Source organism: Ferrimonas kyonanensis DSM 18153 (genome assembly GCF_000425405.1).
Classification (GTDB): domain Bacteria; phylum Pseudomonadota; class Gammaproteobacteria; order Enterobacterales; family Shewanellaceae; genus Ferrimonas; species Ferrimonas kyonanensis.
Map to the genome: position 1 here is coordinate 48,345 of NZ_KE384364.1, position 115,343 is coordinate 163,687.

A 115,343-nucleotide genomic window follows, 5' to 3' on the forward strand; every position below is an offset into this window, starting at 1 on the left:
ATGGCGGTGAGGGAGGGATTCGAACCCTCGATACCGATCAAGGTATACGCCCTTAGCAGGGGCGCGCCTTCAGCCACTCGGCCACCTCACCATTTCGACTTGGTTTATTCGGGGTAAGTCGCCCCTAGCCACCGTTCGCCGAGTCATCCTCAGCTGCGGTGCGGGGCGTATATTACGTTGTCGCAGAAATATGTCAAACGCTTTTTCCTGCGCCACAAGCCAATTGCAGCGTTTTTGGCCAAGCCGAGCTCATTTAAGGCGGTAACGGCCAAAAACTCAACTATTGAACGCTAAAAACAGTGACCAAGCCGGGGAATAACCCTGCGGGCATAAAAAAACCGACGCAGTTGCGTCGGTTCTTTTTAGAAGTTTCCACCCTGCGGAGTGCCGTCTTTTTCGGCTTGAATCCGCATGTAGATCTCTTCGCGATGAACGGAAACCTCTTTGGGGGCATTTACACCAATACGTACCTGGTTGCCTTTTACTCCCAAAACGGTAACGGTAACTTCGTCACCAATCATCAAGGTTTCGCCTACGCGGCGAGTCAAAATCAGCATTCTTTCGCTCCTCTCTCTTCAAGTCCACCGCTCCTAGCGACGGAATCTTGCAGCGCTATTATAAAGTTAGCCTAGATTAATTCTACCCACATCGGCAGATATTCTCAGTCTTCGCCCAATCCAAATGAACTGTGAAGGCTTCGGACCGCAAGCTCAAGATACTTCTCATCGATGGCAACGGAGATTTTTATCTCTGATGTGGCTATCAAATGAATCTTAATCCCTTCCCGCCCCAAGACCTCAAACATCTGCTTAGCAATACCGGTGTGGTACTGCATGGATGCTCCGACAACGGACACCTTGCAGATGTCTTGGGTTTCTATCAGCTGGTCAACTCCCAGCTCTGGCATCAACGGTTCGATCAGTGATTTTGCCAGAGTAAAGTCATCCCGGTGAACCGTAAAGGTTAAATCAACCGAATCATTCGCCGCTGACGACTGAACGATCATGTCGACCTCTACTTTTGCCTCCGCCAATGGTGAAAAGACGGTGGCGGCAATCCCCGGCTGGTCCTTTAACCCAGTCAGAGTAATGCTGGCTTCCTCGCGGCTAAACGCAATGCCGGTTACACAGGCATCAGATTGGCAATGGCTGTCATAGTTGATCAGAGTGCCCTCTCCTTCCTTGAAACTCGACAACACCCGTAGCGGGACCCGGTGACGGCCGGCAAACTCCACCGACCGTATCTGCAGCACCCTAGCGCCCATGCTGGACATCTCCAGCATCTCCTCAAAGGTGATGTGATCCATTTTACGAGCCTTAGGTTCTACCCTTGGATCAGTAGTATAGACCCCTTCGACGTCGGTGAATATCTGACATTCATCGGCACCAATGGCTGCCGCGAGTGCCACCGCCGTGGTGTCTGAGCCTCCCCGGCCTAATGTGGTCACTTCCCGGTGGGGACTGACCCCCTGAAAACCGGCCACAATGGCAACCTGTCCCAGGGCCAGGCATTCACTCAGCCGCTGCTTGCAGACGTGGGTGATCTCTGCCTTGCCGTGATGGCCATCGGTATCAATCCCTACCTGCGACGCCAGCAGCGATAATGCAGCGATTCCCCGCTTCTGCAACGCCATTGCCATCAAGGCGATGGAGATCTGCTCGCCAGTGCTCACCAACATATCCAACTCGCGCTCACTGGGCTTGGCGGATACTTGGGAGGCAAGCTCCAGCAGGCGGTTGGTTTCACCGGCCATCGCCGATAACACCACCACCACTTGATGCCCTTCCCTTACGGAGCGGGCGATGCCATCGGCGACCGCCTCAATGCGATCCAGGGATCCCACCGAGGTGCCGCCAAACTTCTGGACAAATAAAGCCACGACTTACAGCCGCTGAGCCAACCAGTCATTGACGGTCGCCAATGCCGATGGCACGGCGGCGACGTCGGTACCGCCGGCTTGGGCCATATCAGGACGACCGCCGCCTTTACCACCGACCTGTTGGGCCACCATGTTCACCAATTCACCGGCTTTGACTTTGCCGGTCAAATCTTTGGTCACACCGGCGATCAAGCTAACCTTGTCCGCTTTCGAGACGGCCAATACCACGATGCCTGAACCCAACTTGTTCTTCAACTGGTCCAGGGTGTCACGCAGCGACTTAGGGTCGGCCCCTTCCAGGTTCGCCACAATCACCTTAACGCCGCCAATCTCGATGGCCTGATCCGCCAGTGATGCACCGGCATGAGCTGTCAGCTTGGCGTTCAGGCGCTCTACTTCTTTCTCCAACCAGCGGCCTCGCTCAACCATGGTGCGAATGCGATCCGCCAAATTATGGGAGTCGCTTTTCACCATAGATGCCAGGTTATCGAACTGCTCGCCCAGCTGGTGCATGGCCTCGATGGCGTACTGGCCGGTAATCGCCTCGATGCGACGCACACCGGCGGCAATGCCACCTTCGGAAACAATCTTAAAGAAACCGATGTCGCCAGTGCGGTTGACGTGGGTTCCGCCACACAGTTCGGTGGAGAACTCACCCATGCCGACCACCCGCACTTCATCATCGTACTTTTCACCAAACAGCGCCATGGCACCGGCTTGCTTGGCATCGTCAATGTTCATCAGTCGGGTCGAGACATCGTGGTTGGCGCGAATCTGATCGTTCACCAATTTTTCGATGGTGCGCAATGTCTTGATGTTCAGCCCTTCGAAGTGGCTGAAATCGAAACGCAGGCTGTCGGCGGCTACCAATGAGCCTTTCTGGGTAACGTGCTCACCCAGCACCTTGCGCAACGCGGCGTGCAGCAGGTGGGTCGCCGTGTGGTTCAGCTTAATGGCCTGACGACGGTTCTCATCGATGGCGGCAGTCAACTCCTCACCAACGTGAATCTCACCACCGGAGACGTAGCCCACGTGCAGGATGGCGTTGCCAGCCTTACGGGTATCGGTAACACTGAAGGCACCGTCGGCCATCAGCAGTTCACCACGGTCGCCGCTCTGACCGCCGCTTTCGGCGTAGAATGGCGTGGTGTCCAGGATCACCTGTCCCTCTTGACCTTCCAGCAGTTGCGATACCGACTCGCCCTCTTTGTAGATGGCAATCACCTTGGCGGCCTGTTCGGTCAGCTCATAGCCACTGAACTCGGATTCGGCATCGATGCGCAAGACTTCGTTGTAATCCACACCGAACTTGCTGGCTTGCTGAGCACGCTTACGCTGCGCGGCCATGGCGTCATCAAAGCCCTGCTGGTCAATCTTGACTTCGCGTTCGCGAGCGATGTCAGCGGTCAGATCAGCCGGGAAGCCGTAAGTGTCATAGAGTTCAAATACCTTGGCACCAGGAATGGTGTCACCATCGAGATCCGTCAGTACCTCTTCCAACAGTGCCAGACCACGATCAACCGTGCGCAGGAACTGTTCCTCTTCGGTCTTCAGTACCTTGGTGATCACCGGCATCTGGGTGTTCAGCTCGTTGTAGGCCGCGCCCATCAACTCAGCCAGTTTCGGTGCCAGACGGTGGAAGAAAGGAGCCCTGGCCCCCAACTTGTGGCCATGACGGACGGCGCGGCGGATAATGCGGCGAAGTACATAACCACGACCTTCGTTGGAGGGCATAACGCCATCGGCCAGCAGGAACGCACAGGAGCGGATGTGGTCGGCGATCACCCGCAGTGAGTTGTTTTCCAGATCCGATACGTTCAGCAGTTGCGCCGATTGCTTAATCAGGCTCTGAAACAGATCGATTTCGTAGTTGGAATGCACGCCTTGCATGATGGCGGCGATGCGCTCAAGCCCCATGCCGGTATCCACCGACGGCTTGGGCAGCGGATTCATGGTTCCGTCGGCCTGACGGTTGTACTGCATGAATACGATGTTCCAGATTTCAATGAAGCGGTCGCCGTCCTCTTCTGGCGTGCCAGGACGGCCGCCCCAGATGTGGTCGCCGTGGTCGTAGAAGATCTCGGTGCAAGGACCACAAGGTCCGGTATCACCCATCTGCCAGAAGTTGTCGGAGGCGTAAGGTGCGCCTTTGTTGTCACCGATGCGGATGATGTTGTCTGCCGCAACGCCGATCTGATTCAGCCAGATGTCGTAGGCTTCATCGTCGGACTCGTAGATGGTGACGCACAGCTTCTCTTTTGGCAGCTTCAACTCTTCGGTCAAAAACTTCCAGGCAAAATGAATGGCATCCACTTTGAAATAATCGCCGAAGCTGAAGTTACCCAGCATTTCGAAGAAGGTGTGGTGACGGGCGGTGTACCCCACATTTTCCAGGTCGTTATGCTTACCACCGGCGCGCACACAGCGCTGCGAGGTTGTGGCTCGGGTGTAGTTGCGCTGCTCGGCGCCCAGGAACACATCTTTGAACTGGTTCATACCGGCATTGGTAAACAGCAATGTCGGATCGTTATGGGGAACCAGGGAGCTGGACTCCAATACTTCGTGGTTCTGGGTGCGGAAATATTCCAGGAAAGCTTCCCGAATTTCAGCAGTGGTCATACGCATGCGGTCATCCTGAAAAAACTGATTGAGTGACGTTCGACAGCCACCTACCCACTGTGGGTGAGGCCGCTGCCCATACAAACGCTCAATTATATCCGCAAGGATGGTCTGCAAACCAGTAAAGAAGGGGAAATTACGAAAAATTAGCCGTGCTGGCGCAATTCATCAAAGGCAAACTGAATCTGCTCCGATTCAAAACCTCGCCCCATCAAAAAACGATAGGCTTTCTGGCGGCTAGCGTACTGCTCGATGTCGTTGCGTTGATAACGACGCTCAGCCACAGAGAGGCAGGCTGCCCACCAGTCCAACTCCTGTTGCTGCAGGGCGCTTTCAATCAGGGAAGAGGACACGCCTTTGGTTCTCAACTCCTGGCGCAGGCGGTTGGGGCCGACACCACGGTGAAAGCGACTGCGCACATAGCCCATGGCAAAACGGGTATCATCCAGGTAGCCCCAATCCTGAAGCTGCTCCATCAATGGTGCGTCTTCTGAAACAGAAAAGCCGCGTTGACGCAGCTTCTGCACCAACTCGGCTTTTGAGTGATCGCGGCGGCTGAGCAACCCCAGCGCCGCGTGTTTGGTCTCTTTGTCGCTCAGAGCTTACTCTCCTGCCGGAGCCTCGGCTTCGGCGCCTTCAAACTCATCTTTAGCAGGTTCGGCTTTGACCAGCAGCATGGCACGCAACTGAGTCTCGATCTCTTCGGCAATGGCCACGTTTTCCTTGAGGAAACGGATGCTGTTGGCCTTACCCTGACCGATTTTCTCGCCTTTATAGCTGTACCAGGCGCCGGACTTTTCGACCAATTTGTGCTTCACGCCCAGATCGATCAGCTCGCCCTCTTTGGAAGTGCCTTCACCGTACAGGATCTGGAACTCCGCCTGTTTAAACGGTGGAGCCACCTTGTTCTTCACGACCTTAACCCGGGTTTCGTTACCCACCACTTCGTCACCATCTTTAATGGCACCAGTGCGGCGAATATCCAGACGGACGGAAGAGTAGAATTTCAGGGCGTTACCACCGGTCGTGGTCTCGGGGCTGCCGAACATCACACCGATCTTCATCCGAATCTGGTTAATGAAGATGCACAGGGTGTTGGAGCGCTTAATGTTGGCCGTCAGCTTTCGCAGGGCCTGAGACATCAAACGGGCCTGAAGGCCGACGTGGGAGTCACCCATCTCGCCTTCGATCTCCGCCTTTGGTGTCAGGGCGGCAACGGAGTCGACAATCACAACATCGACGGCACCGGAGCGCACCAGCATGTCACAGATCTCCAGCGCCTGCTCGCCGGTGTCCGGCTGAGACACCAACAACTCTTTGACGTTAACACCCAGCTTCTCCGCATAGATAGGATCCAGCGCGTGCTCGGCGTCCACAAAGGCACAGGTCTTGCCCATTTTCTGCGCTTCGGCGACAACTTGCAGGGTCATGGTGGTTTTACCAGAAGACTCAGGACCGTAGATTTCTACAACCCGGCCGGCCGGCAAACCGCCGATGCCAAGCGCCACATCCAGACCCAGTGAACCGGTGGAGATGGACTCGATATCCAGGGTGGTGGCGTCACCGAGACGCATGATTGAGCCTTTGCCAAACTGCTTTTCAATCTGGCCCAGGGCGGCCGACAGGGCGCGCTGTTTGTTGTTGTCCATTGCAAGCTCCACTCTAAAATTCAATGGGTCGTTCTGTCATTTGTTGGGGTCAGTATACTGTATAGTCATACAGTATCAAGAGTTGTTTGCCATCTAGAGGCGAAATTCAATAACGGGTATCATAGCCGCTTCACTGAATTTGACTAGCAGGAACCTTGTGAGCACCCAGTCCGCGGCCCTTCAGCACCACACGCCCATGATGCAACAATACCTGACCCTCAAAGCTGAGCATCAGGACGTTATTCTGTTCTATCGTATGGGCGACTTTTATGAGCTCTTTTACGACGACGCCAAACGGACCGCGCAGCTGCTGGACATCACCCTGACTGCCCGAGGCAAAAGCGGCGGTGATCCTATCCCCATGGCGGGGGTTCCCTACCACGCGGTAGAGGGCTACCTGGCCAGGCTGGTGCAGATGGGCGAATCGGTTGCCATCTGTGAACAGGTGGGCGACCCCGCCACCAGTAAGGGGCCGGTAGAACGCAAGGTGGTGAGGATTGTCACCCCGGGCACCGTGACCGACGAAGCGCTGCTGACTGAACGACGCGATAACCTGGTGGCCGCGGTCTATGAACACCAGGGCCAGTATGGTTTTGCCACTCTTGACATGACCTCGGGCCGCTTCTTCCTCAATGAACTGGCGGACGACGATGCCCTACTGGCCGAACTGCAGCGAGTCAGCCCGGCAGAGCTGCTGTATTCCGAATCGTTTCCCGGCAAGGCGCTGCTGGAGTCCTGCCAGGGATTGCGGCGACGACCCGAGTGGGAGTTTGACCTGGCCACGGCCCGCAAGCAGCTCACCAGCCAGTTTGGCACCCGCGACCTGGCAGGCTTTGGCGTCGACAACGCCGCCAAAGGGTTGTGTGCGGCGGGTTGCCTGCTGCAGTACGTCAAGGACACTCAACGCACCGCCCTGCCTCATATCCGCAGCATCAGCCGTCAGCAAAACGGTGACTGCATCATTCTTGATGCCGCCACCCGCAAAAATCTGGAGCTGACTCACAACCTCAGCGGTGGCCACGACAACACCCTGGCGTCGGTACTGGATCGCACCGCCACCGCCATGGGCTCGCGACAGTTGCAACGCTGGGTGCATCAGCCACTGACGCAACGCAAGCAACTGAACCTGAGGCTGGATGCGGTGGAGGAGCTGCTGGACAGCGGCCTGTTTGTGGAGCTGTCTGAACTGTTGAAAGCCATCGGTGACATCGAACGGGTACTGGCCCGACTGGCGCTTCGCAGCGCCCGGCCACGGGATTTTGCCCGGCTTCGCAACGCCCTGACTCACTTGCCAGAACTCAAAGCAACCCTGGCGGACAGCCACAGCCCTCGCCTGGGACAGTTGATCACCCAGTTGGGGGAGTTTCCCGACGAACTGGCTCTGCTGGAGCGAGCCATCATCGACAACCCGCCGGTCCTGATTCGGGACGGCGGCGTTATCGCCCCTGGCTACGATGCCGATCTGGATTACTGGCGGGATCTGTCACAGGGTGCCACCGACTACCTGGCCGAGCTGGAACAGCGGGAACGAGACAACACCGGTATCGCCACCCTGAAGGTGGGGTACAACAAGGTGCACGGCTACTACATTGAGGTCAGCCGGGCCCAGTCGGCGCTGGTCCCCGCCAGCTATGTGCGTCGGCAAACCCTGAAAAACACCGAACGCTTTATCGTACCGGAGCTCAAGGAGCACGAGGACAAGGTGTTGACCAGTCAGGGCAAGGCGCTGGCTCTGGAGAAGCAACTGTATGAGCAGTTGTTCGACCTGCTGCTGCCGAAACTGGCCGATCTGCAGGAGTTTGGCTTTGCCTGCGCCGAGCTGGATGTGCTGCAGAACTTCGCCGAACGCGCCCAGAGCCTGAACTACTGCCGCCCGCAGCTGACCGATGACGCCGGAATCCACATCGAAGGGGGGCGTCACCCGGTGGTGGAGCAGGTGATGAAGGATCCCTTTATCGCCAACCCGGTCGCGCTGGCTCCCAGCCGCCGCATGCTGATCCTGACAGGGCCCAACATGGGCGGTAAGTCCACCTACATGCGCCAGACCGCCCTGATCACCCTGATGGCCCACATTGGCAGCTTTGTGCCCGCCGATGGCGCCCGAATCGGCCCGGTGGATCGGATCTTTACCCGCATCGGCGCATCGGACGATTTGGCCTCCGGCCGCTCGACCTTCATGGTGGAGATGACCGAAACCGCCAACATTCTTAACAATGCCGGGCCCAACAGCCTGGTACTGATGGATGAGATTGGCCGCGGCACCTCCACCTACGATGGCCTGTCCCTGGCCTGGGCGGCGGCCGAGTACCTGACCAGCAAAAGCCAGTCGATGACGCTGTTTGCCACTCATTACTTCGAACTTACCCAACTGCCGGACGTGCAGCCCGGTGCCGTCAACGTACACCTGGACGCGGTGGAACACGGTGACACCATCGCCTTTATGCACGCAGTTCAGGATGGCCCAGCCAGTCGCAGCTATGGCCTGCAAGTGGCTGCCCTGGCGGGCGTGCCCAAAGGGGTGATTCGACAGGCCAAGCAGAAACTGGCCCAGCTTGAGCAACTGGAACATCAGGGCGGACACACCCCACAGATGGCGCTGCCGATCCCAAGTGGTGAGCCCGAACGCCATCCGGTGGTAGAGATGCTGGAACAGGTTGATCCTGACAGCCTCAGCCCCCGACAGGCTCAGGATCTGCTGTACCGGCTCAAGCAGGAGCTGAACTGAGACAAAAAAACGCGGTCATCTGACCGCGTTTTTTCAATGCACCTAAGGGCAATGCCAGTCACTGTCGAAACAGTGCCTCGCTTGAGAGACCCTGAGCTCCCAGCAGATCTTTGAGCCGGCGCAACGCTTCCACCTGAATCTGACGAACCCGTTCCCGGGTCAGGCCAATTTCACGGCCGACGTCTTCCAGGGTGGAAGGCTCGTAGCCCAGCAGCCCGAACCGACGTGCCAAGACCTCACGCTGCTTGGAATTCAGCTCATCCAGCCAGCGCACCACCGAGTCCTGAATGTCATCTTCCTGAACCCTGACCTCCGGGCTGGCCCCATCGTCGTCGGCGATGATGTCCAGCAGCGCCTTATCGGAGTCGCCACCGATGGGCGTATCCACCGAGCTGATCTTCTCATTCAGCTTAAGCATCTTACTGACGTCTTCCACCGGTCGATCGAGCTTGGCCGCAATCTCATCGGCGGTCGGCTCATGATCCAGGCTGTGGGCCAGTTCACGGGCAGTACGCAGATAGACGTTGAGCTCTTTCACCACATGGATAGGCAGGCGAATGGTCCTGGTCTGATTCATGATGGCCCGCTCAATGGTCTGGCGGATCCACCAGGTGGCGTAGGTTGAAAAACGGAACCCGCGTTCGGGATCAAATTTTTCAACGGCACGAATCAAGCCCAGATTGCCTTCTTCGATAAGATCGAGAAGTGCGAGCCCACGGTTGTTGTAGCGACGGGCAATTTTCACCACCAAACGAAGATTACTTTCAATCATTCGATTGCGGGATTTAGCACAATCACGCTGCGCACGGCGAGCGTAATAGACCTCCTCCTCTGCAGTTAGCAGGGGTGAAAACCCGATCTCGCTCAGGTACAACTGAGTTGCATCGAGGTTCTTTTGCAGATCATCCTGAACCAGTTGATCTACTGCGGATTCATTTGCCTTGCGGGTCTTATTCGATCCTTTCTGAGCCGATTCAGTCCCCAAAACCGCATCGTCTCGATCGATTGCCACCGCAGCGGCACTGCTGTATTGCTTGTTATTCCGACTCATTGGCCAGTCTCCCAATTTGTCCCAAACCACATTGATTAATTCACGGTAAAGCCTCCATATACCTTGACGTCCCTTCAAAAATTACCGCTTAGGGAGATACCGTTCCGGATCCACGGGCTTACCTTTGTAGCGAATCTCAAAGTGCAATTTCACTCTGTCGCTGTCGGTTTGTCCCATCTCTGCGATCCGTTGACCGGCTTTCACTCCCTGTTGTTCGCGTACTAAGATTTTCTTATTGTGGGCATACGCACTTAGATAATCATCACTGTGTTTAATAATTATTAACTTGCCATACCCTCGCAACGCACTTCCGGCATACACCACCTTGCCTTGTGCCGAAGCCACAACAGGCGTTCCTTCCTTAGAAACAATGTCTAACCCTTTTAGCCCTTGCCCCGAATCGGAGTAACGCGCAACCACCTTTCCGGAGGTTGGCCATCTCCACCCGGCCACTTTTTTGGGCAGTTGAGAGTTTAACGACCTGTTAATAAATTGTGAGCTTCTTGTTGAAGCATACTCTTGAGAATTTTTGGGATCAACCGATTTAGTGTTTTCTTTTTGTTTTTTCGAATTGGTAGTACCAGATGTGGATTGACGAGCATTCACAGTGGTTTTCACTGTTTTTGGTGGTTTGGAGGTGGGTCTTGCTGCTTTTTTGACCGGCTCTAAATCAAGCCACTGCCCAACGTGTATGGTGTAGGGCGATCCCAGTGAATTGTTCTTTGCCAATTGGCGGAAATCGGTTCCCGACGCCCAGGCGATGGAATAGAGGGTATCCCCGGGCTGCACCTTGTAGCGTTTTTGATTGACGCTGCCTTTGACGGTGTCCCGAAACGTCTTGCCTGTGTATAAAGTTTCCACAGGCGCCGGGTTGGACGCCTGAAAACTGCAGCCGGCAGAGATCATCACCAACACAACCAGACAAAGACGAGTTAAAACAGGGCAATTATCGCACACAAAAACAATCCCAAAATGATCCAGCCTATCCAGGCATAATGAGCAGGCAGACGCCCGGTTTGCCGAGCAACCCAGGCCACCAGGTAATAGCGGCTGGCCCGACTGATCAAGGCAGCTACTGTAAACGATAGCAGCGAAATCCCACTGGCCCCGGCCGCCAATGTCGCCAGTTTATAGGGGATGGGCGTCAGCCCGGTTACCGCCAGTACCCAGGGGCCCCATTGCTGAAACAGCCCCAGGGTCTGCCGCAACTCCTCCTGGTAGCCCCAACGCTCCACCAGTGGCATCACCCAAACCTGCATGCCCCAGCGAGCCGCCAGGTAAGCCACCAGGCCACCGACCACAGCCGCCAGAGTGGTTACCGTCGCATAGTACCAGCAACGGCGAGGTCGGGCCCGACATAAGGGCGCCAGCAACAGCTCCACCGGTACCGGCAAGATAAGGCCTTCCAGAAACGCAAACGCCGCCAGTGAGCGGCGGCGTAACGATGAAGCACCCTTATTCCGTTGCACCGGCAACCAGAGGCACAAAGCGCACCCCTTCCAGCACTTCGCTGACAAAGCGATCCCCCTGACGGGTGATCAGGTGCAACACCTGTTCATTCTCTCCCAGAGGGATGACCATGCGGCCACCGTCGGCCAGTTGCTGCAGCAACGCTTGCGGCAATTCCCGTGCTGCGGCCGTCACAATGATGCCGGAAAACGGCGCCCTCGCCTGCCAGCCCTGCCAGCCATCGCCGTATTTGAAGGCGATGTTGTGCAGATCCATCTTCTTCAACCGTTGTCGGGCGGTGATCTGCAGGCTTTTGATGCGCTCAACGGTGCACAGCTGCGGCACCAACTGCGCCAGAATGGCCGACTGGTAGCCAGAACCGGTGCCAATCTCCAGCACCGGACCCGGTTGCAGTCCGGCCAGCAGCGCCTGTGTCATGCGGGCAACAATGTAGGGCTGAGAGATGGTCTGCCCCTGACCGATAGGCAGAGCGGTGTTTTCCCAGGCCCGCTGGGTCAGCGCCCCCTCGACAAAGCCCTGACGGGGCGTAGTAGCGATGGCATTCAGCACCCGGGCATCGGCAATGCCCGCTTGCTGAAGTTGTTGAGCCAACCTCTGACCGTAAGCCTGCGCATTGCCGATCATTGCCAGTCACCCATCCAGTTCTGTAACCCCGCCAACTGCTCGTGTGCCGTCAGGTCAACAGTCAGCGGAGTGATGGAGATGTAACCGTTGGCCACCGCATCAAAATCGGTGCCGTCACCGGCATCCTGCTGACGACCGGGAGGGCCGAGCCAAAAGATATCGCGGCCGGCCGGATCCTGAGTCCGAATCATGCCTTCGGCTTTGTGGCGAGCCCCCAACCGAGTGACTTTCACCCCCTGAATCTGTTCCGAAGGCAGATCCGGCACATTGATATTGAGGATCTGATCCGATGGCAACGGGTGTTGCTGCAGGTGCTGCACCAGCTTGACGGTAAACTCAGCGGCGGTCTCGTAATGGCGCATGTCCCGGCCTACCAAGGATACGGCAATGGTCGGCAGCCCCAGGTGACGCCCCTCCATGGCCGCCGCTACGGTACCGGAGTAGAGGGTATCGTCGCCAAGGTTGGCACCGGCGTTGATGCCGGAAACCACCAAGTCCGGCTCACCGTCCATCAGTTCCCGAATCGCCAGATGAACGCAATCGGTCGGCGTACCATTGACGGCGATGTAGCCATTTTCAATGGTCTGAATTCGCAATGGATTGGTCAGCGTCAGCGAGTTACTGGCACCACTGCAGTTGCGATCCGGGGCCACGGTGGTGACCTCGGCGATCTGCGCCAATGCTTCAGACAAGGCCCGGATACCCGGGGCATGAACGCCGTCGTCGTTGCTTACAAGAATTCTCATAGTGAGCTATTTTTATCCATTAACCGATTGATTTTCAATACTCTGTACATCTTGATAGCGGAGTATTTCCCGCAATACCGAGGTGGCATAGGCCCCCGCTGGCAGCACGAACTTCAACGTCAGGGTCTCGGCATCCTGCTGCCAGTTCATCCCTTGAGGCTGTAACAACAGCGGCCGCCGCTCCTGCTTCATTCGCGCGGCTTCCAATCCGGCCACCAGTTCAGGCCAGCGCTGCAGCTGTGACTGCTCAAACTGATCGGCCTCGTCATCGCCGTAGCGAGCGCTGCCGGCCATGGGGGCAGACAGCCTCAGTTCGCCACGAGCGAGACGATCACCGAGATCGGCATCACCGACCTCGGACTTAAAGAAACTGCCGCCGGCAGGCATCATCAGGGTGTCGCCGGGCAGCAGCGCCAAACCGTGACGCTGCAGGCGCTCCGACACCAAGTGATTGAACAGGAAACTGCGGGCCGCCGACAGATACAGGCTGCGCTTATTGCGGTCCTTGACCCGGCGTCCGGAAAACATCTCGGCAGCCCGGGACACGTTGCGGCCACCATGGCCAAACCGCTGTTCACCGAAGTAGTTGGGCACACCGGTTTCCCGAACCTGCTGCAACCTGGCTTCAAGGCCATCATCGGCCTTCAGCTGCCTGAGAGTCAGGGTAAAGGCATTGCCCAGCAGCGCCCCCACCCGCAGCTTTTTGCTATGCCGCAGGGCCTGCAGTACCTGGATGCTGTCGTCATTGAGGCTGTACCAGTCCGGTGTGTCCTTGCCAGGAATTCGCACCGACAGCCATTGAGTGGTGACACCGAATTTGTCTTTGAGGCCAGCCCAGGACACGTCCATGGCCTTAACGCCGGCGAACTCCGCCAGCTTTCTGGCCAACTGATGCGTGGTCATCTCCCGTTTGCGAATCTGCAACAGATGGTGTTCGCCCTGACCATCGGCGCTGAAGGGTAACAACTCGTCGACCTGGAAATCTTCCGGCTGACTGCGCAGCAAGCCGCTGGCGGTCGGCTGACCATGAAGAAAGTGCCACTGCGGCAGCGAATAGTCAGACACGATTCAGCACCACCACAGCTTCAACGGCAATTCCTTCGGCCCGCCCGGTAAACCCCAGTTTTTCGGTGGTGGTGGCTTTCACATTCACCTGAGACAACTGAGCCTCCAAATCGGCACTGATGTTACTGCGCATAGCGTCAATATGAGGCGCCATCTTCGGCGCCTGGGCAATCACCGTGACGTCGAGGTTGCCCAAGCGGTAACCCTGCTCCTTGATTAAAGCATAGCAATGACGCAGCAGTTCCCGGCTGTCGGCGCCCTTGAAGCGGGGATCGGTGTCGGGAAAATGATGACCGATGTCACCCAGCGCCATGGCCCCCAACAGGGCGTCGCTAACGGCATGCAGAATCACATCACCGTCGGAGTGGGCCAGCAGCCCCTGATGATAGGCGACCGGTACACCCGCCAGGATAACGGGGCCTTCTCCACCAAATTTGTGTACATCAAAACCGTGACCGATGCGGATCATTACAGCTCCTTTATCAATAATTCAGCCATCCTGAGATCGTCAGGGTGGGTAACTTTCATGTTGCTGATGCACCCTTCCACCAGGGTCGGCTGCCAGCCAACACGCTCCATGGCTGAGGCTTCATCGGTGATGGCAGCCCCCTGTGCCAGCGCCTGAGTCAGCGCCTCGCGCAGGGCCACCAGGGGGAACAGCTGAGGGGTCAGTGCGTGCCATAATCCCTGGCGCTCGACGGTATGATCGATGTCGCCGGCGTTGTTGGCGCGTTTCATGGTATCGCGAACCGGCGCCGCCAAAATGCCCCCTTGGGCACCGGACTGCTGCAGCAGGCGAGTGATGTCCAACTGACGCAGGCAGGGACGGGCGGCATCGTGCACCATGACCCAGGCATCGTCATCGTCGATGGCGTTGAGTGCCGCCAATACCGAGTCGGCCCGCTCGCCGCCTCCATCGACCCGGCGTATCCTTGGATCGCCGGACTCCGCCAGTTGCTCAAACAGGGTATCGCTTGGGCTCAGTGCCACCACCACCTGACTGACGTCCGAATGGGCCAGCAGACGAGACAGGGTATGAGACAGGATCGGGCGACCGTCGAGGTTGAGGTATTGTTTGGGCAGATCAGCACCCATGCGTTTGCCGATGCCGGCGGCAGGCACGACGGCATACACTTTATGTTGTTGTTGTCGCATTTAAGCTCCGAAATGACCGGGAGGCAGGCGTTATTGACCGACGTCGGATGAGGGGCGCTTGATGACTCGGAAGAACTGTTCGTCACTGCCGACCATACCCAGCTCGTTGCGAGCCCGCTCCTCCACCGATTCCAGACCGTTACGCAGATCGGCGATCTCCTCACGCAACATCTGGTTGCGCTGCTCGAGATCGAGATTGTTGTCACTCTGTTCGGCGATCTGCACTTCCAGCCGCCGCACTTCGGCGTAGCCGTTCTCACCGCTCCAGAGGCGGTATTGCAGTCCCACCAGGGCCAGCGTCATGATTATCAGCAGTACTCGCATCTCATCCACCCGTACGTTGATGTCAGAGATCTTGACCTAAGGTGAGGGAAAAGAAAAGAAAAAAGCCAACAAAAAAGCCGCCCGCAGGCGACTTTTTGCATTTTCAATCACGACGCAGGAATTAGCCCTGACCGTTGATCTCTTTCAGACCGTTGTAGGCCACTTTGCCTGCCAGCTGCTCTTCGATGCGCAGCAACTGGTTGTACTTGGCAACCCGGTCAGAACGGCACAGAGAGCCGGTCTTGATCTGGCCCGCGGCAGTACCAACCGCCAGGTCGGCGATGGTGGCGTCTTCGGTTTCACCGGAACGGTGAGAGATAACCGCAGTGAAACCGGCATCTTTGGCCATCTTGATGGCATCCAGAGTTTCGGACAGAGAGCCGATCTGGTTGAACTTGATCAGGATGGAGTTACCGATGCTGTTGTCGATACCACGCTTGAGGATCTTGGTGTTGGTTACGAACAGGTCGTCACCCACCAGCTGAATCTTGTCGCCCAGGATCTGGGTCTGGTAAGCCCAGCCATCCCAGTCAGACTCGTCCAGACCATCTTCGATAGACACGATGGGGTACTGTTCAGTCAGGTTGGCCAGGTAGTCAGAGAAACCGTTAGAATCAAAGCTCTTACCTTCGCCGCTCAGAACGTACTGACCGTCTTTGTAAAACTCAGAAGCGGCACAATCCAGTGCCAGAGTCACGTCTTTACCCAGGGTGTAACCCGCGGCTTCAACGGCTTCTTTGATGATCGCCAGAGCATCGGCGTTGGACGCCAGGTTTGGTGCGAAACCACCTTCGTCACCCACGGCAGTGTTCAGGCCTTTGGCGCTCAGCACTTTCTTCAGGTTGTGGAAGATCTCGGCACCCATGCGCAGCGCTTCACGGAAGTTCTCGGCGCCAACAGGCTGAACCATGAATTCCTGAATGTCGACGTTGTTGTCGGCATGCTCACCACCGTTGAGGATGTTCATCATCGGAACTGGCATGGAGTACACGCCTGGAGTGCCGTTGAGTTCGGCGATGTGAGCGTACAGAGGCAGGCCTTTGGCAGACGCGGCCGCTTTGGCTGCTGCCAGGGATACCGCCAGAATCGCGTTGGCACCCAGGTTGTCTTTGTTCTCGGTACCGTCCAGATCCAGCATCGCCTGATCCAGGCCACGCTGATCCAGGGCATCGAAGCCCAACAGTGCAGGAGCGATCTTGTCGTTCACGTTGGCAACGGCCTTGAGTACGCCTTTGCCCAGGTAGCGAGACTTGTCACCGTCACGCAGTTCCAGGGCTTCACGGGTACCGGTAGAGGCACCAGATGGAGCGCAGGCCATGCCAAAGAACCCACCTTCCAGATGCACTTCGGCTTCTACGGTTGGGTTACCACGAGAGTCCATGACTTCGCGGCCGACAATCTTAACGATCTTTGCCATTACATTATTTCCTATACAGAGTTTAAAAATTAAGTCCGGCCACCGCTCCCGGCAGCCGGACAGGAATCTCGCTCTCTAGTTTAGTTCGCCTTTCTGGAACTCACCCGCCGCCTTTACAAAGCCGGCAAACAGAGGGTGGCCATCACGCGGCGTGGAGGTAAACTCCGGGTGGAATTGTCCGGCCACAAACCATGGGTGCGCCGGAATCTCGATGATCTCCACCAGTTTCTTATCGGTCGACAGTCCGGCAAAGGACAGCCCCGCTTCCTCCAGTTGCTTACGATATTTGTTATTCACCTCGTAGCGATGACGGTGACGCTCGACACAGGTATCACTGCCGTACAGTTCGGCAACCTTGGAGCCTTTTTTCAGGTGACACAGCTGGGCACCGAGACGCATTGTACCGCCCAGATCGGCGTTTTCAGTGCGCTCCTCTACATTACCCTCTTCGTCGACCCATTCTGTGATCAAACCCACAACCGGATGGGTTGAATCCGGACGGAATTCAGAGGAGTGGGCGTCTTCCATGCCGGCAACGTTGCGGGCAAACTCGATCAGCGCCACCTGCATACCCAGGCAGATCCCCAGGTAAGGTACCTTGTTTTCGCGGGCGTAACGGGCAGCCATGATCTTGCCTTCCACACCGCGCTCGCCAAAGCCGCCGGGCACCAGAATGCCATCCAGGCCTTCCAGAATGCTGGTGCCTTTGGCTTCCACATCCTGAGAGTCTACGTACTTAATGGTGACGGAAAGGCGGTTTTTCAAGCCACCGTGTTTCAGGGCTTCGTTGACCGACTTGTAAGCATCCGGCAACTCGACGTATTTGCCGACCATGCCGATGGTCACTTCTGCGGTTGGGTTGGCTTCTTCGTAGATCACCCGCTCCCACTCGGCCAGGTCCGCTTCCGGACAGGTCAGGCCAAAGCGCTTGGTCAGCAACTCGTCCAGACCCTGAGATTTCAGCAGCGCAGGAATCTTATAGATACTGTCGACGTCTTTGAGGCTGATTACCGCCTTCTCTTCGACGTTACAGAACAGCGCAATCTTGCGGCGCTCGTTGGCCGGAACCACCCGGTCACTGCGACAGATCAGCACGTCTGGTTGAATGCCGATGGACAGCAGCTCTTTCACCGAGTGCTGAGTCGGTTTGGTTTTCACTTCACCGGCGGCAGACAGGTACGGCACCAGAGTCAGGTGCATGAACATGGCCCGATCACGGCCCAGTTCTACCGCCAGCTGACGCAGGGCTTCCAGGAACGGCAGCGACTCGATGTCGCCGACGGTGCCGCCCACTTCAACGATGGCCACGTCGTGGCCTTCGGCACCGGAGATCACCCGCTCTTTAATGGCGTTGGTGATGTGGGGAATGACCTGAATGGTGGCACCCAGGTAGTCGCCACGACGCTCTTTACGCAGAACGTCGGCGTAGATACGACCGGAGGTGAAGTTGTTGCGCTTGCTCATCTTGGTACGGATGAAGCGCTCATAGTGACCCAGGTCCAGATCAGTCTCGGCACCGTCTTCGGTTACGAACACTTCACCGTGCTGGATGGGGCTCATGGTGCCTGGATCGACGTTGATGTACGGATCCAGCTTCATCATGGTCACGTTCAGACCACGCGCTTCCATAATGGCGGCAAGAGACGCTGCTGCAATGCCTTTACCCAACGAGGAAACCACCCCGCCCGTCACGAAGATATAATTTGTAGTCATGCTGAACCTGAGAATTGAAGAAACTAACTAGTGGGAGTTCACTATTCGGACGGGATGACAGTATAACAGAGGCCAACTAACAGAACAATTGAGAACTCACGGTTCTCGACGTTTTAGTTGCTGCCAATACTGCTCCAACTCCTCCAAGCTGTGTTGCAGCAGGGCACGGCCTGAATCGGAGGCCAAGGCTTCGACGCCACGGAAGCGCCGCTCGAACTTACCGTTGGCGCGGCGCAGGGCCTGCTCGGGGTTCACCTTCAGGTGGCGGGCCAGGTTGGTAACCGCAAACAGCAGATCGCCAATTTCATCTTCGACCCGATCCGAATCCACCGCTGGCTGATTGACCTCAGCCAGGACCTCGTCCACCTCTTCATGAATCTTGGCCACCACCGGCGCTAGCGCATCCCAGTCAAAGCCTACCGCGGCCACCCGCTTCTGGATTTTCAGAGCCCGATTCAGCGCCGGCATCGCCTGAGGAATGTCGTCCAGCACCGAATGCTCGCCCTTGTCCGCCCGTTCGGCGGACTTACTGGCTTCCCAGTTGGCTTTCAGTTCGGACTCGGGAATGGCTGCCTCGGCAAACACGTGAGGATGACGCCGCTCCAGCTTATCGCAGATGCGACGGGCGACCTCTTCGAAATCGAACCACTGACGCTCCTTGCCCAATTGGGCGTAGAACACTACCTGAAACAGCAGGTCGCCCAGCTCTCCAGGTAACTCATCCCAACTCTGACGCTCAATGGTGTCGGCCACCTCGTAGGCCTCTTCCAGGGTGTGCGGCACGATGGTGGCAAAGTCCTGCTTGAGGTCCCAGGGACAGCCACCATCGGGGTCCCGCAACTTGGCCATGATGGCCAGCAATCGATCCATCTGGCTCACAGGCGCCCGACCTCCAGCACTCCGGGGATCTGGCTCAGTCTGGACACCAGTCGGGTCAACGAGTCCATGTTAAACAGCTCCAGCTTCAACTCAATGGCGGCGGTGTGCTGCTTGGCATCACTGTGACTGCGCATCTCCAGTACGTTGGATTTTTCGTTGGCCAGCAGGGTGGTCACGTCCCGCAGCAAACCACCGCGGTCATTGGCGATGACTCGAATGGAGACGGTGTAGCCGCCGGAAACGCTTTCGCCCCAGACCACCTCGACACCCCGCTCCGGGTGTTTGCCCAACAGGCTGGCCAGCTGTTCACACTCTTCCCGGTGCACCGACACACCGCGGCCCTGGGTGATGTAGCCGTAGATGGGATCACCGGGCAACGGTTGACAACACTTGGCCATGTGAGTCATCAGGTTACCAACGCCATTAACCTCAATCTGACCCGAGCTTTGGCGGGGTTTGGTGGGCGGCCGGCTGACCAGTTCCGCCAGCGCCTCTTCGTCACTGTCCTGTTCTCGCTTATGGCGGCTTTGAATGTGGTTGATCACCTGGTTGAGGCGAATGTCGCCGCCACCGATGGCCGCCAGCAGATCCTCCAGGGCGTGCATATTAAACCGCTGCACCGCACTGTGGGCGTCCTCGAGCTTAAGCCCGTGACGCTGCAGTTCGGTCTCCATCATCTCCTTGCCGGCGGCGGCATTTTTGTCTTTGTCTTCCAACTTAAAGAAGTGGGCAATCTTGGCCCGGGCGCGGCTGGTTTTGATGTAGCCGAGGCTGGGGTTAAGCCAGTCACGCTTCGGGTTCGGCTGCTTAGCGGTGATGATCTCCACCCGCTGCCCGGTCTCGACAATGGTGGTAAAGGGCACGATGCGGCCATCAATTTTGGCACCGATGCAACGGTGACCCACCACCGAATGGATGTAGTAGGCAAAATCCAGCACGGTGCTGCCGGCAGGCAGATCGACCACGTCGCCGCGAGGAGTGAACACATAGACCCGGTCTTCAAACACCTGGCTGCGCACCTCGTCCACCAGGTTGCCGCTTTCCACCACGTCTTCCTGCCACTGGAGGATTTTTCTCAGCCAGTTGATCTTCTCCTCGAAACCGGAGGATTTGCCCGACTGTGGCCCCTCTTTGTACTTCCAGTGCGCCGCCACCCCCAGTTCCGCATCCTGGTGCATCTGTTCGGTGCGGATCTGGATCTCGACACTCTTGGCCTGCGGGCCAAGCACCACGGTGTGGATGGATTGATAGCCATTGGGCTTGGGGGTGGCCACGTAATCGTCGAATTCGTTGGGCAGGTGGCGCCATTGGGTATGCACGACCCCAAGGGCGGCATAACAGTCCTGCAGGCGCTCGGCAATGATCCGCACCGCCCGCACATCGAACAGTTCGGAAAACGCCAGGTTCTTCTTCTGCATCTTCTTCCAGATGCTGTAGATGTGTTTCGGACGCCCGTACACCTCGGCGCGGATGCCATCGGCGTCCAGTTGCTTCTGCAGGCCGGAGACAAACTCTTCGATGTAGTTCTGCCGGTCGATGCGTTTCTCATCCAGCAGTTTGGCAATCTCTTTGTAGGTATCCGGGTGCAGGTAACGGAACGACAGATCTTCCAGCTCCCATTTGAGCTGGCCAATGCCGAGACGGTTGGCCAGTGGCGCGTAGATGTCCCGTACTTCTCGGGCCAGCACCACTCGGGTCTCTTCGTCGGCGTTTTTGACCTCCCGAAGCATGACCACCCCTTCGGCCAGTTTGATCACCACCGCCCGCACGTCTTCCACCATCGCCAGCAGCATGCGGCGCAGGTTATCAATCTGCCCTTCGGAGGCGCTGATGCCGGTTCCGGTCTGCAGGGTTCGAATGGCGTCCATCACCTGAACACTTTTGATCAGCGGCAACAGGCGCTCGCCAAATTCGGCCTCCACCTGCTCCAGCGTCAGTACCTGTTCATCGATGCAGGTAAACAGCAAGCTGGCTTCCAGGGTATCGATGTCCATGTTCAACGGCAGCAGAATCTCCACCATCTCCCTTGCTCGAATCAGGCAGGCGTCCACCACCTTCGTATCGACGTCAGTGAGGTTCTGGCAATAACGATAGGTGGCTTCCAGCTGTTGCTGCTGACTGTCACTGAGTGCCAATTGCTGCAGCCACTGCTGCAGATCAACCTGTTGTTCTCCAAAATGGATCTGACGAACGGAAACCATGGTGCGTGCTCATCCTCTAACTGGCCCAACGGCTTGGGCATCCTGGTGTGGCTGTCGTCATCATTGACGACCCGTGGCCCCGGGGATCGGCTCACCCCGGCAGCAATCTATCCTATTGCAATTCAAAGAGTGCCATCGACTCCAGATGCTGAGTATGCGGGAACATATCCACCAGTCCAACCCTTGTCAGACGATAATTCTGCCCGGTGAGCAATTTTGCATCACGGGCCAGGCTGGCGGGGTTGCAGGAAACGTACAGCACCCGTTTCGGCTGCCAGGTACTCAGGTGGGCCAAGGCGCCCACGGCACCGGCACGGGCCGGGTCCAGCAGCAACAGGTCCACCGGTTGCAACCAGGGAGCACTCAGCTCCTCGGCATTCAGATCGGCCTGATGAAAGCTGAGGTTCGTCAGCCCCAGTTCGGCGGCCCGGGCATTGCCGCGCACCACCATCTGCTCCACCCCTTCGACGGCAATCACCGCCTTGGCCCGTCGGGCCAGCGGCAGGCTGAAATTGCCGACACCGGCAAACAGATCCAGCACCACATCGTTGGCCTCCGGAGCCAGCCACGACAGCGCCTGGGTCACCATCTGCCGGTTAACCGCGTCGTTAACCTGAATAAAATCCCCGGGCAGGTACGCCAGCGGCAACTCAGGTTCACCGTTGCCGATGGCAAAAGGCGACAACGGCAGACCATCGAGGCGGGTGATCGCCTCGTTGCCGTCAATCAACACCGTCAACTTGTGGGTGCTGGCAAACTGCTGCAACCGCTGCCGGTCCGCCTCGGCCAGTTTCTGAGTAAAACGAAAACAGGCCAGATTGCCGTCATCGGTCTGGGTCAACTCGATGTGCCCCAGTTGGCGGCGGGCTTTCAGGCTAGACGCCAACTGTTTCAGCGGCGCGATCAGGTCGCAAAACGGCACCACCAGCACCGGACAGCGGTCGATGGCGACAATGTCGCGACTGCCTTCCTGGCGAAAGCCCAGCTGCAGGGCCCCCTGATCCATCTTTACCGCCAGTCGGGCCCGGCGGCGGTAGTGCCAGTCGGCGCCGACGACCGGCTCCGCCACCTGGTCACAGTGGGCATCCCCCAGTTTGCTCAATAACTCAAGCAGCGACTGCTGCTTATGGCTGCGCTGGTCGGCCACACTCAGGTGCTGCAACTGGCAACCGCCACAACGGCCAAAATGGGGGCAATCCGGCTCGATGCGTGCCGGCGCATCGTTGAGCCGCTTTACCACTTTGCCGACCGCGAAGCGCTTTTTCTGCTCGGTCAGTTGCACTTCAGCCTGCTCTCCCGGCAGCAAGCCGGGCAGAAACACCACCTTGCCCTGATACTCCGCAACCCCCTGACCTTTGTGATCGAGACGATCGGCACTGAGGCGGATTTTTTTAGACAACTTCTTTAATTTATTGGACTTAGGGGTAAAAAACTGTGCCATAGAAAGGTCCGTTGATTACAATAGGGGGATCGTGACACGTCTTGGCCTGTCAGGGGTTCCCCTGAAAAGCTGGAAAATCCAGCGGCATTAAGGGATAACAATAGCCAAACATACTTAGCGGAGCATTGTCCCACAGATGAATGGGGTCACCAAATACAGTCTCAGGGCCTGGGTGCTGGTGTTGGCACTGGCACCCACCATATTGATCGGCGTGCTGCTGGGCAGTTTCTTCACTCTGACCCGTTTTTCGGAGCTGGACCACTCGCTGCTGGTGCGCGGAAAGAACATCGTCAGCCCCCTGGCTATGGCGGCCAGCTATGGCCTGAGCACCAGCAACCGTGACTACAGCCAGCGGCTCATCGACATGATCCACAAGCAAAACTCGCTGTTTGTGCAGTTGATTGCGATATTCGACAATCAAAACCAGGTGTTTGCCACCAGCCAGTACCGGCAGAATTTCGACCTGATTAAGCTGCCCATCAACCGGGATCTGACCGAAGGCATCAACATCGAGCACATCGGTGACCATGTGATCATGCGAGCGCCAATCTACACCCTGCCGACCCCGGCGGTGGACACCAATTTTACTCCTCGAACCCAGCTGGGTTACATCGTACTGCAGATCAACAAACATGAAGCCCTGGTCAGCCAGTATCGGGGCGCAGGCTGGGCCTTCATCATCGTCCTCATCGGTGTGCAGCTGAACCTGCTGTTCACCTTCCGGCTGATGAAAAATGTCACCCGCCCCATCACCGACATGGTGACGGCGGTGGCCAAGATTCGCGAGGGCAAACTGGATACCCGGCTGCAGGGGGAGCTGATCGGCGAACTGGATCACCTGAAGCGAGGCATCAACGCCATGGCCTCGTCCCTGGCGGAATACCACAACGAGATGCAGCAAAACATCGATCAGGCCACCTCGGATCTGCGGGAGACCCTGGAGCAGATCGAGATTCAGAACGTGGAGCTGGACATCGCCAAGAAGCGGGCCCTGGAGGCCAGCCGGGTCAAATCAGAGTTCATGGCCAACATGAGCCATGAACTGCGTACCCCCCTCAATGGCGTCATCGGCTTCACCCGCCAGCTGCTAAAGACCCCGTTGCATGACAACCAGCGCGACTACCTCAATACCATAGAGCGCAGCGCCACCAACCTGTTGTCCATCATCAACGACATCCTCGATTTCTCGAAGCTGGAAGCGGGCAAGATGGTGCTGGAAAAGATGCCGTTTGCCCTGCGGGAAGCGGTCGATGAAACCATGCAACTGCTGTCCACCGCCGCCGCCGAAAAGGAGCTGGAACTGGTGATCGACATCGATGAGCGGGTCCCGGACAGCCTCAATGGCGACGTGATGCGACTGCAGCAGATTCTCACCAACCTGGTCAACAACGCCATTAAGTTCACCGACAAGGGCAGCGTGCGCCTGCAGTTGGATGCCGCCAAGGAGACGCCGGAACGGGTGCTGATCCGCGGCGAAGTGGCGGACACCGGCATCGGCATCAGCAAAGAGCAACAATCGATGTTGTTTCAGGCCTTTGGCCAGGCCGACAGCTCCATCAGTCGTCGCTTTGGCGGCACCGGCCTGGGGCTGGTGATCACCAAACGACTGGTCAATCACATGGATGGCCAGATTGGCTTCACCTCCAGTGAAGGCCAGGGGTCCACGTTCTGGTTTACCCTCAGCATCGAAAAGAGCCCGTTTACCATCTCCGACCCGCTGATTCTGGAACAGGTCTATGGCCAGAGCGCGCTGGTGTTTGAGCCACGGCTGCTGACCCGCAACAACCTGGTGCACCAGCTTGACAGCTGGCACATCAAGGCCACCGCCTGCGGCAGCAGTTCGCCGCTGCAGCAGCACCTCAACGGCCAACACTACAATCACGCCCTGATCGCCTGGCGCAAGCTCAAGCCCAGCGACGGCATGATGGAAACCCTGTCGGTGATCCGCAACCACTGCGACAACCTGGTGCTGCTGCTGGACAGCAACAACAGCGAGGTGGCGAACCAGATGGCCGGCCTGGGCATCGATCATTGCCTGACCCTGCCCATGAGCGAGCGACGGCTGTTCGCCAGCCTCACCAATAAAGACGCTCAGCACCTGCCGGCGCCTCAGTTGCCCATGCCCCTGGGCCGGGACAAAAAGGCGCTCAAAACCCTGGCCGTGGACGACAACCGCGCCAACCTCAAGTTGATCGATACCCTGCTCAGTGAACTGGTGGAGGAGGTCGACACCCTCTCCTCCGGCACCCAGGCGATCCAGCGGGCCCAGGAGCAGGAATACGACATCATCTTTATGGACATTCAGATGCCGGACATCGACGGCATTCAAGCCACGCAGCGAATCCGCCAGCAATCCCGCAATACCCGTACCCCGATCATCGCCGTCACCGCCCACCTGCTGGGCGCCGAGCGAGAGCAAGTACTCGCCAGCGGCATCGACGACATCCTGACCAAACCCATCGACGAAGAGGGATTGGAGCAGGTCATCGACCGCTGGACCTCCACCGCCAGCCCGGTATTGACTCAGGTGGTGGACTGGGAACTGGCACTGACGCAATCCGGCGGCAATAATGAACTGGCCAAAGAGATGCTCAAGATGCTGATGGACAGCATTCCGGAAACCCGGGAGCTGATCGACAACCACCTGCAATTGGGGGATCGCACCGCCATGCTGAAAACCGTCCATAAGCTGCACGGCGCCACCTGCTACTCCGGCGTGCCCGGGCTGCAGAAGCTGTGTGCGGATCTGGAGTCACAACTGAAGCAAGGCAACAGCACCGCCCAGCTGGAACCGGAAATTCTTGAGTTACTCGACGAATTAAACAAGGTAGAATCCGCGGCCGAAACCATACTGGCCGCCTAATTGGAATCCATACATGAGTAAAGCACCCGGCTTTTTCAGCCGCATCAAAGCCCTGTCTCCCGAGGGCAAGCGCTTGTTCGCCACCGCCCTGGCGGAGCGCATGCTGCCAAACTTCCAGCTGTTTTGCGCGGCTCTGGACAACAACGACCACGCTCAACTGCAGTCGTCCCTGGATCTGTTATGGGAAAGCTGTTTCAGCCGGCGCCTGAAACTCAGTTATGAGCTGCAGTTGGAGAAACTGGAGGCGATCACCCCAGAGCCGGACGACCACGACATGTACGGGGTCTACCCGGCCATGGACGCGGTGGTCGCCGTCAGCACCATCTTCATTGCCATGCAGCAGAAGATCGAGGACGACCTGATCAACGTGTCCAAACTCTCCAGCTCAACGGTCACCAACTACATCGAAGTGGTGGAAGAGCCGGAGCTGGAAGGCAAAGCCCTGGATGACTTCATCTTTGCCCATGAGATGATGCAGCAGGAGAAAGCGATCCAGCAGCAACTGCTGGAGTGGGTCGAATCGGAACCCAACACCGACGACATCAAAGAGATGCGCCGTGACATCCGTCAGGCGGCCACCTCCAACATCGGCATCAGCCTGGGCTGATGCTTGACGCCGGTCCCCCGGGGCCGGCGGCTACTCCTCCAGCGACGCCTCCACCCGCTCAATCAGTTCATCCACATCAAACTCGCTCAAGCTGGCATCGATGTCGGTGCAGATGTCCATCACTGGCTCCAGGCAGGCCAGCGTCATCGGCTCAGACCAACGCAGCGACGCAATACTTGGCAGCATCGCCTCAAACACCCGCTCCATCGGCATCTGCACCATCTCATCCCGAAAGCTGTAGTTATTACTGAACAGAGAAAAGCCCCGCTCCACACAGGTAACCAGATTGAGGCAGTGATGAATCTCCTCATCGGTGGCCTGCAACTCCCCGAGAGTGCGGGCCCGCTCAAGAAAGTCGCAATTAAGCTGATACCAGCCATCCAGTAATTTTCGGGTGGTGGCAATACGGTGATGGGACGCGTGCTTCCAGACACAGGGCATGGCCGCCAAAAACTGCACTCCTGCCGGGTCCATGGCCTGACGCGCACGGTGGACCCACAGCAACTGCATCGCCATAAACCGCTGCTGAAAGCTGGCAGGATAGAGGGCAATCTCCTGAGTCGCCTTGACGCCCCACTTGCCAATGATGCGGTTAAACAAGGCAACGGCGATGTCCTCACGGCTGGAAAAATAGTTATACAGGCTATTTACCGGACAATTGGACTGGCGAGCCAACTCAAGCAAACTTAAGGAGAAAAGCCCGTGTTCGACTATCGCTATTTCGGCGGTATTTAATATCGTACTTATTCTCTTTCTTTTTAATTCAGCTCGAGTCATCTCTGCACCAGATCACAAATAAGTTGGGGAAAGTATTCATAAAAGAATTACCGTTTTCTGTTAGCTAACCCACAAATAAAGCCCGATATAATCAGAACGCGAATTCGGTCACATCTCGCTTTATAAAAGTAAAATAATTCCCCGGTTTCCCGGCCGGTGTCGTCACAGTTACCCATCGCCAGTCTCCCTATTCTAGTCACCACACACGGCACTATCGCCGTCGACTCAACGGAGACCCTTATGAAGCGCATCCTCACTCTGGCCGCCGCCTCGCTGCTGGCCCTGACCGCCCAAGCCGCGGACTTCAGCGAAGGTAAGCATTACATTGACCTTAAAGATCAGGGCTTTAACGCTCCAAACCAGGTCGTTAAAGTGTATTCGACCAACTGCCCTTTCTGCTACAAGTATGAAAAAGCAGTGATGCCAAATTACATTAAAAATCTACCTGAGGGGGTGGGGTACGACGCCTATCACATCACCACTAAACCACCGTTCGGTAAAGAAAAAGCAACGGTAGTGGCGGTAGCAAAATCCCTGAGCGACAAGCAGTACAAAGCCGTAAAAATGGCATACTACAAACACATTCATGACGATAAAATAAAATTTAAGAGCCCTGAAGAAGCCATCGAGTTTGGCTTGAATGCCGGTGGCATAGATGCCTCAACCTTTGCCGCTAAAAAAGACAGTGACGCCGTCATCACTCTTCTGAAGAAATGGGATCAGGGCCTCAAAGTTGCCAAGGTTAAAGGCATTCCTGCCATTGTTGTCAATGGTCGTTACCTGATTATTACCCAATCGATCACCAGCATGGCGATGCTGGATGAACTGACCGCCGATCTGCTGGCTAAATAGGGAGCCCCACCATGAGTGTAATCAGCAAAGGCTGGCAGGATCTCAGCCGCTCTCCCCTGCCCACCCTGGCCCAGTGGCAAAACCAGCGTTGGTTGTGGCTACTGATGAGCGGCGCGGCGCTGTTCCTGATTCTGTCGGCCATGGGCTATTTCCAGTGGTTCCTGGAGATGGACCCGTGCGAGATCTGCGTCTACATCCGTTTCAGCCAGATGTGCATCCTGTTTGCCGGGCTGATCATCGCCATCCAACCAGGAAACCCTCTGCTCAAGCTGATCGGTCTGGCGCTGGCGTGGTACGCCGTAGTCCAGGGCATGATCTGGTCCATCGACCTGGCCGGCCTGCACGACTCCTCCCATGCCCTGGATGCGGTGATGGCCGAAGGCGGCGACCTGTTTGCTGCCGGTGGCGGCGGCGGTGCCTGCTCCACCGAACCGACCTTCCCACTGGGACTGCCGATGCATGAGTGGTTCCCCTACGAGTTCCAGCCTTCCGGCATCTGTGGCGAAGACGACTGGAGCCTGCTGGGGCTGAACATGGCCCAGTACTGCATCATCGCCTACGCCATCTTCATCGCCGCCCTGGCGCCGGTGACCGCCGGCTGGATTCACCAGCTTAGAAACAAATAACTCAAACAGGTGCCCCACGATGGGCACCCCACTCTCTGGAGAAACGATGATGAAAACCCTCAATGCCACGCTCGTGGCAGCGACGATGGCCTGTGCCTGTCTGCCGGCCCACGCCGGCATGCTGGCGGTAGAAGCCGGGCTGATGGACTGGGGCAGCCAGGCCGAAGACCATTTCGGCAAAGGCAAGAGCGAAAACAGCTTCATCAAAATCAAGGGCGCCACCGGCAACGCCTTTGGGGATCTGTACGCCCATGTGCAACTGGAAGACGTTGAAGACAGCGAGATGATCGGCTCGGAGATCAACATCGTCGGTCAGATCAACATCGGCCAGTCGGATTTCAACTGGTACGGGCAGGTGTTCAATAAGCAAAAGCCGGTGTGGTCGGAAACCAACACCCTGCTGGGACTCAGTTGGGATAAAACCTATGACAACGGCCTCTATGCCCAGCTGGCCGTCGCCGGCCACATCGTGACCGCCGACTACAAGCATTTCGATGGCGATTTTGAGGGCGGCTTCAACGGTGGCTATGTCATCTACACCCTGAGCAAGGGGTTCAGCCTCGGCGAACAAGCGTTCAGCATGGTGTGGTGGCAAGAACACTACTTTGGTCGCGACGATCTGTACCTGAGCCTGTCTGGTGACGGTGAAGACTTTGGCCTCAATGGCTCGGCCATCCTTCGCTGGCACGCCACCGATTCTCTGTCGGCCTCTCTGACTTACAAATACGCCAACAACAACCTGGGCAAGGAGGGCTTCCATGACGGCCTCTTCTACGGCCTGCAATACACCTTTTAAGCCTCGACGAATTACTGGAGAAACACCATGAAAAAAACACTGATTGCCACCTCCCTTGCCATGGGCCTGCTGGGCCTGAGCCACGCCGCCATCGCCGGAGGCGACTGGGCCGATAAATACCTGACCACCGTCGCCACTCAGGGGGAGATCGGCATCGTGAAGGTTAACCCCTACGATTTTGCCCCGTTAACCGCCGTCATCGACCTCAATGGCTTCAGCATCTCCGACGTCCAGGTCCGCATCGAGCCCAAGAAAGGCGGCGCGGTGATCCAGTACCCGGTGTCCGACAGTGCCATCACCACCCACAACGGCATTCCGGTGTTTGGCCTGTACGCCGATTACAACAACACCGTGTCGGTGGAATACAACAAAGACGGCAAGCGCATCAAGGAGCAGTACAAGATCAAGACCGCACCGGTCAAGCAACTGCTGTTTGATGGTCAGACCCGCTCCTTCCCGGAAGTGGACGTGGTCAAGGTGGATAAGCAGTTCAAAGACCGCCTCTACCTGGTGAACCACCTGGGTGCCGACGACCAGACCCAGGGCTGGGACAACTACCCCATCGTGTTTGTCACCGACACCGCCGGTGAAGTGCGCTGGTTCATGGATTGGGACAAGGTCTACGATCAGGACACCACCAAGGGGATCGCCATGGGCTTCCACCTGGCGGACAACGGTGAGTTGTACTGGGGGCAGGATCATTACTACGCCCGCTACGACATGCTGGGGCGCAAGGTGTTTAAACGCGATATGCCTCGGGGCTTTACCGGCTTCTCTCACGCCATGCTGGAGATGCCCAACGGCCACTACCTGCTGCGAGTCGCCAAGAAAAAATACCTGCGCGAAGACGGTAAGCGCATCGACACCGTTCGCGACCACGTAATCGAAGTGGACCAGACCGGCAATGTGGTTCAGGTATGGGACTTCAACAAGATCTTCGACAACATGCGCGATGATCTTTTGAAAGGACTGGATTCCGGTGCCGTGTGTCTGAACGTGGATGAAAGCCACGCCGGTGAAACCATGGACATCGAGCCGGACGCCCCGTTTGGCGACCTGCCCGGCGTCGCAGCCGGTCGCAACTGGGCTCACATCAACTCCATCGATTATGACCCGAAAGACGACTCCATCATCGTCTCCATGCGTCACCAGGGCACCGCCAAGGTCAGTCGCGATGGCGAAGTGAAGTGGATTCTGGCCGCCAACAAGGGCTGGGGCAAACTTTCCAACAAGGTGCTGACCCCGGTGGATGCCAACGGCAAACCGCTGGATTGCAACATGAACACCGGCACCTGTGACAACACCGACTTCGACTGGCCCTGGACTCAGCACACCTCCTGGCTCACCAGTCGCGGTACTCTGGTTTCCTTCGACAATGGCGACGGCCGTCACTTCGAGCAACCGGCCATGCCGACCATGAAGTACAGTCGCGGCGTCGAATACAAGATCGATGAAGACAAGATGACGGTGCAGCAGACCTTCGAGTACGGCAAGGAGCGAGGCTACGAGTGGTACTCGCCGATCACCTCCAACATCGAGTGGCGCGACGACAAGAACAGCTTCTTCATGTATTCCGCCTCTGCGGGCCTGTTTACCGGCAAGCCTGGCAAACACTTCATCAACGAAGTGACCGAAAACGGCAAGGTCAAAGTGGAACTGACCGTTAACTCCATGGCCAAAACCGAGCCCAGCTACCGGGCGCTGATCGTCGATCCTAAGCAGCTGTTCTAAGCCGCCAAGGGCCGACTATCAGCAATAAAAAAAGCCAGTCGCAATCGCCGACTGGCTTTTTTATTGAGCAAGGGAGTTGGGCGGTATCTACAACCCGGGAAAGACGCGAGCCAGGGCCTGCAGCCACACCAGGGCAAAGATACCGGCAATGATGTCATCCACCATGATGCCCAGCCCACCATCCACCTGCTTATCGAAGAAGCGAATCGGCCAAGGCTTCCAGATATCAAACAACCGGAACAGGGCAAAACCGATGATCAGCCAGATCCACCCGGCCGGTGCCGCGATCAGGGTGATCAGCATGCCGACGACCTCGTCCCAGACGATGGCGGGGTGATCGTGCTCGCCCATGTCCTTGGCGGCCTTGCCACAGATGTAGATGCCGGCGGCCGAGAACAGGATCAACGTCATCAGGTAGGGGAACAAGCCCCAGTCCTGCATCAGGAAATAGAAAGGAAATGCCGCCAGGGTACCAAAGGTACCGGGCGCCTTGGGCGCCAGCCCCAATCCGCCCCCCAGAGCCAGGAAATGCACCGGGTTCTTAAGGCTGAGTCCTGCAAAACGTGTCATTACTTTATTCCGTTAAAAGTGTTGAAAACCCGTGGGGGCGTCGCTCTCCACTTCACCATTTCGGTAGTAGTGGATCCCCTCCCCGGCCCGAATCTGACCAATGCAGGTGTGGTTGACGCCGGCCTCGCCCAGGGCCGTCATCAATGCGCCCTTCTTGGCTTCCGGTACGGTAAACAGCAACTCATAATCCTCGCCCCCGGCGATGGCCACCCGCTGGGCCTGCTCCAGCCCTAGGGTCTCCACCAACGCCGAAGACAGCGGCACATCGGTGATCTCCACATGGGCCGAGACCTCTGAGGCCTTGACGATATGGCGCAGGTCACCGGCCAGGCCGTCGGAGATGTCCATACAGGCACTGGCGATGCCACGCAGCGAGCGGCCCGCCAGGATTCGGGGCGTCGGTCGCAGATGACGGGTCACCAGAAACTCGCGGTGATCGTCACTGGCGGTCAGATCACCGTGCAGAATCTTCAAACCGGCGGCGCTGTCGCCCAGGTTACCGGTGACAAAGATCCAGTCGCCCGGCGAGGCACCGTGACGGTAGATTCCCTGCCCTGCGGGGACATGGCCCATGGCGGTCAGGGTGATGGTCAGCGGTCCGCGGGTGGTGTCACCACCCACCAGGGCGATGCCATAGTATTCACAGATCTGATTCAGCCCGGCGGCAAACTCCGCCAGCCAGGGTTCATTGCTCTCCGGCAGGGTCAGTGCCAGGGTCAACCAGGCCGGATCGGCGCCCATGGCCGCCAGATCAGAGAGGTTGACCGCCACCGACTTGTACGCCAGCACCGCCGGCTCAATCTGCTTGAGAAAGTGAATCCCCTCCACCAGGGTATCGGTGGTCACCACCAACTGGTTATTGTCGGGAGCCCGCAATATCGCGGCATCGTCACCGATGCCAAACAGCACGTCCTTTCGCTGGTTACCCCGTTGGCAACCCTGGCGAAAGTAACGCTCAATCAACTCAAATTCACTAATCGCCATATAAAAACGGCCACATTTTTGGGATGTGGCCGCTCCATTCAATATTGCATTGCCGGTTATCGCTGCAAGGCGTTAGCCAGCTTATCAAGCACGCCGTTGACAAACTTGTGGCTGTCGTCGGATGCAAACGCTTTCGCCAGTTCAATGGCCTCGTTGATGGCCACCTTGTAAGGCACGTCATCACGGTAGAGCAACTCATAGGCGCCCACCCGCAATACCGCCATCTCGATGGGGTCCACTTCCTCCAGCAAACGCGCCAGATAAGGCTTACAGCGCTCATCCAGTTGCTTGCAATGGCTGACTACGCCAACCAGCAATTCGCGGAAGTAAGCCACATCAACGCCGTCGGTTTCCTGCTCGGTGAGGAAGTGATGCTCGATGTTGGCCACATCATTCCCGCTTAACTGCCATGAATAGATGGCTTGCACCGCCAAACGGCGGGCTTTACGACGCTCTGAAGGCTTCACGTAATTCTCCTGATGTATCCGTCGCTTAAATGTTCTTAAGGACGTTAACCATCTCCAAGGCGCTCATTGCGGCCTCGTGGCCTTTGTTGCCAGCCTTGGTGCCGGCACGCTCAATGGCCTGCTCGATGGTGTCGGTAGTGAGGACGCCGAAGGCCACCGGAGTATCAAACTCCAGCATTACCTGTGCCAGTCCCTTGTTGCACTCTCCGGCAACGAAATCAAAGTGTGGTGTACCACCACGAATCACCGCCCCCAGGGCGATGATGGCGTCAAACTCGCCGCCTTTTGCCAGCTTACGGGCAACCAGAGGCAGTTCGAATGCGCCAGGAGCACGGACAATGGTGATATCATCATCATTGACTTGTCCAAGGCGCTTCAGGGTATCGATCGCCCCTTGAACCAGGCTCTCTACAACAAAGCTGTTAAAGCGGCCAACCACCAGTGCAACCTTGGCACCCTTGGCTTCAATGTTTCCTTCGATGACTTTCATTATTTGTACCCAAAAACAGATTGGTAGACGCCCCACACCGGTGGCGGGGCGAAAAGTGGCGTAATGATAGCACAGCCGTCAGCAAAACCTTAATGCCGACGGCTCACAATTATTCGCCGATGTATTCGGTCACTTCCAGGCCGAAACCGGACAGAGAGTGATACCGTTTTTGACCCGACAGCAAGCGCATTTGAGTCACCCCGAGGTTGGCCAGGATCTGCGATCCCACCCCAACGGTACGGGAGGTGCCAAAGGGCTTGCGTTTAGGCCCCTGTTCGCCGGCGTCTTCAACCGCCAGGGCTCGAATTCGATCCAGCATCTCGTCGCTGCTCTGGTGGCGCCCCAGCAGAACCAGCACGCCGCCTTCATCACCGATGCGGCTCATGGCTTTGTCCAGTGACCAGGCACCACTGCCTCCGCGCTGGGAAAACAGCAGATCATTGAAACCGTCGTGCAGGTGAACCCGAACCAGCGGGTTGTTGCTGACGTCCCCCTTCACCAGGGCAAAGTGGGCTTCGCCGTCGATGGTGTCACGGAAACTCACCAGCTCGAAATCGCCGAAACGGGTCGGCCAGTGACAGCTGGACTCACGCACGATGGTGGTTTCATTGTTGTTGCGGTATTCAATCAGGTCGGCAATGGTGCCGACTTTCAGATCATGCTCCGCGGCAAACAACTCCAGTTGTGGGCGACGGGCCATGGTGCCGTCTTCGTTGAGAATCTCAACGATTACCGCCGCCGATTCGAAGCCCCCGAGACGAGCCAGATCCACCGAGGCTTCGGTGTGACCGGCCCGGGTCAGGACGCCGCCCTGGCGGGCGCGCAGAGGAAAAATGTGGCCCGGCTGCACCAGATCCGACGGCCCGGCGTCTTTGCCGACGGCGGTCAGGACGGTGACGGCGCGATCGGCGGCGGAGATGCCGGTGGTTACCCCTTCGGCCGCTTCAATGGAAACGGTGAAGGCGGTGCCGTATTGCTCGGTGTGGCGCGATACCATCGGCGGCAGACCCAGGCGATCACAACGCTCACCACTCATGGGCATGCAGATCAACCCGCGCCCATACTTGGCCATAAAGTTAATGGCGTCGGGAGTCACCGCTTCGGCGGCCATGATCAGGTCACCTTCATTCTCACGGTCTTCATCGTCCATCAGGATAACCATTTTGCCCTGACGGATGTCTTCGATGATCTCTTCAATACTATTCAGTGCCATCTTGCTGACCTTGTTATTTTAAAAATCCAGATTTCGCCAACATCTCCATGGTGATGCCACCGGACTCCTCGCTGTCTGTTGCAGGCTGCATCAATCGCTCCAGGTATCGGGCAATCAGATCCACCTCCAGGTTGACGGTCGAGCCGGGTCGCAGTTCACCAATGGTGGTTTCCTGGACGGTATGGGGGACTAGGGTAAGACGAAAACGATTACCGTCGACTTCATTGGCGGTCAGGCTGATGCCGTCGATGGTGACCGAGCCCTTTTCAGGGATGTAGCGGCCCAGGCCCGCTGGGGCCCGCAGCCAGAACTCAATGGCGCGACCACGGTCGCTGATGCTCTCTACGGTTGCCAGACCATCCACATGGCCACTGACCATATGACCGCCCAGGCGGGTGTTGACGGTAACCGCCCGCTCCAGGTTGACCGACTGGCCCACCGCGTAATGGGCAAAATTGGTACGGGCCAGGGTCTCTCCGGACACATCCGCCACGTAGCCGTCACTCAGCTTGGCAACCACGGTCAGGCACACGCCATTGGTGGCAATGCTGTCACCCAACTGCACGTCCTCCAGTGGCAACTTGCCACTGGCCACGGTTACCCGTAAATCTTCACCGCGGCGCTCTAACTGGCGCAACTGGCCCACCGCTTCGATAATGCCTGTAAACATCTATGACTCCGCGCGCACCAGGGTCAGGCGCAAATCGGCACCGACCCGGCGAACGTCTTTAAATTGAAATTCGGGCACCTGTGACATGGCGGTTAACTGGGGCAAATTCAAGACCCCACGACCGTCACTGCCCATCATTTTCGGTGCCTGATAGAAAATAATCTCATCCCATAGCCCGGCTTGAACAAAAGCCCCGGCCAGGGTCGCCCCGGCTTCGACCATCAGGGTGTTGATCTGACGTTGACTCAGTTCGGCCATCAGCGCATGAAGGTCCACCTTGCCGGCGACAGACGGCCCTTGCCAACAGGCCACATGCTCGGGCCAGTCGCAGCCATACTCCTGTGTCGAAGCCAGCAGCACCGGCGACTCAATCTGGGTCAATTGCAGCCCGGGTCGCAGCCGAGCCTGGCCATCGATCACCACTCGCAGCGGCTGCGACCAGTGGGCCGGTAAGTTCACCGATGCGGGCAACTGTTCGGGACGCACATTCATCGAGGGGTTATCCGCCAGCACCGTACCGGCGCCGGTAATCACCGCCCCGTGACTCAAACGCATCAACTGAACGTCGCGGCGGGCATCGGCAGCGGTGATCCACTTGGACTCACCGTTGGCCAATGCCGTGCGGCCATCCATGGACGCCGCCAACTTAATCCGAATGTAGGGACGCCCCTTGGCCATGCGGCTGATAAAGCCCGGGTTGAGTTGACGCGCCTGGGCCTCCAATACTCCGGAGACCACCTCAATGCCGGCCTGCTTCAGCATCGACAAACCACGACCCGCCACCTGAGGGTTAGGATCGACCATGGCGGCCACCACCCGACTGACCCCCGCCTTGATCAAGGCTTCGGCACAGGGCGGCGTGCGGCCATGGTGCGAGCAGGGCTCCAGGGTCACGTAGGCCGTGGCCCCCTTGGCCCGCTCACCCGCCTGACGCAAGGCAAACACTTCGGCATGGGGCTCGCCGGCCTTAGGGTGAAACCCTTCGCCGACGATGGCGCCGTCTCTGACCAGCACGCACCCCACAGCAGGGTTGGGCCGGGCGGTAAAACGGCCGCGCCGGGCCAACTCGATAGCCCGGCGCATAAAGGAATAATCGTGTTGTGAGCCGTTCATTTATCGTTATTTTTCCAGCTTGGCGATGGCTTCACCAAATTGCGACAAATCTTCAAAGGCGCGGTACACCGAGGCGAAGCGAATGTAGGCCACCTTATCGAGGGCAATCAGTTGTTCCATCACCAGGTTGCCGACCATGTCCGAGCCCACTTCCCGCTCGCCGGTAGCCCGCAGGGCTGATTTAATCTTAGTCAAAGACTGTTCAATCGCTTCTGCCGACACCGGTCGCTTCTCCACCGCCCGTTGAATACCCCGGCGCAGCTTCTCTTCGTCGAAAGGTTCGCGGGTGCCGTCCTGCTTGATCACTCTGGGCATCACCAGCTCGGCACTTTCAAAAGTGGTAAATCGCTCATGGCAGGTCAGGCACTCACGGCGCCGACGAACCTGATGACCTTCGGCCACCAGTCGGGAGTCGATCACCTTGGTGTCCGTCGTAGAACAAAATGGGCAGTGCATGGCGCCTCCGGCAGGTCCCTTTTACCAGGACAGGTAAACTGACTGCTAAGAATACCGGATTTAGGGCTTTAGGTTAACAATCAGGGCGTTTCTTCACAGCTGAGTTTGATCTCCATCCGCTCTGAAGGAGCAATTCGTGACGGATGCGACTGCCAATGGTCCCCTGAGAGGCCAGCATCGACCCCGAGGCGGTACAGCGGCAGCATGTTCTCCGGTCCAAATTGCAATGGTTCGAAGTCCAATGGATAGCTCTGGGGGATGGCGGCGTAACAAAAACCCATCTGTTTTGCCGCCGCCATGCGATAGACCCGCAGCAAGCTTTCATTGACCCGATACTGGTTACTGTCATACGCAAACTGAATGCCGTTGGCCAGAGCTTTGCCACTGGAGGGGTGCTGTCGCTGAAACAACAGTTGGTGATTCACCACCACCCATACCCGCTGCTGAGCCCGGGGCAGCAGTCGAAACTGGTCTACCATGAAGGGCCGCAAAAACAACAAATCCCAGGCGGAATCGTGATGCATCTGATAGTAGGTGCTACCGGCGACGCCGACCGGGAAATAGCGAGCCTCGAAGGCACCGGGGAACGCCGATGCCGCCTGCAACACATCTCGATAGTAGTGGTAACGATCGCTTCGGTCGCTGGCGGCGATGGCACCAAGATCCCAGAACACCGGCACACCGGCATCGGCATTGGTGGTCCCCACGTAGAGTCGCCGCCCCTGACGGTGGCTCGCTGCCACCTCATCAATCATCCCATCGGTGATAAAATGGTCGATCAGCGCCCGCAATTTATCGCTGTCATACGCCGAACGGCCAAACAGCGCCCCGAACGGGTTGAGATGGCCAACAATGGCCGAGGCCGGTTGTTCGGCATAGGCCTGCTTCAGAGCCTGATCGTACTTCGGCCCCAAAAACGCCACCGTGGCCACCAGGGCGCCAGTGGAGATGCCGGTGACGACCTGAAACCGCGGCCGGTCCCCCCGCTGCTGCCAACCGGCCAACAAGCCGGCATTCCAGGCGCCGTAGGCACCGCCTCCGGACAACACCAGGTGATCCACTCGAGTTTGAGTCAGTGCAATGACCGGCGGCGGATTTGGGTTCGGGTCGGCAATGGCGCCAAAGGGCAGATCCTGTTCATGACCCGCAGGCAGGGGCGCAGGCCGGCTGGCACAGGCTTGCAGACACAGTGCCAGCATTGCCGCCAGCCAGATGTTCGAGGTCATTGTTGTTGCTCCACAAAAAAGCCCATCCTCAGGATGGGCTCAGTATACCGAATCGGCGATTAACGGTAGACAGGTTTAGTACGGCACAGGGCCAGCACCTGCTGCTGCACCCGCTCCACCACGGCTTCGTTGCCGAAGTCATCCAGGATGTCGCAGATCCAGCCGGTCATTTCACGGCACTCGGCCTCATTGATGCCACGACGGGTCAGCGCCGGTGTACCGATCCGCAGACCGGAGGTCACAAACGGGCTACGGGGATCATTGGGAACCGAGTTTTTGTTGACGGTGATGTTGGCCCGCCCCAGGGCGGCATCGGCGTCTTTGCCGGTAATGTCCTTGTCGATGAGGTCCAGCAGGAACAGGTGATTGTCGGTACCACCGGACACCACCTTGTAACCGCGACTCATAAACACGTCCGCCATCGCCTTGGCGTTGACCACAACCTGCTTCTGATACTCGGCAAACTCCGGCTGCAGTGCCTCTTTAAAGGCGACCGCTTTAGCGGCAATCACATGGCACAAAGGCCCGCCCTGACCGCCGGGGAACACCGCCGAGTTGAGCTTCTTATACACGGTTTCATCACCGCAGGCAGACAGAATCAGGCCGCCACGGGGACCGGCCAGAGTCTTGTGAGTGGTGGTGGTAACCACGTGCGCATGAGGCACCGGATTAGGATAAACCCCCGCCGCAATCAGGCCGGCAACGTGGGCCATATCCACAAACAGGTAAGCCCCCACCTCATCGGCAATGGCACGGAACTTAGCCCAGTCGATGATGCCGGAATAGGCGGAGAAGCCAGCAATGATCATCTTCGGCTGATGCTCTTTGGCCAGAGCCAGCACCTCGTCGTAGTCGATTTCACCGGTTTCCGGCGTGATACCGTACTGCACGGCGTTGTAGATCTTACCGGAAAACGACACGCTGGCACCGTGAGTCAGGTGGCCACCATGGGCCAGGCTCATGCCCAGAACGGTATCGCCAGGTTGAAGCAGAGCCATGAACACCGCCGCATTGGCCTGAGAACCGGAGTGCGGCTGAACGTTGGCGTACTCGGATCCAAACAGTTCATTGGCGCGGTCAATGGCAAGCTGTTCGGACACATCGACATACTCGCAGCCGCCGTAATAGCGTTTGGACGGGTAGCCTTCGGCATACTTGTTGGTCAACTGGGAGCCTTGGGCTTCCAGTACGCGAGGGCTGGTGTAGTTCTCGGAGGCAATCAGCTCGATGTGCTCTTCTTGGCGCGTGCGCTCCGCCTCCATCGCCTGCCACAACTCGGGATCGAAATCGGCGATGTTCATTGTTTTGTCCAGCATCCATGTCTCCTGGTGTAGGGGGTTATTTTTTAGGCGCCACTATATTACTCCTGTGTGACGGCGATCCCAAGTCCAATGACACCGACCGAGTCGCTCTCATAAACGAACGCAATGAAACGCCCATCGAACTCTATCCATTGAACCGTTGCCAACCGAGGAGAAATGCGCGAGGCAGCCCCACCAGAACCGGACTGCCCGCGCCGGAACCGCTTAGCGGCTCTGAGTCGGTACCCCCTGACCCACGCCTTTAATGGCGTTGTTCTGATCCAGGTACACCAACCGAGGCTTGTGGCTGGCCGCTTGCTGGTGGTCCATCTGCACATAGGCACAGATGATCAACCGATCTCCGGGGCTGGCTTTATGGGCCGCAGCGCCATTGACCGAGATGATGCGCGACCCCCGCTCCGCTTCGATGGCATAGGTGGCAAAGCGCTCGCCATTGTCGACGTTGTACAACTCGATCTTCTCGTACTCCAGAATGCCGGCGGCCTCGAGAAAGTCCCGGTCGATGGCACAAGAGCCTTCGTATTCCAACTCGGCGTGGGTCACTCTGGCCTGGTGCAATTTGCCTTTCAGCATCTCTGTTTTCATCGCTTGTATGTTCCTTGGTTTAGAGTTCTTCGGGGCCGAACTGGCGGCCCCTTTGTCAGGCGTCAGGCGGTTCTGAACTGCCCCAATGTGTGTTGCAGGCGATCCGCCAGCTGCGTCAACTCGGCGCCGGAGAGGGCGGTCTGCTCAGAGCCGGCCAACACCTCTTTGGAGGCCAGGTTGATGCCTTCGAGGTGCTGCCCCAGATCCTCGGCGACCGCCGCCTGTTCGCCACAGGCACTGGCAATCTGCAGGTTCATCGAAGCGATGTTGCCCACCGCTCCCACCACCTGCTCGATGGAGGTACGCGCCTGATTCGACTGTTCGACACAGGCGGCAATCAACTGGCAACTGTTCTGAGTCGCACTGCCCGCTTGCTTGGAGCGATTTTGCAGCTGCTCGATGATGGCAACGATGCGGCTGGTGGACTCCTGAGTGCGACCGGCCAGGGTACGAACTTCATCCGCCACCACCGCAAAGCCGCGGCCCTGATCGCCGGCCCGGGCGGCTTCGATGGCCGCATTGAGCGCCAACAAATTGGTTTGATCGGCGATGTCGCGAATCACATCCACCACCATGCTGATGTTGGCAGAATCCTGCTCCAGCTCGCCGACCAGGGCCCCCGCCTGCTGAATCACCGATTCCGCCTGCTGAATGCCTTCGATGCCCTGAATCACCACCGTCATCCCCTCATTGGCGTCCTGGGTTGCCGACTCGGCAGAGTGGGAGGCCTCCTCGGTATTCCGAGCCACCTCGGCCACGGTGGACTGCATTTCGGTCATGGCGCTGGAGATGGACGCCACTTGCAGTTGCTGCTGACGCATCCCCTCGGAAGTTTGCTCAGACACCGAACCCATGGCTTCGATGGAGGCCCCCAACTGATTAGACGCCTCGGTGATCTGGGCCACCAATGCCGCCAGGCGGGACTGCATCTCCAGGCTGTCCTGCGCCAACTGCCCCAACTCGTCGTCGGCAAACTGGTTTCGGCTCAGTACATGGGTCAGGTCGCCCTTGGCAATGGCTTCAATCAGGTTGCGTACTCGAGCCAGAGGGGTGCAGATCTGCCGCACCAGCAGCATGCCGGTCACCAGCATAAACACCAGCATCACCGCGCCGCCGAGGGCGATCACCCAGTACATGGTCACCACCGATGCCGCGCTGGCATCAGCCTCCTCATCGACGAAGCTCTGGTTCAGTGTCACCAGGGCCTCGATGGCATCGATCAGCTCCAGATAGGCAGGGTAACTGGCCATGATGGCGGAGTTGGCGTCTTCATAACGATCCTGGCTGATCAGCCCCAGAAACGGCTCATTGGCCACCAAGTAGGCCCGCCAGCTTTGCTCCATCACAGAGAACGCCTGCCGATCCGCCTCGTTAGCCAGGGTCGCCCGATAACGGTCGAGGTTGTCGTCCATGGACAGCGCCATCTTCTTGCCTTCCAGCACCCACTCCGGCATGTCCGGATCCCCGGCGTTGGACACCAGCGAAAAATCGTACTTGCGGTAGTCGATAATGAACGCCCGCATGTCTTCGGCCTGCATCAGGCTGGGGATGGTGGTGGTGTTGAACGCGGTAATGGTGGCCGCCATGGTGGTGGCTTGTCGAGTGACAATGCCAATCAACACCGCCATGGCCAGGGCGATTAACAGATAGGCCAGGGATATCTTATTTTTTACACTGAGATTATTGAGTCGCACTCCAGGCTCCTTGTGGCGCAGTGGTAGTCAAAATAGAGAAATAGAGAGATGTCTCGAGATGCACGACAGTCTTAACGCCGAAGCCTAAACCGGCCGCCAAGACTTCGGCAGTCAATGCTGCACCGAGCGAGAGAACAGGTGGATGATCAGCGTTCCCGCCACGATCAGCCCCATCCCCAACATCGCCGCAGCATCCAAAGGCTGTTTCAGCCGCCACCACCCAACGCCGGCCACCAGCACGATGCCGGCGCCGCACCAGATGGCATAGGCGATGCCCACCGGCATCACCCGAACCACCTGCGCCAGCAACGCAAACGCCACCAGGTAGCCACACAGGCACAACAGCGTCGGCAGCGGTTGTGTAAACCCCTGGGTGCGCGGCAGCAAACTGGTGGCAGACACTTCGGCAATGATCGCCACAAGCAGGCAGAGGTAGGCCATGGGATTACGCCAGCAAAGCCCGAATCCGCGGACCGGTGTCCTGCAGGTACTGATCGGCTTGATCAAACACCCCCAGCATCTTGATAAAGCCGTGGATCACCCCTTCATAGAGGCGATACTCCACCGAGACCCCGGCGGCGGTCAGCTTGTCGGCATACAGGCGACTGTCGTCGCACAGCGGGTCGTACTCGGCACAGGCGATCAGGGTTGGCGGCAGATCCTCATGACTGCTGGCCCGCAGCGGTGAGCAATAGGGGTGCAAGCCATCGACCGGGCTGCGCAGGTAGTGATTCCAGTAATAGCTCATGCTGGCTCGCTGCAACAGGTAGCCTTCGCCGTGATTGATGGCCGACGGCGTATCCCAGCCGTACTGCACCGCCGGGTAAACCAGGACCTGGCAGGCCAGACGCGGGCCATTTTCATCCCGCGCCCGCAAGGCCACGGCCGCCGCCAGGTTGCCGCCGGCACTGTCGCCAAACACACCGATGCGCCGTGAGTCCAGCCCCAGTTTTTGGGCATGCTCAAACACCCAGCAAGTGGCGGCATAGCAGTCGTCCATGGGGGTCGGGAATTTGTGCTCAGGCGCCTTTTGATAGTTCACCGCCACCACCACCGCACCGGTGTGGTTGGCCAGGGCGCGACTGAAGCCGTCGTTGGTTTCAATATTGGACACCATCCAGCCACTGCCGTGGAAAAACACCAGCGCCGGCTGCAATTCGGCACTGGCGTCGCCCTCGAGCGGCCGGTAGATTCGAATAGGCAGATCGGCGCTGGGGCCGGGAATGAAACGATGTTCCACCGCCGCAACGGCGGCCGGCTCTCTGCAGGGACTGTCACTGGACAGCTCCAGATGACGGGCCTCTGCCGGGGTCATCTCTTCGTAGGCTTTGGCGCCGGAGTCACGCACCTGCTGCAAAAATTCATCGACCTTGGGATCTAATGGCATAACGGTTTCCTTTAAGCGTGCACCGCCGTGTAGTCACAGCGAAATCGAGTGCGCCACCCCAACACCTGCCAGCCGTTGAACGGCCTGGCGGGGTGGCGCGAAGTAAAAATGTCGTCTGTCTGACCGGCAATCACTTGGGTAAGCGAATGTTTAGGATGAGAGGATCGCTTGTGCGTTGATGGATAATCACCGGCAGACAGACAACAAAACCAAATTCAATCGGCCAACCTCAGGCGGCCGGCCCCTCGGCCGGATCGCGCTCCCGGTTGGCTGCGGTGGTGACCGCAGTTTCCTGCACCCCTGTGGTGCCCTGAAGGCGGGGACGGTTGGGCTCCATGGCCGTCCGGGGTTCGACTTCATTCATCGATGCCGCCGACCGTTTTGCCAAATCCTGATACTCCTGGGTATTGAGGCGCTTCCATTCCAGCTCCTGATCCGAGACCGACCGGACCGCTTTTGCCGGCGTCCCCATCAGCAGCTGCCGGGGCTGGCCCTGAAAACCGGCTTTGACGAAACTCATGGCGGCGACGATGCTCTGTTCGGCCACCACGGCCCCATCCATCACCACCGCATTCATGCCCACCAGGGCCTCTTTGCCGATAACGCAGCCATGCAGAATGGCGCCGTGGCCAATGTGGCCGTTCTCACTGACGATGGTATCGCGGTCGCTGTAACCATGCATGATGCAGCCGTCCTGAACGTTGCACCCGGCTTCCAGGATCAGGCGGCCATAGTCCCCTCGCAGCGATGCGGTCGGACCCACATACACTCCAGGGCCGACGATGACATCGCCGATCAATACTGCGGTCGGATGGACATAGGCGCTAGGGTCAACGACTGGAATAACACCTTCAAATTCATAGCAGGGCATAAAACACCTTCAGAACCTATGACGTAACAACACTGAAAACAAATAAATAAAAATCGCAATAATAAAAAGGGCGTGACACTACTTTGGTGCACCAAACGCATTGCGAATGGAAATAGAGCACGCCAACAGCTGCCTTAAAACAACACTCAAAAACAATCAAGAACAACAGTGAAAATCTAAATAACTAACGCCACTCAACTAAACCAAAATTCAAATAACAACAGTCAGAGTCGTCTGCATCCACTACTCTAAAATGGACACAATTATCACTCCATTTCCAAATTTGAGTCTTTACCCTCGCGCCTGGATAAAGCGCCTTGGTTAACCGGGTTTTAAATCGAGTTAACCGCTCCGGCTCGCCAGGAATCACACTTCGAATAATGTGTCGGCAGGCCACCCCGGTGGTGCTCACGCCGTGCAGATTCGGCTTGGGATGGCCAAACTTCTGCGCATAGGCCCAGTCCACATGCTGAGGGTGATAATCACCGCTGAGGCGATACACCAGAGCCTGATTCAGTGGCACCTGTTCCGTCACTTCAAAGTCCGGCTGCCGCTCCGGAATTTCGACAATGTCGCGGGGCGCTTTCGGACCGCCAAAGCCGCCGTCATACAGGCAGCAATCCCAGCTTTCATTCGTGAACAGCAGGGTGCCATCCTGATTGCGGGTTTCACCGATGTGCTGGGCCAGACAGCCTCGCCCCTCACCGCGGTCGTACAACCCCTTCAGCAACACAGTGGTACTGAGTTTGCCGGTCACCAGTTCCGGGGTCAGTGGCCGATGTACCCGAAAATCGAAGCCCCAATGCAAAGAGCCGCCCCACTCAAAACCAAAGTCGATGGTTTTGGTGACTTCACTGTCCACAATTGGCATGGCACAGAAGGTGGGCAGCACTTTCAGATCTTGTTCATACACATACTCAAGGTCGGTCTTACCATCACTGCCGGCACCGCATCCCAGCCCCAGCAGCATCAAGTCCCTGACCGTATACTCATTAATAAAAGGCCCGTATGTCTGGCCTTGCATTTCCAGCTTTAACGCCATGTCGAAACTCCTTCTATCGAACGTCTCCGCCCTCTCCACCAGACAGCGGATCAACGGTGGCAACCGGTGCCCTATCGACACCGACTGCCACCACGGACATGCAAGTCGGTTACTTGCCCGCCCAGACCGGATCGCGCTTCTCAGCAAACGCCGCAGGTCCTTCCAGCGCATCTTCAGAATGCAGAACCGCCGGGTAGTGCTTCAGCACACCGCTGCGGGTGTAGCGGTAGCCCTCTTCGACGGTCATTTCACTGGTGGTACGAACCACCTCTTTCAATGCCGCCACGGCCAGAGGCGCGCTCTGAGCGATTTGCGCTGCCAGTTCACGGGCAGAGTCCATCAGCTCGGCGTTGCTGACGACGCGGTTGACGATGCCCCAGCGCAGCGCTTCTTCGGCATCCATACGGCGACCGGTCATCATCATCTCGTTAACGATGGCCGGTGGCAGCAGTTTTGGCAGACGCAGCATGCCGCCGCTGTCTGGCACGATGCCCAGCTTGGCTTCGGGCAGAGCAAAGCTGGCGTTATCGGCACAGACAATCATGTCGGCACCCAGCGCCAGTTCAAAACCACCGCCGAAGGCGTAACCATTGACGGCGGCAATCACCGGCTTGTCCAGGTCAAACAGTTCGGTCAGACCGGCGAAACCACCGGGGCCGAAATCCGCATCCGGCGCTTCGCCTTCGGCGGCCGCTTTCAGATCCCAGCCGGCGGAGAAGAAACGCTCGCCCGCACCGGTGATGATGGCAACTCGAAGCTCAGGATCATCTCGGAATGCCAGAAAAACTTCGCCCATTTCAAAGCTGGTTTTGGCATCAATGGCATTGGCTTTAGGCCGATCCAATGTAATTTCCAAAATGCTGCCATTTCGAGTTACGTGCAATGATTCGCTCATGTTCTTACTCCATTAAGAGTCAACTGATGACTCCATCCACTAAATTAAAGATTACTCTTTTTCACACAGGAGATTTTTTCTAACTTTGCCGGTGCACGTTCTTGGCAAATTCGGCAATAGCTCAACAAAAGAGGGCACTTTAAATTTGGCCATCTTTTCTGCGCAATAGTTAATAATGTCCTGCTCATTAATATCTGCGTCGGGTCTCAGCACCACAAAGGCTTTAATGGCCTCATCACGAATCGAGTCTTTAACGCCAATAACGGCCGCTTCAATCACTTTCGGATGCGCGGTGATGATGTTTTCAATCTCCATGCAGGAGATATTTTCTCCCCCCCGCTTCACCATGTTGCAACTGCGGTCGACAAAGTAGAAAAACCCTTCTTCGTCCACGTAGCCGGAATCGCCGGTTCTGAGCCAGCCATCCGCGCCAATCGCTTTGGCGGTGGCCTCCGGTGCCTGATAATACTCCTTGAAGATGGTCCGCCCCGGTTCGCCCTTGACCTGAATCTCGCCGATCTCGCCGGCGGCCAGCTCCTGGCCTTCCGGGGAGACAATACGAGCCTCATAACCAAAGCCGGTACGGCCGATGGACGGCCAGCGGCGTTTATCTCCGGGACGATCGCCGATGATACCGACGATGGTCTCCGTCATTCCCCAGGATGTCAGCAAACGCACATTGAATCGCTCAATGAACGCGTCTTTCTCCTGCACGGGCATGCTCAGGTAGAACATCACCTCCCGCAAACGATGGTTGCGCTCCCATGGCTGCTGCGGCTGCATCATCATGGTGCGCATCATCAACGGGATGCACTCGGTCACCGTCGCCTGGTATTTGCATACCTGACTCCAGAAATTGCGGGCGCTGAATCTCTCCAGCAATACGAAGGTCGCCCCGGCGGAGAACGCCGCCATGGCCGCGGTACACTGGCAATCGATGTGGTATACCGGCATGGCCGTCATATACACATCATCGCTGCGCAGGGCCGCCTGCCAGGCACTGTAATAGCCGGCAAAACGCAAGTTGTAGTGAGTGATCACTACGCCTTTGGGGCGTGAGGTGGTGCCGGATGTGAACAGAATCTCAGCGGTGTCATCCCAACCAATCTCAGACTCGGCAACGAAGCGGGTCGAGTACTGGCTCAGCAACTGAGCAAAGTCCCCAACGCCCTCGATGACTCCGCCGTCTTTGAGGTCGGTGACCAGAATCTGCTCGAGGTCGGTCTGAGCGCCGGCTCGAATCTGGCTGTAAATAGGCAAAAATTCGGTGGTGGTCACCACGCGTCGAATGCCACACTTTTCCGCCAGGTAGGCGCACTCATCCAGCAACCAATGGGTATTAACGGGCACCATCACCGCGCCAATTTTCGCCAGTCCGAACCAGCACAGGATGAACTCCACGCTGTTGTTCAGATGCAGGGCGACACGTTCGCCTTTCACCACTCCCAGGGCCGTAAACAGGTTGGCGGCCCGATTGATCTCGCCATTGAGTCCGGCGTAGGAGTACTGAGTGGCGTTTCCGGACGCATCTTCAAAAATCAACGCCGTTTTGTCGCTATGCAATTCAGCCAGGTCGTCCCAGGTCTGACGCAAGTTATGTCCGCTAATAATGTCCATTTGTTACCTTACAACATCAACCATCTGTGTGGATTTTGAAACCCTAATGACCGGAGTTCAGCTTGTCACTCTCCACCCTCCGGACACGTGATCTGCTGACGGTGTTTTACGCCTCAGGCGCCTTGTCAACCTTGGCCAGACCCTTGTCTGCCAATTCTGTGATCGCTTCATCGCTGTAGCCGATATCACGCAAAATGGCGGCGGTGTCCATGCCATGATCCGGCATGCCGCGCCAGATCTGACCCGGGTTGTTTTTAAACTTGGGCATCACATTGGGGCCCTTGCAGCGTTTGCCGTCGATGGTGTCCCATTCGGTAATGGACTCACGGGCAATGTACTGCGGGTTAGACTCCAGATCTTCGGCGCTCAACACCTTGGCACAGGCGATCTTCAGTTCCGCGAAGCGCTTGCGCACCTCGGCCACGGAGCGGGCATTGATGTAGCTATCCAGGGCATCCTCGATCGCTTGACCATGAGGGCATTCGATGCGGTGAATCAGCTGAGTTCCTTCCGGCACGGCTTCGGTTCCCAGCAGGTGGCCCAGGCCAATGTCCTTGAACAGCTCTTCGATCTGGTTGGCACCGACCATCTCCATCACGATGTAACCGTCTTCACACTTGTACAGACCGCAGCCAGCGTAGTAAGGGTCGCGGCCCTTGTACTGACGAGGCGCCATCTGACCACCGTTGAAGTAGTCCATCATGAAGTACTGGCCCATGCGCAACATCACCTCATACATGGCCACATCGATGCTCTCACCAACGCCGGTTTCCTTGGCCTTGTGGAAGGCTGCCAGGGCCGCGGTGGTCACGGTCATGCCGGAGAAGTAATCGGCGGTGTAAGGGAACGCCGACATCGGCTGATCCACATCGCCGTTCTGCATCAGATAGCCGCTGAACGCCTGAGCAATGGTGTTGTACGCCGCCAGGTTGGTGTATTCATCGGTACCAAACTGACCAAAACCGGACAGGTGTGCCACAACCAGCTTAGGGTTGCGTTCCCACAGCAGCTCATCGGTAATGCCACGGCGAGCAAACGCTGGTCCTTTACTGGCTTCAATGAAGATGTCGGTGGTTTCCATCAGTTTCAGGAACGCATCACGGCCTTCGTCTTTAAAGATGTTCAAAGACAGCGCATGCAGGTTGCGTCGTGACAACTGAGGGTAGTTAGGCTGCACCCGAATGGTGTCGGCGTAGGCAACGTTCTCAATCCAGATCACTTCTGCGCCCCATTCCGCCAGCATCTGGCCTGCGAATGGACCGGCAATCTCGATACCGGAAAACACAACCCGAACCCCGGAAAGAGGACCAAATTTCGGTGTGGCTAATGTCTGTGACATGGTGATGTCCTTATGTAATGTGTCTCAAAATGGCAGCCAGGACGGCGCAATCGCGACGCCTGGCTGCATTGCGGGGATTAGCGGTACTCTTTCAGAACCGCACGACCCAGAGTCAGGATCTGCATCTCGTCGGAACCACCAGAGACACGATCCACGCGCAGGTCACGCCAGAAGCGGCTGATGCGATGCTCACCGGCGATGGCGTAGCCACCCAGTACCTGCATGGCAGAATCCACCACTTCAAAGGCTGCATTGGCGCAGTAGAACTTGCACATCGCCGCATCACCGGAGGTCATCATGCCGTTGTCGGCTTTCCAGGCCACGTGGTAGATCATGTTCTTCATGTTGCTCAGCTTGATGGCCATGTGAGCAAACTTTTCCTGAATCAGCTGGGTACGACCGATGGCCTCGCCGAACTGAACACGCTGGTTGGCGTACTTAGCCGCATCCTCGAAGGCGCAGTAAGCGGTACCGTAGTTGGTGCAAGCCACCAGGAAGCGTTCCATGTCGAACTCTTCTTTGACTCGCTGGAAGCCGTTGCCTTCACGGCCGAAGAAATCTTTCTCCTCCAGCTCGACATCGATGAACTGCACTTCGCAGCAGCTGTCCATCTTCAGACCCAGTTTCGGCAGCTTGCTCAGCTTGATGCCTGGCTTAGTCATGTCGACAAAGAACTCGGAGAACACCGGCGTGTCGGACGCGGCATCGCGAGCCATCACCACCAGGTAAGGGGTACCGGCGGCGCTGGTGATAAAGCACTTGCTGCCGTTCAGGTAGATCTTGCCGTCTTTACGCAGGTAGTTGGTGGTCAAGCTGCCCACATCGGAGCCGGCACCGGGTTCGGTAATGGCCGAGTTCCACATCTGCTTACCGGTACCGCGCAGTGCCATGATCTTATCGATCTGCTCGTCGGTGCCTTCACGCAGCACGGTGGTAAAGCCTGCCAGTTGATACAGCACGTAGGTCGGGGCGCCCAGGCGGCCCAGCTCTTCCCAGATCACCGCCAGGGTGGTCAGGCCGGCGTCAAAGCCGTCATGCTCTTCCGGCAGCAACAGGCTATCGATGCCCATCTCAGCCAGTTCCTTAACGAAACGCTCAGGGTAGGTGCTGGTCTCATCGCACTCGGCAAAGTACGCTTCCCAGTTTTCACGCTCCATCAGGTCACGAACGCCTTTAACAAACAGTTCCTGTTCGTCGGTTAATCTGTAATCCATAATCAATACCTTCTAGTTACTTCTCTATTCGCGACGTAGGTCGTCACCCAAATGGAATTTAGTCCGACCACTTGTTCTTCTTGGCGTCCTTAAGGAAGGACGTAATCACCAAGATGTTGACAATCACCAGTGGTGCACCGCCGGCAATAATCGCCGTTTGCAGAGGCTTCAGGCCACCCAGAGACAGCAGCACGATGCCGATAACACCCACCAGAATGGACCAGCCCACACGAATCCACACTGGTGGCTCGTTGTCGGCATCCACACCCTTACAGGTGGACATGGCCAAGGTGTAAGAACAGGCGTTGATCAGAGTCACGGTCGCCAGGAAACACAGGATAAAGAAGCCCCACATGGTGATGGTGCTCATAGGCAGAGCGGCCCAGGTCTCGATGATGGCCCGAGGTGCGCCATGCTCCTGGATAAGCTGTCCCATGTTGATGAGGCTGTTGTGCATCAGGTTAACGGTGTTACTGCCCAGAATGGTCCACAGGAACCAGGTAGACGCAGTCAGGCCACCCACCATGGTCAGACACAGCTGACGCACGGTACGACCACGGGAGATCTTGGCCAGGAAGATGCACATCTGGATGCCATACACCACCCACCAGGCCCAGTAGAATACGGTCCAGTCTTGTGGCCAACTGCCTTCACTGATGGAGCTGGTGTAGAACAGCATGCGTGGCAGGTAGCTGAGCATTACGCCCACGGACTCGGTGAAGTAGTTTACGGTGAAGCTGGTGGCGCCGATGAGCAGTACCCACACCAGCATGATGATGCTCAGGTAGCTGCGCAGGTCACTGGCAATCTTGATGCCCTTAGTCAGACCAAAGGCCACACAAACGGCGTTAAAGATGATCCAAACGGAGATAACGAAGGTATCGACTTCAATGGTACGAGGAATGCCAAACAGCCATTGGATACACTCGGTCACCAGAGGCGTCGCCAGACCCAGGCTGGTGCCCATGGCCAGAATCAGTGCAACCACATAGACGTTATCGATAATGGAGCCCAGAACGCCTTTGTGATGTTTGCCCAGAACCGGCTCAAGGGTACCACTGGGGCGAACCACATCCATCTTCTTCACAAACAGGAAGTAACCCAGGGCAACAGTAAAGAAGCCATATCCCATCCAGGGCAGAGGACCCCAGTGGAACAAGCTGTAGGCCACACCCAACTCTTTGGCCTGAACCGACATGGATTCCAGCTCAAAAGGAGGATAAGTCAGGTAGTAGTAGGCTTCCAGAGAGCCCCAGTACAGTACCGCCGCAGAGGTACAGGAGGCAAACATAAGGAAAATCCAACTTCCGGTACTGAATTCCGGCTTTTCCTGACCGAGGCGGTTATTGGCGTAGGGGCCCCACACCAACCAGGCCCAACCGATGGCCAGAGCGATCATATACCACTCAAATGCCCACCCCCAGGAGTGAGTCAGGTAGTGAAACACGGAACTGATGGCTTGGTTAGCCGCATCCAGATCCCGCACAGTAAAATAGGAGAGCAAAATCACAACCAGCAGAGATGGGAAGAATATGGTTGGTTCAATCCCCACCTTTTTCGGCTGTGTGCCCTTTACAGCTTGTACACTGTCCATCCTAAAATCTCCATTCCAGTTACCTCGTATATTCTGGAGGCAACAAGTTTGATTTCTTTTATTTAATTGACCTTTTCACTAGACAAAAAGGTCTCCGTGACAACATCGATATTGATATTGACAATATTTACTTCGATTTATAATTTAGCTGGCAAAGAGGTCTAAATTAAAAGTACTTAAATACTCACTCTCTTAAAAATGAAATCAGTACTGCATCTCATTTATCAGAAATAATATTGAAGATTTATGTTGAAACGACCATTCCAGTCATCGCTGCTCTGCTCGAGGCCCAGGCTATTGCCACCCAGCCACAGAGTGTTCTTGGCATTGTAATAATCTACATAGACAAAGAAGCTCTTATAAGAGACAGAGAAACCGGTGGAGTTCAGGATTGAGTCATCGAAGCCCGCTTGATCCGGCTGCAATACACTGTAGTCGTTATAAACCGTAATTGTGCCCCAGCTCATTGGGAACTTCTTCGCAATATTGGCGGTCAGGATTTTGCCTTCGCTGGCCACTTCATAGAAGCCGGTCACAGCACCGATGCCAATTTTATTGGTATCGACACTGCCGTCGTCATACTGATCGAAGCTGTAGTCCAGGTACTGCAGTTGCAGACCCCAGTCGCCGTAGCTGAAATCACCGTGTGCGGCCCAGGTCAGGGTGTCACCGGACTCATTCTCAACACTGTTGTACAGTTGTCCGTACTCCAGCGATGCGCCCAACAGCAATTCGTAACCTTCACCGCTGAGACGATAGGACTGACGCAGGTCGAAGGTATTACGCTCTTCGTTGTTGTAGGTGTTGTCACCGATGGTGCCCGAGCCCACGGTACCGGCGTAGTTCCGATAATCACTGCCGCTGTAAGTTGAGCCCTGGTGGAAAGAAAACTCAGTTTCCCATGGCCCTTTTACGTAGCTCAGGTTGGCACCCACACCCCAGTCATCTTCAAAACCCAGGTAGTAGTTCAGGCTGTACCACCAGCTGTGAGAAGCAAAGTTCTTGTTACCAAACGCCTTGTCAACCACACCCAGTTTGAAGGTCAGATCTTCGCTGGCATTCCAGTAAGCATAGGCGTACTTCAGGTAGTCGTAGGAATCGGTAAAGCGATACTCCGCCGTCACCCCGTAATCATCGAAGTTCTCGGAAAGTTTGATAGCGAACATATTGAAGTCAAAGTCGCCGGACGTGGCTTTTGACGTCTCACTATAATCTTTCCAATTGTAATTAACCCGAACATTACCCGCTACCTCAACTGCTGAAACTGATTGGCTAACCAGTAATAAAGCAATGGGTAAAGACATTATTTTCTTATTCATCCAAATCACCTCCATTTTAGGTTGATTGCATTATGCATATCGGATTTCAGGAAAAAACAGCCCCAGGTCACACTTCCCCTTTAGCGAGTAAGGTTAATACGAGCATTTCTTGAAGCTGGTCACACTTTGTCGGCCGATATTTATTTTTAGAGCAAAAATCACTCACCACAAAATGGCTCGAACGGTATTTTTTGTGACACAGATAACATTTGCACTGTTCGAACGCCGGTTTCGATTGCTCTCAAATCGGGTACGGCGGTATTAATTAAAAACAGGAAACGGCAGCACACAAAAATGCAGGAAATGAATATTTTTACTCCCACAAAAAACGGCAGTAAGTTTTCTTTTCACCGCTTTTTAAGTTTGCTTGTTTATACAGTGAGACTCACGAACAACATTCGAGATATAGCGCAAAAAACACCGCTATCCTCGCTATGAATTTCGGGTCACACACCTAAGGAAATAGCGCCAGGCGTTCACTGAATTGAACCCGGCTTAGCCTCAAACATTGCGAGAATCACACTGGAGAGACAATGAAAATTATTGCGTGTTACAAGCTGGTTCCTGAAGAGCAGGACATCGCCGTAACCTCCGACGGCGCCATCGATACCAGCAAAGCCTCCCTGAAAATCAGCCAATTTGATCTCAGCGCGGTAGAAGCGGCGGTACAACTGAAAGCCGCAGCCGGTGAAGGACACATCACCGCCCTGAGCATGGGCGGCAAAGCCCTGGAGAACCCAAAGGCCCGTAAGGACATTCTGTCTCGTGGCCCCGATGCCCTGACCATTGTGGTCGACGACAGCCTGCAACAATCGCTGCCCCATCAAACCGCGCACGTATTGGCGGCTGCCGCGGCCAAGTCAGAGTTTGACCTGATTCTTTGCGGTGACGGCTCTGGCGACCTGTATGCCCAACAAGTGGGCTTGCTGCTAGGCGAAAAATTGGGCCTGCCCACCATCAACGGTGTTAGCAAGATTCTCTCCAGCGACGCCGGCATCCTGCGGGTTGAGCGAGAGTTGGATGACGAGGTTGAGGTACTGGAAATTGCCCTGCCCGCCGTGGTCTCGGTTTCTGCCGACATTAACGAGCCTCAAATCCCATCCATGAAAGCGATTCTGGGTGCGGCCAAAAAGCCCACCACCACTCTGAGCCTGGCGGATCTGGCTCTGGAAGAGCAACCGGCAGTGGCTGAACTGGTCTCCATCAAGGCGCCGGAACAGCAACAGCGCCAGCGTCACATCATTGAAGGCGACGGCGACGACCAAATCGCCGAATTCACCGAGCTACTGCGTAAAGCCGCCAACTAATTGAGAGGAATTGAGAATGAGCAAACTGGCAAATGTATGGGTCTTCAGCGACGTTGACTCACGCCTACCGGAAGTGATCGCTGGCGGCTTGCAACTGGGTGACAAAGTCAGCGCCCTGGTACTGGGCAGCGATGCCGATGTCGCCATGGCTCACAGCCTTGGCGCCCACCAGGTATTCCACCTGGGAGAGAAACCAGACACCCGCATCGTCGAAGACTACGTGGACACCATGATCCACGCTGCCGATGCCCATGGCCGCCCCGAACTGGTTCTGATCGGTGCAACCCGCCGTGGCAAAGCCATCGCCGCCAAACTCGGTGCCCGCCTGCAAGCCGGTGTCTTTAACGACGCCAGCGAACTGACGATTGCCGACGCCAAAGTAAAAGCCAAGCACATGGTCTACGGCGGTCTGGCACTGGGTGAAGAAACCCTGTGCTCTCAAACCGCCATCGTGACCCTGGCCAACGGCGTTTTTGAACCTGCTGCAGCCACTGGTGCCAGCGGCGAAACCGTGGCTCTGGAGTTTGTTGCTCCGAAACACAGCATCACCTGTGTCGAGCGCCGCCAAAAAGCCGGTCAAGGCGTGGATCTGGGCAAAGCCAAGCGCGTCGTCGGTGTTGGCAGCGGCATCGTCTCTCAGGACAACCTGAAAAAAGCACAAGAGCTGGCTTCACTGCTGGGTGCTGAAATGGGCTGCAGCCGCCCCATCGCCGAAACCGAGAAATGGATGGAGCGCGAACGCTACATCGGTGTCTCCGGCATCATGCTCAAGCCGGAACTGTACTTTGCCGTGGGCATCTCTGGTCAGATTCAACACATGGTGGGCGTCAACAGTGCCCAGACCATTGTGGCCATCAACAAAGACAAGAATGCACCGATTTTCCAGTACGCCGATTACGGCCTGGTGGGTGATGCCGGCAAGGTGATCCCAGCATTGATCGAGTCTCTCAACGCGTAACCATTGTTCATTGTCAACATTTTGGCCCAAGGACGGGCCACGGACGACTCAACCTGAAAGAGTAACACTATTATGTCTGAAGAAGCCTTTGACACCATCATCGTCGGAGCGGGGGTAGCCGGTTGCATCGCCGCCTACGTTCTGGCCAAGGGTGGAGCCGACGTCCTGGTCATCGAACGGGGCAACTACGCCGGCTCAAAAAACATGACCGGCGGCCGCCTCTATGGTCATAGCCTGGAGCGCGTCATTCCTGGCTTTGCCAGTGAAGCCCCCATCGAGCGCAAAGTCACCAAGGAGAAAGTGACCTTCCTGACCGACGACAGCGCCGTCACTCTCGACTACCACAACGGCCGCGATCAAAACGCCCTGCAGGAATCCTACACCGTACTGCGCGGCGAGTTTGACCAGTGGCTGATGGCCAAGGCCGAAGAAGCCGGGGCTCAATTCATCACCGGCATTCGCGTCGACAAGATTCTGACCGAAAATGGCAAAGTGCTGGGCGTGGAAGCCGATGGCGACGAACTCACCGCCAAAGCCGTCATCCTGGCCGAGGGGGTTAACCCGGTACTGGGCGAACAGCTCGGTATGGTCTCCAAGGTGAAAGCCAGTGCCATGGCCGTCGGTGCCAAAGAGCTGATTGAGCTCAGTGAAGCCCAGATTCAGGACCGCTTCAACGTCAGTGGTGACGAAGGCGCTGCCTGGCTGTTTGCCGGTTCGCCCTCCAATGGTCTGATGGGTGGCGGATTCCTGTACACCAACAAAACCACCGTCTCGCTCGGTGTCGTCTGTGGCCTTCATGACATCGGCACCTCCAGCAAAACCGTGCCGCAGATGCTGGAAGACTTCAAAAATCATCCAGCGGTTAAACCGTTGATCGAAGGCGGCAAGATGATCGAATACTCCGGTCACGTGGTTCCGGAAGCCGGCCTGCACATGGTACCGAAACTGGTGGATGATGGCGTACTGATTGTCGGTGATGCCGCCGGTTTCTGTCTCAACGTTGGCTACACCGTTCGCGGCATGGACTTGGCCATCGCTTCCGGCGAAGCCGCCGCTCAAGCCATTTTGACCGCTCGCGAAAACAGCGATTTCTCCGCAGCTGGCCTGGGCAGTTACCAGACCCTGCTGGAAGACAGCTTTGTCATGAAAGATCTGAAGCTGTATCAGAAACTGCCCGCCTTTATGGAAAACCCGCGCATCTTTAACCAGTACCCCAAGATGGTCGCCGACATCATGCAAGAGATGTTTACCGTCGATGGCAGCGACACGCCGCCGATTCGGAAAATGCTGATGAAGCACTGTAAAGAGGTGGGTTACCTCAATTTGATTAAAGACGGATTCAAAGGAGTCACGGCACTATGAGCAATTCAGTGAACGTCGACGTCAAACTGGGTGTGAACAAGTTCTATGTGGATGAAGGACACCCGCACATTGTCCTGAAAGACAACCCCGACATGAACGAGTTCAAAAAGCTGGTTAACGCCTGCCCGGCCGGTCTGTACAAGCTGGCTGACGACGGCACCCCCCGCTTCGACGCTGCCGGCTGTCTGGAATGTGGCACCTGCAAATTCCTGTGTGGTGACACCATTCTGGAAAAGTGGGAATACCCACGGGGCACATTCGGTATCGAGTACCGCTACGGCTAAGAATGCAGAGAGGCAAAGAGATTTGCCTCTCTTATTTCTATAGTGAACGGTCACTAAATACGTTCCTCTTAGAAGGGGGGGCAAAACTAAATAGACCGTTCCCAGACTGAATCACAGTCAACCACCACTAAATTAAGCAGCAAGAAACTGTAATTTACAGTACAGAATAAGCACTAAGAGAGACATTAAATTCAGTATTTGTTAGATCATACACGGTTAGCAATGAAGGGTTTTGATAACCTCTACTGGATTGAGTTGACACTGGAGTGACACGATCGGTTTTTAAGCAACACAGCAATGGAAGAGCTAATTATCACCACTATTTAGGGACAATAAACTCCACCGTCTTTCTGTGCAGAATTTGAGGGCACATAATGAAAAATGCGAAAAAATTCGATGACATGGAGTTTACCCCACTCCACAGAAAGATCATGCTCTGGGGCAGTGGCGGCCCCTTCCTAGACGGTTATATCCTGGTCATCATCGGCATCGCTCTGGAACAATTGATTCCACAGATGCAACTGGACTCCAACTGGATTGGATTGGTGGGCGCATCGACTCTGGTCGGTTTGTTCGTCGGCACCGCCCTGTTCGGCTACATCGCTGATCTGTTCGGCCGCAAGTTGATGTTTCTGATCGACATCATCGCCATCGGCGCCCTGTCCATCGCCACCGTTTTTGTCTCCTCCCCGATGGAACTGGTGATCATGCGCTTTCTCATCGGCGTGGTCATTGGTGCCGATTATCCCATTGCCACCTCTATGGTTGCCGAATTTTCTCCGACCCGACACCGAGCGTTCACCATGGGGTTCATCGCCCTGATGTGGTACGTCGGCGCCACCTGTGCCAACGCCGTCGGCTATATGCTGTATGACCTTGAAGATGGCTGGCGCTGGATGCTGGGCAGCGGTGTCATTCCCTGCCTGGTCATTCTCCTGGGCCGCTTCCATCTGCCGGAATCCCCCCGTTGGCTAATGCAAAAGGGCCGAATCGAAGAGTGCAAACAGGTGATGGCCACCTACTTTGGCAAAGAGATCGCCCTGGATGTGGAGGAGAAAAAGCCCACCCGCTACCGGGATATTTTTGAAAAACGAAACCTCAGAATGGTGATATTTACCGGCACCATCTGGAGCTGCCAAATCATTCCCATGTTTGCCATTTATACCTTTGGGCCGCAAATTATCGGCTTATTGGGACTTCACGATGGCAAGGACGCGGCGTTAGGAAACATTCTGATCAGCGCCTTCTTTATTGCCGGCTGCGTTCCCGCCATGTACTGGCTCAACTCCATCGGCCGCCGGCCACTGCTGATAGGCAGTTTCGCCATCATGACTGCCGCCCTGGCGGTATTGGGCATCGTTCCCAACCCCGGAATCGGCCTGGTGATCGCCGCCTTTGGCCTGTACGCCTTTTTCTCCGGCGGCCCCGGAATTCTGCAATGGCTGTACCCCAATGAACTGTTCCCCACCGAGATACGCGCCTCCGCCGTCGGTGCGGTCATGGCCTTCAGTCGCATCGGCACCATTCTGTCCACCTATGCTCTGCCGCTGTTTATGGCCAAGTACGGCGTGTCCATGACCATGCTGATGGGGGCGGTCGTCTCCCTCGTTGGCTTCTTTATTTCGGTCACCATGGCACCGGAAACCCGCGGGTTGGCCTTGAATGAAACCAGCTCGGCAAAATTTGGATAAGGTATCTCTATGCCAATGAATAAAATAAACAGACTTTATAAATAGAGTGGTTATGTAAATAATCAAAGCTCATTTATTTATAGCAAATTAACTTATAATAGGCCTGCCGGATACACTGACCGGACAGGCCTCTCTCGCCTCTAAAACAATAAAGAAACAAAGAGCACAAATACCTACAACAAATAAAAATAAAATTACCAAACAAAAAACGTGAACCAAAGTGTATTTTTATTAGTCATAGACAGGTAATGTCCACTCTCGAAATTAGTTGAAAATAGAACAAAACCTTTATTTAACTCACAGACGAATAAGGACGACGCGCTATGACTGATAAAATTGAAACGCCTAAATTCGGCCCACTCACCGGTGTTCGAGTGGTCTTTTCCGCCATGGAGATTGCCGGTCCTTTTCCCGCCCAGATGATGGCCGAATGGGGCGCCGAAGTGATCTGGATAGAAAACGTTGCCTACGCCGATACCATTCGCGTACAGGAATTCTACAGCCAGTTTTCGCGTCGTAACCTTCACAGTCTGTGCTTAAACATCTTTTCCGACGACGGCAAAGCGGCTTTCCTGAAACTGATCGAAACCGCAGATGTCTTTATCGAATCCAGCAAAGGGCCGGCGTTCAGTCGCCGCGGCATCACCGACGACTTGTTGTGGCAACACAATCCCGCGCTGGTGATCGCCCACCTGTCCGGCTACGGCCAATGGGGCGAAGACAAATACATTAACCTGCCTTCCTATGACCACATTGCCGGTGCCTTCAGTGGTTTTCTGATTCAAAACGGTGAAAAAGACCAACCCATTCCCCCCTTTCCCTATACCGGTGATTACATCAGCGGCATGACGGTACTGAGTTCAGTGCTGGCCGCCTTGTACAACGCCAAGGCCACCGGCAAAGGGGAGAGCATCGACGTTGCCATGTACGAAGCCCTGCTGCGAGTCGGTCAGTACTACATGGTCGACTATTTCAATAACGGCAAACTCTACCCCAGATCAACACGCGGCAAGGATCCGACTCAGGTCGGCTGTGGCGTATACAAGTGCAACGACGGTTACATCGTCATGGACCTGGTGGGCTGGAAACAGATTCAGGGAATGCTGACGGTCATGGGCGAAGATCATCTGCTGGGCAGCGATGACTACCCAGAAGGGATTCAGGGGATTCGGGCCGACAGCCCGGCAGCCGACTACCTGGAGGAAAAACTGGATCAGTTCTTCGCTGGCCGCAGTATCGAAGAGTGTGAAGCCCTGTTTGCCGAACTGGTGGTTGCCGGGACCCGGGTCCTGACCATCCCGGAGCTGGAGTCACACCCACATTACGTCGCCCGGAACAATTTCATTGAATGGCAGACTCAGGACGGCGATACCGTCAAAGGCCTCAATGTCACTCCGAAATTTAAAAACAACCCGGGTAAAGTCTGGCGCCCCATGCCCAAACGCGGCATGGACTCGCGCAGCATCATGTCCGAATTGGGTTACTCCGACAGCGACATCGCCTCTCTGATCGAACAGGGGCTGTTAAAAACCGACGACCAGTAAACCGGTTTCACTTTCGCAATGCAGTCGGCCAGGGACGGCCACCCCTTGATGGCATCAACGGGGCTGCGGACGTTACGACTTCAGGAGCCCTGACTCCTATTGAGAGAAGATGAATTATGGCTATCAAACTCGAAACTATCGGCCAGACCTACGGCCCGTATCACACCGACTATGACATCACCCAGTTGATCGTGTTTGCCCTGGGCAGTGGCGCCGCCAGCGACGGTAAAACCGACCTGGACTGGGCCTACGAACAAGATCTGCGGATTAACCCTGTGTATCTCGCCACCATCGTCGCCTCCGATAAGGTCACCGCCGACATCGATTTTGGCTTTGACTGGGCCGGCATTCTCCATTGGGGAATCGACATGCAGATTCACAAACCGCTGCTGGAAACCAGCGGAACCCTGTCCACCAACATCACCCTGAATGCCCTGTATGACCGGGGTGAAGGACGGGGCTGCCTGGCTCAGAAGATTGCCGAAACCTACGACCAGCATGGCGATAAACTGCTGACCATCGATAACTGGGACTGCGCCATCTACGATGGTGGTTTCGGGGGCGAAAAAGCCCCCAGAGACATCGTCGAGATCCCCGACCGCCAGCCGGACTATGAGATCGACGAAACCCTGAGCCTCAACCAGCCGGTGATCTTCCGCCTGCTGGGCAACTATCACCCTCTGCACGTTGACTGGGACTACGCCCAGAAGTACGGCTATGACCGGCCCATCCACATGGCGCTGGCGGTGTCAGGAATGGCCTGTCGCCACATCTGCAATACCCTGCTGGAGCGCCAGCCACAACGGTTGACCCGGTTCAAGCTGCGCTTCACCGGCGTCAGCTATCCCGGCATGACGGTTACCACCCAGATCTGGCGCTGGGACGATCACTCGGTTCGATTCCGGGTGATCGATAAAAACAACCCAGACACCGTGCTGCTTAATTTTGCCCTGGCAGAATGGCAGTGATCCCCAGGGGCGGGAGTCACTCCCCGCCCCAGTTCTGCCCGACCGGGCACATTGTCCCCCTAACCCGCTTTGGAGAGCAGCAGTGAGTACTATTCCGTCTACGGAGGCACGCCTCGGCTATGGTGCGTCATCCCTTTTGCCGAATATCGACACCTTCAAGTTTTTTGGCGCCTTTACTCTGGTGTTGCTGGGCACAGTGCCCATGCTGCTCTACCCAGACAGTTCAAAAACCCTGATTTTCTCCCTGTTCCAATTCATTACCCAGGAACTGGGCTGGCTGTACATCATGGCCGGGATCGGCGCCTTCCTGTGGTGCCTGTGGCTGGCTTTCGGCCCCTATGGCAACAAGGTATTGGGCAGTACCCCCGAATACTCCGACTACAGCTGGGTGGCGATGCTGGTGTGTGCCGGTGTCGGCTCCGGCATCATGTATGGCAGCATGCTCGACTGGGCCCACTTGTCTAACCTGGGTATCAACGGCACCGAAGTCGGCAGTGCCCAGGCCAAGGAGTGGGCCTCGGCCTACGCCATGTTCCACTGGGGGCCCATCGCCTGGGCCATGTACGCCACCCTGGCGATTCCCATCGCCTACTCGTTTCACGTGAAGAAAACACCGGTACTGAACATCTCCCAGTGCTGCCATTTTGTACTTGGGGATCGGGTTAACGGCCCGGTGGGCAAGGTCATCGACATTCTGTTTATGATTGGCCTCATTGGTGGCGCCGCCACCTCATTGAGCCTGGGCGCCCCGGTGATTGCCGCCGGCATCAGTGTCCTGACCGGCATTCCCAATGGCCTGCAGCTGGAAGTGCTGGTGCTGTTTTTGGTCACCGCGGTGTTCGGGATGAGTGCCTTTTTTGGCATTAAGCGCGGCCTGCGGGCCATGTCCGACATTAACGTGGTGCTGTCGGTGGCACTGCTGGCGTTTGTGCTGCTGACCGGGCCGACGGTCTTCACCATGGAGATGGGGGTCAGCACCCTGGGGCGGGTACTGTCGAATTTCGTTGCCATGGCCACCAATATGGATCCCATTGAAAACTGCGGCCTGATCTCCAACTGGACCGTGTTTTACTGGGCCTGGTGGGCCTCGTTTGCACCGTTTATGTCTATTTTTATTGCCAAAATATCCCGCGGCCGCACCGTCAAAGCCACCATACTGGTGACCCTGGTGGCCGCCTCCAGCGGCTGTGCCGCCTTCTACATCATCTTCGGCAACTTTGGATTGCACCTGCAGCTGGCCGGTCAGTTGGACGTGGCCTCCCTGGTTACCCAGTTCAAAGGCGGCGAGGTGATCGTACGAATGGCCGAGTTTCTGCCGTTAACGCCGCTGTTTATTGGCACCTTCTCACTGGTGTGTGGCATCTTCCTGGCCACCACTTATGATGCCGTCAGCTACGCCCTGTCCGCGACCACCACCGCCCACCTGACTCCGGACCAGGAGCCGGCCCGTTGGAATCGTCTGTTCTGGGCCTTCGTATTAAGCCTGCTGCCGCTGGGCATTATGGTGGTCAACGGCCCGCTTGAGGTACTGCAGACCGCCACCATCATTTCGGGACTGCCGATCATGGGGGTCGTCACCCTGGGAATCGTCTCCTTTGTCAAAGAAGTGAAGGCCACCGGCTGGGCGCAATCTCGCTGATTCCCCCCCCCTTGTCGCCGGAATCCGGGCTCTGCTACTGGATTCCGGCGCACGACCCAGTATCATAGGCGCCATTCCAATGACGCTCGCCAGCACGCTGGGGAACTCCGGAGTCAACCACCGGAGCCGGCCTGACTGGCACTGATTGATTTTTGATATAGGAAACTCCATGGCACAGTTCATCTATTCCATGCTCAGAGTGGGTAAGGTGGTTCCACCTAAGCGCCACATCCTCAAAGACATCTCACTCTCGTTCTTTCCCGGCGCCAAGATCGGCGTACTGGGTCTGAACGGTGCCGGTAAGTCCACCCTGCTGCGGATCATGGCCGGCGTCGACACCGAGTTTGAAGGGGAAGCCCGGCCGATGCCCGGCATCAATGTCGGCTACCTGCCTCAGGAACCGCAGATGGATCTGGAAAAGACCGTCCGCGAAGTGGTCATGGAAGCGGTCAGCGACGTGGCCGGCGCCATCGCCCGCCTCAACGAGGTGTACGACGCCTATGCCGCCGAAGACGCCGACTTTGATGCTCTGGCCAAGGAGCAGGGTGAACTGGAAGCGCTGATCGACGCCAAAGACGGCCACAACCTGGATAACGCCCTGGAGCGCGCCGCCGATGCCATGCGCCTGCCAGAGTGGGACGCCAAAATTAAGGTGCTGTCCGGTGGTGAACGCCGCCGGGTGGCCCTGGCCCGTCTGCTGCTGGAAAAGCCGGACATGCTGCTGCTGGACGAACCCACCAACCACCTGGACGCCGAGTCCGTAGCCTGGCTGGAACGCTTCCTGGAAGAGTACCCGGGTACCGTGGTGGCCATTACCCACGACCGTTACTTCCTCGATAACGCCGCCGGCTGGATTCTGGAACTGGATCGTGGCGAAGGGATTCCGTGGGAAGGCAACTACTCCTCCTGGCTGGAACAGAAAGAGGCCCGTCTGGAGCAGGAAGCCGCTCAGGAAAAGGCACACATGAAGTCAATCCAGAAAGAGCTGGAGTGGGTGCGCCAGAACCCCAAAGGCCGTCAAGCCAAGAACAAGGCCCGTCTGAACCGCTTCGAAGAGTTAAACAACACCGACTATCAGCGCCGTAACGAAACTAACGAGCTGTTCATTCCGCCGGGTGAGCGTCTGGGTGACAAGGTGCTGGAGGTCAATAACCTGACCAAGTCCTACGACGGTCGGGTGCTGATCAACGATCTGTCGTTTTCCGTTCCCAAGGGGGCCATCGTCGGCATCATCGGTGCCAACGGTGCCGGTAAATCGACCCTGTTCCGCATGCTCAACGGCAGCGAAAGTGCCGACAGCGGCAGCATCGAACTGGGCGACACCGTCAAGATCGCCTCCGTGGATCAGTTCCGTGACTCCATGGACGACAGCAAAACCGTGTTCCAGGAGCTGTCCGGTGGCCAGGACATTCTCAAGATTGGCAGCTTTGAAATTCCGTCCCGAGCCTACGTCAGCCGCTTTAACTTCAAAGGCACCGACCAGCAGAAGCGCGTCGGCGAGTTGTCCGGTGGTGAACGCGGCCGTCTGCACCTGGCCAAGCTGCTGCAGGCCGGCGGTAACATGCTGCTGTTGGATGAGCCCACCAACGACCTGGATATCGAAACCCTGCGGGCACTGGAAAACGCCCTGCTGGAATTCCCTGGCTGTGCCATGGTGATCTCCCACGACCGTTGGTTCCTCGATCGCATCGCCACCCACATCCTCGACTACCGGGATGAGGGGCAGGTTAACTTCTACGAAGGCAACTACAGCGAATACCGCGAGTGGATGAAGAAGACCCATGGCGCCGACGCCCTGGAGCCGCATCGCATCAAGTACAAGCGCATCGACTGATCCCCCAAGGGCCGCCACGGCGGCCCTTGCTCCTCTCCAATAACCACAAACTAGATTTATCCCATTGTTTTAACTGAACAACTTTCAAATCAGCACTCCCCCTCTCTGACCGAAATATCTTGCCATTAGCAAACAGAAATCCAATCTGAGTTCACCTGTCACGACCATGAAAGTGTTATGCTAGTGCTCTGAATCGATCACTGCCGTCGTCACGTCGATGACGGTTCCTTACCTCGTCCGCTTCGTCCAACACCAGACAGGCCGATGCTAACCGCCCGTCTCAGATCGGTACCCGGACGCCGATGTAAGGGGATCAACCTGAATTTGGAAGCCTGTGACTCCCCGGCACAGCCCCAGGAATGGACACCTCGCTTCCCTCGATTGCTTTAGCGGTGAATGACATATGAACTACAGACTGACCCACGAACAAGAGCTGTTTGTCCAAGGGGTACGCAACCTGATGGAACGGGAAAACTGGGAACCCTATTTTGCGGAATGCGATGACACCAACACCTATCCGGAGCGGTTCGTCAAAGAGTTGGCGAACATGGGCCTGGACAGTCTGCTGCTGCCCGAGGAACACGATGGTTTTGATGCCGGCTTGCTGACCCTGACCGTGATCTGGGAAGAGCTGGGCCGCCTTGGCGCCCCCACCTACGTGCTGTATCAGATGGCCGGTTTCTCCACCTTCCTGCGGGAAGGTTCCGAAGAGCAGATCAACAAGCTTCTGGCGCTCAGGGGCACCGGCAAACAGATGTGGAACTCAGCCATTACCGAGCCGGGGGCCGGCTCTGACGTGCGCAGCCTGCAAACCAGCTATCTGCGTAAGAACGGCAAGATCTACCTCAACGGCAGCAAGTGCTACATTACCAGTGCCGCCGGCGCCGCCTACCTGGTGGTGATGGCCAAAGACGCCACTTCAATGACGCCGGTGTTCTCCGAGTTCTTTGTCGACATGAGCAAGCCTGGCATCAGCGTCACGCCACTGCCTAAGCTGGGCCTGAAGATGGACAGTTGCTGCGAGGTGGAGTTTGACCAGGTGGAACTGGAGGAGAGCGACCTGTTTGGTACCGAAGGCAACGGCTTCGAACGGGTCAAGGAGGAGTTCGACCTGGAACGCTTCCTGATCGCCTGCACCAACTACGGCAGCGCCTACTGCGCCTTTGAAGATGCCGCCCGCTACGCCAATAAGCGAGTCCAGTTTGGCCAGCCCATCGCCCGGACCCAGTTGATTCAGGACAAATTTGCCCAGATGGCCATCAACCTGAACAACATGAAAAACATGCTGTATCAAACCGCCTGGAAAGCCGACAACGGCATGATGACCGCCGGTGATGCCGCCATGTGCAAACTCTACTGCGCCAAAGCCGCCTTCGAGGTGGTGGACGAGGCGATGCAGGTCTTTGGCGGCTCGGCCATTACCGGTGAGCACCGCATCAGCCGCTTCTGGCGCGATCTGCGGGTGGACCGGGTCTCTGGAGGTTCGGAAGAGATGCAGCGACTGACACTGGGGCGGGCGGTGCTCAAAGAGTACGCCTAACACCGTGTTCAAAGGGTGACCGGGTTGGCGATTCTGCGGCCTGGTTGCTGTTTCTGCTCTGAAGTTAACCCTATACTCAGGGTATCGACATCAGGAGCACGAAACCGATGGAAGAACGGCGACACTTTACCCGGGTGCAATTTATGGGGCCGGCATTATTGTGGCAGGGCCAACGGCAGTGGTCGACCCGAGTGCTGGATCTCAGCCTGCACGGCATTCTGTTGGCCAGACCCGAAGGGATGACCGTAGAACTGAATCAGACCATGACGGTGCATGTGCCGCTCAGCGACACCGTCACCATCGAGATGCAGGGCGCAATCCAACGGATCAACGCCCAATCGCTGGGGCTGGTGTGGGACAACATCAACGTCGACAGCCTGATCCATCTACGCCGGCTCATCGAGCTGCACAGCCCCACCTCCATCGACAAGGAGTTGGAAGAGCTGTGGATGGAGATCTGAACCCCCTCTGCCGCCGCCAAAACGCTTCGGGCCAGATCGACGTCAAATCGCTTCCAGCGCCTGCTCCAACTTAGTCACCCCGATCACCTCCATGCCGGCGATCGGCTGCCGAGGCACATTGCCTTTCGGCACGATGGCGCGGGTAAAGCCATGCTTGGCGGCTTCATTGAGGCGCTCACCGCCGTTGGGTACCGGCCGAATCTCACCGGACAAGCCCACTTCACCAAACACCACCAAATCTCTGGGCAAGGCATGATCCCGAAAACTGGAGACCATCGCCAACAACAGGCTGAGATCGGCACCGGTTTCGGTGACCTTGACGCCGCCCACCACATTGGCAAACACATCCTGATCGGACATCTGCAGGCCGCCATGACGGTGCAATACCGCCAGCAACATCGCCAGCCGGTTCTGCTCCAGTCCAACGGCAATCCGTCTGGGATTGCCCAACTGGCTGTGATCCACCAGCGCCTGCAGCTCCACCAGCAGCGGCCGGGTTCCCTCCCAGATCACCAGCACCACCGAGCCCGGTGCCTGCTCCTCACCGCGAGACAGGAAAATCGCCGACGGGTTGGCCACCTCTTTCAGCCCCTGACCGGTCATGGCAAAGACCCCCAGTTCATTGACGGCACCAAAGCGGTTTTTGTGACTGCGCATGGTGCGGAAACGGGAATCGCCTTCGCCATCGAGCAGCACCGAGCAGTCGATGCAGTGCTCCAACACCTTAGGCCCGGCCAAGGAGCCGTCTTTGGTAACGTGGCCCACCAGGAACATGGCAACGTTATTCTGCTTGGCGAAGCGGGTGAGATAGGCGGCGCTCTCCCGCACCTGGGCCACGCTGCCCGGTGCCGACTGGACGTCGGCCATGTGCATCACCTGAATGGAGTCGATCACCATGATCGCCGGTTTCTCTTTCTCGGCGATGTGGCAGATCTGCTCCACCGAGGTTTCCGACAGCATTTTCAGCTTATCGGTGGGCAACGCCAGCCGGTTGGCCCGCATCGCCACCTGCTGCAGCGACTCCTCACCGGTCACATAAATGGCGTTCATGCCCTGGGACAGCCTGCACATGGTCTGCAGCAGCAGCGTCGACTTACCGGCCCCCGGGCTGCCCCCAATCAGGATGGCCGAGCCGGGAACGATGCCGCCGCCGAGCACCCGATCCAACTCACTGAAGCCACTACTGAAACGAGGCAACTCTTCCAGGTTGATCTCATTGAGCAACTGCACTCCGGCTGACGCGGCATCGCCGGCATAGCCGCTGAAACGATCGCTGCGCCCTTTGCTTGTCGCCCCCAGACGCACCTCCGTCAGGGTATTCCAAGCGCCACACGCGTTGCACTGCCCCTGCCAACGCGGATGATCGGATCCACAGTCGTTGCACACGTATGCCGATTTCGCCTTTGCCATTATGTCCCTCAAGCGCTGCTCTTAACCTTGTCTTCTGGCTGGATTTCGGCCCTCTCTGCTCTTACCACTGCACCAAAGCAGGCAAAAACTGAGAGCCAACCAACCGCTTATGCATCGGATTATATACGGCAACCGCCTGAGGGGTTACACTCTAGCGATCAGAAGGTTGAATTTTGTTCCCATGGAAGACCATAACGATCTTATAAATCAGCTCATTCCATTACTGCAAGACGCCAGTTTTGACAGCCTGCTCGACCAGGCAACGTCCCACCTCAGCAGCTCCGACCGCTTTCTTGTCCGCATGGAGTTACGGCGGCTGAATCAGGATTGCCAACGGAAAATCGACCTGAGCGGCCACTGTGCCCAGGAGACCCGCGAGGTGGAGATCTGTGGGGTCAGCCACCGCCTGGATGAAGAGGCCGAGCAGTTTTTGCAGCAGCAGATCGAGCTGTATGAGGGGCGCTATACCGTCGGGGCATACGAGGCGCTGCTGGAGTCCCTCAAGCCCGACAGCAACGACCCGGCCCCCCTCGACTCAGACAGCGACCAACCGGCCCGGCCGCCGCGCATGGACCTGTTGCCCATGGGGCATTACATTCGCCGTCGGGAAACCCGCCACACCTTCTCATCGCCCATCACCCTGTGGCAGCCCAATGGCGCACCGGTTTCCGGACGCACTCAGGATGTATCGATTCGGGGTGCCAAGATTAAAACCCAGCGCCCCTGGGTACTGGATCCGGCCCAGCCGGTGATTGTCAGCTTCACCGAGATCGCCAGTGAGTTCACGGTGCCGGAACTCAAACACGGCGTCAGCTACCAGGTGATCGACACCCAGCCGGCCGACGATCACACCCAGATACGGCTGAGACGGGTGGACAATACCCCCAGCCTGGATCAGACCTTTGAGCGGATTCTCAGTGTCAGTCGATTGCGAACCCGCCCCGAGCTCAACCATCTGCTGTCTACGGCCAAAAGTCGTGGCTATGAGCGCCAGTACCTGCCACGATTGGCGTCGGTTCCCATAGCCATGTCACTGAAAAACGGCAAATTGCAGCCGTCCATGGCGCTGCAAACCGAATCCAACCGCAACCACCTGAATTACTGGCTGGATGAACGTGGCCACAGCCAACTGTGCTCGGCCCTCACCGAGGAGCGTCTGGCCAGGCAACTCAAGCACCCTGGCGAACTGGCTCACCAGTTGTTGTTCAGCTTTGTCCACCACCATGACAACCACAAGCTGTTCTTCTCGGCGACCCTGTTTGAACTGGAGCGGCAGCAGATGAGCGCCTGCTTCTTCAAACACGCCAGCCGCAAGAGCGGATTCCGGGTGCACCGTGTTAACCTGCATGCCATCAGTGAGCGGGATAAAGAGTGGGCCAGTCATTCGCCGGTCAACGGCCGCCCCAGCGACGCCCTGGTACGGCAGCAGATCAACGGCATGTCGCTGTTGGTGCATCTGAGCAGCCAGGCCCCTGGCGACCACAGCGGCTTTGCCGACTACGACTCCGACTGCCACATCAACCAGCTGCGCCAGTTTGGCCAGAAGCGAGTGTCAGACATGGATCCTCGCCCCCTGCCCTGCCAACAACAGGAGCTACGGCGAGAGCCTCGTTTCTCGCTGCAAACCCGAGTGCTGGTCACCCACAAGCGCGATGAGATGGTGGCCCTGTCGGTGGATGTGTCACCGCGAGGGCTGAGGCTGGATATGGAGCAGACGGTGGACCTGCCGCTGCATGACACCCTCAAACTGGAGTTTCCCGAGCTGCAGCCACTGGCCGGCAAGCTGAAGTTGAAACAGCTGCCCTATGAGCTGGTGCGCAGCCAGCAGGACGGCAAGACCCTGCACCTGAAAGCGGTGGAGGACGAACCGCACTCCGGAGTGGTATTCCTGTCTCACCTGCTGAGTCAGAACCGGGATAAGATGGTGCAGGTCGGCAGCCAGATTCAACATCGTCAGCTGCTGGAAGGGGTCAAGAACTTGGTGCTAAAGCGCTTGTACTCTCTGCCGTTTTTCATTCACAAGCGCCAAAGCAAGCTGCACGCCAACCTGGCTGGCAACAGCCTGCTGCCCAGCCCGGCGCTGCAGTCGCTGACCGACCTGCACGGCCTCAACCTCGACGCCATCCTCAACAATGAGGTGGTGCACACTCAGTACGACCACATGGCCCGCAGCCGCAACGAGGAGCCGGCCTGGCAGTCGACTCTGGTGCTGCACTGGCCACCGGAGCGGGACCAGCGCCAGGTGTGGGCTTTGTCTGAGATTGGCAACTCTGATCAGGTTCGGCTCAAGCTGGCCCAATTGCATGGCGACGGGCACCTCAAGGTCGTCAGCCTACAGCTGGACCGGGCACAGAAACCGGATCTGGATTACTTGCAGGCCGAACTGGCCGCCATCAGCACCCACGCCCTGCACCGGGCCAAAGAGCTGGAAGAGATGCTGTGGCAGATCGCGGTCATCGGTGAACTGCGGGACATCACCCCTGAGTTTCTGCTGCAATATCGCCTGCCCATTGAGGCTGCTGCAACCAGCTAAGGACATTAGGAAACAGCTCGGCGGCGGCATCCCTATGGGTCAGCAGCCCCGCATGGTCGTAGTCTCGGCGAAAGCCCTGACTGCGGCCAAACACCTGGTACTGAGCCTGTCCTGCCAAGCCGCACTCCTGCATCAGGTCATGCACATCTCTGGGATTGCCCAGGGCACGATCGCCGGCTCCGGCCGCAAACCAGGTCACCGGCCAACGCCCCTGGCGTACCAGCGTTCGGGCCGCATCGCCGTAATCGAAGCCATCGCGCTCGTCCAGCCACTGGCGCTGGCTGATCCAGGGCAGCGAGTCCAGCAGGAACCGGGTTGACTGATCATCCATGCCGACCCGCAACCGTTGCAGCGGCAGGTAACCCAGCTTCTCCCCCAGCCAGGGGAACAACCGTTTCCACGCCAGCTCGATCTTCAACAACCGCTCCGAACTCCAGCTGCGCACGGTACGCTTGGAGGCAAACAGCGACAGCGTCTGCACCTGGCGAAGCAATTGCGGGTAACGGGCCAGCGCGGCAATCATCAAGACCCCGCCCCAGGAGTGGCCCACCCAGTGCACCGCCCCGCCGTGGCGCTGATGCAGCCACTGCTGAACCAGGGGCAATTGTTCACTGATGATCTCGTACTGGCCATGGCTCTCTTTGTGAGCCAAGGGCGGGTGGGACAGGCCATGACCGTAGCAGTCCAGCACGTACACCAGATAGCCCTGATCCGCCAGATAACAGCCCAGCCCCTTGCCTTTATCGCTGTAAAACACTCGGCCGTTGCTCATGGCGCCGTGCACCATCAACACCACCCCTTTGTGTGGCGACTGCGGGTTCAGCACCTTGAGGTGCAGGCGGCCGTTCCGATAGTTCAGATAGTCGGATCCCTGACTGTGTTGCATGACTCTCTACTGCTCATTGACTGCGAGGGCACTGATTAGACCAGAAAAACGTGACCTAGATCAACATTGCCAGCACCGCATCCAGCCCAAGTTGGCTCAGATGGGCATCGGCGCGGGCCGCCACCGCCGGCTTGGCCCGAAAGCCGACGCCCAGTTTGGCGGTCTCCATCATCGGCAGATCGTTGGCCCCGTCCCCCAGTGCCACCCACTGGCTCGGTTCGATGCCATACTGCTGCCCCAGTTGTTGCAGAATCAGCGCCTTGGTCTGGGCATCGACGATGGTGCCGGTCACCTCGCCGGTCAGGCGCCCGTCTTGCTCCTGCAGATCGTTGGCCTGAAAGTAATCCAGTTGCAACTGCGCCGCCAACACCGAGGCGATGCGATTAAAGCCGCCGGAAGCCAGTGCCACCCGCCAGCCCGCTTGTTGCAGGTGAGTCACCAGCGTCGTCAGCCCCGGGTTCAGCGGCAACTCGGCGGCAATCTCATCCAGTACCGATGCCGGTATGCCTGCCAGTTTGGCCACCCGCTGACGCAAGCTCTGCTCAAACCCCAGTTCACCGCGCATGGCCGCTTCGGTGACAGCGCTGACCTCCTCGTAGACGCCACCGGCGCGGGCGATCTCATCGATGCATTCGATATCGATAGCGGTGGAGTCCATGTCCATCAGCAACAAGCCGGGCCGGGCCAGCACCGGGCCATCGGTAGCCAGACACAACAGCTCGCCCTCAGCCACCTCGGGCAAAGAGGTCAATGGCTGTTGCAGCGGCCAGCGGGCGACCTGATAGCCGGCCACCTCACTGCGCCAGGCGTTCGCCAGCGACACCCCCTGGGGCAGTGAGCTGGCTTCCAGTGCGGCGACGCTGCGACAGATCAGCAGCAACTGCCAGGGGTGGCTGACGGGCGTATGGCAATCGGGGCGACTCATTAGACTTCCTTTCGCTTAGATTTTCAGGGAGATAACCTTGTCGGCTGTTATTTTTCAACCAGAGTGGTTAGGATCACAGAAGGATGAGCCGGTCGCAAGGACAACCATGGCGGGAACGAATACCCACATAAAAATCAGTAATAAACGCCTGGTGGTCTGGCGGGTACTGCAGGTGATACTGGCGGTAACCCTGATGGTGGTCACCCTCAACCTGTGGCGCCATCATCAGCATCAGGGCCAGCAGCTACTGAACCAGCAGGCCGGTGAGCTGGCCACCCAGCTGGTGCAATACGCCGCCATCGGCGCCGCCCCGGCACTGGCCAAAGAGGACGACCAACAGCTGGACTGGTTGGTGCAGCAACTGATCAAGGATCCCCGGGTCCTGTCTGCCAGCATTTTCAGCGATGAAGGCCAGCGACTGGCGCAGGCCCAAAGCCTGTTTCCTGAGTCTCAACTACCGGAAGCGGAGCAGTTGGAAGCGGCGCTCAAGCGCTATACCCCCTTTGTAGCCACCATAGAGCAACCTACCGGCACCCTGGGGTTTATTCGCATTCGGGTCAACACCCAGCTGTTCTTCCTGGACAACCGCCGCCTGGACAGGGACCAGCAACGCCAGCAACCGCTGATGTTGTTGATGGCCGGCCTGGTGGGCTATCTGCTGGCCAAGTCGTTGTCGGCCAAGCGCGCCGCCATGAGCAGACTCAACAGACAAAAAAAAGCGGCCCCCAAAGGGCCGCCTTTATCTCGGTAAACTCAGGCTGAGTTACAGCAGAGAGTCCAGAGTCATCACGATCATGTCGTTGAAGGTGTTCTGACGCTCTTCAGAGGTCGTCGCTTCACCGGTACGGATGTGGTCAGATACGGTCACTACGCACAGAGCGTTGGCGCCGAATTCAGCCGCAACGCCGTACAGGCCAGCCGCTTCCATCTCTACGCCCAGGACGTTCATCTTTTCCATCACGTCGAACATCTCTGGATCCGGCGTGTAGAACAGGTCCGCAGAGTAAACATTACCGATCTTAACCGGAATGTTGGACGCTTCGGCAGACTTCACTACGTTGGCCAGCAGGCCGTAGTCCGCGATGGCGGCGAAATCGTAGCCCTTGAAACGGGTACGGTTTACGCCGGAATCGGTGCAGGCACCCATACCGATGATCACGTCACGAACTTTAACGTCGGTGCTCACGGCACCACAGCTGCCTACGCGGATGATGTTCTTCACACCGTACTCGGTGATCAGCTCTTTGGCGTAGATGGAGCAAGATGGGATGCCCATGCCGGAACCCATAACGGACACTTTCTTGCCCTTGTAGGTACCGGTGAAACCCAGCATGTTACGTACGTCAGTCACCTGCTCGACGTTTTCCAGGAAGGTTTCGGCGATGTACTTAGCGCGCAGAGGATCCCCTGGGAACAGTACGGTTTCGGCGAAAGCGCCGGCTGGTGCATTAATGTGCGGAGTTGCCATTATTATTGACCCCTTGTTATTTCATCAGTTAATTCAGGAAAGACTTACCGTAGTCCATCGGTTCCAGCCCAAGATAGCTGGCAATGGACTGGCCGATATCGGCGAACGATTCGCGGTGGCCCAGAGAACCGGGCTTCACTGGCTTACCAAACGCCAGCACAGGCACGTGCTCGCGAGTGTGATCGGTGCCGGTCCAGGTTGGATCGCAACCGTGATCGGCAGTCACCAGTACCACGTCTTCATCGCCCAGTTTTTCAATCAGTTCTGGCAGACGCTTATCGAAATACTCCAGGGCATTGGCGTAACCATTAACGTCACGACGATGGCCGTAGGAGGAGTCGAAATCCACAAAGTTGGTGAACACAATGGTGTTATCACCGGCTTCGTCTACCTGCTCGAGGGTGCGATCCCAAAGCGCTTCCAGGCCAGTGCCCTTCACCTTTTTGGTGATGCCGCAGTTGGCGTAGATGTCGGCAATTTTGCCCACAGACACCACCTGGCCTCCGGCCGCCTTGTGCTTGTCCAGCACGGTCGGCGCTGGCGGCTCAATGGCGTAGTCGGCCCGGTTACCGGTACGGGCAAAATCAGCGGCGCCAGCTCCCACAAATGGACGAGCGATTACTCGACCAATGGTGTAGGGCTCCAACTCCTCGCGGGCGATTTTACACAGCTCGTACAGACGCTCAAGACCAAAGGTCTCTTCGTGGCAGGCAATTTGGAACACGCTGTCGGCGGAGGTGTAGAAGATCGGCATACCGGTACGCATGTGTTCTTCACCAAGCTGTTCCAGAATGGCGGTGCCCGAGGCGTGACAGTTACCCAGGAAACCGTCCAGACCGGCACGTTCCAGGATCTTATCGGTCAGCTCTTTCGGGAAGCTGTTCTCTTTGTCGTGGAAATAGCCCCACTCGTAAAGAACCGGCACACCGGCCATCTCCCAGTGACCACTGGGAGTGTCTTTTCCCGATGACAGTTCGGAGCAGTAACCGTAAGCGCCGGTGACGGTGGCATCCAGGTTCATGCCCGCAGGCACTTCACCGGTGCTTTCCTTGGCAGCGTGCACCAGGCCCCAGTTGGCCAGGTTTGGCAATGCCAGTGCGCCGGAACGGCCCACTTCGGCCTTGCCATCGGCACACTCTTTGGCGATGTGACCAAAGGTGTCGGCACCGACGTCACCGAACTTGTCGGCATCCCCTGCGGCACCAATGCCGAAGGAGTCCATCATCAGGATAAATACGCGTTTCATCTACTTTTTCTCCTTAGCTGCCGCGAATGGTCTCGTACACATCCGGAGTGGCCTCGTAAGACTCACCCAGAGTAACGGACTGGCGCAAGGCGGCCTCCGCTTCCAGGAACTGAGCGTCATCCTGAGCATGAACCATGGCGATAGGCGTGCTGCTATCGAGAGTTTGACCCAGAGAGATGATGTTGCTCAGACCCACGGCGTAATCGATGCCATCGGTTGGCAGGCGACGACCGCCTCCCAGACCGACAACGGCCAGACCCATGGCCCGGGCATCCATCGCAGTGACAATGCCACTGTGTTCAGCATAGACGGGACGGATAATCTGTGCCTGAGGCAGGTGAACATCCATCTTGGTAATGAAGTCGGTAGGACCACCCAGGCCGGCCACCATCTTACCGAAGATCTCTGCCGCCTTACCGCTGTCCAGCGCCTGCTGCAGCTTGGCACGGGCATCGGTGGTATCGGTCGCCAGTTTGCCCTGGACCAGCAGCTCAGCCGAGAGCGCCATGGTCACTTCGTGCAAACGTGGGTTGCGATATTCACCGGTGAGGTAACGCACCGCTTCACGAACTTCAACCGCATTACCGGCACTGCTGGCCAGAGTTTGGTTCATGTCGGTCAGCAATGCAGAGGTGGCGACACCGGCGCCGTTAGAAACGTCGACGATGCTCTTGGCAAGATCCTTAGACGCCTCATAGGTTGGCATAAAGGCGCCGGAACCGACTTTCACGTCCATTACCAGTGCGTCCAGGCCACAGGCCAGCTTCTTGGAAAGAATGGAAGCGGTAATGGCGGCGATGGACTCCACGGTAGCGGTAACGTCGCGAATGGAGTAGAAGCGCTTGTCGGCGGGTGCCAGGTCACCGGTCTGACCGATGATGGCGACGCCGGCTTCTTTTACAACCTTGCCGAAGGTGTCGTTGGTCGGAGTGATGTTGTAGCCAGGAATGGACTCCAGTTTATCCAGAGTACCGCCGGTGTGGCCCAGGCCACGACCAGAAATCATTGGAACATAACCACCACAGGCGGCGATCATGGGGCCAAGCATCAGCGAGACCACGTCACCCACACCACCGGTGGAGTGCTTATCGATAACCGGGCCATCGAAATTATGGCCGTCCCAATTCAGGACCATACCGGAATCGCGCATCGCCTTGGTCAGCGCAATGCGCTCATCCATCGGCATGTCTTTGAAGTAGATTGCCATGGCAAACGCCGCAATCTGACCTTCGCTGATGCTGTTGTCGGTAATCCCCTGGACGAAAAAACGGATCTCCTGCTCGCTGAGCGGCTCGCCGTTACGTTTTTTACGGATAATCTCTTGAGGTAGAAACATCCTTTGCCTCCGGTGCATGTCGATGCCCGAGGGGCATCGACATCATCTTATTTTTGAGATGGATTCGAATCGGTTGTGTCGTAAACTTACTAAAGCTGACTCAATAGTAGACAAGCTTTTGGCAAGTTCCGGCGATCCGGATCACAAATATCAACGCAGATGTAGATTAGTAACCTTTAGAATCGGCAGGTGCGTCGGCCAGTTCCAAGGTGTGCAGCAAGCTGTTCAGCAGGCTGGAAGCACCGAAGCGGAAGGTACGGGCAGAGGTCCAGTCGTCACCCAGGATGCTGGCAGCCAGATCCAGGTACTCACCGGCTTGCTCGGCGTTGCGAACACCACCAGCAGGCTTGAAGCCAATCTTGGTGTTCTTCTCTTTGATCACGGTCATCATGATGCGAGCGGCTTCCAGAGTCGCGTTCACAGGCACTTTACCGGTAGAGGTCTTGATGAAGTCGGCACCGGCATCGATGGAGATCTCAGATGCCTTACGGATCAGGGCTTCCTCTTCCAGTACACCGGTTTCGATGATCACTTTCAGCAGCACATCGCCACAGGCTTCTTTACAGGCTTTCACCAGATCGAAGCCGACCTGCTCGTTGCCATCCATCAGGGCACGGTATGGGAATACCACGTCCACTTCATCGGCGCCATAGGCGACGGCCGCTTTGGTTTCAGCTACCGCGATGGCGATGTCATCGTTGCCGTGAGGGAAGTTGGTTACCGTGGCAATCTGGACGCCTTCGGCACCGATTTCACGCAGGGTCTTACGGGCAATGGGGATGAAGCGGGGGTAGATGCAGATGGCAGCGGTATTGCCAGCCGCGGTCTTGGCGTTGTGACACAGATCGATCACTTTCTGATCGGTGTCATCATCGTTCAAGGTGGTCAGGTCCATCAGTTGAAGTGCACGTTGTGCAATCGCTTTAATATCACTCATGGTGAGTCTCCCAGATCTAAATTTAACTAAAAGCAGTATAGAAAAAGATTGGTCACTCGCACGTGGCTAAAGATGATCATAAAACCTATTAATGGCAGGCAGAGATACATGAGGTATCTTAGCGCAGGAGGTTACCGCTCACATGCCGTGACGCGGACTTGGTTCCCTGAAGAATCGAAAGAGCGACCTTGGTCGACCCTTGGGCGAAAAATCCATTTTCCCGCAGTAACAAATTCAACAACGGCAGCATCATGGCAGCAGTGGATGCAGATTACAACCGCCTTCGGCAGGAAATGTTGATTTATTACTAACAAAATCGTGACTGAACGCCAACGCCAGCCGAGGGACGGTGACTGACGGCGAAATTCAGACAAAAAAAAGCCCCGAGTTCGAAGACTCGAGGCTCATTTTCAGCGTAACTTAGAACTTGTAAGTTATCGCGAAGTAGTGACCGAAGCCAGTGGTGTCTTGCAGTACACCGTTTGGACGGTCACCGTCTTCAACAAGCGCCATGTTGATGAAGTACTTCAGGCCATAACCGGCAGCAAAACGGTCAGAGTGCCAGTAGATGCCGTGGAAAGATTCCAGAGAGTGGTTAGCGTAACCTTCTTGATCATCAATTTCGTCAGCGCCGAATTTGAAGTCGTTGTAACCCTGGTAGGAGATGAAGCTACCGTTGTCGAAGAAGTAGAAAGGCTTGAACCAGTTGAAGGAGACCATGTAGCCGTCCCAAGAACTTTCGTTGTCAGCGCCGTAGTTCTCATCAACGTAGCGAGCGTAGAAGTTCAGGCCAACTTTACCGAACCATGGAACCATGATATCGGAACCCACACCCCAGTAGGTATCAACCAGAGCGCTGTCACCAACGTTCAGTACGTTCGCCAGGTAAACCTCTTGAACTGGACCAAAAGACAGGTCTTTACCGGTCAGGGCGTCCAGAGACATACGAGGGGCCAGCTTCATGAACATGTTATCGCTGTTGTCACGATCATCGCCGTCAATACCCAGTACGTCGAAGTAATCAACGTAGCCGTACAAATCGAAGATGCCGGAACGACCGCCGAATTCGAATTCCAGGTAAGTGGTGTCTTGAGCACCGTATGGGATGCGAGCATCCACAGACTGCATCAGGTTAAACTGCATCCACTTGTAGTCGTTCTTGTGGATATCGCCGTCAGAGTAATCGGCAGCGAAAGCGTTCAGTGAGAGGGCAGCCAGAGCCGCACCAGCCAATACTTTTTTCATCATCAACCCCTGTATTAATACAGATTATTAAATATTGTTTTCCAACATCCTTGGAACAGGGCGCATTTTATCCGACCCACCCACAGGCACAATCACTAGCTACACGTTTCCGGTTAAAAGAAAGTAGAAATATCAAAAAGCGTGATCCAGATAACACTTCGACGGCAACTTAATAGACTTTTTGACATACTGTCGTAACGAACCCCCGCATTTCATCAATATTCCAGTTTAGTTGTAAAATTACATAATGAATTGTGATTAGATTACTTATTGAACGATTTATGATCTAATGTCACTAAAAAGCCGATCAAAATGAAAACAATCAACACACGAAGATAATTCGGAAGAAAAACCCGGTTTCCAATCCGAAGGATGATAAGTTGAAAATTAGATACCAATTTGTGGCTATTTTTTAGTCTCAGCCATCGTCCTCAGCGCTCAATTGATCCCGTCACCGAAGGCCGCGGCGGCAATTAACTCTGGCACTCTCGCCTCTAACCAGCTCAACAGCTCCGACCACCAAGCCCATTTCCCACCCAGTCAGTAGTAAAATGTCTACAAATTGTTCAGCCGCGGAAACGGCCATAAAAAAACGCCCTCAACGGGGCGTGTTCAACTGTGCCATCACCTCAGAAGTTGTACCGCAAGCTGTAGATAATGGCGTCGTGGTAGGCGGCGGTACCGAGCTTATTGTCGGCGTAGCGATACTGCAGGCCACCGGTCAGGTTGTTGGGCAGGTGCCACCACAGGGCCACGGCCCCGTTCCAGCCTACCGACGCCAACTGGTACTGGGTGCCGTTGCTGCGGAACTGATCATCGCGGGCAAACTCAGTTTCATGCCAGTTGGTGACCGAAAACTTCTGCTCGCCGATGGCAAAGTCGTAGCCGAGCACCCACCCCAGCATACCGCCATTCCAGCCTGAGCCGGCAAACGACTGCTGCTCATAGTGGCCGCCAATAAATGGCTTAAACCACAGGCCGAAGTCGGTGAACACGTCGTAACTGACCCCCAGCACCAGGTTCTGGTCAAAGAAGCCACTGGAGGACTCGGTGAAGCTGTAGAGGTGGCCGTAGGCATTCCAGTTACTGCTGCCCAGGTTGTAGGCCAGGGTGCCTTTGGCAGCGATACGAAAGCCATCGGTGGCAAAGGCCTCATCGGAGAACTGGCCATCGTTGGAGTTGGTGGGATTTTCGAAATCGATAAAGCCGTAGACGTCACCCCAGTCAAACCCGGCGCCGCCCTCCAGCTCGATGTAGAAGAAGTCCTCTTTGGGCCCACCGCGCCCGCCAATGTCGGGATTGGTGCGGTCCTCGGCCTTATCGGTCCAGTCCAGATAGTTGATGGACAGATCCATAAAACCATAAAACTGCTCTGCCGCCACCGGCAGAGTCATCAGCCCCGCTGACAACACCGTCGTTGCTATTGCTACTTTCATCATCCACTCCCATTTCCTTAGAGTATTTACCAGTTACCCTGGTACCGATGATGCCCGGCCAAAACAGCAAAACCGACTGCCAGGAGCCGGGATATTTGGTTTATTACCCACCGCTTAACGAGTAAATGGGAACCGTCGGTTGCCATACTGCAGATAAACAAAAGGCCGGACACTAGGTCCGGCCTTCCTGAAGCACACTAGTGCGTAGCGCGATTACAGGGCCAGGAACAAACCAGCCAGAGTCGCACTCATCAGGTTGGACAGAGAACCGGCCAGTACCGCACGCAGACCCAGGCGAGCCAGATCGTGGCGACGGTTTGGAGCCATGGCACCCAGACCACCCAAAAGGATAGCAATGGAGGACAGGTTCGCAAATCCACACAGAGCGAAGGACAGGATAGCCTGAGTACGGTCGCTCATAACAACGCCGTTGATCAGGGTTTCGCCGCTCAGGTACGGTGCCAGGTTGATGTAGGCAACGAATTCGTTCACTACGATCTTCTGACCGATGAAGGAACCGGCAACAGTGGCTTCACTCCAAGGCACACCAATCATGAAGGCCAGTGGGGAGAAAGCGTAACCCAGGATGATTTCCAGAGTCAGGTCAGGCATGCCGAACCAACCACCGATACCACCGATGATGCCGTTGATCATGGCGATCAGACCGATGAAGGCCAACAGCATGGCACCTACGTTCAGAGCCAGTTGCATACCGGAAGAGGCACCGGCCGCGGCAGCGTCCAGAACGTTAGCAGGCTTGTCGTCGGCTTCGCCGATGTCATCCATGTCCTGCTTGGCTTCTTCGGTTTCAGGCACAATCAGTTTGGCCATCAACAGACCACCAGGGGCAGCCATGAAGGAAGCGGCAATCAGGTACTCAAGTTTCACACCCAGACCTGCGTAACCCGCCAGAACAGAACCGGCTACCGACGCCAGACCACCGGTCATGATGGCGAACAGCTCAGACTGAGTCATGGAGGCAATGAACGGACGAACAACCAGAGGCGCTTCGGTTTGACCCACGAAGATGTTTGCAGTCGCAGACATGGACTCAGGACGAGAGGTACCCAGAGCCTTCTGCAAGCCACCACCCAGAATACGGATGATCCACTGCATCACACCCAGGTAGTACAGCACTGCAATCAGGGAGGAGAAGAACACGATGATTGGCAGAACGTTGATGGCAAAAATGAAGCCAACTTTGAACTTGGCCAAATCACCAAACAGGAAACCAATACCGTCGTTCGCGTAAGAGATTACGTTGGAAACGGCGCTGGAGATATCACCCAGTACGTCCTTACCGAAAGGAACGTACAGTACAAACGCACCCAGGGCAGCCTGGATGGCCAGAGCACCACCAACGGTGCGCAGGTTGATCGCTTTGCGATTTGTCGAAAACGCAATGGCGATCGCGATTAGGGTAGCCACCCCTACTAAGCTCATCAGTATACCCATGAACCCATCATCCTCTTGTTAAATTTTATAAATTATGTCGTAAAACAACTTATCATCCGGTCGGAATTATACTGTTCCAAAAAACAAAAATCGCTGTCCAGATCAAATTTTTCGACCATAAAACAGGCAAACGACATATTTATCTTACATATCAGTAATTCAGATACACACTTTGATAGCCACATTACAGTCGAACAGGAATTACGGCTGCCAGTTCGTAAAGTGGGACAAAAGCCAAGGCTGCTCGGTGAAAATTTACACCAAACGGTTGAAAAAGCGCGAGTTGTTGCGAGCTAACTGCTCAGCGAGCGCATCTGAAGGTAAGTCTAGAAGCTGTGACAGGGCTTGCAACACCGATTGCACCGAGGCGGGTTCATTGCGCTTTCCCTGCTGTCCGCACAGCGGCATATCCGGTGAATCGGTTTCCAATAACAAAGCGTCAACAGGTACGCTGGCGATGGCCGCACGGGTTTTTGCGGCTCTGGCGTAGGTAATGACGCCGCCAACCCCGAGCCGATAGCCCCGGCGAACGTATTCCATCGCCAGTTCACGGCTGCCACTGAAACCGTGAATCACCCCGCGGCCGGGCAGCGAATGCCGGTCCAGCAGCGGCAATAACAGGTGATGGGCTTTGCGGACATGGAGCAGCAGCGGCAGCTGAGCCTCGCTGGCCACCACCAGATGCCGTTCCAGCAACCGCTGTTGTTCAGTCAGATTCAGTGGCGAGTTGACCGCGTCCAGGCCACACTCGCCGATGGCCACACAGCCAGGCTGCTGCAACCCTTGCGGCAACCTCTCCAGCTCCGTCAGGCTGCGTTCGCTGGCAAAGCAAGGGTGAATGCCAAGGCCATAGCTCACATTGGGGTAGCGCCCCGCGAGCGCCGCAACTCTGGGCCAGTGCTCGGCGGCCACCGCCGGCACCACGATGTGTTCCACCCCGGCCGCCGCCGCCCGCTGCAGCACCGCCTCTCTATCGGCATCGAAACACTCGAAATCGAGATGACAGTGACTGTCAGTCAGCATCACGACCGGAGTCCGGTGGCTCCGCCATGGTCACCACACAGCTGCGCTTATGCTTGGGGTTGAGGCCATTGGCATCACACCAGTTGCAATAGGCCTGCCACCACCGCCGAATCCATCCCATCTGCTCTCTCCATAAAAAAGGACAGCCGAAGCTGCCCTTAGTATACCCTAAGCCTTGTCAAAGCCGAGGCTTAGTGCTCGCGGGTCTTGTGGAAACGGATGTCCGGGTAGCGTTCCGCGGTCAGATTCAGGTTCACCATGGTCGGGGCGATGTAGGTGAGGTTATCGCCCCCATCCAGCGCCAGGTTGGCCGAAGCCTTACGACGGAATTCATCCACCTTGCGAGCATCCTCGCCGGACACCCAGCGCGCCGTAGCCACGTTGACCGCCTCGTAGATCGCTTCCACCTTATATTCGGCTTTCAGTCGGGCCACCACCACATCAAACTGCAGCACCCCGACCGCGCCCACGATCAGATCATTGCTGTCGATGGGCCGGAAAACCTGTACCGCGCCCTCTTCAGACAGCTGAACCAGGCCTTTGAGCAGCTGCTTCTGCTTGAGAGGATCCTTGAGACGAATGCGACGGAACATCTCAGGAGCGAAGTTCGGAATGCCGGTGAATTTCATCACTTCGCCCTGACTGAAGGTATCACCGATCTGAATGGTTCCGTGGTTGTGCAGGCCGATGATGTCACCGGGGTAGGCCTCATCCGCGTGGCTGCGGTCGCCGGCCATAAAGGTCACCGCATCGGAGATGGATACATCTTTACCGATGCGGACGTGGCGCATCTTCATGCCCTTGCTGTATTTACCGGAACAGATGCGCATAAAGGCGATGCGGTCCCGGTGCTTAGGATCCATATTGGCCTGAATCTTAAACACGAACCCGGAGAACTTCTCCTCGCCGGCTTCGATGGTGCGTACGTCGGTCTCGCGCGGCTGTGGCGTCGGTGCCCAGGCAGTAAGGCCGTCCAGCATATGATCCACGCCGAAGTTCCCCAGGGCGGTACCGAAGAACACCGGGGTCAGATCGCCGTTATCGAACATCTCCTGATCAAACTCGTTGGACGCCCCCAGCACCAGCTCCAGCTCGTCACGAAGCACCTCAGCCAGTTCGGTGCCGATTTTCTGCTCCAGTTCCGGGTTATTCAGGCCCTTAACCACATCCAGGTTCTGAATGGTATGGCCCTGACCGCTCTGGTACAAAATCGCCTCATCACGGTGGATGTGGTACACCCCTTTAAACTCCTTACCACAGCCAATGGGCCAGGTAACCGGAGCGCACAGGATGTTGAGCTCGTTCTCCACCTCATCCATCAGCTCCATGGGATCACGAATGTCGCGATCCAATTTGTTCATGAAGGTGACAATCGGCGTATCACGCAGGCGGGTCACTTCCATCAGCTTACGGGTCCGGTCTTCCACACCCTTGGCGGCATCGATCACCATCAGGCAGGAGTCCACTGCCGTCAGGGTACGGTAGGTGTCCTCGGAGAAGTCTTCGTGTCCCGGCGTATCCAGCAGGTTAACCAGGCTGTCACCATAGGGGAACTGCATCACCGAGGTGGTTACCGAGATGCCCCGCTCTTTCTCCATCTCCATCCAGTCAGACTTGGCGTGCTGACCCGACCCACGGCCTTTTACGGTACCCGCCTTCTGAATCAGGTTGCCGTACAGCATCACTTTTTCGGTGATGGTGGTTTTACCCGCATCCGGGTGGGAGATGATGGCGAAAGTGCGCCGTTTGGCCACTTCCTGCTGGTGCGTAGACATGAAAAACCCGCCGCTGAAAATCAAAGGCGGGCATTATATCAAAAGCCGTAGCTCAGTGTAATCAAGGATCACCGCCAGGCTGCGGCCATAAAAAAGCCCGCTCACAAAGGAGCGGGCTTCGAAATGACGAGGGCTGGCTCAGTGGGCCTGCTCCTGCTCTTCCATCAGTTGTTCGGCGATCTGGCGCATCTCCATGATGGAGTAGCGGTGCTCCACAAACTCGTAGACGTTGGTGGCCAGAGACAGCTTAAACAGGTTCAGTGCCGCGCGTGGCTGGCCTTCCATGCGGGCCTGCTTGCCCATGTAGAAGTAAGCCTCACACAGACGCTCGGCCAACTGCTTCTGGTGATTCAGGTCCTGGCGCGACGCGGCCAGCAACTGACCGCCGTCGATGTCCCCCAGGTAGTACGCCACCAGTGCCGCTCCCCAGCCATCACCAATCTGGCTGCTGTGGGCGCGCAGTTGCGCCTTAGCCTGAACCGGATCCTGCTGGTACTCGGCCAGGTACAGCCACAGTGCCCGGTAGGCATCGGACTGGTCGCGCTGGTAGAACTCGTTTAAATCGTCCACAGCCAGCATAGGGCGGCTGCCATAGTAGAGGGCAATGCCTCGATTCAGGTAAGCGAAGTCGTAGCCGGGATCGAGCTCCAGTACCGCGTCAAAGGCTTCATAAGCCTGATCAAACTCCATCGCCTGAGTCAGGTAGATGCCCATGAAGTTGTAGGCATCAGGCAGATCAGGGCGTAACTGCAACGCTCGAGAGAAATCGATTCGAGCCAGAGTTCTCAGGCCAACGCTGTCGTAGAGCACGCCGCGATCGTACAGAAACCGTGCCCGCTGCTCCTCGGTCAACTCGGCAGAGATCAGCACTTCGCTGATCTTCGCCAGCGCCACTTCCAGGTTAGCGTCAGGCTGCAACGGCGTCACCAGCATCATCTGGCCATTACCGGACTCGGTCTCACTGTTGGTGGAGGCACACCCGGCCAACCCCAGGCTGACGAGGGCCAAAACCAACCAACGTTTACTCAAACTCATAGAACCGTCCTTAGGACCCTTTGCCTTAGGCAAGGGGTGAAACATGCATTTTCCCATTGTAGTGGGGCACTGTCGCAAACGCATTAAATATTTGTCTGCGCAAGAAAACTGTTCAGATTAGAGCAACGAACGGCCGCCAAGTTCCATAAAAAAAGGGGAAGCCTGTTGGCTTCCCCCTCTCTAGTCGCGGCGACTAGTGATTATTCACCTTTCGCTTCGCCACCTTTGTCAGCCTGAGCTTCCTTGATGGACAGACGAATACGGCCCTGACGGTCCACTTCGACAACCTTCACGTCCACTTCCTGACCCAGAGACAGATGATCGGAAACGTTGTTCACGCGCTCAGCAGTAATCTGAGAGATGTGAACCAGACCGTCTTTACCCGGCAGGATGTTTACGAAGGCACCGAAGTCAACGATGCGGACAACCTTACCCTGGTAGATACGACCCTCTTCCACGTCGGCGGTGATCGCTTCGATGCGACGAACGGCTTCGGCAGAAGCGGCGCCGTCGGTAGAGGCGATTTTCACAGTACCGTCATCTTCGATCTCGATGGTGGTGCCGGTCTCTTCGGTCAGCGCACGGATGTTGGCGCCACCTTTACCGATCACGTCACGGATCTTGTCCGGATGAATCTTGATGGTGGTGATGCGAGGCGCGTGCTCAGACAGCTCGGTACGGGCCGTCGGCAGTGACTCGTCCATCACGTTCAGGATGTGGATACGGGCTTCGTACGCCTGCTTCAGGGCAGTCTGCATGATCTCCTGGGTGATACCGGAGATCTTGATGTCCATCTGCAGGGCGGTGATGCCGTCACGGCTACCGGCCACTTTGAAGTCCATGTCACCCAGGTGATCTTCATCACCCAGAATGTCAGACAGAACCACGTAGTTGTCGCCTTCTTTCACCAGACCCATGGCGATACCCGCCACAGAAGCCTTAATCGGCACACCGGCGTCCATCAGGGCCAGAGAGGTACCACAAACGGAGGCCATGGAGGAGGAGCCGTTGGACTCGGTGATCTCACTCACTACACGTACGGAGTACGGGAACTCCTCGGCGGTTGGCATCACGGCCATCACACCACGCTTAGCCAGCTTACCGTGGCCGATTTCGCGGCGCTTTGGAGAACCGATCATGCCGGTTTCACCCACACAGTATGGAGGGAAGTTGTAGTGCAGCATGAAGCGGTCAGTACGCAGGCCGCTCAGCTCGTCGATCATCTGAGCGTCACGCTCGGTACCCAGAGTGGCAGTTACCAGGGCCTGAGTCTCACCACGGGTGAACAGGGCGGAACCGTGAGTACGCGGCAGAACACCAGGCGCCACAGACAGGGCACGAATCATCTTGGTGTTACGACCATCGATACGAGGCTCGCCGGCCAGAACGCGGCCACGAACCACGGTCTTCTCCAGGCTGCCCAGTACGCCACCGATCTCCTGAGAGTCCAGGCTCTCATCCGCAGCCAGCAGTGCTTCGACTGTCTTGGACTTCACCGCATCAACAGCGTCTTTACGCTCCATCTTGTCGGTAATGCGGTAGGCGGCACCCATGTCGGCTTCCGCCAGTTCGGCAACCTTGGCAACCAGATCTTCGTTCTTCGCAGGCGCGGTCCAATCCCATACTGGCTTGCCGGCTTCGGCCTTCAGCTCGTTGATGGCATTGATCACTTTCTGCTGTTCCTGGTGACCAAAGACCACGGCGCCCAGCATCACGGATTCGGACAGCATGTTGGCTTCGGATTCCACCATCAGAACCGCTTCGGAAGTACCGGCAACCACCAGATCCAGGTCGCTTTCAACCAGTTCGGTAACGGAAGGGTTCAACAGGTATTCGCCGTTCTGGTAACCCACGCGGGCACAGCCGATAGGGCCATCGAACGGAATGCCGGAGATGGACAGTGCGGCGGAGGCACCGATCATGGCAACTACGTCAGGAGAGATCTCAGGATCAACGGAGACAACGGTGGCAACCACCTGGACTTCGTTCTTGAAACCGTTAGGGAACAGAGGACGAATAGGACGGTCGATCAGACGCGCGGTCAGGGTCTCGCCTTCAGAAGGGCGACCTTCGCGCTTAAAGAAACCACCTGGAATCTTACCCGCTGCGTAAGTTTTTTCCTGGTAATTCACCGTCAGAGGAAAGAAATCGCGGCCTGGATCGGCTTGCTTTTTACCAACCACGCTAACCAATACGGTGGTATCACCCATGCTTGCCAGAACGGCGGCATCTGCCTGACGGGCGATAACGCCAGTCTCCAGAGTGACCGTGTGACGGCCATACTCAAAACTCTTAATGACGGGATTCACTTTATGTGTTCCTTAACTGTGTTTTTAACCTTAAATTTCGTCGCTTAGTATACTGCAACCAAGCAGGAATGACAGGTGTCAAGGAGCAAAAGCAGAAAAAAGACCACTGGCTCTGAATCCGTGGCTAAAGCGAGGTTTTATTGAGGTTGTTAGCGGTTCCCGATCGAACCAGAAAAACGAAAAAGGGGACCCGAACGGGTCCCCTTTTTACCGGAATTGCATCTATTAGCGACGCAGGCCCAGCTTAGCAATCAGCTCAACGTAAGAAGCTTGGTTCTTACGCTTCAGGTAATCAAGCAGTTTACGACGCTGAGAAACCATGCGCAGCAGGCCGCGACGGCTGTGGTGATCGTGGATGTGCTTCTTGAAGTGGCCTTGCAGATGGTTAATCTGGAAGGTCAGCAGCGCAACCTGTACTTCTGGAGAACCAGAATCGTTTTCACCACGGCCGAAATCAGCCAGAATCTTTGCTTTCGCTTCAGTGCTTAGTGACATAACTATCTCCGATAAACAAATAATGCCGGAGCCAATCACTAATTCAGCTCCAGCGGGACGGGCATTCTAGCGACCTGAGCCGCTAAACTCAACCCTGCCTGACGTTAATCAGGCGTTTTGGTGCCACCAGGCCGTCGGCATCGATCTCACCGATGCCGACGAACACCCGCTGGCTGCCGACGGTCAGGCGAACATGGCCTTCGTCCGGAGCCTTGGGCACCTGAACCGGCTGGCCCTGCATAATGTAGCTGGCCACCACCTCGTTCATGTTCACTTCCGGCAAGGTCATTACCGCGGTGTCCATGGGCAACAGCAGTGGGTCAAGCAGTTCGCTGGGCTTACGGCCCTGATCCAGTGCCTGCTGCAGCAGGTTTTCCAACTGCTCCAGGGTCACCATCCGCTCATAGGGGTAACCGGCCACCTGGGTACGACGCAGCACTTTTACGTGCGCTCCGCACCCCAGCAGCTCACCCATATCATCGACGATGGTACGGATGTAGGTGCCCTTAGACACGTGCAGGTCCATCTCCACTTCATCGCCTTCAAACCGGATCAGCTCCGCTTCGTAGACGTTGATGGGACGTGCCTCACGCGGCACTTCGATGCCCTGACGAGCGTACTTATACAATGGCTCACCCTTGTACTTCAGAGCGGAAAACATGCTGGGAACCTGCATGGATTCGCCGCGGAAGTGCTCGATGGCCTTGTTGATCTCACCCAGGCTGGTGGTAACCGGCCGTTCTTTGACCACTTCACCGTCCGCATCGGAGGTGGTGGTGCGAACACCCAGCTTGGCGACCACGCGATAACGCTTGTCCGCCTCCAGCAGGTACTGAGAAAATTTTGTGCCTTCACCAAAGCACAGCGGCAACATGCCGGTCGCCAGGGGATCCAGGGCGCCGGTATGGCCAGCTTTGGCGGCATTGTAGATGCGTTTTACCCGCTGCAACGCATCGTTGGAGGTGATGCCCGCTGGTTTGTCCAGCAGCACAATCCCATCCACCATGCGGCCGCGCATGCGACGTCTGCCCATTACTGCTGTTCCTCGTCCGAGTCGTTGCTGCCGTGTTTATCGGCCTTGGCCTGATCCTCGGCGATGACCTTGGTCACCACGTTGGTCATGCGAATGCCTTCCACCAGCGACTTGTCGTAGGCGAAGCGCAGCTCCGGAATCGCGCGCATGTTGCGCAGCGACGACGCCAGCAGGGAACGGATGTAGGGCGCCAGCTCAAGCAAGGCATCCATTTGCGCCTTAACCTGCTCAGGTTCGCTGTCCAGGAAGGTTACGAACACCTTGGCGTAGTTAAGGTCACGGGAGGTCTCAACTTCGTTGATGGTCACCATGCCCAGACGAGCATCTCTGACTTCACGCATCATGATCGTTGCCAGCTCTCGCTGAATCTGTTGATTGACGCGTCGAGTTCGACTGAATTCTCTAGCCATAACACCTTAATCCGGGGAGGGTTACCCCTCCCCTCGTTGTCATTACAGGGTGCGTTGCACTTCAACGACTTCGAAGACTTCGATCTGATCGCCGACCTTCACGTCATTGTAGTTCTTCACACCGATACCACATTCCATGCCGTTACGAACTTCCTGTACGTCATCCTTGAAGCGACGCAGGGATTCCAGCTCGCCTTCGTAGATAACCACGTTGTCACGCAGTACACGGATAGGGGCGCTGCGCTTCACGATGCCTTCGGTCACCATACAACCGGCCACGGAGCCAATCTTAGGCGACTTGAACACGTCACGCACTTCGGCCAGACCGATGATCTGCTGCTTGAATTCCGGAGCCAGCATGCCGCTCATGGCAGACTTCACTTCGTCAATCAGGTCATAGATCACGCTGTAGTAGCGCAGGTCCAGGTTCTCGGTATCCACAACCCGGCGGGCAACGGCATCGGCACGGACGTTAAAGCCGACCATGATGGCGTTGGACGCCGCCGCCAGAGAGGCGTCGGTTTCGGTCAAACCACCCACACCGCGACCAATGATGTTCACCTTCACCTCGTCGGTGGACAGCTTCATCAGAGAGTCGGCAATGGCTTCCAGGGAACCCTGTACGTCGGCCTTCAGGACCACGTTCAGCTCGGACACATCGCCTTCCTGCATGTTGGCGAACATGTTCTCCAGCTTGGCCTTCTGCTGGCGTGCCAGCTTCACTTCGCGGAACTTGCCCTGACGGTGCAGCGCCACTTCGCGGGCTTTCTTCTCGTCACGAACCACGGTGGCTTCGTCACCGGCTGCCGGAACACCGGACAGACCCAGAATCTCAACCGGAATGGAAGGACCGGCAGTCTTGATCTCTTTTCCGTTCTCATCGCGCATGGCACGTACACGGCCATACTCCAGACCACACAGAACGATGTCGCCCTGGTTCAGAGTACCTTCCTGTACCAGTACCGAAGCGATTGGACCACGGCCCTTATCCAGACGGGACTCGATCACCACGCCGCGGGCCATGCCCTCTTTGCGTGCGTTCAGTTCCAGAACTTCGGACTGCAGCAGGATGCCTTCCAGCAGTTCGTCAACGCCCATGCCGCTCTTAGCAGACACGTGAACGAACATGTGCTCACCGCCCCAATCTTCTGGAATCACTTCGTGCTGAGACAGCTCAGTCTTAACGCGATCCGGATCGGCACTCTCTTTGTCCATCTTGTTGACGGCAATCACCAGAGGCACACCGGCCGCTTTGGCGTGTTGAATCGCTTCAACCGTCTGAGGCATTACGCCGTCATCGGCCGCCACCACCAGAACAACCAGGTCAGTGGCTTGGGCACCACGGGCACGCATGGAGGTAAACGCCGCGTGTCCAGGAGTATCCAGGAAGGTGATCATGCCGTTACCGGTTTCTACGTGGTAGGCACCGATATGCTGGGTAATACCACCGGCTTCACCATCGGCCACTTTGGCACGACGGATGTAATCCAGCAGGGAGGTCTTACCGTGGTCAACGTGACCCATGATGGTCACAACCGGCGCGCGAGGCTCGGTGGTGGCATCGGTGTCACGATCGGACAGGATGGCATCTTCCAGCTCATTTTCGTTGCGCAGGATGATCTTGTGACCCATCTCTTCACACACCAGAGCGGCGGTTTCCTGATCGATCACCTGGTTGATGGTGGCCATGGCGCCCATCTTCATCATCACCTTGATGACTTCGGTGGCTTTAACCGCCATCTTGTTGGCCAGTTCGCCAACGGTCACGGTCTCGCCGATCTCCACGTCGCGGGTCACTTTCTCGACCGGCTTCTGGAAGCCCTGCTGCATGGAAGACGGCGTCTTGCCACGACCACGGCCACGACCGCGTGGGCCACGGGCGTTACGGTCCTGAGTATCGGCCGCTTTCTTCTTCTTACGACGACGACCGCGCTCGGCCTGAGCGTCAGACGCATCTTCGGCAGCACGGGCGGCAGTGGAGGTGGTGACATGGTAGTCAGCCTGCTCGCGGGCTTTACGCTCCGCTTCTTCAGTTTCCCAGCGTTTGGCGTTTTCTTCCGCCAGTCGCTTGGCCTCTTCCGCTTTCGCCTTGGCTTCCTCTTCCACCTTACGGGCGGCTTCGGCTTCCTGGGCGGCCTTCAGCTTGTCAGCTTCTTGGCGAGCGATGTCATCTTGGGCCTTCTCTTTCGTGGTCAACTTCTCTTGCTCCTCGCGTTGGGCTTTTTCTGCAGCCTGACGCTTTGCTTTTTCTTCGGCATCACGCTTGGCTTTCTCTTCCGCTTCACGCTTGGCTTGTTCTTTGGCTTCACGCTTAGCCCGTTCCTCTGCCTCAAGGCGTGCCGCTTCTTCTGCGGCCTGACGGGCTTCCTCTTCCTGGCGCTGCTGCTCATCAACGGCACTGCGTTTCACGTAGGTGCGCTTCTTGCGCACCTCAACTTGCACATCCTTGGACTTACCACCGCCGGCGTTAACGCTCAGAGTCGAACGTTTCTTACGCTGCAGGGTCATACGGGTCGGCTCGTTACTGCCGCCGTGTTGATCGGCCAGGTGGCTCAGCAGGGTCTGTTTCTCCTGCTCAGTCACGCTGTCATTGGCACTCTTTTTAATCCCGGCTTCGGCGAACTGGGCAACCAGACGATCAACCGGTTTTCCTACTTCACTGGCCAGTTTTTCAACAGTCAAATCTGCCATATTTTCTGAATCCTCCGTTGATCGGCTTACGCCTCGTCGCTGAACCAGCAGATGTTGCGGGCAGCCATGATCAGCTCGCCGGCCTGCTCTTCGCTCAGCTCTTCAATGTCGCTCAGGTCATCGATGCCCTGCTCTGCCAGATCTTCCAGGGTGATGACACCACGGGAAGCCAGAACAAAGGCCAGATGGCGCTCCAGGCCTTCCAGGTTCAGAAGGTCTTGTGCCGGCTCGGCGCCGTCCAGGGCTTCCTCGTCGGCCAGCGCTTTGGTGGTCAGTGCCGCTTTGGCACGCTCACGCAACTCTTCAACCGCCTCTTCGTCCAGGCCGTCGATCTCCAACAGCTCCTGGATTGGCACGTAGGCGATCTCTTCCAGGCTGGTGAAGCCCTCTTCGGCCAGCACTTCGGCGAACTCGTCGTCGATGTCCAGGTTGTCCACGAACAGGGTGATCAGCCGGTCGGATTCTTCCTGATGCTTGGCCGCCATCTCATCGGTGGTCATCACATTCAGTTCCCACTCGGTCAGCTGCGACGCCAGGCGAACGTTCTGACCATTACGGCCAATGGCCTGGGCCAGGCTGTCCGGCTCAACGGCAACGTCCATGCTGTGGGCGTCTTCGTCAACCACGATGGAACCCACATCCGCAGGCGCCATGGCCTTGATCACGTACTGGGCCACGTTGTCGTCCCACAGTACGATGTCGATGCGCTCGCCACCCAGCTCACCGGATACCGCTTGAACACGGGCACCACGCATGCCGACACAGGCGCCGACCGGGTCGATGCGCTTGTCGTTGCTCTTAACGGCGATCTTGGCGCGAGAGCCTGGATCACGGGCGGCGCCCATAATCTCAATCATCTCTTCGCCGATTTCCGGCACCTCAATGCGGAACAGCTCGATCAGCATCTCTGGCTTGGTGCGGCTCAGGAACAGCTGAGCACCACGGGACTCAGGACGCACGGCGAACAGCAGCGCACGCACCCGGTCACCGGGACGGAAGTTCTCCCGAGGCAGCATCTCTTCACGATACAGGATCGCGTCGGCGTTGCCGCCCAGATCCAGAATCACTGAGTCACGGTTGACCTTCTTGACCACACCGGTAACCAGCTGGCCTTCTTTGTCACGGAACTGCTCGATGATCAAACCGCGCTCGGCTTCCCGTACTTTCTGTACGATAACCTGCTTGGCAGTCTGGGTGGTGATGCGGTCAAACTTCACCGATTCGATCTGCTCTTCGACGTAATCGCCGGCGACAATGCTGTCGTCTTCGTACATGGCACGCGCCGCGGACAGAGACAACTCTCGGGTTGGCTCTTCCATCTCGGCATCGTCTTCCAGCACCAACCAACGACGGAAGGTATCGAACTCACCGGTCTTCTGATCGATCTCGACACGAACTTCGATCTCGATTTCATATTTTTTCTTAGTAGCGGTCGCCAAGGCCGTTTCCAGGGCCTCAAAAATCTTTTCACGCGGCAGTGCTTTTTCGTTAGATACCGCTTCGGCGACAAGTAAAATCTCTTTGCTCATGGGTCAGCCTCGTTTCACCCTGAAACTATCAGAACTTAGCTACCAGGTGGGCTTGGCGCACGTTTGCTAAAGCCACTTCCTGATCCGTACCTTTCACTGACAAGGTGATCATCTCGCCCTCAACGGCGGTGATCAGTCCCTGCAGCTTGCGTTTTCCTTCAACCGGCATATTCAGAAGCACGAAGGCCTCCTCACCGATGAATTTTTCATAATGTGCCGGCGTAAACAGCGGCCGTTCGATCCCAGGAGAAGACACCTCGAGGTTGTATTCGGTGCTGATGGGATCTTCCACATCCAGCACCGCTCCGATCTGGCGGCTGACTTCGGCACAGTTGTCCACTGTGATGCCATTTTCGTGGTCGATAAACACTCGCAATGTGGAGTGCGAACCGGCACGAACGTATTGAATCCCTACCAACTCAAAACCCAGGGCTTGAACCGGTTCTTGCAACATCTCGGTTAAGCGTTGCTCTAGCGTAGCCATCGCGCCTCCCCCTACAAACGAAAAAAGGGCATAAAGCCCTGTTATCTAAATAGCCATACCAATAGAGGTAATTAGATGGTTTATCCAGGATACCACCATGTAATTGCCCCATCGGTGTGCTCTTAGCCAATCCCAGAGGACAGATAACAAAAAGCCCCGAGCTCAAACGGGGCTAAAGTGCGCTGTACCCTGTTTAGGATGACTGATGTCATCGAACTGCCCACAGGGGAACAATCCACCGCCTCCGTCGCGGCCTTCTCGGTATCAATACCCATCAAGAAACTTGATCACGGAGAGAGCTGTTGTGCGTTTCCGCACTGGCCAAAACAGGAGTGAAACCTCAACCATTTTAGCCCATGAACACCAAACGCGTCGGTCCCCATGAATCAGCGGCACTTATTATACTGTTGCGCCTTTATACACGCAACCCAAATGCCGGGCTGTAAACGTGAAAAAGGCCGATTTAATAATCGACCTTTTTAATTGGTGCCGAGAGCGGGACTTGAACCCGCACGTCCATAGGACACTACCCCCTCAAGATAGCGTGTCTACCAATTCCACCACCTCGGCTAAATCTGTTACTGCGGCAGGTTGTCCTGCACTGGCTGCTCCACTTCGATGGTTTCGAAGTCGCTGGTCACCTTGCCTTTATGGGAAGACATGTTACCGATAGTCAGACTCAGTACAAAGAACAACACGGCACAGACTGAGGTTGCGCGGGTCAGGAAATTGCCTGAACCGGTAGAACCAAACAGGGTTCCACTCGCGCCGGCACCAAAAGAGGCACCCATGTCCGCACCTTTACCCTGTTGAATCAGCACCAGGCCGATAATTGCTGCTGCAACCAACAGGTAAGCTACCATCAAAACCGTATAAAGCATCGTCGCTTATTCCGCATTCATTGCAATGCTGCACAGTGCCAGAAACTCGCTGGCATTGAGGCTCACACCGCCAATCAAACCACCGTCCACATCAGGCTGAGAGAACAGATCCGCCGCGTTACTGGGTTTCACGCTGCCTCCGTAGAGGATTCGAATCTTCTCGCCGATGAAGGGCGACACTTCAGATAATCTCTGTCGAATGAAAGCATGCACTTCTTGTGCTTGCTCGGGAGTGGCACTCTTGCCGGTTCCCACCGCCCAAAGCGGCTCGTAGGCGATAATGGCATTATCAAAGGCCATTGTCCCGACTTTTTCGATGACCGCGTCCAATTCGCCGGCAATCACTTCAAAAGTTCGGCGGGCTTCGCGGGCCGCCAGGGATTCACCCACACACAAAATCGGCGTCAAACCCATTTTCTGTGCCGTGGCAAACTTATTTGCCACAATATCGCTGGTCTCACCGTACATACGACGTCGTTCGGAGTGACCAACAATAACGTAATTACAACCGAATTCCCGCAGCATAGAGGCCGACACTTCGCCGGTGTATGCGCCGAATTCATGATGGCTGACGTTCTGAGCGCCCAAGCGCACCAGACGGCCATCCAAGCTTTGCTTACTCTGTTCGAGCAGCTTGCTTGCGCTTTCCAGGTACACTGTCGGAGGGCATATCACCACTTCAGCAGAGTCGTCTTTTAAGCGGCCAAATTTTTTAACCAGCTCTTCAGCCAACTGACGAGAACCATTCATCTTCCAGTTGCCTGCGACCATAGGGCGTCGTAGTGCCATACTTCTCTCCTGTGAAAGCGGGCGAGATAATAACGAACCCATATTTAAGTTACAAGTCCTCGCCCGGCAAAATCTGGCTTAAGCCGTTTAACTGCTTTTATTTTATTCGTTGAGTCGCTGCCAAGACCTGCAGCACGTCCCAGGTTTCCCGTACGTCATGAACCCGTACGATGCTGGCGCCGCCCTGGGCACAGAGCATGGCCCCGGCCAAACTGGCGGCCAGACGCTCATTGACGTTGCGATCCAGCAGGCCACCGAACATCGACTTGCGGCTGAGGCCGGTCAGCAGCGGCAACCCCAGAGACTGGAACTGTGCCAGTTGCGCCAGCAACTGAAAGTTGTGCTCCTGAGTCTTGCCGAAACCAAATCCGGGATCAAGCAGCAACCGCTCCTTGGCCAGACCGGCTTGCTCACAGGCCCGAATACGCTGGGCGAAAAACGCCATGATATCAGCAACCAAATCCTGATAGCTAGGCGCACTCTGCATTGTTCTCGGTTGCCCCTGCATGTGCATCAGGCACACCGGCACCTGCAGATCCGCCGCGGCGGCCAGGGCGCCCGGCTCCTGCAGCGCGCGCACGTCATTGATGAGACCGGCACCGGAAGCCACCGCCTCCCGCATCACCTGCGGCTTGCTGGTGTCGATGGAGATCACCACATCCAACTCGGAGCCGATGGCTTCGATGGCGGGAATCACCCGGTTCAGCTCCTCTTCGACGCTCACGTCCGGTGCGCCGGGGCGGGTGGACTCACCGCCGATGTCGAGAATGCTGGCGCCGTCATTGACCATCTTGCGGGCCTGCGCCAAAGCGGCGTCTACGCCATGAAAGCGGCCGCCATCGGAAAATGAGTCCGGGGTGACGTTGATGATCCCCATCACCTGCACCTGGCTCAGATCCAGTGTGCGACCGGCACAATCGAGTGTCATTATCGCTCTCCATAAAAAAGTCCCGCCAGAGGCGGGACTTGATTGTAACCTAAAAGACGAACTATTTCGCCGGTGCTTCGGTGCCGTCGATGTCGGTGGCCGGCTTGTCGTCGGCAGCGCTGTCGTTGGCTTCCACCTTGGAACCTCCAGACGGGGTATCGTCAGAGCTGTCGCCCTTGCCCCACTCCGCCGGCTCGCGCACTTCCCGTCGGGCCATCAAGTCGTCAATCTGACGGGCATCAATGGTCTCGTACTTCATCAAGGCGTCGGTCATGGCGTGCAGAATGTCCATGTTGTCTTCCAGGATGCTCAGGGAGCGCTGGTAGTTACGGTCGATGATGTCCTTGATCTCCTGATCGATCATCATCGCCGTTTCATCGGACATGTGGCTGGCCTTGGCCATAGAGCGACCCAGGAATACCTCACCATCTTCTTCGGCGTAGTTCATCGGCCCCATGCGAGTCGACAGGCCCCACTGGGTCACCATCTTACGGGCAATGTCGGTGGCCCGCTCGATGTCATTACTGGCCCCGGTGGTCACCTTATCGGCGCCGTAGATGATCTCCTCGGCGATACGGCCACCGTAGAGGCTGGACACCATGGACTCCAGGTGCTGCTTGGAGTGACTCCAGCGATCCTGCTCTGGCAGGTACATGGTCACACCCAAGGCTCGACCACGGGGAATGATGGACACCTTATAGACCGGATCGTGCTCAGGCACCATGCGGCCGACGATGGCATGACCGGCTTCGTGGTAGGCGGTCATCTTCTTCTCGTCCTCGGTCATCACCATGGAACGGCGCTCGGCCCCCATCATGATCTTGTCCTTGGCCTTCTCAAACTCCTCCATGGACACCAGACGGCGATCGCCACGGGCAGCAAACAGCGCCGCTTCGTTCACCAGGTTGGCCAGGTCGGCACCGGAGAAGCCAGGGGTACCACGGGCAATCAGGTCAGCTTTGACGTCTTCCGCCAGCGGTACCTTGCGCATGTGCACCTTGAGGATCTGCTCACGACCACGGACGTCCGGCAAACCAACGGTAACCTGACGGTCGAATCGACCGGGACGCAGCAAGGCCGGATCCAGTACGTCTGGACGGTTGGTGGCGGCGATGACGATGATGCCCTCGTTGCCCTCAAAGCCATCCATCTCTACCAGCATCTGGTTCAAGGTCTGTTCACGTTCATCGTGACCACCACCCAGGCCGGCGCCACGCTGACGACCGACGGCGTCGATCTCATCGATGAAGATGATGCATGGCGCGGATTTCTTAGCCTGATCGAACATGTCACGGACACGGGACGCACCCACACCCACAAACATCTCAACAAAGTCAGAACCGGAGATGGTAAAGAACGGCACCTTGGCTTCACCGGCGATCGCTTTCGCCAGCAAAGTCTTACCGGTACCCGGAGGTCCCACCATCAGCACACCGGTAGGAATCTTACCGCCCAGTTTCTGGAACTTGGTGGGATCACGCAGGTAATCCACCAGTTCGCCCACCTCTTCTTTGGCCTCGTCGCAACCGGCCACGTCGACGAAGGTGGTTTTAATCTGGTCTTCGCCCATCAGGCGGGCCTTGCTCTTACCAAACGACATGGCGCCTTTGCCACCGCCGCCCTGCATCTGACGCATGAAGAAGATCCATACCCCCACCAGCAACAGCATCGGGAACCAGGAGATGAAGATCTGCGCCAACACGCTGGGTTGCTCCGGTGGCAAGCGGGTGATGTCGACCTTGTGCTTGATCAGGTCGTCGATCAACTTGTCATCGTAAGCCGGCATGTAGGTGACAAACTGCTCACCATTGCGAGTCTTACCAGTGATGGTGATGCCATCTTCCTGGAACTCCACCGCGGGTACCTGGCTATTGCTGTACGCTTCAACGAAATCGGTATAGCTCAAAGCGTTCCCAGCCCCATTAGTGGGGTTGTAACCCTTAAATACCGACATCAATACGACAGCGATAACCAGCCATAAAATCAGATTTTTCGCCATATCACTCAAGGTAGGGAACCTCGCAAATTCCTTTGATTATCTTAGCAAGCTTACAACTTGTAGCCGCTTGCCACAATGTAGACCTCGCGGGAGCGCGCCCGGGAGGAGTCTGGTTTACGAATTTTTACAACTTTAAAGGCTTTACGTACTTCAGCCAGGTATTGATCAAAGCCTTCGCCCTGGAACACCTTAACGATGAAACTGCCGTTGGCCGCCAGCACCTGATGGCACATGTCGAAAGCCAGCTCTACCAGGTACATGGCGCTGGGTTGGTCTACCGACTGGGCTCCGGAGAAGTTGGGCGCCATATCCGACATCACCACATCCACCTTGCCATCACCGACCCGTTTCAACAACGCATTGAGCACCGCTTCCTCGCGGAAATCCCCCTGCAGGAAATCGACTCCGGCGATTGGGTCCATCGATAAAATGTCACAGGCAATGACCTGTCCTTCGCTGCCAATCTCCTTTACGGCGTACTGAGACCAACCGCCGGGAGCCGCACCGAGATCCACCACGGACATGCCGGGTTTCAACAACTTATCTTTACCCTGAATCTCTTCAAGTTTAAACACAGCTCGGGAACGAAGGCCTTTTTTTTGCGCCTCTTTCACGTACTGGTCATCAAAATGCTCTTTCATCCAGCGCGTCGAGCTGGCACTGCGCTTCTTTTTACCGGCCATAATTCTCCAGACCGTAGTAGTGAGGATTTAATTACCAGGAAGTTTATCATCTTGGTAAGAATTAGTATTACGCTATAGATGGCGTTAGAATACGCGCTTTTCAAGTCCCCAAACCAAAATGAGTGGCCCAATGAGTCAATTAACTACCAAGCAGAAGCAGTATCTTAAAGGCTTGGCCCATAGCCTGAAGCCGGTAGTCCTGCTGGGCGGCAACGGTCTGACCGAAGGCGTAATGGCCGAAATTGAACTGGCTCTGGCACACCATGAGCTGATCAAGGTCAAGGTGGCCAGTGAAGACCGTGATGCCAAGCGCGCCATCATGGACGCCATCCTGCGCGAATCCGGCGCGGCTCAGGTTCAGGTTATCGGCCATATTCTGGTGCTGTACCGCGAATCTGAAAAGTGCAAAATTGAGTTGCCGAAAGCCCGTTAATCCGGTCTGTCAGCCAGTCTCAATAAAAAAGCCGCGAAGTCGCGGCTTTTTTTATGCGGGGTCAGTGTACACCTAAACCCCACGGGCGAGTCCTCGAGATTACTTGTATTGGACCTCGATGATCTCATACTCCACTTCGCCACCCGGGGCTTTCACCACCACCAGGTCGTCCAGCTCTTTGCCCACCAGGGCGCGGGCAATGGGGGAGTTCACGGAGATCATTCCGCCTTTCAGATCCGCTTCATCATCACCAACAATGCGGTACGTCACCTCTTCGTCACTGTCGACATTCAAAATGGTCACAGTGGCGCCGAAAATCACCCGGCCATTGTTAGGGATCTTGGTCACGTCGATGATCTGCGCGGTGGACAGCTTGCTTTCGATGTCGCGAACCCGAGCTTCACACAGTCCCTGCTCTTCGCGGGCCGCATGGTACTCGGCGTTCTCTTTCAAATCACCCAGCTCTCGTGCTTCTGCGATGGCTTCGGAGATCGCTGGACGCTTGGTGTGCTTCAGATGCTCCAGCTCTTCTCGTAGCTGCTGGGCACCGACAACGGTCATTGGAACCTGGGTCATAATCTGCTTCCGTCTTATCCGGCCAAACCGGGCCCCAGCCAATGCACGCATTGACCTGCCAAGTTGAATTCCGGGTATTGTAAATAGGGTGTTTTGGTTCTGGAATAGACCGATTGTAATAAGAAAACGCCGGCAGGTCATCCCTGCCGACGTCTCAGTATCGCCAAAAAAGCGGGGTTACTTCAAACTGCGCTGATGCAGCTCCTGCACCGAACTGACCTTACCACGGTCATCGGCGGTATGGGCCAGGCAAGTGGCAAAGCCGGCATTCATGGTGGTGGTGTAGTTCACCTTGTGCTGCAACGCCCCTCGACGAAGGTGTTTGGAATCCTCGATGGCCTGACGGCCTTCGGTGGTATTCACGATGTAGGTGTACTCGTCGTTTTTGATCCGGTCCAGGATGTGGGGACGCCCTTCATGGATCTTATTGACCAGTCTAGGGTTAATGCCCGCCTCTCCCAGCGCAACGGCGGTGCCGTGGGTGGCATCCAGCTCATAGCCCAGCTCTATCAGCTGGGTGGCCAGATCCGCCACTCGGGACTTATCGCCCTGACGAACCGACAACAGGGCTCGGCCGGATTTCGGCACGTCCTTGATCGCCCCCAGTTGCGCCTTGGCGTAAGCCTCGGCAAAGGTGTCACCCACGCCCATCACCTCACCAGTGGAGCGCATCTCCGGCCCCAGCAGCGGATCCACGCCGGGGAACTTGTTGAATGGCAGCACCACCTCTTTCACCGAGTAGTAAGGTGGAATCACCTCCTGGGTGAAGTTCTGCGCCTTGAGGGAGGTGCCCGCCATGACCCGGGCAGCCACTTTCGCCAGCTGCACCCCGGTGGCCTTGGACACGAACGGCACGGTTCGAGCGGCGCGAGGGTTGACCTCAATCAGGTAGATGGCGTTGTCCTTGACCGCAAACTGCACGTTCATCAGACCCACCACACCCAATTCCAGCGCCAGCTTACGCACCTGCAGCCGCATCTGGTCCTGAATCGACTGGCTCAGGGTGTAGGGAGGCAGAGAGCAACCGGAGTCGCCACTGTGAACTCCCGCCTGCTCAATGTGCTCCATGATGCCGCCGATGACCACGTCGACACCGTCACACACCGCGTCCACATCCACTTCGATGGCGTCATCAAGGAAGCGATCCAGCAGTACCGGTGACTCGTTGGACACGCTCACCGCTTCATTGAAGTAGCGGCGCAGATCCTGCTCGTCGTAGACGATCTCCATGGCACGACCACCCAGCACGTAGGAAGGGCGAACCACCAGCGGGTACCCGATGCGCTTGGCGTCAATCACCGCCTGCTCCATGTTGGTGACGGTGCTGTTTTCCGGCTGCAGCAACCCCAGGCGTTCTACTGCCTGCTGGAAGCGTTCCCGGTCTTCGGAGCGGTCGATGGCGTCCGGGCTGGTGCCTATGATCGGCACGCCGGCAGCTTCCAGATCCCGGGCCAGTTTCAGTGGCGTCTGGCCGCCGTACTGAACAATCACACCTTTCGGCTGTTCAACCCGCACAATCTCCAGCACATCTTCCAGGGTCACCGGCTCGAAGTAGAGACGGTCGGAGGTGTCGTAATCGGTGGACACGGTTTCCGGGTTACAGTTGACCATGATGGTCTCGTAACCGTCTTCCCGCATTGCCAGTGCCGCGTGCACGCAGCAGTAATCGAACTCAATGCCCTGACCGATGCGGTTGGGGCCACCACCAATCACCATGATCTTGTCATTGGTGGATGGCTGCGCTTCGCACTCCTCCTCGTAGGTGGAGTACATGTAAGCGGTGTCGGTGGAGAACTCGGCGGCGCAGGTATCGACCCGCTTATACACCGGCAGCACCTCAAGGCGCTGGCGCAGCTTGCGAATCTCGCCATCACTGATCCCCAACAACTTCGCCAGGCGGGCATCGGCAAAGCCTTTGCGTTTCAGCTTGCGCATGAAGCCAGCGTCCAGACCGGCAAAACCCCGTTCCTTGACCTGCTCTTCCAGTTGCAACAGCTCTTCAATCTGAACCAGGAACCACTTATCGATGCCCGTCAGCCGATGGATGGCCTCCATGGACAAGCCGGCGCGGAAGGCGTCGGCCAGGTACCAGATGCGATCGCAACCGGCCTCCTGAAGCTGGTAGCGAATCTTGGACAACGAGTCGTTGTCGTCCAGATTGACGATGGGGTCCAGACCGGTCATGCCGGTCTCCAGGCCGCGCAGCGCCTTGTGCAGCGATTCCTGGAAGGTACGGCCAATGGCCATGACCTCGCCCACCGACTTCATCTGAGTGGTCAGGCGGTCATTGGCGCCGGCAAACTTTTCGAAGTTAAAGCGTGGCACCTTAGTCACCACGTAATCGATGGACGGCTCAAACGACGCCGGGGTGGTGCCACCGGTGATGTCATTTTGCAGCTCATCCAGGGTGTAGCCCACGGCCAACTTGGCCGCCACCTTGGCGATGGGGAAGCCGGTGGCCTTAGACGCCAGCGCCGAGGAACGGGACACCCGAGGATTCATCTCGATGATCACCAGACGGCCGTCTTTCGGATTCACCGCCCACTGAACGTTGGAGCCGCCGGTTTCGACACCGATCTCTCTCAGTACGTTCATGGAGGCGGTTCGCATCAGCTGATACTCTTTGTCGGTCAGCGTTTGCGCCGGCGCCACGGTGATCGAGTCACCAGTATGGATGCCCATGGGGTCGAAGTTTTCGATGGAGCAGACGATGATGCAGTTGTCGGCGCGATCGCGGACCACCTCCATCTCGTACTCTTTCCAGCCAATCAGGCTTTCATCAATCAACAACTCGTTGGTCGGGGACAGATCCAGACCATTGGTGCAGATCTCTTCAAACTCTTCACGGTTGTAGGCGATGCCGCCACCACTGCCGCCCATGGTGAACGACGGGCGGATGATGCAGGGGAAGCCCACCTGCTCCTGAACCGCATTGGCCTCCTCCATGCTGTGGGCGATGCCCGAGCGTGGGGTTTCCAGGCCAATGGATTTCATCGCCACATCGAAGCGGGCACGATCTTCGGCCTTATCGATGGCATCGGCAGTGGCGCCAATCATCTGGACGCCGAACTCTTCCAGGACGCCGTGTTTCTCCAGCTCCAGGGCGCAGTTCAGTGCGGTCTGGCCACCCATGGTTGGCAACACCGCACACGGGCGCTCCTTCTCAATGATTTTGCGCACCACTTCCCAGTGGATGGGTTCGATGTAGGTGGCGTCGGCCATCTCCGGATCGGTCATGATGGTGGCCGGGTTGGAGTTCACCAGAATGACCCGGTAGCCCTCTTCACGCAGAGCCTTACAGGCCTGGGCGCCGGAGTAGTCAAACTCACACGCCTGGCCAATGACGATGGGGCCCGCGCCCAGAATCAGAATGCTTTTTAAGTCGGTACGTTTTGGCATTGTTCTATCTCTTCACGCTCTGTTATTGGGCCGCGTTGCGGAGTTGCATCAGTTCGATGAAATGATCGAACAACGGTGCCGCATCGTGGGGACCCGGGCTGGCTTCAGGGTGGCCCTGGAACGAGAAAGCCGGCTTGTCGGTTCGGTGAATCCCCTGCAGGGAACCATCGAACAAGCTCTTATGGGTGGCTTTCAGGTTGGTCGGCAAACTGGCTTCATCGACGGCAAAACCGTGGTTCTGGGCGGTGATCATCACCTTGCCGCTGTCCAGGTCCTTGACCGGGTGGTTACCGCCATGGTGGCCAAACTTCATCTTCAGGGTCTGAGCGCCGGAGGCCAAGGCCAACAGTTGATGCCCCAGGCAGATGCCGAACAGAGGCGTATCGGTTTCCAGCAGCGACTGAATGGCACGGATGGCGTAATCACAGGGCTCCGGATCACCGGGGCCATTGGACAGGAACACCCCATCCGGATTCATCGCCAATACCTCGGCCGCCGGCGTCTGGGCCGGAACCACGGTCACGTCACAGCCACGATCCACCAGCATCCGCAGAATGTTCTGCTTCACGCCGTAGTCGTAGGCCACCACCTTGTACTTCAGTGCGTCTGCCGGCGTATCGCTGGGCAGTCCGCCCACCAGTTTCCAGCTGCCATTGCGCCAGTGGTAAGGGGCGCTGACGGTGACTTCCTTGGCCAGGTCCATGCCTTTGAGGCCAGGGAAGCCCTGGGCCTGTTGCAGCGCCTGGGCGGCGTCGGCCGCTACTCCGGTCATGATGCAGCCGGCCTGAGCGCCCTTCTCCCGCAGAATGCGAGTCAGTTTGCGGGTATCGATATCCGCAATGCCAACCACATTGTGCTGTTTCAGGTACTCAGACAGGGACTGTTCATTACGGAAGTTGGATGCCAGCGCAGGCAGGTCACGAATGATCAGGCCGGTGGCGTGGATTGCAGAGGATTCAACGTCTTCGGAATTGGTTCCGGTGTTACCGATGTGAGGGTAGGTAAGAGTAACTATCTGACGTGAATAGGAAGGATCGGTCAGGATTTCTTGATAACCAGTCATAGAAGTGTTAAAAACGACTTCTCCGACAGCAGATCCGTCGGCACCTATGGAAGTACCGGTGAAAACTGTGCCATCCTGGAGCATTAATAGGGCAGTTTTGTTCAACTTGACCTCCCACCAGAAGAATTATAAGTTATTGTTTTACAATGATTTAGGGTAAACCTCTTCAACTCGCCAAACTCAAAAAGTGAATTTTTGACAAATTCCGGCGATTATAGCGACCAAAGTCACATTTGTATATAGCCAATCAATAAAAAAGGGCTAAAAAGCCCTAATTTTATTTTAAATCCAATACTTGGTGCATGTCGTACAGGCCATTGGGCCTCTGAAACAGCCATTGTGCCGCCCGCATGGCGCCATTGGCAAAGGTCATTCGGCTCGAAGCTTTGTGGGTGATCTCCAGCCGTTCACCGATGTCGGCAAACAGCGCCGTATGCTCACCGACGATGTCGCCGGCCCGAATGGTGGAGAAGGCGATGGTGTCGCGGTCACGCTCGCCGCTAATGCCTTCACGACCGTAGATGGCACACTGCTCCAGATCCCGATTCAGGGTCTCGGCAATGACCTCACCCATCCGCAACGCCGTGCCCGACGGGGCGTCCTTCTTGTAGCGGTGGTGGCCTTCGATGATCTCAATGTCGGTGTAGTCGCCCATCACCTTGGCCGCCGTTTCCAGCAACTTAAACAGCAGGGTCACCCCCACTGACATATTCGGTGCCAGTACAATAGGCAGATCCTGCGCCAGCTCGGCGATGCGCTCTTTCTGATGGCTGCTGAAGCCGGTGGTGCCGATGGCAATGGGTTTACCATGCTGGGCACACCAGGCGGCCATCTCCAGGCTGGTTTCCGGGTTGGTAAAATCGATAAGCACATCGAAGTCATCCACCACCAGTTCCAGTTTATCCACCAGGGTCACGCCGATGGCACCGTGGCCAATCAACTCACCGGCATCCACCCCCAGCAAACTGGCACCACTGCGCTCTATGGCCGCACCAAGACGGATCTGAGGGTGCGCCAGGGCGGCTTCAATCAATGTGCGCCCCATACGGCCGCTGGCCCCGACAATGGCTACTCGGATCTGTTCCATCTGTTACTGCTCCCAATCGGCTCTATGCATCTGGATAATCATATGATTATTGACCGCCGACATAAAGATCTCTGTCCCAATTCGCAGCCCAAAAAAAAGGGAAGCAACCGCTTCCCCTTATGACATTATTTAATGTCCAGCAACTCGACTTCGAACACCAGCGCCGAGAACGGTGGAATGGCACCACCTGCACCGCGCTCGCCGTAGGCCAGCTGGTGAGGGATGTACAGTTTCCACTTGGCACCCTTGTTCATCATCTGCAGCGCTTCGGTCCAGCCTGCAATCACGCCGCTGACCGGGAACTCAACCGGCTCACCGCGATCCACGGAGCTGTCGAACACGCCACCATGGGTGAAGGTACCGTGGTAGTGACAGCTCACAGTGCTGTTCAGACCCGGCTTGTCACCTTCGCCTTCGGCGATGATTTCGTACTGCAGGCCAGATTCGGTGGTGATCACGCCATCACGCTTGGCGTTGTCAGCCAGGAAGGCTTCGCCTTCGCCGGCGGCTTCGGCAGCCTTGGCTTCGCGGGCTTCAGCCAGACGCTGAGAGATAACCGCAAACGCCTGCTGCAGCTCGGCCATTTCAACCAGGCTGTCTTTGCCTTCGAAGGCATCGGCCAGGCCCTGCTGAACCGCAGAGATCTCAATACCTTCAAAGCTGTTGGCGGCCAGTTGCTCACCCAGCTGACGGCCTACGCCGTAGCTTGCTTGCTGTTCTACTGTGTCGAACTTCATGATGTATGTTCCAGTATGGAAAAAACTGCTGCGGAGTGTACCACTTGTGGGGCAATTAATACCAACGCAATTGAGTCTCTTTTGAGCGCCCGGAACCAGGCCGGGCGGTTCCATCTCAGCGACGGCAACGAGGCTGAATTCCGGCGCTTTTCGCCTGACGATACAGCGGCTGCACCTGCCCCTGCAGTCGCTCCAGATCCGAGATGCGGGTACTGTGTGACGGGTGGGTCGACATCAGTTCCGGTGGCGCATTGCCACCACTGGCTTCGGCCATGTTGTGCCACAGTGCCACCGACTGCTGCGGATCGAAGCCGGCTCTGGCCATCAGATCCGCCCCCATCACGTCGGCCTCACTCTCCTGGGTGCGGCCATAAGGCAGGGTGATGCCCACCTGTACGCCCAGCCCCAGGCCGGCCATGTACAGGTCGCGGTTGGCGGTGCCCTGCAAAAATACGTCGGCGATCTGCAACCCGGCATTGCTGAGCTGGGAGCGGGACACCCGCTCGTTGCTGTGGCGCGCCAGCACGTGCGCCACCTCGTGGCCCATGACCGCGGCCAGCTGATCCTGGTTTTCCGCCACCTCCAGCAAGCCGGTGTATACGCCGATGTGCTTGCCCGGCAGGGCAAAGGCATTCACCTGCTCGGAGTCAAACACCACCACCTCCCACTCGGATGGCGTGTCGCCCAGGGCGGTGATGATGCCATCGGCCACACACTGCACGTAGGCGATGGTGGCTTTATCGGTAGCACGGGTTTCTTTTTCCTTGATCTGGGCAAAGGACTGGTCCCCCATCTGCGCCATCTCCGAGCCGGAAAACAGCAGCATCTGATCCCGCCCGGTCGGCGACTGATGAGTGGCACAAGACGAAAGCAGCCCCAACAGGACCACAGCGCCAAGCTTTCGCATAATCTACTCCATTAAAAAAGGGATGCGTGTGCATCCCTTAATGTTACCCCATTCGCTGGCGGGTTATAAACTCACAGCGCCAGATGCTGATCCAAGAAGCTGAGCATGGTTTTGTAGGTGCTGATCCGATTCTCCTCATTGAACAGGCCGTGACCCTCTTTATCCAGCTCCAGCCACTGGTAAGCACGATGGCGCTTGTCCAAAGCCTCTCGCAACTCCTCGGCATGCTCGATGGGCACCCGCTCATCCTCGCCACCATGAATCAGCAGCAACGGCACTTTCAGCTTATCGACATTGTACACCGGCGAGAACGCCTTCATGTTATCGCTATCCTCACCGATCACCTCCCGCAGGTAGTTCACCCCAGATTGGTAATCCGGAATGTCTCCGACCTCGTACATCAACTCCAGATCATAAACCCCGGCAAAGCCGATGGCGCACTGAAACAGATCCGGCGCCAGAATCGGCGCCTGCAGGGCCGAGTAGCCGCCGAACGAGCCGCCATAGATGCAGACGTTGTCTTTGTTAGCCACCCCGGTGTCGATCAGGTGTTGAGTGGCATCGATGATGTCGTACTGAATCTTGCTGCCCCAGTTGCGGTAGCCAGCCATCTGGTAATCCAGGCCATAGCCGCCGGAGCCGCGAAAGTTGACCTGCAACACCGCCATGCCGCGACTGGCGAACAGTTGCGACTCCCAGTTGTAACTCCAGTAGTCCCGTGGTCCATGGGGGCCGCCATGGGGATTGACCAGCAGCGGCAGATTCTTGGCCTTTGTGCCCGCCGGCACCGTCAGGTAACCGTGAATGGTCATGCCGTCACGGGCGGTAAAGCTGATGGCCTGCACCGTGGCAGACTGCTTGGGGTCCACCCAGCCGCGGCTGTTCAGCAGCAAGCTGACGCTGTTTTTCTCGGTATCAAACAGGTAGTAGCTAACCGGATGGGTGTCGCTATAAGCAGCAACGATGGCCAGTTTGCCGTCCAGGGTCTGGCTGGTCAGCGACACCTGCTGGCCGGGAAAGGCCGCCAGCAGGCCTTTGAGGCGCCGGCTCTCCGGCCGCTGTTTATCGATAAACACGTAGCTGGGGTAACCGGACTCCAGCTCCAGGGCGTACAGGGCCCGGTCTGCCACCGACAGCCAGGTCTGCGAAGGGTCCACGGTGTCATCGCGATAGATGAGCGAGCTGGTGCCCTTAGTCAAATCCAGTTTCTTCAGCCCCTGAATGCTGGCATCGGTGTTATCCAGCACATAGACTTCGTGATCGCTGGCAAAGGCCACCGGCTGTACACTGCCCTGCCTGTGATCGCTGGAACCAAACAATGTCCACGGCTCGCCGCGTTTGTTGCGGTAGTAGATCTGGCCCTCTCCGTTCTTGTCGGTGCCGGTAACAAACCGCACCTCGCCCCTGGCGTCGGTGAGGAACTGGGCAAAAGACACCGGGGCGTAGGCAATCTTCTTGCGCTTACCGTTGTGAATGTTGACCCGGAACACGGTGGCCTTCTTGTCTTGCTTGACGCCCATGGGTACCGAGTTGATCAGCACGTGATCCTCGTCCTCCGGCAGCGGGTCAATCATGAAACCCCAGGCACGAATGGCACTCGCACCACTGCTGAGGCGACTACCTGTGGTGTTCTTGGTCTGCTTATAGCCAAACAGATACTCCGGCTTGTCGCCGTCGTAATCCACCGCCATCATCTCACCATAATACTGCGGCTCCTCGGTCCAGCCTTTGAGGTACTGCTTGGTGACCACGATGCGGTCGTTGCTGGCCCAGTAGTAGCTGCCCACTTCGGCCCGCATCGGAAAGTGGATAGAATGCAGCAGTTTGCGGGATTGGGTCTCCAGAATCACCACCCTTTGCTTGCCGTCGACCTTGGTCATCAGCGCCAGGCGATCGCCCTTGGGGGATAGCTTGACGGAGTACGCCTGGCTGGACTTGGCAAAATCTTCAACCGGGATCTGAGCCGCCAGTGGCAGGCTCAGCGTCAGCAGCAGGGTAAGTATCATCCTTGACATCGAACAGCTCCAAAATGGGAATGATTTAAACGGTAACGTTAGTGCAATGTTAAGCGCGGCCAAAAAAATAACAAGCCTAACCTGACTGCCATCGAATTTAAATCACAATAAAATGAATAAGTTCCAAGGCATCGGCTCGGCCGTTCGAGCCGTTTCTCAGGCCATAAACGCAACAAGGCCGCTGTAAACAGCGGCCTTGGAAATGGCACTCGATGTGCGACGACAGCGTTAGCTGGTCAGGTCATCGAAGAACTTCTTCACCCCATCGAAGAACCCTTCCGCCTTGGGGCTGTGCTTCTTGGAGGAGCCCTCCAGGGTCTGATCGAACTCCCGCAGCAACTCCTTCTGACGCTCGGTCAGGTTCACCGGCGTTTCGATGATCACCTTGCAGATCAGGTCGCCGACGGCATGGCTGCGCACCGATTTCACGCCCTTGCCACGCAGGCGGAACATGCGCCCGGTCTGAGTCTCGGCGGACACCTTCAGGTTCACCCGGCCATCCAGAGTCGGCACTTCGATGTCGCCGCCCACCGCGGCGGTGGAGAAACCGATTGGCACTTCGCAGTACAGGTTGTTGCCGTCACGCTGGAAGATGGGGTGATCCTTGACGTGCACCTGTACATACAGGTCGCCTGCCGGCGCCCCCATTTCACCCGCTTCGCCTTCGCCAGACAAGCGAATGCGGTCTCCGGTGTCGACACCGGCCGGAATCTTCACCGACAGGGTCTTGGTCTTCTCGACCCGGCCCTGACCATGACACTTGTTGCACGGATCCTTGATTACCTTGCCCTTACCATGACAGGTCGGACAGGTTTGGTTCACCGCAAAGAAACCCTGGCGCATCTGCACCTGGCCCTGACCGTGACAGGTGCCACAGGTCTGAGCGCTGGAGCCCTTCTTGGCGCCGCTGCCATGACAGCTGTCGCAGGCGGTCAGCACCGGAATGCGAATCTCCTTGGTGATGCCCTTAACGGCCTCCTCCAGGGACAGCTCCATGTTGTAGCGCAGATCATTGCCCCGGCTCGGGCCGGAGCGGCCACCACCACGACGACCGCCGCCAAAGATATCGCCAAACACGTCGCCGAAGATGTCGCCGAAGTCGCCACCACCGCCACCGAAACCACCGCCGCCGCGGTTAGGATCGACACCGGCGTGACCAAATTGATCATAGGCGGCGCGTTTTTCAGAGTCGGTCAGGATCTCGTAGGCTTCCTTAACCTCTTTGAAAGATTCTTCGGCTTGGGTGTCGCCCGGATTGCGGTCCGGGTGGAACTTCATAGCCAGGCGCTTGTAGGCCTTTTTGATGTCTCGCTCGCTGGCATCTCTCGCCACACCAAGCACTTCGTAGAAATCGCGTTTGGACATATCTCTAGCCAATAGTTGTTTCGCAAAAAACGGGCGATCGGTGGTACCGAACGCCCGTTGCTTTCATTCAGGTCAAAGGACGTCAGACTTATTTCTTGTCGTCTTTCACTTCTTCGAACTCAGCGTCAACCACGTCGTCTGCTGGCTGAGCCTGCTGTTCACCGGCTTCTGCACCACCCTGAGCTTGCTGGGCCTTGGCCTGAGCAATCTCCATCAGCTTAGCAGAGGCTTGAACCAGCTCCTGGGTCTTGGCTTCGATGGCTTCCTTGTCGGAACCCTTAGTCGCTTCCTCAACCTCTTTGATGGCTGCTTCAATCTTCTCTTTCTCGTCAGCAGGCAGAGCCTCACCGGCTTCTTCGATCTGCTTACGGGTCGCGTGAGCCAGACCATCCGCCTGGTTACGGGCCTGAACCAGCTCTTCGAACTTCTGGTCCTCTTCCGCGTGGGCTTCGGCTTCGTTCACCATTTTGTTGATCTCGTCCTCGGACAGACCGGAAGACGCCTGGATGGTGATCTTCTGCTCTTTGCCAGTGCCCTTGTCCTTAGCGGACACGTGCAGGATGCCGTCGGCATCGATGTCGAAGGTCACTTCAATCTGTGGCAGACCACGAGGTGCCGCCTGGATGCCTTCCAGGTTGAAGTTACCCAGAGACTTGTTGGCGCCGGCTTGCTTACGCTCACCCTGCAGCACGTGGATGGTTACCGCAGACTGGTTGTCTTCGGCGGTAGAGAACACCTGCGACTTCTTAGTCGGAATGGTGGTGTTCTTCTCGATCAGTGCGGTCATGACACCGCCCATGGTTTCGATACCCAGAGACAGAGGGGTTACGTCCAGCAGCAGTACGTCTTTCACGTCACCGGCCAGTACACCACCCTGAACCGCGGCACCCATGGCAACGGCTTCATCCGGGTTCACGTCTTTACGAGGCTCTTTACCGAAGAAGTCAGCCACCGCCGCCTGAACTTTAGGCATACGGGTCTGACCACCCACCAGAATCACGTCCTGTACATCGGACACGTTCAGGTCGGCGTCACGCAGAGCCACTTTCAACGGCTCCAGGGAGCGAACAATCAGGTCTTCAACCAGGGCTTCCAGCTTGGCGCGGGTCACCTTGATGTTCATGTGCTTAGGACCGGTGGCGTCTGCGGTTACGTACGGCAGGTTCACTTCGGTCTGCTGAGTGGAAGACAGCTCAATCTTAGCTTTTTCAGCGGCTTCTTTCAGGCGCTGCATCGCCAGGGGATCGTTCTTCAGGTCGATGCCCTGCTCTTTCTTGAACTCTTCAACCAGGTAGTTGATCAGACGGTTGTCGAAGTCTTCGCCGCCCAGGTGAGTGTCACCGTTGGTGGCCAGTACTTCAAAGGTCTTTTCACCTTCTACGTCGTCAATCTCGATGATGGAGATATCAAAGGTACCACCACCCAGGTCGTATACCGCGATGATGTTGTCACCGGTGTTTTTGTCCAGACCGTAGGCCAGGGCAGCAGCGGTCGGCTCGTTGATGATGCGCTTCACATCCAGACCGGCGATGCGGCCGGCGTCTTTGGTCGCCTGACGCTGAGAGTCGTTGAAGTAAGCCGGTACGGTAATTACCGCTTCAGTCACTTCCTCACCCAGGTAGTCTTCGGCGGTTTTCTTCATCTTCTTCAGAACTTCCGCAGACACCTGAGGTGCAGCCATCTTCTTGCCTTGGGCTTCTACCCAGGCATCACCGTTGTCGGCTTCAACAATTTTGAACGGCATGATGTCGATGTCACGCTGAACCACTTCGTCTTTGAACCGGCGACCGATCAGTCGCTTAATGGCAAACACGGTGTTGTGCGGGTTGGTAACGGCCTGACGCTTGGCGGGTTGACCTACTAAGGTTTCATCATCGGTGTAAGCAATGATAGAAGGAGTAGTACGGTCGCCTTCCGCGTTCTCAATTACTTTTGGCTTGTCGCCATCCAGGATAGCCAAACAGGAGTTAGTGGTACCCAGGTCGATGCCGATGATCTTGCCCATCGAAAGCCTCCAAATGCGTTTAAATCTAATGCGAAAATTTGCGATAACACCTATTTGGGGTTGCCGCCTCAGCCTTTCAAGGGCGACGGCTAAAAAAATTCCCCGCTGATGTCAGGGATATGGGGGCAGGGTCTGAGATTCCAATGGTCATCGGCAAATAATTTGATCTGACGCTTTGCAACTCAAGGATTGTATACAATATAATAATTGCCATTCCTGTGGTTTCGTTAATCAAGTCGTGTTTCGAATGGTCAAAAATCAGCGTCGTGCGGTTCAGTATGGAGCCGCAGCGGTATTCGCCTGGTCCACGGTGGCCACCGCCTTTAAGTTGTCGCTGGGCTACATGAGCCCGAGCCAGTTACTGCTGTACGCGGCACTGTTCTCCTGCATCGCCCTCAGCCTGATCGTGATACTGCAGAAAAAGACCCACCTGCTGCGGGCGCAGTTGCAAGCCGCGCCCGGGCGCTACCTCCAAAGCGGGCTGCTCAACCCCTTCCTGTACTATCTGGTGTTGTTCGGTTGCTACGACCTGCTGCCGGCGCAACAGGCCCAGCCACTGAACTACACCTGGGCGATACTGTTCAGCCTATTGGCCGTGCCGATGCTGGGACAGAAACTGCGCCGCTGGGATTTGATGGCCGCCCTCATCGCCTACGGCGGGGTGGTGGTGATCGCCACGGGTGGCGACTTGCGCGGTTTTCAGGTCGAGAGCTACCTGGGCTACGGCCTGGCCCTGCTGTCGACCCTGTTATGGTCGCTGTACTGGATCGTCAACACCAAGGACAAAGGCGACCCGGTGGTCAGCCTGCTGCTCAGCTTCATGGTGGCACTGCCGTTCATCATCGCCACCAGTTGGTATCGCGACGGCTGGGCAATGCCACAATGGCAGGGGATCGCCGGCGCGGCTTACGTCGGCCTGTTTGAGATGGGGTTTACCTTCGTATTGTGGTTGATGGCCCTGAAAAGCGCCGAGCGCACCGCTCCCATCACCAACATGGTGTTCCTGTCACCGTTTCTGTCGCTGTTTTTTATCGCCACTTTTGTCGGTGAAACCATTGCTCCGGCGACCTTCGTCGGCCTGGCGTTAATCGTCTCCGGGTTAGCCACCCAGCAACTGGGGCCGCGACTGGCGCAAAAACCCGCCGCCAACGCACCCAAGCCGGAGATCGACAGTAGTCGCTAATCGCACCACTGCTGACACGCCGCCAGCAGGGCTGCCAATGCCGGCTTAGTACTGGCGCTGGCCGGCAATGTCAGGCCGATGCGGCGGAACATGCGTGGCGCCTGAAGCCGCACCTGGGTCAGATCGGCGGCGGTCTCCAGCACCCCGGTGGGCAGAAACGAGATGCCAATGCCGGCACTCACCAGATGGCGCACCTGAGTTTTGTGCTGCGCCTTGGCCACCAGGTTAACCGCAAAGCCCTCGCTGGCCAGCAGGCTCAGGGTTTGCTGATGGGCCTCGCACACCACGCATTCGATAAAATTAAAATCATTGAGATCGGCGATGCCCACCGCCTGTTGCTGCGCCAGTGGGTGATGGTTAGGCACGCACAGTACGTAGTCCTCCTCCCACAACGGCACAAACAGCTCATCCTCTTTCTTGAACACGTCCAGGGTGATGCGCGCCTGTGCCGCATCGTCGTCGTGATCCAGCAATTCGAAGCTCAACTGCGGCGATGCCTGGCTGCAATGGCTCAGGAAGCGAGCATAGGTGGCCGGACTGATGTCATGAAAATTGCCCAGTGCCAGCGGCAGAGTGGCCTGCTGGCTGGCAAACAGCCGACTCATCTTTTCCATCTGCCCCAGAGACTGCAGCGCCAGCGGGTACAACTGATGGGCCTCGTCGGTCAGATCCACTCCACGCTTGTGACGCACAAACAGCGCCACCCCCAACTCCGACTCCAGTTGCTTGATGGCCGATGACAAACTGGGCTGAGACACAAACAGCC

At 57.0% G+C, this 115,343-nt stretch carries 100 protein-coding genes and 2 tRNA genes (1 of these 102 only partly in view); 22 read left to right on the forward strand and 80 right to left on the reverse strand.

The genetic code is table 11. The features are described 5' to 3' along the window. Position 1: 1 nt before the first annotated feature. The 6 genes from H598_RS0115695 to recA all read right to left on the reverse strand — a co-directional run bounded on the left by H598_RS0115695 (position 2) and on the right by recA (position 6,147). Positions 2-91, reverse strand: a tRNA-Ser gene (locus H598_RS0115695). 271 nt (positions 92-362) lie between these two features. Next, on the reverse strand, positions 363-557 hold the full coding sequence (gene csrA, locus H598_RS0115700) for a carbon storage regulator CsrA (protein ID WP_028109924.1): 195 nt from the start codon (positions 555-557) through the stop codon (positions 363-365). 104 nt (positions 558-661) lie between these two features. Beyond that, on the reverse strand, positions 662-1,879 hold the full coding sequence (locus H598_RS0115705) for an aspartate kinase (RefSeq protein ID WP_028113842.1): 1,218 nt from the start codon (positions 1,877-1,879) through the stop codon (positions 662-664). A gap of 3 nt (positions 1,880-1,882) precedes the next feature. Next, positions 1,883-4,504, reverse strand: coding sequence for an alanine--tRNA ligase (alaS, locus tag H598_RS0115710; protein ID WP_028113843.1), 2,622 nt, complete (start codon positions 4,502-4,504; stop codon positions 1,883-1,885). Positions 4,505-4,644: 140 nt separating this feature from the next. Next, positions 4,645-5,097, reverse strand: coding sequence for a regulatory protein RecX (locus tag H598_RS0115715; protein ID WP_028113844.1), 453 nt, complete (start codon positions 5,095-5,097; stop codon positions 4,645-4,647). A gap of 3 nt (positions 5,098-5,100) precedes the next feature. Continuing rightward, positions 5,101-6,147 (reverse strand): recombinase RecA, encoded by a 1,047-nt coding sequence (gene recA, locus H598_RS24660; protein ID WP_035416040.1) that lies wholly within the window; start codon positions 6,145-6,147, stop codon positions 5,101-5,103. A gap of 196 nt (positions 6,148-6,343) precedes the next feature. Between recA and mutS the strand changes: the two genes are divergently transcribed. Further along, positions 6,344-8,872: a DNA mismatch repair protein MutS gene (gene mutS, locus H598_RS0115725; protein WP_211227320.1), complete on the forward strand. Its 2,529-nt coding sequence runs from the start codon at positions 6,344-6,346 to the stop codon at positions 8,870-8,872. 58 nt (positions 8,873-8,930) lie between these two features. On the opposite strand, the gene rpoS is transcribed toward mutS, so the two are convergent. The 14 genes from rpoS to rlmD form a co-directional block, all read right to left on the reverse strand. Further along, the gene (gene rpoS / locus H598_RS0115730) at positions 8,931-9,923 is read right to left on the reverse strand and encodes an RNA polymerase sigma factor RpoS (RefSeq protein WP_028113846.1); all 993 of its coding nucleotides are present in this window, start codon (positions 9,921-9,923) and stop codon (positions 8,931-8,933) included. 81 nt (positions 9,924-10,004) lie between these two features. Next, the gene (locus H598_RS26140; RefSeq protein WP_084144504.1) at positions 10,005-10,829 is read right to left on the reverse strand and encodes a peptidoglycan DD-metalloendopeptidase family protein; all 825 of its coding nucleotides are present in this window, start codon (positions 10,827-10,829) and stop codon (positions 10,005-10,007) included. A 26-nt stretch (positions 10,830-10,855) separates the two neighbouring features. Next, positions 10,856-11,392 (reverse strand): YqaA family protein, encoded by a 537-nt coding sequence (locus H598_RS24670; RefSeq protein ID WP_051252788.1) that lies wholly within the window; start codon positions 11,390-11,392, stop codon positions 10,856-10,858. Beyond that, complete coding sequence (locus H598_RS0115745; RefSeq protein WP_028113848.1) at positions 11,379-12,017, reverse strand: protein-L-isoaspartate(D-aspartate) O-methyltransferase; 639 nt, start codon at positions 12,015-12,017, stop codon at positions 11,379-11,381. The genes H598_RS24670 and H598_RS0115745 overlap by 14 nt, the downstream gene beginning before the upstream one ends. Next, positions 12,014-12,763, reverse strand: coding sequence for a 5'/3'-nucleotidase SurE (gene surE / locus H598_RS0115750; RefSeq protein ID WP_028113849.1), 750 nt, complete (start codon positions 12,761-12,763; stop codon positions 12,014-12,016). The genes H598_RS0115745 and surE overlap by 4 nt, the downstream gene beginning before the upstream one ends. Before the next feature lie 12 nt (positions 12,764-12,775). After that, complete coding sequence (truD, locus tag H598_RS0115755) at positions 12,776-13,828, reverse strand: tRNA pseudouridine(13) synthase TruD (protein ID WP_245595611.1); 1,053 nt, start codon at positions 13,826-13,828, stop codon at positions 12,776-12,778. Beyond that, complete coding sequence (ispF, locus tag H598_RS0115760) at positions 13,821-14,297, reverse strand: 2-C-methyl-D-erythritol 2,4-cyclodiphosphate synthase (protein WP_028113851.1); 477 nt, start codon at positions 14,295-14,297, stop codon at positions 13,821-13,823. The genes truD and ispF overlap by 8 nt, the downstream gene beginning before the upstream one ends. Next, a complete protein-coding gene (gene ispD / locus H598_RS0115765; RefSeq protein ID WP_028113852.1) occupies positions 14,297-14,983 on the reverse strand; it encodes a 2-C-methyl-D-erythritol 4-phosphate cytidylyltransferase in 687 nt (228 codons plus the stop codon). Before ispD ends, ispF begins: the two co-directional genes overlap by 1 nt. A gap of 30 nt (positions 14,984-15,013) precedes the next feature. Beyond that, a complete protein-coding gene (gene ftsB, locus H598_RS0115770) occupies positions 15,014-15,307 on the reverse strand; it encodes a cell division protein FtsB (RefSeq protein WP_028113853.1) in 294 nt (97 codons plus the stop codon). A gap of 121 nt (positions 15,308-15,428) precedes the next feature. After that, positions 15,429-16,724: a phosphopyruvate hydratase gene (gene eno, locus H598_RS0115775; RefSeq protein ID WP_028113854.1), complete on the reverse strand. Its 1,296-nt coding sequence runs from the start codon at positions 16,722-16,724 to the stop codon at positions 15,429-15,431. A 75-nt stretch (positions 16,725-16,799) separates the two neighbouring features. Continuing rightward, complete coding sequence (locus H598_RS0115780; RefSeq protein ID WP_028113855.1) at positions 16,800-18,437, reverse strand: CTP synthase; 1,638 nt, start codon at positions 18,435-18,437, stop codon at positions 16,800-16,802. Between the two features lie 96 nt (positions 18,438-18,533). Next, the gene (gene mazG, locus H598_RS24675; RefSeq protein ID WP_035416092.1) at positions 18,534-19,307 is read right to left on the reverse strand and encodes a nucleoside triphosphate pyrophosphohydrolase; all 774 of its coding nucleotides are present in this window, start codon (positions 19,305-19,307) and stop codon (positions 18,534-18,536) included. A 5-nt stretch (positions 19,308-19,312) separates the two neighbouring features. Beyond that, positions 19,313-21,517 carry a GTP diphosphokinase gene (gene relA, locus H598_RS0115790; RefSeq protein ID WP_028113856.1) on the reverse strand — a complete coding sequence of 735 codons (2,205 nt, stop codon included), beginning with the start codon at positions 21,515-21,517 and terminating at the stop codon, positions 19,313-19,315. A gap of 112 nt (positions 21,518-21,629) precedes the next feature. After that, on the reverse strand, positions 21,630-22,958 hold the full coding sequence (rlmD, locus tag H598_RS0115795; RefSeq protein ID WP_028113857.1) for a 23S rRNA (uracil(1939)-C(5))-methyltransferase RlmD: 1,329 nt from the start codon (positions 22,956-22,958) through the stop codon (positions 21,630-21,632). 136 nt (positions 22,959-23,094) lie between these two features. On the opposite strand from rlmD, the gene barA reads away from it, so the two are divergent. Beyond that, entirely contained in the window at positions 23,095-25,821 is a 2,727-nt protein-coding gene (gene barA / locus H598_RS0115800; protein WP_028113858.1) for a two-component sensor histidine kinase BarA, read from the forward strand. Between the two features lie 13 nt (positions 25,822-25,834). Beyond that, positions 25,835-26,428 carry a YjaG family protein gene (locus H598_RS0115805; RefSeq protein WP_028113859.1) on the forward strand — a complete coding sequence of 198 codons (594 nt, stop codon included), beginning with the start codon at positions 25,835-25,837 and terminating at the stop codon, positions 26,426-26,428. A gap of 30 nt (positions 26,429-26,458) precedes the next feature. On the opposite strand, the gene H598_RS0115810 is transcribed toward H598_RS0115805, so the two are convergent. Continuing rightward, positions 26,459-27,205: a TetR/AcrR family transcriptional regulator gene (locus tag H598_RS0115810; protein ID WP_084144506.1), complete on the reverse strand. Its 747-nt coding sequence runs from the start codon at positions 27,203-27,205 to the stop codon at positions 26,459-26,461. A gap of 240 nt (positions 27,206-27,445) precedes the next feature. Between H598_RS0115810 and H598_RS0115815 the strand changes: the two genes are divergently transcribed. Genes H598_RS0115815 through H598_RS0115830 form a run of 4 tightly spaced genes read left to right on the forward strand, consistent with a single transcriptional unit; the run spans position 27,446 to position 31,210 of the window. Continuing rightward, the gene (locus tag H598_RS0115815) at positions 27,446-28,057 is read left to right on the forward strand and encodes a thiol:disulfide interchange protein DsbA/DsbL (RefSeq protein ID WP_028113861.1); all 612 of its coding nucleotides are present in this window, start codon (positions 27,446-27,448) and stop codon (positions 28,055-28,057) included. 11 nt (positions 28,058-28,068) lie between these two features. Further along, on the forward strand, positions 28,069-28,683 hold the full coding sequence (locus H598_RS0115820; RefSeq protein ID WP_028113862.1) for a disulfide bond formation protein B: 615 nt from the start codon (positions 28,069-28,071) through the stop codon (positions 28,681-28,683). A 46-nt stretch (positions 28,684-28,729) separates the two neighbouring features. After that, on the forward strand, positions 28,730-29,479 hold the full coding sequence (locus H598_RS0115825; protein WP_028113863.1) for an outer membrane protein OmpK: 750 nt from the start codon (positions 28,730-28,732) through the stop codon (positions 29,477-29,479). Between the two features lie 27 nt (positions 29,480-29,506). Further along, positions 29,507-31,210: an aryl-sulfate sulfotransferase gene (locus tag H598_RS0115830; protein ID WP_028113864.1), complete on the forward strand. Its 1,704-nt coding sequence runs from the start codon at positions 29,507-29,509 to the stop codon at positions 31,208-31,210. Positions 31,211-31,297: 87 nt separating this feature from the next. On the opposite strand, the gene H598_RS0115835 is transcribed toward H598_RS0115830, so the two are convergent. The 22 genes from H598_RS0115835 to H598_RS0115940 all read right to left on the reverse strand — a co-directional run bounded on the left by H598_RS0115835 (position 31,298) and on the right by H598_RS0115940 (position 53,125). Next, complete coding sequence (locus H598_RS0115835; RefSeq protein ID WP_028113865.1) at positions 31,298-31,780, reverse strand: phosphatidylglycerophosphatase A family protein; 483 nt, start codon at positions 31,778-31,780, stop codon at positions 31,298-31,300. Positions 31,781-31,792: 12 nt separating this feature from the next. After that, positions 31,793-32,758: a thiamine-phosphate kinase gene (gene thiL, locus H598_RS0115840; RefSeq protein WP_211227322.1), complete on the reverse strand. Its 966-nt coding sequence runs from the start codon at positions 32,756-32,758 to the stop codon at positions 31,793-31,795. Between the two features lie 62 nt (positions 32,759-32,820). After that, a complete protein-coding gene (gene nusB / locus H598_RS0115845; RefSeq protein WP_028113867.1) occupies positions 32,821-33,231 on the reverse strand; it encodes a transcription antitermination factor NusB in 411 nt (136 codons plus the stop codon). Positions 33,232-33,256: 25 nt separating this feature from the next. Next, positions 33,257-33,721 (reverse strand): 6,7-dimethyl-8-ribityllumazine synthase, encoded by a 465-nt coding sequence (ribH, locus tag H598_RS0115850; RefSeq protein WP_028113868.1) that lies wholly within the window; start codon positions 33,719-33,721, stop codon positions 33,257-33,259. A gap of 109 nt (positions 33,722-33,830) precedes the next feature. Next, complete coding sequence (ribB, locus tag H598_RS0115855; protein WP_028113869.1) at positions 33,831-34,934, reverse strand: 3,4-dihydroxy-2-butanone-4-phosphate synthase; 1,104 nt, start codon at positions 34,932-34,934, stop codon at positions 33,831-33,833. 13 nt (positions 34,935-34,947) lie between these two features. After that, entirely contained in the window at positions 34,948-35,604 is a 657-nt protein-coding gene (locus tag H598_RS0115860) for a riboflavin synthase (RefSeq protein ID WP_028113870.1), read from the reverse strand. After that, on the reverse strand, positions 35,605-36,717 hold the full coding sequence (gene ribD / locus H598_RS0115865) for a bifunctional diaminohydroxyphosphoribosylaminopyrimidine deaminase/5-amino-6-(5-phosphoribosylamino)uracil reductase RibD (protein WP_035416043.1): 1,113 nt from the start codon (positions 36,715-36,717) through the stop codon (positions 35,605-35,607). It lies immediately after the preceding gene. A gap of 6 nt (positions 36,718-36,723) precedes the next feature. Further along, complete coding sequence (gene nrdR / locus H598_RS0115870; RefSeq protein WP_028113872.1) at positions 36,724-37,173, reverse strand: transcriptional regulator NrdR; 450 nt, start codon at positions 37,171-37,173, stop codon at positions 36,724-36,726. 80 nt (positions 37,174-37,253) lie between these two features. After that, the gene (locus tag H598_RS25735) at positions 37,254-38,399 is read right to left on the reverse strand and encodes a patatin-like phospholipase family protein (RefSeq protein ID WP_051252789.1); all 1,146 of its coding nucleotides are present in this window, start codon (positions 38,397-38,399) and stop codon (positions 37,254-37,256) included. Positions 38,400-38,458: 59 nt separating this feature from the next. Further along, on the reverse strand, positions 38,459-39,715 hold the full coding sequence (gene glyA / locus H598_RS0115880) for a serine hydroxymethyltransferase (RefSeq protein WP_028113873.1): 1,257 nt from the start codon (positions 39,713-39,715) through the stop codon (positions 38,459-38,461). A 210-nt stretch (positions 39,716-39,925) separates the two neighbouring features. Then, positions 39,926-40,306 carry an aspartate 1-decarboxylase gene (panD, locus tag H598_RS0115885; RefSeq protein WP_028113874.1) on the reverse strand — a complete coding sequence of 127 codons (381 nt, stop codon included), beginning with the start codon at positions 40,304-40,306 and terminating at the stop codon, positions 39,926-39,928. 62 nt (positions 40,307-40,368) lie between these two features. After that, a complete protein-coding gene (locus H598_RS0115890) occupies positions 40,369-42,000 on the reverse strand; it encodes a methyl-accepting chemotaxis protein (protein WP_028113875.1) in 1,632 nt (543 codons plus the stop codon). 111 nt (positions 42,001-42,111) lie between these two features. Beyond that, positions 42,112-42,441: a DMT family transporter gene (locus H598_RS0115895; protein WP_028113876.1), complete on the reverse strand. Its 330-nt coding sequence runs from the start codon at positions 42,439-42,441 to the stop codon at positions 42,112-42,114. 4 nt (positions 42,442-42,445) lie between these two features. Continuing rightward, positions 42,446-43,387 (reverse strand): alpha/beta hydrolase, encoded by a 942-nt coding sequence (locus H598_RS0115900; protein WP_028113877.1) that lies wholly within the window; start codon positions 43,385-43,387, stop codon positions 42,446-42,448. A 229-nt stretch (positions 43,388-43,616) separates the two neighbouring features. Next, positions 43,617-44,258, reverse strand: a complete 642-nt coding sequence (caiE, locus tag H598_RS24685; RefSeq protein WP_084144507.1) for a carnitine operon protein CaiE — start codon at positions 44,256-44,258, stop codon at positions 43,617-43,619. Between the two features lie 184 nt (positions 44,259-44,442). Next, the gene (locus H598_RS0115910) at positions 44,443-45,300 is read right to left on the reverse strand and encodes a MaoC/PaaZ C-terminal domain-containing protein (RefSeq protein ID WP_028113878.1); all 858 of its coding nucleotides are present in this window, start codon (positions 45,298-45,300) and stop codon (positions 44,443-44,445) included. A gap of 109 nt (positions 45,301-45,409) precedes the next feature. Next, entirely contained in the window at positions 45,410-46,195 is a 786-nt protein-coding gene (gene caiD / locus H598_RS0115915; protein ID WP_028113879.1) for a crotonobetainyl-CoA hydratase, read from the reverse strand. Between the two features lie 51 nt (positions 46,196-46,246). Continuing rightward, positions 46,247-47,812: a crotonobetaine/carnitine-CoA ligase gene (caiC, locus tag H598_RS0115920; RefSeq protein WP_028113880.1), complete on the reverse strand. Its 1,566-nt coding sequence runs from the start codon at positions 47,810-47,812 to the stop codon at positions 46,247-46,249. Between the two features lie 106 nt (positions 47,813-47,918). Beyond that, positions 47,919-49,151: an L-carnitine CoA-transferase gene (gene caiB / locus H598_RS0115925; RefSeq protein WP_028113881.1), complete on the reverse strand. Its 1,233-nt coding sequence runs from the start codon at positions 49,149-49,151 to the stop codon at positions 47,919-47,921. 77 nt (positions 49,152-49,228) lie between these two features. Next, a complete protein-coding gene (gene caiA, locus H598_RS0115930) occupies positions 49,229-50,365 on the reverse strand; it encodes a crotonobetainyl-CoA dehydrogenase (protein WP_028113882.1) in 1,137 nt (378 codons plus the stop codon). 58 nt (positions 50,366-50,423) lie between these two features. Continuing rightward, positions 50,424-51,959: an L-carnitine/gamma-butyrobetaine antiporter gene (gene caiT, locus H598_RS0115935; RefSeq protein ID WP_028113883.1), complete on the reverse strand. Its 1,536-nt coding sequence runs from the start codon at positions 51,957-51,959 to the stop codon at positions 50,424-50,426. Between the two features lie 224 nt (positions 51,960-52,183). Beyond that, positions 52,184-53,125, reverse strand: a complete 942-nt coding sequence (locus H598_RS0115940; protein ID WP_051252790.1) for a hypothetical protein — start codon at positions 53,123-53,125, stop codon at positions 52,184-52,186. A 686-nt stretch (positions 53,126-53,811) separates the two neighbouring features. Between H598_RS0115940 and fixA the strand changes: the two genes are divergently transcribed. From fixA to H598_RS0115995, 11 genes are all read left to right on the forward strand, one after another. Then, a complete protein-coding gene (gene fixA, locus H598_RS0115945) occupies positions 53,812-54,585 on the forward strand; it encodes a putative electron transfer flavoprotein FixA (RefSeq protein ID WP_028113885.1) in 774 nt (257 codons plus the stop codon). Positions 54,586-54,601: 16 nt separating this feature from the next. After that, positions 54,602-55,543, forward strand: a complete 942-nt coding sequence (locus tag H598_RS0115950; protein ID WP_028113886.1) for an FAD-binding protein — start codon at positions 54,602-54,604, stop codon at positions 55,541-55,543. Positions 55,544-55,615: 72 nt separating this feature from the next. Beyond that, on the forward strand, positions 55,616-56,905 hold the full coding sequence (locus H598_RS0115955) for an FAD-dependent oxidoreductase (protein ID WP_028113887.1): 1,290 nt from the start codon (positions 55,616-55,618) through the stop codon (positions 56,903-56,905). Beyond that, the gene (locus tag H598_RS0115960; protein ID WP_028113888.1) at positions 56,902-57,189 is read left to right on the forward strand and encodes a ferredoxin family protein; all 288 of its coding nucleotides are present in this window, start codon (positions 56,902-56,904) and stop codon (positions 57,187-57,189) included. Before H598_RS0115955 ends, H598_RS0115960 begins: the two co-directional genes overlap by 4 nt. 374 nt (positions 57,190-57,563) lie before the next feature. Then, a complete protein-coding gene (locus tag H598_RS0115965; RefSeq protein WP_028113889.1) occupies positions 57,564-58,880 on the forward strand; it encodes an MFS transporter in 1,317 nt (438 codons plus the stop codon). 323 nt (positions 58,881-59,203) lie between these two features. Then, a complete protein-coding gene (gene caiB / locus H598_RS0115970) occupies positions 59,204-60,424 on the forward strand; it encodes an L-carnitine CoA-transferase (protein ID WP_028113890.1) in 1,221 nt (406 codons plus the stop codon). A 116-nt stretch (positions 60,425-60,540) separates the two neighbouring features. Next, on the forward strand, positions 60,541-61,392 hold the full coding sequence (locus tag H598_RS0115975; protein ID WP_028113891.1) for a MaoC/PaaZ C-terminal domain-containing protein: 852 nt from the start codon (positions 60,541-60,543) through the stop codon (positions 61,390-61,392). Between the two features lie 82 nt (positions 61,393-61,474). After that, positions 61,475-63,031 (forward strand): BCCT family transporter, encoded by a 1,557-nt coding sequence (locus tag H598_RS24690; protein ID WP_156897075.1) that lies wholly within the window; start codon positions 61,475-61,477, stop codon positions 63,029-63,031. A gap of 169 nt (positions 63,032-63,200) precedes the next feature. After that, positions 63,201-64,865, forward strand: a complete 1,665-nt coding sequence (gene ettA / locus H598_RS0115985) for an energy-dependent translational throttle protein EttA (protein ID WP_028113892.1) — start codon at positions 63,201-63,203, stop codon at positions 64,863-64,865. Positions 64,866-65,268: 403 nt separating this feature from the next. Beyond that, a complete protein-coding gene (caiA, locus tag H598_RS0115990; RefSeq protein WP_028113893.1) occupies positions 65,269-66,405 on the forward strand; it encodes a crotonobetainyl-CoA dehydrogenase in 1,137 nt (378 codons plus the stop codon). 107 nt (positions 66,406-66,512) lie between these two features. Continuing rightward, positions 66,513-66,866, forward strand: a complete 354-nt coding sequence (locus tag H598_RS0115995; RefSeq protein ID WP_028113894.1) for a PilZ domain-containing protein — start codon at positions 66,513-66,515, stop codon at positions 66,864-66,866. A 42-nt stretch (positions 66,867-66,908) separates the two neighbouring features. Here H598_RS0115995 and radA read toward each other — a convergent pair whose 3' ends face one another. Further along, a complete protein-coding gene (radA, locus tag H598_RS0116000) occupies positions 66,909-68,276 on the reverse strand; it encodes a DNA repair protein RadA (RefSeq protein WP_028113895.1) in 1,368 nt (455 codons plus the stop codon). A 181-nt stretch (positions 68,277-68,457) separates the two neighbouring features. Here radA and H598_RS0116005 point away from each other — a divergent pair, with 181 nt between their 5' ends. Beyond that, positions 68,458-70,809, forward strand: a complete 2,352-nt coding sequence (locus tag H598_RS0116005) for a PilZ domain-containing protein (RefSeq protein ID WP_028113896.1) — start codon at positions 68,458-68,460, stop codon at positions 70,807-70,809. On the opposite strand, the gene H598_RS0116010 is transcribed toward H598_RS0116005, so the two are convergent. Together H598_RS0116010 and serB are read right to left on the reverse strand one after the other, a co-directional pair. Continuing rightward, a complete protein-coding gene (locus H598_RS0116010; RefSeq protein ID WP_028113897.1) occupies positions 70,751-71,695 on the reverse strand; it encodes an alpha/beta fold hydrolase in 945 nt (314 codons plus the stop codon). The genes H598_RS0116005 and H598_RS0116010 overlap by 59 nt on opposite strands. A 55-nt stretch (positions 71,696-71,750) precedes the next feature. After that, a complete protein-coding gene (gene serB, locus H598_RS24695) occupies positions 71,751-72,620 on the reverse strand; it encodes a phosphoserine phosphatase SerB (RefSeq protein WP_051252792.1) in 870 nt (289 codons plus the stop codon). Between the two features lie 106 nt (positions 72,621-72,726). Here serB and H598_RS24700 point away from each other — a divergent pair, with 106 nt between their 5' ends. Further along, positions 72,727-73,371, forward strand: a complete 645-nt coding sequence (locus H598_RS24700; RefSeq protein WP_051252793.1) for an AhpA/YtjB family protein — start codon at positions 72,727-72,729, stop codon at positions 73,369-73,371. Between the two features lie 12 nt (positions 73,372-73,383). Here H598_RS24700 and deoD read toward each other — a convergent pair whose 3' ends face one another. The 24 genes from deoD to rlmE form a co-directional block, all read right to left on the reverse strand. Beyond that, on the reverse strand, positions 73,384-74,088 hold the full coding sequence (deoD, locus tag H598_RS0116025) for a purine-nucleoside phosphorylase (RefSeq protein WP_028113898.1): 705 nt from the start codon (positions 74,086-74,088) through the stop codon (positions 73,384-73,386). A 28-nt stretch (positions 74,089-74,116) separates the two neighbouring features. Then, entirely contained in the window at positions 74,117-75,334 is a 1,218-nt protein-coding gene (locus tag H598_RS0116030; RefSeq protein WP_028113899.1) for a phosphopentomutase, read from the reverse strand. A gap of 13 nt (positions 75,335-75,347) precedes the next feature. After that, positions 75,348-76,670, reverse strand: a complete 1,323-nt coding sequence (gene deoA / locus H598_RS0116035) for a thymidine phosphorylase (RefSeq protein ID WP_035416044.1) — start codon at positions 76,668-76,670, stop codon at positions 75,348-75,350. 166 nt (positions 76,671-76,836) lie between these two features. Beyond that, a complete protein-coding gene (gene deoC, locus H598_RS0116040; protein WP_028113901.1) occupies positions 76,837-77,607 on the reverse strand; it encodes a deoxyribose-phosphate aldolase in 771 nt (256 codons plus the stop codon). Between the two features lie 420 nt (positions 77,608-78,027). After that, positions 78,028-78,852, reverse strand: coding sequence for a nucleoside-specific channel-forming Tsx family protein (locus H598_RS0116050; RefSeq protein ID WP_084144509.1), 825 nt, complete (start codon positions 78,850-78,852; stop codon positions 78,028-78,030). A gap of 629 nt (positions 78,853-79,481) precedes the next feature. Next, complete coding sequence (locus H598_RS0116055; RefSeq protein ID WP_028113903.1) at positions 79,482-80,291, reverse strand: outer membrane protein OmpK; 810 nt, start codon at positions 80,289-80,291, stop codon at positions 79,482-79,484. A 210-nt stretch (positions 80,292-80,501) separates the two neighbouring features. Beyond that, the gene (locus H598_RS0116060; protein ID WP_028113904.1) at positions 80,502-81,743 is read right to left on the reverse strand and encodes a NupC/NupG family nucleoside CNT transporter; all 1,242 of its coding nucleotides are present in this window, start codon (positions 81,741-81,743) and stop codon (positions 80,502-80,504) included. A gap of 255 nt (positions 81,744-81,998) precedes the next feature. Continuing rightward, on the reverse strand, positions 81,999-82,766 hold the full coding sequence (locus H598_RS0116065; protein WP_028113905.1) for a TatD family hydrolase: 768 nt from the start codon (positions 82,764-82,766) through the stop codon (positions 81,999-82,001). Beyond that, a complete protein-coding gene (locus H598_RS27025; protein WP_245595612.1) occupies positions 82,756-82,887 on the reverse strand; it encodes a DUF5363 domain-containing protein in 132 nt (43 codons plus the stop codon). Before H598_RS27025 ends, H598_RS0116065 begins: the two co-directional genes overlap by 11 nt. Before the next feature lie 70 nt (positions 82,888-82,957). Then, on the reverse strand, positions 82,958-84,541 hold the full coding sequence (gene prfC / locus H598_RS0116075; RefSeq protein ID WP_028113906.1) for a peptide chain release factor 3: 1,584 nt from the start codon (positions 84,539-84,541) through the stop codon (positions 82,958-82,960). Positions 84,542-84,679: 138 nt separating this feature from the next. Then, the gene (gene nlpI / locus H598_RS0116080) at positions 84,680-85,576 is read right to left on the reverse strand and encodes a lipoprotein NlpI (RefSeq protein WP_028113907.1); all 897 of its coding nucleotides are present in this window, start codon (positions 85,574-85,576) and stop codon (positions 84,680-84,682) included. Between the two features lie 200 nt (positions 85,577-85,776). Next, complete coding sequence (gene pnp, locus H598_RS0116085) at positions 85,777-87,885, reverse strand: polyribonucleotide nucleotidyltransferase (RefSeq protein WP_028113908.1); 2,109 nt, start codon at positions 87,883-87,885, stop codon at positions 85,777-85,779. A 225-nt stretch (positions 87,886-88,110) separates the two neighbouring features. Continuing rightward, the gene (gene rpsO, locus H598_RS0116090) at positions 88,111-88,380 is read right to left on the reverse strand and encodes a 30S ribosomal protein S15 (protein ID WP_028113909.1); all 270 of its coding nucleotides are present in this window, start codon (positions 88,378-88,380) and stop codon (positions 88,111-88,113) included. 88 nt (positions 88,381-88,468) lie between these two features. Further along, on the reverse strand, positions 88,469-89,413 hold the full coding sequence (gene truB / locus H598_RS0116095) for a tRNA pseudouridine(55) synthase TruB (protein WP_028113910.1): 945 nt from the start codon (positions 89,411-89,413) through the stop codon (positions 88,469-88,471). Further along, entirely contained in the window at positions 89,413-89,823 is a 411-nt protein-coding gene (gene rbfA / locus H598_RS0116100; RefSeq protein WP_028113911.1) for a 30S ribosome-binding factor RbfA, read from the reverse strand. The genes truB and rbfA overlap by 1 nt, the downstream gene beginning before the upstream one ends. A 42-nt stretch (positions 89,824-89,865) precedes the next feature. Further along, on the reverse strand, positions 89,866-92,514 hold the full coding sequence (gene infB / locus H598_RS0116105; RefSeq protein ID WP_028113912.1) for a translation initiation factor IF-2: 2,649 nt from the start codon (positions 92,512-92,514) through the stop codon (positions 89,866-89,868). Between the two features lie 26 nt (positions 92,515-92,540). Next, positions 92,541-94,043, reverse strand: a complete 1,503-nt coding sequence (gene nusA / locus H598_RS0116110; protein WP_028113913.1) for a transcription termination factor NusA — start codon at positions 94,041-94,043, stop codon at positions 92,541-92,543. A gap of 28 nt (positions 94,044-94,071) precedes the next feature. Continuing rightward, complete coding sequence (rimP, locus tag H598_RS0116115) at positions 94,072-94,527, reverse strand: ribosome maturation factor RimP (RefSeq protein WP_028113914.1); 456 nt, start codon at positions 94,525-94,527, stop codon at positions 94,072-94,074. Between the two features lie 484 nt (positions 94,528-95,011). Beyond that, positions 95,012-95,097 (reverse strand) — tRNA-Leu (locus H598_RS0116120). An 8-nt stretch (positions 95,098-95,105) separates the two neighbouring features. Then, complete coding sequence (gene secG, locus H598_RS0116125) at positions 95,106-95,408, reverse strand: preprotein translocase subunit SecG (RefSeq protein WP_028113915.1); 303 nt, start codon at positions 95,406-95,408, stop codon at positions 95,106-95,108. Between the two features lie 6 nt (positions 95,409-95,414). Next, positions 95,415-96,197 carry a triose-phosphate isomerase gene (gene tpiA, locus H598_RS0116130; protein WP_028113916.1) on the reverse strand — a complete coding sequence of 261 codons (783 nt, stop codon included), beginning with the start codon at positions 96,195-96,197 and terminating at the stop codon, positions 95,415-95,417. 97 nt (positions 96,198-96,294) lie between these two features. Next, the gene (gene folP / locus H598_RS0116135; RefSeq protein ID WP_028113917.1) at positions 96,295-97,125 is read right to left on the reverse strand and encodes a dihydropteroate synthase; all 831 of its coding nucleotides are present in this window, start codon (positions 97,123-97,125) and stop codon (positions 96,295-96,297) included. A gap of 61 nt (positions 97,126-97,186) precedes the next feature. Beyond that, on the reverse strand, positions 97,187-99,133 hold the full coding sequence (gene ftsH / locus H598_RS0116140; protein WP_028113918.1) for an ATP-dependent zinc metalloprotease FtsH: 1,947 nt from the start codon (positions 99,131-99,133) through the stop codon (positions 97,187-97,189). 41 nt (positions 99,134-99,174) lie between these two features. Continuing rightward, a complete protein-coding gene (rlmE, locus tag H598_RS0116145; RefSeq protein WP_035416046.1) occupies positions 99,175-99,807 on the reverse strand; it encodes a 23S rRNA (uridine(2552)-2'-O)-methyltransferase RlmE in 633 nt (210 codons plus the stop codon). Between the two features lie 130 nt (positions 99,808-99,937). On the opposite strand from rlmE, the gene yhbY reads away from it, so the two are divergent. Beyond that, positions 99,938-100,240 (forward strand): ribosome assembly RNA-binding protein YhbY, encoded by a 303-nt coding sequence (gene yhbY / locus H598_RS0116150; RefSeq protein WP_028113920.1) that lies wholly within the window; start codon positions 99,938-99,940, stop codon positions 100,238-100,240. 99 nt (positions 100,241-100,339) lie between these two features. Here yhbY and greA read toward each other — a convergent pair whose 3' ends face one another. The 9 genes from greA to dnaK form a co-directional block, all read right to left on the reverse strand. Beyond that, positions 100,340-100,816 (reverse strand): transcription elongation factor GreA, encoded by a 477-nt coding sequence (gene greA, locus H598_RS0116155; protein ID WP_028113921.1) that lies wholly within the window; start codon positions 100,814-100,816, stop codon positions 100,340-100,342. A gap of 177 nt (positions 100,817-100,993) precedes the next feature. Continuing rightward, positions 100,994-104,215: a carbamoyl-phosphate synthase large subunit gene (gene carB, locus H598_RS0116160; protein ID WP_028113922.1), complete on the reverse strand. Its 3,222-nt coding sequence runs from the start codon at positions 104,213-104,215 to the stop codon at positions 100,994-100,996. Positions 104,216-104,237: 22 nt separating this feature from the next. Then, a complete protein-coding gene (gene carA / locus H598_RS0116165; RefSeq protein ID WP_156897084.1) occupies positions 104,238-105,362 on the reverse strand; it encodes a glutamine-hydrolyzing carbamoyl-phosphate synthase small subunit in 1,125 nt (374 codons plus the stop codon). Positions 105,363-105,555: 193 nt separating this feature from the next. Further along, a complete protein-coding gene (gene dapB / locus H598_RS0116170; RefSeq protein ID WP_028113924.1) occupies positions 105,556-106,365 on the reverse strand; it encodes a 4-hydroxy-tetrahydrodipicolinate reductase in 810 nt (269 codons plus the stop codon). 125 nt (positions 106,366-106,490) lie between these two features. Next, a complete protein-coding gene (bamJ, locus tag H598_RS0116175) occupies positions 106,491-107,102 on the reverse strand; it encodes a BamJ family beta-barrel-assembly machinery protein (RefSeq protein ID WP_028113925.1) in 612 nt (203 codons plus the stop codon). Positions 107,103-107,217: 115 nt separating this feature from the next. Then, a complete protein-coding gene (locus H598_RS0116180) occupies positions 107,218-108,009 on the reverse strand; it encodes a M48 family metallopeptidase (protein ID WP_028113926.1) in 792 nt (263 codons plus the stop codon). Between the two features lie 71 nt (positions 108,010-108,080). Next, the gene (locus H598_RS0116185; RefSeq protein WP_035416047.1) at positions 108,081-110,024 is read right to left on the reverse strand and encodes an alpha/beta hydrolase family protein; all 1,944 of its coding nucleotides are present in this window, start codon (positions 110,022-110,024) and stop codon (positions 108,081-108,083) included. A gap of 228 nt (positions 110,025-110,252) precedes the next feature. Further along, positions 110,253-111,389, reverse strand: coding sequence for a molecular chaperone DnaJ (gene dnaJ / locus H598_RS0116190; protein WP_028113928.1), 1,137 nt, complete (start codon positions 111,387-111,389; stop codon positions 110,253-110,255). An 88-nt stretch (positions 111,390-111,477) separates the two neighbouring features. Next, complete coding sequence (dnaK, locus tag H598_RS0116195; protein ID WP_028113929.1) at positions 111,478-113,394, reverse strand: molecular chaperone DnaK; 1,917 nt, start codon at positions 113,392-113,394, stop codon at positions 111,478-111,480. Positions 113,395-113,641: 247 nt separating this feature from the next. Here dnaK and H598_RS0116200 point away from each other — a divergent pair, with 247 nt between their 5' ends. Then, positions 113,642-114,577: a DMT family transporter gene (locus H598_RS0116200; protein ID WP_028113930.1), complete on the forward strand. Its 936-nt coding sequence runs from the start codon at positions 113,642-113,644 to the stop codon at positions 114,575-114,577. Here H598_RS0116200 and H598_RS0116205 read toward each other — a convergent pair. Then, positions 114,574-115,343 carry the 3' portion of a LysR family transcriptional regulator gene (locus H598_RS0116205; RefSeq protein WP_028113931.1) on the reverse strand. 70 nt of this gene lie beyond the right edge of the window, so only the last 770 of its 840 coding nucleotides appear in the window; its start codon lies beyond the right edge, outside the window; it ends in the stop codon at positions 114,574-114,576. The two genes, H598_RS0116200 and H598_RS0116205, sit on opposite strands and share 4 nt — an antisense overlap.

Bases quoted from the DNA above. Each gene is read 5' to 3' on its own strand.
- caiC (WP_028113880.1), bottom strand. From the start codon at position 47,812: ATGGACATTATTAGCGGACATAACTTGCGTCAGACCTGGGACGACCTG.
- surE (WP_028113849.1), bottom strand. From the start codon at position 12,763: ATGAGAATTCTTGTAAGCAACGACGACGGCGTTCATGCCCCGGGTATC.
- H598_RS0115745 (WP_028113848.1), bottom strand. From the start codon at position 12,017: ATGATCGGCAATGCGCAGGCTTACGGTCAGAGGTTGGCTCAACAACTT.
- H598_RS0115965 (WP_028113889.1), top strand. From the start codon at position 57,564: ATGAAAAATGCGAAAAAATTCGATGACATGGAGTTTACCCCACTCCAC.
- ispD (WP_028113852.1), bottom strand. From the start codon at position 14,983: ATGCGACAACAACAACATAAAGTGTATGCCGTCGTGCCTGCCGCCGGC.
- H598_RS0116180 (WP_028113926.1), bottom strand. From the start codon at position 108,009: ATGCGAAAGCTTGGCGCTGTGGTCCTGTTGGGGCTGCTTTCGTCTTGT.
- H598_RS25735 (WP_051252789.1), bottom strand. From the start codon at position 38,399: ATGACCTCGAACATCTGGCTGGCGGCAATGCTGGCACTGTGTCTGCAA.
- caiA (WP_028113882.1), bottom strand. From the start codon at position 50,365: ATGGATTACAGATTAACCGACGAACAGGAACTGTTTGTTAAAGGCGTT.
- bamJ (WP_028113925.1), bottom strand. From the start codon at position 107,102: ATGAAGTTCGACACAGTAGAACAGCAAGCAAGCTACGGCGTAGGCCGT.
- H598_RS0115830 (WP_028113864.1), top strand. From the start codon at position 29,507: ATGAAAAAAACACTGATTGCCACCTCCCTTGCCATGGGCCTGCTGGGC.
- H598_RS0115960 (WP_028113888.1), top strand. From the start codon at position 56,902: ATGAGCAATTCAGTGAACGTCGACGTCAAACTGGGTGTGAACAAGTTC.
- caiT (WP_028113883.1), bottom strand. From the start codon at position 51,959: ATGGACAGTGTACAAGCTGTAAAGGGCACACAGCCGAAAAAGGTGGGG.
- ettA (WP_028113892.1), top strand. From the start codon at position 63,201: ATGGCACAGTTCATCTATTCCATGCTCAGAGTGGGTAAGGTGGTTCCA.
- H598_RS0115900 (WP_028113877.1), bottom strand. From the start codon at position 43,387: ATGCCATTAGATCCCAAGGTCGATGAATTTTTGCAGCAGGTGCGTGAC.
- rlmD (WP_028113857.1), bottom strand. From the start codon at position 22,958: ATGGCACAGTTTTTTACCCCTAAGTCCAATAAATTAAAGAAGTTGTCT.
- H598_RS0115910 (WP_028113878.1), bottom strand. From the start codon at position 45,300: ATGGCGTTAAAGCTGGAAATGCAAGGCCAGACATACGGGCCTTTTATT.
- csrA (WP_028109924.1), bottom strand. From the start codon at position 557: ATGCTGATTTTGACTCGCCGCGTAGGCGAAACCTTGATGATTGGTGAC.
- recA (WP_035416040.1), bottom strand. From the start codon at position 6,147: ATGGACAACAACAAACAGCGCGCCCTGTCGGCCGCCCTGGGCCAGATT.
- H598_RS0115955 (WP_028113887.1), top strand. From the start codon at position 55,616: ATGTCTGAAGAAGCCTTTGACACCATCATCGTCGGAGCGGGGGTAGCC.
- H598_RS0115995 (WP_028113894.1), top strand. From the start codon at position 66,513: ATGGAAGAACGGCGACACTTTACCCGGGTGCAATTTATGGGGCCGGCA.
- prfC (WP_028113906.1), bottom strand. From the start codon at position 84,541: ATGTCTACGCACCAGCAGGAAGTGGCCAAACGGCGCACTTTCGCCATC.
- eno (WP_028113854.1), bottom strand. From the start codon at position 16,724: ATGGCAAAGATCGTTAAGATTGTCGGCCGCGAAGTCATGGACTCTCGT.
- relA (WP_028113856.1), bottom strand. From the start codon at position 21,517: ATGGTTTCCGTTCGTCAGATCCATTTTGGAGAACAACAGGTTGATCTG.
- carA (WP_156897084.1), bottom strand. From the start codon at position 105,362: ATGCTCCAGGATGGCACAGTTTTCACCGGTACTTCCATAGGTGCCGAC.
- mazG (WP_035416092.1), bottom strand. From the start codon at position 19,307: ATGGATCGATTGCTGGCCATCATGGCCAAGTTGCGGGACCCCGATGGT.
- infB (WP_028113912.1), bottom strand. From the start codon at position 92,514: ATGGCAGATTTGACTGTTGAAAAACTGGCCAGTGAAGTAGGAAAACCG.
- ribH (WP_028113868.1), bottom strand. From the start codon at position 33,721: ATGAAAGTCATCGAAGGAAACATTGAAGCCAAGGGTGCCAAGGTTGCA.
- H598_RS0115950 (WP_028113886.1), top strand. From the start codon at position 54,602: ATGAGCAAACTGGCAAATGTATGGGTCTTCAGCGACGTTGACTCACGC.
- carB (WP_028113922.1), bottom strand. From the start codon at position 104,215: ATGCCAAAACGTACCGACTTAAAAAGCATTCTGATTCTGGGCGCGGGC.
- H598_RS0116055 (WP_028113903.1), bottom strand. From the start codon at position 80,291: ATGATGAAAGTAGCAATAGCAACGACGGTGTTGTCAGCGGGGCTGATG.
- nrdR (WP_028113872.1), bottom strand. From the start codon at position 37,173: ATGCACTGCCCATTTTGTTCTACGACGGACACCAAGGTGATCGACTCC.
- panD (WP_028113874.1), bottom strand. From the start codon at position 40,306: ATGAAAACAGAGATGCTGAAAGGCAAATTGCACCAGGCCAGAGTGACC.
- H598_RS0115860 (WP_028113870.1), bottom strand. From the start codon at position 35,604: ATGTTTACAGGCATTATCGAAGCGGTGGGCCAGTTGCGCCAGTTAGAG.
- H598_RS0115940 (WP_051252790.1), bottom strand. From the start codon at position 53,125: ATGTTCGCTATCAAACTTTCCGAGAACTTCGATGATTACGGGGTGACG.
- H598_RS0116065 (WP_028113905.1), bottom strand. From the start codon at position 82,766: ATGCTGACTGACAGTCACTGTCATCTCGATTTCGAGTGTTTCGATGCC.
- deoA (WP_035416044.1), bottom strand. From the start codon at position 76,670: ATGTTTCTACCTCAAGAGATTATCCGTAAAAAACGTAACGGCGAGCCG.
- H598_RS0115820 (WP_028113862.1), top strand. From the start codon at position 28,069: ATGAGTGTAATCAGCAAAGGCTGGCAGGATCTCAGCCGCTCTCCCCTG.
- H598_RS24700 (WP_051252793.1), top strand. From the start codon at position 72,727: ATGGCGGGAACGAATACCCACATAAAAATCAGTAATAAACGCCTGGTG.
- dapB (WP_028113924.1), bottom strand. From the start codon at position 106,365: ATGGAACAGATCCGAGTAGCCATTGTCGGGGCCAGCGGCCGTATGGGG.
- rbfA (WP_028113911.1), bottom strand. From the start codon at position 89,823: ATGGCTAGAGAATTCAGTCGAACTCGACGCGTCAATCAACAGATTCAG.
- folP (WP_028113917.1), bottom strand. From the start codon at position 97,125: ATGACACTCGATTGTGCCGGTCGCACACTGGATCTGAGCCAGGTGCAG.
- tpiA (WP_028113916.1), bottom strand. From the start codon at position 96,197: ATGGCACTACGACGCCCTATGGTCGCAGGCAACTGGAAGATGAATGGT.
- H598_RS0116200 (WP_028113930.1), top strand. From the start codon at position 113,642: ATGGTCAAAAATCAGCGTCGTGCGGTTCAGTATGGAGCCGCAGCGGTA.
- truB (WP_028113910.1), bottom strand. From the start codon at position 89,413: ATGGGCAGACGTCGCATGCGCGGCCGCATGGTGGATGGGATTGTGCTG.
- nlpI (WP_028113907.1), bottom strand. From the start codon at position 85,576: ATGAGTTTGAGTAAACGTTGGTTGGTTTTGGCCCTCGTCAGCCTGGGG.
- caiB (WP_028113890.1), top strand. From the start codon at position 59,204: ATGACTGATAAAATTGAAACGCCTAAATTCGGCCCACTCACCGGTGTT.
- caiB (WP_028113881.1), bottom strand. From the start codon at position 49,151: ATGTCACAGACATTAGCCACACCGAAATTTGGTCCTCTTTCCGGGGTT.
- ribB (WP_028113869.1), bottom strand. From the start codon at position 34,934: ATGGCACTGAATAGTATTGAAGAGATCATCGAAGACATCCGTCAGGGC.
- alaS (WP_028113843.1), bottom strand. From the start codon at position 4,504: ATGCGTATGACCACTGCTGAAATTCGGGAAGCTTTCCTGGAATATTTC.
- H598_RS0115780 (WP_028113855.1), bottom strand. From the start codon at position 18,437: ATGACTACAAATTATATCTTCGTGACGGGCGGGGTGGTTTCCTCGTTG.
- rpsO (WP_028113909.1), bottom strand. From the start codon at position 88,380: ATGTCACTAAGCACTGAAGCGAAAGCAAAGATTCTGGCTGATTTCGGC.
- ispF (WP_028113851.1), bottom strand. From the start codon at position 14,297: ATGATCCGCATCGGTCACGGTTTTGATGTACACAAATTTGGTGGAGAA.
- H598_RS0115895 (WP_028113876.1), bottom strand. From the start codon at position 42,441: ATGGCCTACCTCTGCCTGCTTGTGGCGATCATTGCCGAAGTGTCTGCC.
- greA (WP_028113921.1), bottom strand. From the start codon at position 100,816: ATGACCCAGGTTCCAATGACCGTTGTCGGTGCCCAGCAGCTACGAGAA.
- ribD (WP_035416043.1), bottom strand. From the start codon at position 36,717: ATGAACGGCTCACAACACGATTATTCCTTTATGCGCCGGGCTATCGAG.
- H598_RS27025 (WP_245595612.1), bottom strand. From the start codon at position 82,887: ATGGGATGGATTCGGCGGTGGTGGCAGGCCTATTGCAACTGGTGTGAT.
- mutS (WP_211227320.1), top strand. From the start codon at position 6,344: ATGATGCAACAATACCTGACCCTCAAAGCTGAGCATCAGGACGTTATT.
- H598_RS0116030 (WP_028113899.1), bottom strand. From the start codon at position 75,334: ATGAAACGCGTATTTATCCTGATGATGGACTCCTTCGGCATTGGTGCC.
- H598_RS0116005 (WP_028113896.1), top strand. From the start codon at position 68,458: ATGGAAGACCATAACGATCTTATAAATCAGCTCATTCCATTACTGCAA.
- barA (WP_028113858.1), top strand. From the start codon at position 23,095: ATGAATGGGGTCACCAAATACAGTCTCAGGGCCTGGGTGCTGGTGTTG.
- deoC (WP_028113901.1), bottom strand. From the start codon at position 77,607: ATGAGTGATATTAAAGCGATTGCACAACGTGCACTTCAACTGATGGAC.
- H598_RS0115815 (WP_028113861.1), top strand. From the start codon at position 27,446: ATGAAGCGCATCCTCACTCTGGCCGCCGCCTCGCTGCTGGCCCTGACC.
- secG (WP_028113915.1), bottom strand. From the start codon at position 95,408: ATGCTTTATACGGTTTTGATGGTAGCTTACCTGTTGGTTGCAGCAGCA.
- H598_RS0115975 (WP_028113891.1), top strand. From the start codon at position 60,541: ATGGCTATCAAACTCGAAACTATCGGCCAGACCTACGGCCCGTATCAC.
- H598_RS0115805 (WP_028113859.1), top strand. From the start codon at position 25,835: ATGAGTAAAGCACCCGGCTTTTTCAGCCGCATCAAAGCCCTGTCTCCC.
- serB (WP_051252792.1), bottom strand. From the start codon at position 72,620: ATGAGTCGCCCCGATTGCCATACGCCCGTCAGCCACCCCTGGCAGTTG.
- yhbY (WP_028113920.1), top strand. From the start codon at position 99,938: ATGAGTCAATTAACTACCAAGCAGAAGCAGTATCTTAAAGGCTTGGCC.
- H598_RS0116050 (WP_084144509.1), bottom strand. From the start codon at position 78,852: ATGAAAAAAGTATTGGCTGGTGCGGCTCTGGCTGCCCTCTCACTGAAC.
- caiD (WP_028113879.1), bottom strand. From the start codon at position 46,195: ATGAGCGAATCATTGCACGTAACTCGAAATGGCAGCATTTTGGAAATT.
- H598_RS0115835 (WP_028113865.1), bottom strand. From the start codon at position 31,780: ATGACACGTTTTGCAGGACTCAGCCTTAAGAACCCGGTGCATTTCCTG.
- radA (WP_028113895.1), bottom strand. From the start codon at position 68,276: ATGGCAAAGGCGAAATCGGCATACGTGTGCAACGACTGTGGATCCGAT.
- H598_RS0116060 (WP_028113904.1), bottom strand. From the start codon at position 81,743: ATGGGTATACTGATGAGCTTAGTAGGGGTGGCTACCCTAATCGCGATC.
- fixA (WP_028113885.1), top strand. From the start codon at position 53,812: ATGAAAATTATTGCGTGTTACAAGCTGGTTCCTGAAGAGCAGGACATC.
- H598_RS26140 (WP_084144504.1), bottom strand. From the start codon at position 10,829: ATGATCTCTGCCGGCTGCAGTTTTCAGGCGTCCAACCCGGCGCCTGTG.
- caiE (WP_084144507.1), bottom strand. From the start codon at position 44,258: ATGCCCTGCTATGAATTTGAAGGTGTTATTCCAGTCGTTGACCCTAGC.
- H598_RS0115825 (WP_028113863.1), top strand. From the start codon at position 28,730: ATGATGAAAACCCTCAATGCCACGCTCGTGGCAGCGACGATGGCCTGT.
- dnaK (WP_028113929.1), bottom strand. From the start codon at position 113,394: ATGGGCAAGATCATCGGCATCGACCTGGGTACCACTAACTCCTGTTTG.
- H598_RS0116010 (WP_028113897.1), bottom strand. From the start codon at position 71,695: ATGCAACACAGTCAGGGATCCGACTATCTGAACTATCGGAACGGCCGC.
- ftsB (WP_028113853.1), bottom strand. From the start codon at position 15,307: ATGCGAGTACTGCTGATAATCATGACGCTGGCCCTGGTGGGACTGCAA.
- nusA (WP_028113913.1), bottom strand. From the start codon at position 94,043: ATGAGCAAAGAGATTTTACTTGTCGCCGAAGCGGTATCTAACGAAAAA.
- glyA (WP_028113873.1), bottom strand. From the start codon at position 39,715: ATGCTGGACAAAACAATGAACATCGCCGATTTCGATCCCGAGTTGTGG.
- H598_RS0116185 (WP_035416047.1), bottom strand. From the start codon at position 110,024: ATGTCAAGGATGATACTTACCCTGCTGCTGACGCTGAGCCTGCCACTG.
- dnaJ (WP_028113928.1), bottom strand. From the start codon at position 111,389: ATGTCCAAACGCGATTTCTACGAAGTGCTTGGTGTGGCGAGAGATGCC.
- caiA (WP_028113893.1), top strand. From the start codon at position 65,269: ATGAACTACAGACTGACCCACGAACAAGAGCTGTTTGTCCAAGGGGTA.
- rimP (WP_028113914.1), bottom strand. From the start codon at position 94,527: ATGGCTACGCTAGAGCAACGCTTAACCGAGATGTTGCAAGAACCGGTT.
- rpoS (WP_028113846.1), bottom strand. From the start codon at position 9,923: ATGAGTCGGAATAACAAGCAATACAGCAGTGCCGCTGCGGTGGCAATC.
- rlmE (WP_035416046.1), bottom strand. From the start codon at position 99,807: ATGGCCGGTAAAAAGAAGCGCAGTGCCAGCTCGACGCGCTGGATGAAA.
- H598_RS0115810 (WP_084144506.1), bottom strand. From the start codon at position 27,205: ATGACTCGAGCTGAATTAAAAAGAAAGAGAATAAGTACGATATTAAAT.
- deoD (WP_028113898.1), bottom strand. From the start codon at position 74,088: ATGGCAACTCCGCACATTAATGCACCAGCCGGCGCTTTCGCCGAAACC.